The following is a 113205-nucleotide window of genomic DNA, read 5'->3' as shown; positions in this document are numbered from 1 at the left end:
CCCCAGCGCCTCGTTCCAGGCGGGGAGCTGCACGGCGCGGGCGCGGGCGTCCTTGGAGAGGGTGACGGCCAGCATCTCCAGGACGATCCGCTGGACGTTGTTCTCCGGCTGGGCCTCGGTCAGGCCCAGGGAGTTGACCTGGACGCCGTAGCGGAAGCGGCGCTGCCGGGGGTCCTCGATGCCGTAGCGCTCGCGGGTGACGTGCTCCCAGATGCGGCCGAAGGCGCGCATCTTGCACATCTCCTCGATGAAGCGGACGCCCGCGTTGACGAAGAAGGAGATCCGGGCGACGACGTCGCCGAACCTCTCCTCCGGCACCTGCCCGGAGGCCCGCACCGCGTCCAGCACGGCGATGGCCGTGGACATCGCGTACGAGATCTCCTGGACGGGCGTGGCGCCCGCCTCCTGGAGGTGGTAGCTACAGATGTTGATCGGGTTCCACTTGGGGATGTGCGCCACCGTGTACGTGATCATGTCGGTGGTCAGCCGCAGGGACGGCCCCGGCGGGAAGACGTGCGTCCCGCGCGAGAGGTACTCCTTGACGATGTCGTTCTGCGTCGTCCCGGCCAGCCGGCCGATGTCGGCGCCCTGCTCCTCCGCGACCACCTGGTACATGGCCAGCAGCCACATGGCGGTGGCGTTGATGGTCATGGAGGTGTTCATGCGGTCCAGCGGGATGTCCTGGAACAGCCGCCGCATGTCACCGAGATGGGCGACCGGGACCCCGACCCGGCCCACCTCGCCGCGGGCGAGGATGTGGTCCGGGTCGTAGCCGGTCTGCGTCGGGAGGTCGAAGGCGACCGAGAGGCCGGTCTGGCCCTTGGCGAGGTTGCGGCGGTAGAGCTCGTTGGACGCCTCGGCGGTGGAGTGGCCGGCGTACGTCCGCATGAGCCAGGGCCGGTCCTTGTGGCGGTCGGTCATAACCCGTTTCTCACACGTTCCGGAAGCGGTTGATGGCGTCGATGTGCCGTGCCCGCATCTCCTCGTCGCGGACCCCCATCCCCTCCTCGGGGGCGAGGGCGAGGACGCCGACCTTGCCCTGGTGGAGGTTGCGGTGCACGTCGTAGGCGGCCTGGCCGGTGTCCTCCAGGCGGTACGTCTTGGACAGCGTGGGGTGGATCTTTCCCTTGGCGATCAGGCGGTTGGCCTCCCACGCCTCGCGGTAGTTGGCGAAGTGCGAGCCGACGATCTTCTTCAGGGACATCCACAGGTAGCGGTTGTCGTACTCGTGGTTGTAGCCGGAGGTCGAGGCGCAGGTGACGATCGTGCCGCCCTTGCGGGTGACGTAGACCGAGGCGCCGAAGGTCTCGCGGCCCGGGTGCTCGAAGACGATGTCGACGTCCTCGCCTCCGGTGAGTTCGCGGATGCGCTTGCCGAAGCGCTTCCACTCGCGGGGGTCCTGCTCGTGCTCGTTCTTCCAGAACCTGTAGTCCTCGGCGGAGCGGTCGATGATCGCCTCGGCGCCCATCCGCCGGCAGATCTCCGCCTTCTTGTCGCTGGAGACGACGCAGATGGGGTTGGCGCCGCCGGCGAGCGCGAACTGGGTGGCGTACGAGCCGAGTCCGCCGCTCGCGCCCCAGATGAGGACGTTGTCGCCCTGCTTCATGCCGGCGCCGTTGCGGGAGACGAGCTGGCGGTAGGCGGTGGAGTTGACCAGCCCCGGCGCCGCCGCCTCCTCCCAGCTCAAGTGGCGCGGCTTGGGCATCAGCTGGTTGGACTTCACCAGCGCGATCTCCGCCAGGCCGCCGAAGTTGGTCTCGAAGCCCCAGATGCGCTGCTCGGGGTCGAGCATCGTGTCGTCGTGGCCGTCGGCCGACTCCAGCTCCACGGACAGGCAGTGCGCGACGACCTCGTCGCCCGGCTTCCAGGCGTTGACGCCGGGGCCGGTGCGCAGCACGACGCCCGCGAGGTCGGAGCCGATGACGTGGTACGGCAGGTCGTGCCGCCTGGCCAGCGGGGAGAGTTTGCCGTAGCGCTCCAGGAAGGCGAAGGTCGACAGCGGCTCGAAGATCGAGGTCCAGACGGAGTTGTAGTTCACCGAGCTGGCCATGACGGCCACGAGCGCCTCACCGGGCCCGAGTTCGGGCACCGGCACCTCCTCGACGTGCAGCGACTTGCGTGGGTCCTTCTCGCGGGTGGTCAGGCCCTCGAACATGCCGGCCTCGTCCTTGTGCACGGTCACCGCGCGGTAGGACTCGGGGACGGTCAGGGCTGCGAAGTCCTCGGGCGTGGTGTCCGGCGAGAGGATCGCGTCGAGTATCTGGTTCACGGTATTGCCTCCGGCGAAGCACGTCGGGAAACGGCTTGAGGGAACGTCGGGGGTGGTGCGGAAGGTGGAACAGAGGCGGTGCCGTCGGTTCGGCGGTGGTGCGAAGAGCTGTGCCTGGCGCGGGTGGCGCCGGGGTGAGCGCCCAGCGGTGGCTGGGGAGGGGCCTGTGACGCAGGCGTCCGGGCGCACGGCGTACGGATGAGGTACTTGTGGGGACAGCCGGCGCACGACATTTGGGTCTGCGCGCCGGCCGCCCGGACACCCACAACGTATGGCACCGCGTGCCATGCGACAAGACACTGGGTGCCAACAATTTCTCTCAGATGTCATCCGGGTGGCACGTATGAGCAACGCGCGGGCCATGCGCGAACGGGGCGGGAACGACAAAAGCCGCCCCTGGGGGCGGCTCTTGTCCGTCTATATCGGTATGTGTCAGCTCTTCTTGAGCACCTTCTCGATGGCGCGCATGACCTCGCCCAGCGGCGCGTCCGTGCGGGCCACCGTCACCAGCACCTCGCCCTCCGCCCGCGCCGACACGGCCGGGGAGTCCTCCTGCGCGCTCCGGCCGACGCCGATGCCCGCGCCGAAGGTGTCCCGCACGATCGCGAAGGCGTGGTCGAGCTGGGTCTCCACGTCACCCACGCCGCCACCGCGCAGCCAGCGCCGCAGCACGTGGTTGTGCGCCGTGACGACCGCGGAGGCGGCGACCTCGGCCAGCAGCGGGTCGTCGTCGCCGACATGGTGGGCGGTCTCGTCGAAGTGGCCGAGGAGGTAGCGGGTGAACAGGCGCTCGTAGCGCGCCACGGAGGCGATCTCCCGCTCGCGCAGGGCGGGCACCTCCCGGGTCAGGCGGTAGCGCTCGACGGAGACCGCGGGGGAGGCCGCGTACATCCGCATGACCTCCTTGATCCCGCGGCAGACCGTGTCGAGCGGGTTCTCGTGGGCGGGGGCCGCGTCGAGGACGCCGGCCGCGCGCACGAGGGTGTCGTCGTGGTCGGGGAAGATGGCCTCTTCCTTGGAGCGGAAGTGCCGGAAGAAGGTCCGCCGGGCGACCCCGGCCGCGGCCGCGATCTCGTCGACGGTCGTCGCCTCGTAGCCCTTCGTCGCGAACAACTCCATCGCGGCCGCGGCGAGTTTGCGGCGCATGGAGAGCCGCTGGGCGGCGGCGCGGCGGCTGCCTGCGCTCTCGGTGCCGACGTGCGGCTCCCGGGGTTCTTCGACGGCCGTGCGGGTGGGCCGGGCGGCCTTGGCGGGCTGGGACATGTGGGGAACGTAACACGCGTCCGCGCGGGCGCGCCGGGGCGGACCTCCCCCGGCCGGCGCGGGGAGGTGTCCCCGCGCCGGTTCCAGCAGTCCGCCCCAGCCCGGCTCGCCGTCAGGCCTTCGCATACTCGCGGAAGCCGCGGCCCGTCTTGCGGCCCAGGCAGCCCGCCGCCACCAGGTGCTCCAGCAGCGGCGCCGGCGCGAGCCCCGGGTCGCGGAACTCCCGGTGCAGGACCTTCTCGATGGCGAGCGAGACATCGAGCCCCACCACGTCCAGGAGCTCGAACGGGCCCATCGGATAGCCGCCGCCGAGCTTCATCGCCGCGTCGATGTCGTCGGGCGACGCGTAGTGCTCCTGCACCATCTTGACCGCGTTGTTCAGGTACGGGAACAGCAGCGCGTTGACGATGAAGCCGGCCCGGTCCCCGCAGTCCACGGGGTGCTTGCGGACCCGGGCGCACACCGTGCGGGCCGTGGCGTGCACGTCGTCGGAGGTGAGGACCGTACGGACCAGCTCGACGAGCTTCATCGCGGGTGCCGGGTTGAAGAAGTGCATCCCGATCACGTCGGCCGGCCGCGAGGTGGCGCGGGCGCAGGCGATGACGGGCAGCGAGGAGGTGGTGGTCGCCAGCACCGCGCCCGGCTTGCAGACCTTGTCGAGCGCGGCGAACAGCTGCTGCTTGACCGCCAGGTCCTCCGCCACCGCCTCGACGGCCAGGTCCACCTCCGCCAGCGCGTCGAGCGAGTCCGCCGGGGTGATCGCGGCGAGCGCGCCCTCCCGCTCCACGGCCGTGAGCCGGCCCTTCTCCACCGACCGGGCCAGGGACTTCGCCACCTTCGCCTTCGCCGCCCCGGCCTTCTCGGCCGTACGGGCCGCGAGCACGACCCCGTACCCCGCCTTCGCGAAGACCTCGGCGATGCCCGCGGCCATCGTCCCCGAGCCGACGACGCCGACCGAGCGCACCTCGCGCCCGGCCGCGCTCCGGGCGGCGCCGTCCGCCGGCGCGCCCGGGGTCCGCGCGTCGGCCACGACGACCGCCGAGTCCGGCCCGTCGTAGGTGTAGAACCCCCGGCCCGCCTTGCGGCCGGTCAGCCCGGCCTCGGCGAGCTGGGCGAGGACCGGCGCGGGCGCGTGCAGCCGGTCGTGCGAGGCCGCGTACATCGCCTCCAGGACCGTACGGGCGGTGTCGATCCCGATCAGGTCGAGCAGGGCGAGCGGGCCCATCGGCAGACCGCAGCCCAGCCGCATCGCCGCGTCGATGTCCTCGCGGGTGGCATAGCGCGACTCGTACATCGCGGCGGCCTGGTTGAGGTAGCCGAACAGCAGCCCGTCGGCGACGAACCCGGGCCGGTCCCCGACCGCCACCGGCACCTTGCCGAGCTCGCGGGCGAGCGCGGTGACGGCCGCGACGGCCGCCGGCGCGGTGAGCACCGAGGAGACGACCTCCACCAGCTTCATCGCCGGCGCGGGGTTGAAGAAGTGCAGGCCGAGCACCCGCTCGGGGCGGGCGGAGTCGGCGGCGAGCCGGGTGACGGACAGCGCGTTGGTGCCGGTCGCCAGGATCGTGCCGGGCCGCACCACCGCGTCCAGGGCGGTGAACACCTCGTGCTTGAGCGCGTAGTCCTCCGGCACCACCTCGATCACCAGGTCGGCGTCGGCGGCCTCGCGCAGCTCGCGGGAGGTGCGGAAGCGGGCCAGCGCCGCCTGCCGCTCCTGCTCGGTGATCCGCTCGCGCCGGACCGCGCGGGCGGTCGTGACCTCCAGCGCCCGGACGGCGCGCGCGGCGGCCGCCCCGGAGACGTCGATGCCGATGACCTTGCGGCCGGAGCAGGCGAGCACACCGGCGATGCCGGTGCCCATGGTGCCGAGGCCGACCACCGCGACGGTGCGGATGGCCTGTGCCCCAGGAGCGTCGGGAGCGGCGGGGGCGGTCGGGAGCGGGGAGGGCGGAGGGGTGGACGGACGGTCCATCGCAAGACTCCAGAAGGTGTTCCCCGTGCGCGGGGGATGCGTCGGTTGGGTGCCGGTCGGGTGAGCGGTCACCGGCGGACCGCGCCGACCGTGGGATTTCCGGGTACGGGTAAGGAGCGCCCACGGAAAGGAAGTTGTGCGGCGGCGGGCCTGTCCCGGGCCCTGCCGTGAAGAGATGCCGAACCGACGAACCGACGTCGAGGTCGGAGCGATGGGCGGCTGCGTCACCAGGCCGCCCGAGCGGGGGTACCGCTCTTGCCGGGAGATTAACTCACGGGTAACCAAGAGCGCCAGGGGGCGGGTGCGCGACTTACGATGTGGTCCAGGCCACTCGGGGAGGAGAGCGGGCAATGGAAGAGGAATTTCGCGCGCTGTTGAAGCGCGTACGGGCCGAACTGGTCAGCCCCACCGAGTTCGCGGCCTTCGAGGGGCTGCTCGCCCTCGTCCGCGGGGGCGACCGCGGCGCCCGCGCCGAGGGCCGCGCCCGGCGGCGCGACGAGCTCGCCGCGCTGCTCGTGGCCTCCGAACAGCCGCTGTGGGCGCGGGAGATCGCCGCCTTCGCACTCGGCGCGGAAGGGGACCGGCGCGCCTTCGAGACCCTCGTCCTCCTCCTCAACTACCGCGAACCGGTGCGCTGCGCGACCGCCGCCGCGGTCCTCGCCCGCCTCGGCGACCCCCGCACGGCCCGCGCGGCGGCCGCCCTCGCCACGAACCCGCTGCGCACGGCCTACGCCCTGCACCCCGTCCGGCTGCTGACCGAGCTGCGCGCCCCCGAGTCCGTGCCGGCCCTGGTCGCCACCCTGGAGCGGCTCCTCGCGGCGCGCGACCACTGCTGGCCGGTGGCGCGGGCGTGCGTGGAGGGGCTGGGGGCGCTGGGGGACCGGCGGGCGGAGGACGTGCTCGTCGCCGCGCGGCGGCACGACCGGTTACGGGTGGCCGCGCACGAGGCGCTGGCGAGGCTGGGCTAGCCGGTCCTCCCCTGCCGGGCGGGCCGGCCCTCCGGCCCGCCCGGCAGGGGAGGGCACCACGCTCGTACAGCTCCATTCGAGCCGGGAACTCATGTTCCCGAAAGGCGCTCCGCCCCGGATTTGGGCGGCCGTGACGATGGTGGTTGGCTGGGGCGCACAGGCAGAAACGCCAAGCACGACGTCCGGGAGGACAAGCCATGGGCCAGGTCGAGGCCACCACGGAGCGGATCATCGCGGCGGACCCGGAGGAGGTGTTCGACGCGCTGGCGGACTACACCGGCACCCGGGCCAAGCTGCTGCCCGAGCACTTCAGCGAGTACGAGGTGCGCAAGGGCGGCGACGGCGAGGGCACCCAGGTGCACTGGAAGCTCCAGGCCACCAGCAAGCGGGTCCGCGACTGTCTGCTGGAGGTCACGGAGCCGACCACCGGACAGCTGGTCGAGAAGGACCTCAACTCCTCCATGGTCACCACCTGGACCGTCACCCCCGCCGGCGAGGGCAAGGCCCGCGTCGTGGTCTCCACCGTCTGGAACGGCGCGACCGGCATCGGCGGCTTCTTCGAGCGGACCTTCGCGCCCAAGGGTCTCGGCCGCATCTACGACGCCCTGCTGGTGAACCTCGCCGCGGAGACGGAGAAGGGCGCGGGCAAGTAGCGGACGCGGGGCGGCCCGGGTGGCGGGGCGGAAACAGTGACCTAGGAGCTTCACCGTTTCGAGTGGTTTCCCCCGCGCCGAGGCGGGGTGCCGTATGCCTCCCACCGGCGAAAAGCCGCACAGGGGACACTCTCCGGGCAATCGTCGCGCTTGCTAGCCGTTGTCGCGAAATGCGAGAAAAGGGCGGCGACGCAGGCGCGACGAGGGGAGCGGTCCGTGGGAGGGACCACATTCGGGACCACCTTGGTACAGAGCGGCGGGCCACCCGTGCCGTACGGCGAGGGGCCGCCCCCGGGCGCCTCCGGCGCCTTCCCCGCGCCCGTGGCCGAGCCGGCCCCGGCCCCCCGGGAGCCCCGGCTCGGCCCCGCGCGGGTGCGGCTCGTCTTCGGCGGCCTGCTGCTCGCACTGCTCCTCGCGGCGCTGGACCAGACCATCGTCGCCACCGCCCTGCCGAAGATCGTCGGGGAGCTGCACGGACTCGACCGGATGTCCTGGGCGGTGACGGCCTATCTGCTCAGCTCCACGGCCGTCCTGCCGGTCTACGGCAAGCTGGGCGACCTCCTCGGCCGCAAGGGCCTCTTCCTCTCCGCGATCGTCATCTTCGTCGCCGGCTCCGCGCTGGCCGGCCGCGCCCCGACCATGGACCAGCTCATCGTCTACCGCGCGGTCCAGGGCGTCGGCGGCGGCGGGCTGATCATCGGCGTCCAGGCGATCGTCGCCGACCTCGTGCCGCCCCGGGGACGCGGCCGCTTCATGGGCGTCATCGCCGCCGCCTTCGGCCTCGCCTCGGTCGCGGGCCCCCTGCTCGGCGGCTTCTTCACCGACCACGCCTCCTGGCGCTGGTGCTTCTACCTCAACATCCCGGTCGGCCTCCTCACCTTCGTGGTGGTCGCCCTCGGCCTCCGGCTGCCGAAGCCCGCCCGCCGGGGGCGCTTCGACCTCCTCGGCGCGCTGCTCCTGATGGCCTTCTCGACCTTCCTGGTGCTGCTCACCACCTGGGGCGGCACCGAGTACGAGTGGCGGTCGCGCGTCGTCCTGGGCCTCGCCGCGGGGGCGCTCGGCACGGCGCTGCTCTTCCTCGTCGTCGAGAACCTCGTCCGGGAACCGATCATCCCCCCGCACCTCTTCCGCGACCGGACCTTCACCGTCTGCGCGCTCGCGGGCGCGGCGGTCGGGGTCGCGCTCTTCGCCGCCGCCAGCTATCTGCCGACCTTCCTCCAGATGGTCGACGGCGCCGACGCCACCGAGTCGGGGCTGCTGATGCTGCCCCTGATGGGCGGCATCGTCCTCGCGTCCATGGTCACCGGCCAGCTCATCAGCCGCACCGACCGCTACCGCCCCTTCCCCGTCATCGGCACCGCCGTCGCCGCCGTGGGCATGTACCTGCTCTCGCACCTCGACGCCCACACCGAACGGGCCGTCTACAGCGCCTGGATGGGCATCCTCGGCATCGGCATCGGGCTCGCCCTGCCGGTCCTCGTCCTCGCGGTGCAGAACTCCGTCCACCCCGCCGACCTCGGCACCGCCACCAGCGCCAACAACTACTTCCGGCAGATCGGCGGCTCGGTCGGCGCGGCCGTCTTCGGCACCCTCTTCGCCCGCCGTCTCACCGAGCGCCTCGGTGAGGAACTGCCCCACCGGCCCGGCCTGCCCTCGTTCGACTCCCTCACCCCGCAGCTGGTCAACGCCCTGCCCCCCGCCCTGCGCGAGGGCTACGTCCGGGCGTACGCCGACGCCATGCCGCGGATCTTCCTCTACCTCGTCCCGGTGCTCGTCCTCGGCTTTCTGTTCGCCCTCCTGCTGAAAGAGAAGACCGTGGTGTCCCAGAACGCTTCCGAAGCCCCCGTCATCCCCGCCGCCCGCCCGGCCCCGCCGGACAGCGAACCGGTGCACTTCGCGGCGGGCATCCCCGTCACCGGCACCGTCCAGCACCCCGACGGCACCATCGTGCCGCGGGCCGCCCTCACCCTCATCGACGTCGGCGGCCGCCAGGTCGGGCGCGGGGCGAGCGGCGAGGACGGGCGCTACGCGCTCAGCACGCCGGGCACCGGCTCGTACGTCCTCATCGCCGCCGCGGGCGGCCACCAGCCGCAGGCCGTCACGGTCACCGTCGCCGAACGGCCCGTGGAGCTCGACGTCGTCCTCGGCGGGGCCGGACGTCTGGCCGGGACCGTCCTCACGCCCGAGGGCACCCCCGTGCGCGACGCCCTGGTCACCCTGACCAATGTGCACGGCGAGGTCGTCTCCTCCACCCGCACCGGCCGCGAAGGCGCCTATGTGATCTCCGAGTTGGTCGCGGGCGAGTACACGCTCGCGGCCAGCGCCCCCGCCTTCCGGCCCGCGGCGCTGCCGGTGACCGTCCAGGCCTGCCGCGAGACCCGCCAGGACATCGAGCTCGCGGGCGGCGCGGTGCTGCGGGGTGTCGTACGGGCCGGCGGCGGGCGCGTCGTCGAGGATGCCCGCGTCACCCTCCTGGACGCCGCCGGCAATGTCGTGGACTCCACCACCACCGGCTCCGAGGGCGCCTTCCGGTTCGTGGACCTCTCGGCCGGCGAGTACACCGTCATCGCCGCCGGATATCCGCCCGTCGCCACGGTGTTGCAGGTCGCGGGCGGCGGCCGCACCGAGCGGGACCTCCAGCTCGGCCATTCCGATTAGTCTCCGGCGGACGCCGGGGGCGGGCACGGGCCCCGGCATCCGGGGCGGGGCCGCGCGCGCCGGGGAGCCGGGACGCTCCCCGGCGCGCGCCATCTTCGCGAACGGCCCCGCCGCGGACCGCCGGGGCCCTACGGTGGTAGCGGTGGCGCAGATCTTGCGTACGCGGCCCCTTGCGTACGCGTACGAAGGAGCAACCCGCCCATGGACCGTGGTACGCCGGAGCCCTCCTCCGCCCAGCGCCGGGCCGTCCCCGCGCGGATCGCGCTCGCGGTGGCCGTGGTGGACTCCGCCGGCCTGGTGACGCACTGGAGCGCGGGCGCCCACGGGCTGTTCGGGCACCCACGGGAGAGAGCCGTCGGCAGACCGGCGGCCGATCTCATGCCGATCAGCGGCGCCCTCCTGGCCACACCCGGCTACCCCAGCTGCGGCCGGGCCCGCTCCGGGAGCTCCGTCCGGGGCCAGGTCGACGTGCTGTGGTGGGCCTATCCCCTCGTCGGCCCCGGCCCCGAGCGGCTGCTCGTGCTGGCCTCCGACGCCGCCGGGCTCTCCGGCGGCACGCACGACCGGGTCGCGCCCGGCTTCGCCCCGCACGCCGGACTCACCGAGGCCGGCGGCGAGGTCCGGGGCCTCGCCGAGCTGCCCGGCATGGCACCCGCCGTGAGCGCCCGCATCGTCGGCCAGGTCCTCGAACTGGGCTGCCCCGTCCTGGAGATCAGCCGCCGCGAGCGGATCCCCGTCACACCCGACTGGGCCACGCCGCTTCCCCCGGAGACCGTGCCACGGCAGGCGGGGCCGTACGGGAACGCCGGCCCGCCTCCCGCGCCGGCCGCCGTGGCCCAGGCCGCCGCGCCGGCCGCGGCCCCGGCCTCCGGCCCCGCCGCGTGCGGCGTCCTCCTCCTCGACGAAGCCCGCCCGCACCTCCGCCAGGAGGCCCCCGGCGAGCCGCTCCAGGAGGAGACGCGCACAGCCGGCTGCGACACCGTGACTCGTCTGCTGCCCGGCGCCCGGCCCGGCCGGGGCGGCTGGTGCGACACCGTCAGGCTGCCCGGCTCGCGCACCGGGTTCGTCGTCGGCGACGTCCTGGGCCGCGCCCCGGACGCGGAGGTGACGACGGGCCGGCTGCGCACCGCCGTCCAGACGATGGCGGCGCTCGACCTGCCGCCCGGCCGGCTCCTGAGCCGGCTCGACGACCTCGCGCGACGGCTCGGCGCGCACTCCCCGGCCACCTGTCTCTACGCCGTCTACGACCCGATCCGCTCCGAACTGACCCTCGCCAACGCCGGGCACCTCCCGCCCGTCCTCCTCCGCGCGGACGGCGGCGGCACGCTCCTGGAGCCGCCCACGGGCGTGCCCATCGGGGTCGGCGGGGTGGCGTTCGAGACGGTCACGGTGCGGGTGGCGCCCGGTGACCGGCTGGTGCTGTGCACGGACGGCCTGCTGGAGGTGCGCGGCCGGGGGCGCGCGCCGGGGAACACCCGCCTGGCCGCCCTGTGCGAGGCGGCCGTCCACCCCGCCGCCTCCCCGGCCGACGCCTGCGACGCCCTCGCCCGCGCCCTCGGCACGGGCCGCGAGGACGACCTCGGGCTCCTGACGGCACGGCTGGGCGGCATTCCGCCGGAGCACGTCGCCGAATGGCGGCTGGACCCGGCGCCGCGCGAGGTGGGCCGGGCGCGCCGGCTGGTCGCGGAGCGGCTGCGCGCCTGGGGGCTGGCCGAGGCGGTGGAGACCGCGACCGTCCTCGTCAGCGAGATCGTCACCAATGCCGTGCGGCACACCGCGTCGCGCCACCTCGGCCTGCGACTGGTGCGTACGGACACGCTGTTGTGCGAGGTCACCGACGAGGACCACACGCTTCCCGCGCTGCTGGGCAGCGACCTCGGGGAGGAGTTCGGGCGGGGCCTGCGGGTGGTGGGCGGCCTGGCGCGGGAGTGGGGCGCGAGCCACGGCCCCCGGGGCAAGACCGTCTGGTGCGAGCAGTCGCTGCCCCGGGCCGCCGGCGCGGGCCCGCGCCACGCGTGAGCCCCTGCGGTCTCACCCCTCCATGGCGGCGCGGTGGGCCTTGGCCAGCTCGACGTACATCGTGCCGTTGAGCGTGATGCCCTCGCGCTCCTCGTCCGTCAGCTGCCGCCGCACCTTCGCGGGCACCCCGGCGACGAGCGCGCCCGGCGGCACATGCATCCCCTGCGGCACCAGCGCCTGCGCGGCCACCATGGCCCCCGCGCCGATGACCGCGCCGTTGAGCACCGTCGCGCCCATGCCGATGAGGGCGTCGTCCCCGACCGTGCAGCCGTGCAGCACGGCGTTGTGGCCGACCGAGACCCGCTCGCCGACGGTGACGGGGAAGCCCAGGTCGACGTGGACCGAGCAGTTGTCCTGGATGTTGCTGTCCGCGCCGATGACGATCGGCCCGCAGTCGGCCCGCAGCACCGCGCTGTACCAGACGCCGGCGCCCGGGTGCAGGGTCACCTCGCCGACGACCACCGAGGTCGGGGCCGTGAAGGCCTCCGGGTCCACCTTCGGCTCCTTGCCGCCCACCGCCGCGATCAACGCCCGTTCGGCCATTGCTGTCCCCTCGCTCCTGCGTGTACCCGTGGCCGGCGCCGGCCCCGATCGATGACACGTGCACGGGCGGGACGAAGTGGATCCCGCCCCGTGCCGCCCAGCATATGCAGGCCCGGGGAAGCGGAACCGGGAGCCCTGCCCAGGGCCCCCGCGTCAGCCCGCCGCTCCGTCCCCCTCCTCCGTGCGCCGTTGGCGCAGCAACAGCAGTGCGGCCAGCGCCGCCACGCCACAGGCACCCGCCCCGGAGGCGTACGCGAGGTGGGTGCCGTCCAGGAACAGGTTGCCCACTCTGCTCAGCACCTCGGGGCGGATCCGCTCCGGCAGCGCCTCGGCACCGGAGAAGTCCCCGGCCGCGATCTTGTCGACCGCCTCCCGGGGCAGCGGCAGCCCGGCCAGCGCGGAGGACGCCCCGGAGCTCAGGTGGTGCGAGACCAGGGTGCCGGAGACGGCGACGCCGAAGACCGAGCCGACCTGCCGCGAGGTGTAGCCCACGCCGGAGCCGGTGCCGGCCCGCTCCTCGGGCACGGCCCGCAGCAGTGCGGCCGTGACGGGCGGGCCGGCGAAGCCCGCGCCCAGGCCGAGCAGCAGGAACTGCCACCAGTAGTGGGCGAAGCCGTCCTGGTACTCCAGCAGGAGCAGCCCGGTCAGCCCGGCGGCCATGGACACCGCGCCGACGAAGGCGGTGATCCGGACCCCGGCGCGCTCGCCGAGCATGACGCCGAGCACGGAGGTGACGGCGACGGTCACGGTCAGTACGACCGTCCGCACCCCGGCCTGCACCGGGCTCAGCCCGTCGACCTCCTGGAGGGTGAGCATCAGCAGGAACACGGCGCCGAACATCGCCCCGAACACGGTGAAGTTGATGATCGCGCCCGCGCTGACGTGCGGGTGCCGGAAGAACCCCAGCGGCAGCATCGGGTGCTTCTGGCGGGCCTCCCAGAGGACGAAGACGATCAGCGCCACGGCGGCCCCGGCGAAGCAGCCGAGGATGCGCGCCGAGGTCCAGCCGGCCGAGTTGCCCTCGATCAGGGCGTAGGTGAGCAGCCCGATCCCGGCCACGAAGAGCAACTGCCCGCCGAGGTCCATGCCGGTGCGCTGCTCCGGGCGGGCGCGGGGGAGCAGCACGGCGAGGACGGCGACGGCGAGGACGCCGACGGGCAGGTTCACCCAGAACACGCTCTGCCAGCCGTACTGTTCGACGAGGAGGCCGCCGATCAGCGGCCCGGCGGCCAGCGCGAGACCGGCCACGGCGGACTGGACGCCGACCATGCGGCCGCGTGCCTTCTGGTCGGGGAACAGCTGGGTGATGATCACCATCGACACGGGCATCAGGACGGCGCCGGTGACGCCCTGCGCGGCCCGCGCCACGAGGAGCGTCGCCACGCTCCCGGACAGCGCGCACCAGGCCGAGGTGAGGGTGAAGCCCACCAGCGCCCCGATGAACAGCCGCTTGGCGCCGATCCGGTCGGCGAGCGCGCCCGCGCTCAGCAGCAGGCAGGAGAAGGTGAGCAGATAGGAGTCGACGACCCACTGGAGGCCGCGGACGTCCGCGCCGAGGTCGTCCTGGAGGTCGGGCAGCGCCACATTGACGACCGTGGTGTCCAGGAACACCAGGAAGAGGCCGCTGAACAGCGCGAGCAGCAGCAGCGGGCTGACCTTGCCGCCCGCCGCGCCCGCCGTCCCGCTCTCCGACGCGGCCCCGGCGCCGTCCGCCGCGTCGACGACATCAGCCATTCCGCTTCTGCCACCCTTCGAACTCGATCAGATCGTGGGCGCTGAAGACCTCGACGTCGGTCGTGCGGCGCAGCTCGCGCAGCCGCGCCACGTTGGTGAGCCGCTGGGGCAGCACCTCGAACTTCTTCTGGAAGGCACGCAGCCCGGGGGAGCAGTACGGCGGGTTCTCCATCTCGCCGTGGAACATGTACGCGTCGCCCGCGTGCAGCAGCAGCCCCGTCCCGGTGTCGACGGCCACGCCTATGTGCCCCCGGGTGTGCCCGAGCAGCGGGACGAGCAGGATCTCCGGCGGCAGCCCGGCGATCTGCCGCACGCACTCGAAGCCGAACCACTTCTCGCCGTCGGCGAGTTCGTGGACGATCCAGTGGGGTCCGTGCTCCCACTGCGTCGGCCGGTAGCGGGCCCGCTCCAGCTTGGTGCGGGGATCCATGGCGGCGCGGAACTCCGGCCCGTAGACGTGCACCTGGGCCTCGGGGAAGTCGGCCAGCCCGCCGGTGTGGTCGCGGTCCAGGTGGGTCAGCACGATGTGCCGTACGTCCCGGGGGTCGTGCCCGAGCGCGGCCAGCTGGCTGACCGCGGCCTCCTCCGGGCGCAGCACCGGGCGGGAGCGGAGCATGAAGGCGCGCCCCAGCCTGCCCAGCGGGTCGGCGGCGTCCTTCGTGCCGAAGCCGGTGTCGACGAGGACCAGGCCCGCGTCGGTCTCCAGGAGCAGGCAGTGGCACACCAGGTGGCCGGCGCGGAACAGGCTCCCGTGGCCGTTGATGAGCTTCTGCGAAGGTGGTCGGTACGTACCGAAGTTGAGGTGCCGCACACGCATTTCGCTGGTTCCCTTCGTTCGGGGCGCTCGGGTTCCGATGACACAGGATGCTGCCCGCGCGGCCCCGGAGGAACAGGGCCGGTGCGACGGCCGCTTCCGTACCCCGGCCGGGGCGGTCAGCCGTCGCACCGGATCCCGTCCCGCCCGGCCCGGTGCGCCAGCAGCCGGAGGTAGGCCCGGAGCGCCGGGCGGGCCGCGCCGGCCGTCGGCAGCCAGGGGCCGCGGGTGCGGTGCCAGGGCAGCGCCGGCGGGGGGCCGCCGTCGCCCGGCGGCGGGGCGTGGCCCGTCAGGGCGTCGGCGAGGTACGCGCCGGTGGCCACCGACAGGGCCAGGCCGTGGCCGCAGCAGCCGCCCGCGAACCAGGTGCCTGGGCCGATCCGCCCGACCACGGGCAGGTCGTCGCGGGTCATGCCGATCCGTCCGGACCAGCGGTGGGTGATCTCCACGTCCGGGGGCAGCCGTTCGGCGAGCCAGTCCCAGGCGCGCTCGCGCCGGGCCGGGCGGGACGGCGGCGGGCAGTCGGCCGGTCCGCCGCCCATGACCAGCCGGCCGTCCGGGGTCAGCCGGTGGTAGGGGCCCAGCGGGGTCACGTCGATGACCGGCTCCGGGCCCAGGCGCGCGCGCAGCGCGGGCGGCAGCGGCGCGGTCGCGACGGCCCGCACCTCCAGCGGGGCGACCGTGCCGACGGGCAGCCGCAGCGACCGCGCGAAGCCGTTGACGGCGAAGACCACGCACCGGGCGCGCAGGATCCCCGAGGGAAAGGCGAGTTCGCCGCGCCGCACCGCCCGCACCGGGCTGTGGTCGAAGCGGCGCGCGCCGAGCCGGGTCACCTCGGCGGCCAGCGCCGCCGTGAGCGCGGCCGGGTCGAGGGTGGCCGCGACCGGGAAGCGCAGCGCGGCGTGGAAGCGGCCGGGATCCGGGAGGAGTTCGGGGTCGAGGCCCAGCGCGCCGTACGCGGCCGCCCGGCGCCTCAGCGCGGCCGCCGCGCGGGGCGAGCCGGCCACCACGAGCTGGCCGGCCGGGACCAGGCCGCAGTCGGCGCCCAGCTCGCCGGCCAGCCGGACGGCCTCCCGCACCCAGCCGACGCTGGCCTCGTAGGCGCGGCGGGCGGTCTCGTCGCCGAAGCGCCGCCGCGCGACGTCGACGGGCGGGCCGACCCGGGGCCCGAGCAGCCCGGTGCCGCGCCCGCTGGCCCCGGCGCCCGGCCGGTCGGCGTCCACCAGGACGAGGTCCAGTCCCGGCGCCCGGGTGAGCAGACGGTAGGCGGTGGTCAGCCCCGTCAGGCCCGCGCCGACGACCGCCACGTCGGCCGTGACCCGGCCGGCGAGGCGGGCGGCCCCGGGCGTGTCGTCGGGGCGCCACGGCGGCTCCTCCCGGGGCCGTGGCTCAGTTCTCGGCGAACGCATCCCGCCGCTCCCTCGCCGACAGCTCCCGGAACCGCCGGTCGTGCCAGATCAGCGGCTCGCCCTTGCCGTCGCTCACGGAGATGACGCTGCCGACGACGACGCTGTGGTCCCCGTACCGCCGTTCGTCCGCGAGCGCGCACGTCGCCCAGCCCATGGTGCCGGGCAGGACGGGGATGCCGAGCGCCCACTGGAACTCCACCCCGGCGAACTTGCCGGTGCCCGAGCTGCTGGCGAAGGCGGCCGCCAGGGCGGTCTGCTCCGCCCGCAGGAGGTGGATCGCGAAGGCCCGGCGGGTGCGGATCGCCGCCAGGGTGCCGGAGCCCGTGGCGAGGCAGACCAGCATCATGGGCGGGCGGAGCGACAGCGTGGTGACCGAGGACGCGGTGAGCCCCTGGGGCTCGCCGTCGAGGCCGCACGTGGTCACCACGGTCACCCCGGCGGCCAGCTTCCGGTACAGGCTCCGGCAGGCTTCCGTGCCGAGCTCGGGGGCCGCGGCGTACACGCTGTTCACGGCTGCGCCGACTCCGCGAGCTCGGGGTCCGCCACGACCTCCTGCGCCTCGCCGAGCAGCCCCTCCAGGATCTTCAGGATGTTGTCGCGCAGGGCCGCCTCGGCGACGGGGTCCAGGATCGCGGCCAGGGTCGGGATGCCCAGGTCGAACTCCGCGTCGAAGGAGACCAGGGCGCCCGCGCCGTCCGCGCTCACCCCCCAGGTGCCGCGGAACGTCGCGAAGTCGCCGCTGACCTGCTCGAAGGCGATGGCGGAGGCCTCGGGCGAAAAGGTGTCCCGCTCCGTCCACTTCATCAGCCCGTTGCGGAAGTGGACGGTCCACTCCGACAGTACGGAGCCGTCCGGCGACGGCGGGTTCACGACCACGCTCTCCACGGTGGCGGTCATCTCGGGGTAACGGGCGAAGTCGCTGATCCGGGCGTAGGCGTCGGTCGGGGCGAGCGCGGGCGCGAGCACCCTCAGGGTCACGGTGGGCATGGCGGGGAACCTTTCGTCAGGCGCGTTCCGCGACGGCGGTCAGCGATTCGTCGACCACCCGCAGGAACAGCTGGATCTCGTCCTCGGACAGGGATGCCGGAGGGGTGAGGCGGAGCACCTCGGAGGCGTTCAGGGAGTGGTTGACCAGCACGCCGCGGTCCATGAACTCCAGCAGCAGCTCACCGACGAAGCGCTGCGCCACCGGCTCGATGCCGATCAGCAGGCCGCGCCCCCGGACGTCGGCGATCAGGTCCGGGGTCCGCTTGGCGGCGATCTCCCGGACCTCGGTGAGCAGGCGCTCGCCCAGTCGCGCGGCCCGGGCCACGACCCCCTCGTCGCGGATGGTCTCCACCGCGGCCAGGGCCGCCGCGCAGGCGATCGGCGAGGCCCCGAAGGTGGAGGAGTGCAGGATCGGGTCGCGGCCGAACGGGAGGTACGCCGCGGGCCGGGCCACCATGGCCGCGGCCGGCACCACCCCGCCGGACAGCCCCTTGCCGACCAGCAGCATGTCGGGCACGACGCCCTCGCCGGCGCAGCCCCACCAGGTGCCGAGGCGGCCGAGCCCGGTCTGGATCTCGTCCACGATCAGGAAGGCGCCGAACTCGCCGCAGGCGTCGGCGACCGCGCGCAGGTACCCGGGCGGCGGTATCCGCACCCCGCCCTCGCCCTGCACGGGTTCGACGATGACGCAGCCCCGGCCGGGCGTGGCCGCCAGGGCCTCCCGGAGCGCGCCGGCGTCCCCGTAGGGCACCTCGCGGACGCCGGGCAGCAGGGGCTCGAAGAGGTCCTGGTACTTCCGGTTGGCGGTGACGCTCAGCGCGCCGAGGGTCTTCCCGTGGAAGCCGCGCCGGGTGGTGACGACGGCGTTCCGGCCGTGCGCCCGGGCCAGCTTCAGCGCGGCCTCGGTGGCCTCCGCGCCGGAGTTGACGAAGTGGACCATGTCCAGGTCGCCGGGGGTGACGGAGGCCAGCGCGGCCGCGGCGGCCGCGGCCACCGGCTCCAGGAAGACCCGGGTGGCCAGCGGATGGGTGTCGATCTGCTCCTTGACGGCGCGGACCACCCGCGGGTGGCGGTGGCCGAGGATGAAGACGCCGTACCCGCCGAGGTCCAGGTACCGCTTGCCGTCGGCGGCGGTGATCCACGCTCCTTCGGAGTACGTCTCGACGACGGTGCCGAGCAGCCGGGCCAGGGCGGCCTTGCCGGGGCCGAAGTGCCGCTCGTAGCGGAGCCCGGTCAGTTCGGTGACGGTGGGGCCCGGGGCGTCCCCGGAGCCCTCGGCGAGGAGCGCGCTCCCGGTGCCCGCACCGGTGGTCCGGGCCCTCATGCCGCCGTCTCCACGGCCGGCGCCTTCAGCGCGATCCAGTACGCGACGGACTTGTCGAAGGCGGCCAGCAGCGCGTCGTGGGTCACCTCGCCGGCCATGCCGAGCGCCCCGAAGGAGGACTCCAGGCTGGCCGAGGACTGGAAGAGCAGCATCAGGTCCTCGAAGCCGGCGAACCGCCGGCGCAGCGACCGCGGGATGACGTCCTGCATCATCGGCAGCAGCAGCCGGTTCACGGCCTCCGCCGGCATCAGCCGGGGCGGGGGCGGCCGGTGCCCGAAGCGCTCGGCGACCCGGAGGATGCGGTCGATGTGCTCGCCCACCGTCGGTGAGGCGGGGCCGCCGGTGAGCCAGTACTCGCCGGAGGTGACGCCGTCGCGCAGCAGCTTCCCGACGCCCCTGGCCACCAGGTCCTGCGGGATGTGGTCGAAGGGTGAATCGGCGGCGGCGGGCACCACCGGGATCGCGCCCTGCACGCATCCGCCGATCACCTGGTGCATGCCCTGGAAGGCCGCGATCCGGCCGGTGCGCGAGTCGCCGCCGACCACGGAGGGGCGGACGATCGCCGCCTCCAGGCCGCTCTCGCGCACCAGCCGTTCGGCGGCGATCTTGGAGGCGACGTACGCGCCCGGCCCCGAGGCCGTCCGCTCCTCCTCCTGCGGGCGGGCGACGAAGGCGGTGCTGACGTAGTAGAAGGGCGCCCGGGCGGCCTCGGCGAAGCCCAGCATGTGGGCGGTGCCGGTGGTGTTGGCGGCGAACAGGGCCTCCCGCGAGGTGTTCCAGGCCGTACGGGCCCCCGAGTGCAGCACCAGGTCCACCCGGCGTGCCAGATCGTGGAACCCCTCGGCGCCGAGCCCGAGGAAGGGGTCGTCGAGGGTGCCCTGGAGTTCCGTCACCCGGGGGTCGTCGACCGGCGCGCGGTGGCGCAGGGCGATCACCCGGTGGTCCTCGGCGAGCTCCTCCACGAAGGCCCGCCCGAGCACTCCGGTGGCCCCCGTGAGCAGCAGCGTCGGCTTGCTCATTTCCTTGCTCCCTAAACTATTTCCAGCGGGTGGCCCGCGAGGTAGCGGGCCAGGGGCGCGGCCATCTTGGCGCGGGCGGGCGGGTGCAGCCCCAGCCCGTGCACGGCGGCCGCCAGATAACCGATGTCGTCGGAGCTCATGAAGTTCAGGCCGCCGAGCAGCTCCACGGCGCGCGGGACGACCCGCGCCAGGGTGTCCTGGGCGGCGTAGCGCACGTGCAGGGAGTCCACCAGCAGTTCCTGCCCGCACAGCGCGGCCCCGGTCTGCCGGGCCACGTTCTCCACCGCCGCCACGGCGGCCTCCAGTTCGCCCACCAGCCGCACCCGCTCCAGCTCGGGCACCCGTTCGTTGCCGACCAGCCGCTCCACCAGCGCGCTCGCCGCGCCCAGGTAACTGGCCGTCATCAGCAGCTCGAACCAGACGAACCCGGTGGTCTGGATGTCGTCCAGCACCTCGCCCTCGGGCACCTCCGTGCGCACGACGAGGTCGTGCGGCACCAGCACGTCGGTCACGGTGACCTGGTCGCTCTCCGCGCCGGCCAGGGCGAAGCTGCCCCAGAACGGGGACACCGCGAGCCCCGGGCTCTCCGCCGGGATGAGGACGACGGCGAGCTGCTCGCCCTCGCCGTCCTCGCGGGGCACCATCACGCTCGCGGTGAGCAGGTCCATCGAACGGGCCAGGCTGCACGGCCGCTTCGCGCCGTTCATCACCACGCCGTCCCCGGTGACCCGGGCGGACATGGTGGGGCGCAGGATGCTGCCGTTCGGCTGTCCCTCGGCGAAGCCCGAGGCCAGCAGCAGATTGCCGGTCACGACGCCGGTCAGCAGCATCCACTCGAAGCCGTTGCCGGTCTCGCTCAGCGCGACCAGGCTCGCCAGCGAGAAGTGGTGCATCGTGGTGGCGACCGCCAGCGACGGCGAGCGGGAGCCGATGGCCCGCTGCACCCGGACCGCGGCCAGGGCGTCGGCGCCCTTGCCGCCGTGCGCGGCGGGTACGAGCAGCCCCGCGCCGCCCGCCTCCTTGAACGCCTTGACACCGGGGTTCCCCGGGCTCTCCAGCTCGCCGAGCGGGCGGCCGGCCAACTCCTTGTCCAGACCCGGCAGGAGCGCGTCGAGGGTCGCCCGCTCCCTCGCCAAGAACCTCATGTCATCCGCCTTTCGACGCGCCTCGGTACGGGGCACTGCGCTCGGTGGGGCCGCCGCGCGGGCGGGCCCGGTGACTTCAGATGGCATTGGCGACCCGCATGAGCCGTACGATCGCGCCGAGGCTCGGCCGGCCCTCGAACGCGAGGTACTCCGGCAGGACGACGTGCGGGGCCCACTTCTCCTTGTAGGCGAGCTGGGTCCGCGACGGGTACACCTTCTCGCCGTGCGCGGCGAGGAACCGCACGATCCGGGCGACGCCCGCCCCGGCCCCCGGCGGCTCCGGCTCGCTGTCCAGGCCCACGAACGGGGTGAACCCCAGGTGCAGCCAGGGCGCGCCCTCGGCCGAGAAGGCCTCGACGGCGGTGGCGTTGATCGCCTCCATCACCCCGGGCGGCGCCTCCCGGCGGCGCCGGGTGAGGTCGTGCAGCCAGCCGGGCCGGGTGCCGTAGACGGGGGAGTAGGAGATGTAGCCGACGGCGGCGCCCTCGATACGCCCCACGAAGAGCCGGCGCGACGGGGCGGCCGCGCCCAGCCGTTCCCCGACGAGGAAGGCCAGTTCCTTGGTGAACCGTCCCTTGCCGCGCAGCCAGTCCCGGTCGATCGCGGTCAGCTCGGCGTCGGTGGCGAAGGGGTCGGCCTCCTCGACGACGAGCCCGCTCCGCCGCGCCCGCGAGATCTTGTTGCGGAGCCGGACGAAGGGCTTGCCGCGCAGCGTGAAGTCCGCCAGCCGGATCGCGTAGGACGAGCCCAGGCGGTTGACCGTGAAGCCGTTGGCCGCGTAGAGCCGGGCGTCCTCGCTCTGGAGCTGTACCGCGATGACCCGCTTGCGGGACCGCGCCGCGTGCGCCCGGAAGGCCGCCAGCAGGGCCGCCCGCTCCGCGGGGTGGGCGAACGGGCCGCCGAACTGGAGGAGATGGCGCCCCGAGGCGCGGTAGGCGACGAACCCGTCGAGACCGTCGGCCCGGAAGTGCTCGGTCCGTTCGTTGAGGGCGAGGAAGGCGCTGGGGTTGTCGGCGTACCGCTGGAGGAGCTTGTGGATCTCGTCAGGGGCCGGGGTGGCTGGCGGCATCGGTGGAACTCCTCACTGTGGACGTCTCCGTGGCCTCGGTCGTACGGCCTTCCCGCCGGGTGGCCGCGGGGGAGGCCGTACGGGACCAGGCCGCCTCGAATTCCTCGAACAACGCGTGCTTCTTCGGCTCGAAGGAGATCCGGAACGGTTTCAGGGAATTCCCGAAGATGCCGCGGTCGCCCAGCAGGTGGACGGGTATCGCGAGCAATGCCCATTCCGGCCGCACCAGCCAGGCCCAGAGGCCGGCGACGGCCGCTCCCGTCAGCAGGCTGTGCATGACGTTGTAGGCGAGGTGGTAATTCCTGGAGATCGTCCCGGTGCGCGACCTGCGGAACGCGAGGGCGCCCGGCACATAACCGATCGCGTCGATGACCACGAAAAGCCCGATGAACACGGGCCAGCGGATGTCGCCCCAATGCATGACGGTCAGGGTGACGGCGACCGCGAAACCGGCCAGCCATTCGAGCCGGGACAGCAGAAAGGTGTTCCTGGTTTCGAAATGATTGAGCGCGTCCATGTGATCCCCCGTATCGCACCCGGCCGCGCCGCCGGGCCGGGCACCGGCGCTCGGCCGGGTGCCCTGTCCGTCGTGTGTCGCCGGGTCACTGAGGACCATGACGCGTCCGGCGCTTCCGAGGTTGCCCAGAGTGGGGGAGCCGGGGGCGCGGGGAGATCCCCCTAGGCCCCCCTAATCTTCGGACGATCGGACTCCGCCGCGGCCCGAATCGCGGACCGTTCCGCATTTGCGCAGGCGGGCGCCGTGAGCGGCCGTGGAGAAAAGATCCTTTCCGGTGGGTGATCCGTCCGGCGCGGAATGCCGGTCGCCGAGCCCCCGGGTGCGAGCCGGAGGGACGGAGGGGTGATCCACCGCCCCCGTTCGCTTCGCGCATCGCGCAAAGATTGGGCAAAGGAGCCCGAAGGTACGGACCTCCGGGGGTTACGTTTGGGCCTGTCGGGATCGAACACCGTCTCGATACGGGGGTGATGCGTGAACGACCGTTCGGGCCTGAGTCGGTCACGCGTCCAGCACTTGATTTGTGTCGGCCGGTCAGGCCGGGGGGCCGTCGGTCGCCACCGCATGGGGGATGCAGGGAAATGGCGACGCTGGTGGAAAGGGAGGACGCGCTTGCGACTCTCAGGAACGCCTATGAGGAATGCGAAGGGGGCCGCGGCCGCACGGTAGTCGTCAGCGGCCCGCCCGCCGGCGGCAGGTCGGAGCTCCTGCACGCCTTCTGCGACCACGTCCTCGGCTCCGGGGCCCTGCTGCTCATGGCCGCCGGCTCCCGGCCGGAGCGCACCGTACGCCTCGGCGTCCTCAGCCAGCTCGTGCACAACGCCCCGCTGCCACCGGACCTCGTCCGCCGGGTGGCCGAGGCGGTGGTCGACCCGGCCTTCGCCCCGGACCGGGCGGGGGAGCGGGGCGGACCGGAGGGCCGCCGCACCGGCACCGGCCTGATCGGGGAGGCCTGCGAGGCCCTGCTCAGGCTCGCGGAGCACCGCACGGTCGTGATCGCCGTCGACGACCTGCACTTCGTGGACGAGGAGTCCCTGCGCGCCCTGCTGTACCTGCGCCGGTGCGTCCGGCCCGCGCGCACCCTGCTGCTGTTCACCGAGTGGGCCGACGTCTGGTGCGCCCGGTCCGCCTCCGCCGCGCTGCGCGCCGAGCTCACCGGCCCGCCGTACCGCCGGATCCGGCTCGCGCCCCTGACGCGGGACGGCGTGGCCCGGCTCGTCGCACAGAGCCTCGGCCCGGCAAGGGCCGCCCGCTGCGCCGCCACCTACCACCGGCTCACCGGGGGCAACCCCACGCTGGTGCGCGCCCTGATCGAGGACGACGCGGCCGCGGGCGACCCGGGCGGCCCGCCGGCGGTGGGGGAGGCCTTCGACCGCGCCGTGCTCGCCTGCCTGCACCGCTGGGAACCCGGCCTGGCCGCCCTCGCGCGGGGCGTCGCCCTGCTCGGCCCGCGCGCCTCCGCCCGGCTCGCCGGGGAGCTGCTGGGCTCGCCCCCCGGCCTCGTCGCCCGCGGCCTGGAGGCGCTCGGCGAGGCCGGGCTGCTGGAAGCCGGCCGGTTCCGCCACCCCGCCGTCGCCGCGGCCGTGCTGAAGGACCTGGACCCCGCCGAGGCGCACCGGCTGCGCGCCCGTACCGCCGAACTCCTCTACCACCACGGCGCGGTCGCCGAGGAGGTCGCCGACCACCTCGTGGCCGCGGGCGGGGTGCCCGGCCCGTGGGCCGTCGCCCCGCTGCGCGAGGCGGCCCGGCGGGCCCTCGTGGTCAACGACGACGCGCGCCTGGCCGCCGAGTACCTCGGCCTCGCCCGCCGCTGCTGCCGGGACGAACACGAACGGGCCTCAGTCACCGCCGAGTTGGCCATGGCCCGCTGGCGCACCAACCCGTCCGCCGCGATCCGGCTGACCCCGCTGCGCGACGCCCTCTCCCACCCCGGGCCCAGCGCGCGGGACATGCCGGTCGTCGTCCGCAACCTGCTCTGGCGCGGCGACCACGGCGAGGCGGAGAAGGCGCTCACCCTGCTGCACGGCGGGAACGGCCGGCTCGACGCCCAGACCGCCGCCGAGATCGACCTCACCTACCAGTGGATCTACGGCCCGCGCCGCGCCGCCCCGGGCCGCGCCGCGCCCGCCCGGCCGGACGCCGCCGACCCCTGGACCCGGGCGGCCGCCGTCCTCGGCGCGCGGCTGCACGCTTGGCGCCGCGACGAACTGGTCGAGAGCGCCTGGCACCTGCTGCGCGGCTCGCGGCTGAGCGAGACCTCGCTGGGCGTCCTCGCCACCGGCCTGATCGCGCTGACCTACGCCGACGAACTGGACCGCGCCGTGGCCTGGTGCGACAGCCTGGTGGCCGAGGCGGTCCGGCGCCGCGCCCCCGCCTGGCGGGCGATGCTCGGCAGTGTGCGCGCGGACCTCGCGCTGCGCCAGGGGGACCCCGCCGCCGCCGGGGCGTACGCCCGGACAGCGCTCGACCTGGCGAGGGCGCAGAGCTGGGGCGTGCTGATCGGTTACCCGCTCTCCACGCTGGTCCTCGCGGCGACGGCGACGGGCGCGTACGACGAGGCGTACGCGGAACTGGAGCAGATGCCGCCCGACCACACCTTCGAAACGGTGTTCGGGCTGCGCTATCTGCACGCCCGCGGCCATCTGCACCTCGCGACGGACCGGGTGCTGGCCGCGTACACCGACTTCACGCGGTGCGGCGACCTGATGCGCGAGTGGGGCGTGGACATCCCGGCGCTCGTGCCCTGGCGCGGCGACCTGGCCCAGGCCCAGCTCCGGCTGGGCAACCGGGACGCGGCCCGCGACCTGGTGACCGCGCAGCTGGCCCGGCCGGGCGCGATCGGCGCCCGGCTGCGCGGGATCTCCCGGCGGATCCTCGCCGCGAGCGCCGGCCGGGGCGAGCGGGTGCCGCTGCTGCGCGACGCCGTCGCCGATCTACGCGCGTCGGGCGACCGGCTCGAACTGGCCCGGACCCTGGCGGACCTCAGCCGCGCCCACCAGGAGGCGGGGGACCCCGCCCGTGCCCGCCGGACGGCCCTGGCCGCGGCCGGGGAGGCGCGGGCCGGCGGCGTCACGGTCCGCACACCGGACGTCCTCGACCTGGTGCGGGAACCCGGGGCCCGGCCGGGGCCGCCCAGGACGCCCGACGACCGGCTCGCCGCCCTCAGCGACGCCGAGCTGAGGGTGGCCGCGCAGGCGGCGCTCGGCTACACCAACCGGGAGATCGGCACCCGGCTGCACATCACCCCGAGCACCGTCGAGCAGCATCTGACCCGCGTCTACCGCAAGTTGCGCGTCGGCGGCCGCCGCCATCTGCCGGCCGCGCTCCTGCCGTGCCTCCCGGGGGCGGCGGACCGGCGGCAGGCCGTGTGAAGGCGACACACGCTTCCGTGCGCGCGGGGCTCTGGTCCGGGCGTGCGCCCTCGCGTAGCGTGACGGGACATGAAGATCCTGATCTCCGCGGACATGGAAGGCGTCACCGGTGTCACCTGGCCGGCCGACGTGCTGCCCGGCGCGTCGCAGTGGGAGAGGTGCCGGCACCTGTTCACCTCGGACGTGAACGCGGCCATCGCCGGGTTCTTCGCCGGGGGCGCCGACGAGGTCCTGGTCAACGAGGCGCACTGGTCCATGCGCAATCTGCTGCTGGAGGAGCTGGACGAGCGGGCGCGACTGCTGACGGGCAAGCACAAGTCCCTCAGCATGGTCGAGGGCGTCCAGCACGGTGACGTGGACGGCATCGCGTTCGTCGGGTACCACGCGGCCGCGGGGGCCGAGGGGGTGCTCGCCCACACCTATCTGGCGAACTCGCTCACCGGCGTATGGGTGGACGGCACGCGGGCCAGCGAGGGGTTGCTCAACTCTCTGGTCGTCGCGGAATACGGTGTGCCCGTGGTGCTGGTGACCGGCGACGACCGGACCTGCGAGGACGCCAAGGGGTATGCCCCCGACGCCCGTTCGGTCGCCGTCAAGGACTACGTCTCGCGGTACGCGGCGGTCTGCCGCCCGCCGGCCGTCACGGCCGCGGACATCCGGGCCGCCGCGCGGGAGGCGACGGCCCTCGCGGTGCGGCACGAACCGGTCCGCGGCGGGCCCTTCACGCTGGAGCTGGAATTCGACGCCGAGCATCTGGCCGGTCAGGCCACCTGCGTCCCCGGCGTCGAGCAGTGCGGGGAGCGCCGGGTCTCCTACACCACGCCGACCATGTACGAAGGCATCCGCTGCTTCAAGGCGGTCACGACCGTCGTGGGCGCGTCGGTGGAGGAGCAATATGGCTGAGAGCGGGACGGGCACGGCGACCGGGACCGGGCACGCGGGGCCGGACGAGCGGGCCCTCGCGGAAGCGGTCCGGTTCACCTCGGACCTGATCCGGATCGACACCACCAACCGGGGCGACGGGGACTGCCGGGAGCGCCCCGCCGCCGAGTACGTCGCCGGGCTGCTGGCCGACGCCGGGATCGACCCGGTCCTGCTGGAGCGGGAGCCGGGGCGCACCAATGTCGTCGCCCGGATCCCCGGCACGGACCCGGACGCCCCGGCGCTGCTGGTCCACGGCCACCTCGACGTGGTGCCCGCCGACCCGGCCGACTGGACCGTCCACCCCTTCTCGGGCGAGGTCCGGGACGGCACGGTGTGGGGCCGCGGCGCCGTCGACATGAAGAACATGGACGCCATGGTGCTGGCCACCGTGCGGTCCTGGGCCCGTTCGGGCGCGCGGCCGCGCCGGGACATCGTGCTCGCCTTCACCGCCGACGAGGAGGACCGCGCGACCGCGGGCGCCCGCTTCCTCGCCGAGGAGCACGCCGGGCTCTTCGAGGGCTGCACGGAGGCCATCGGCGAGTCGGGCGCGTACACCTTCCACGCCGACGGCGGGCTGCGGCTCTACCCGGTGGCCGCGGCGGAGCGCGGCACATGCTGGATCGAGCTCACGGCCCGGGGCACGGCCGGCCACGGCTCGAAGATCAATCATGACAACGCGGTCGTGGCCCTCGCGGCGGCCGTCACCCGGATCGGCGCGCACGAATGGCCGGTGCGGCTCTCCCCGGCCGTCCGGGCGGCGCTGCGCGAGATCTCGGTCCTCTACGGCATCGACGCCGACCCGGACGCCCGGGACTTCGACGTGGACCAGCTGCTGGCCAAGCTGGGCACGGCGGCCAAGCTGGTCGCCGCGACGGTGCGCAACAGCGCCAACCCCACGATGCTGAACGCGGGGTACAAGGTCAACGTGATCCCCGGGACCGCCACGGCCCGGGTCGACGGTCGGGTGGTGCCGGGCGGCGCCGAGGAGTTCCGCGCCACCATGGACCGGCTCACCGGGCCGACCGTGGACTGGGAGTTCGTCCAGCACGGCCCGGGGTCCCAGGCGCCGGTCGACGCCCCGCTGTTCGCGAGGATGCGGGCCGCCGTCGAGCGCTTCGACCCGGAGGGGCACGTGGTGCCGTTCTGCATGTCCGGCGGCACGGACGCCAATCAGTTCGCCCGGCTGGGCATCGCCGGCTACGGCTTCTCGCCGCTGCGGCTGCCCGCCGGCTTCGACTACCAGGCGCTGTTCCACGGCGTCGACGAGCGGGTGCCCGTGGACGCGCTGCACTTCGGCGTCCGGGTGCTCGACCACTTCTTGCTCGACACAGTCTGATGAACCGTCCTGAGGAGGCGTAAGCAACATGGTGTCCACGGCGCCCTACGGAGCGTGGCAGTCCCCGATCGACGCCGAGCTCGCCGCGTCGCACGGCGGCCGGCCGAACTTCGTGGGCACGGTCGGTGACGAGGTGTGGTGGGTGGCGCCGCGCCCGCGCGAGGAGGGTCGCTTCGCCCTGGTGCGCCGGCGGGCCGACGGCGAGGAGCGGGCGGTGCTGCCCGCGCCGTGGAACGTGCGCAACCGCGTCTTCGAGTACGGCGGCTGCCCGTGGGCGGCCGTGCCCCGGGAGACCGGTGGCCCGCTGGTGGTCTTCACCCACTTCACCGACCAGCGGCTCTACGCCTACGAGCCGGACGCCCCGGGCGGCGGCGGGCCGCGGCCCCTGACGCCCCTGTCGCCGGTGGGCGGCGGCCGCCGCTGGGCGGACCCGGTGCTGCTGCCGGAGCGCGGCGAAGTGTGGTGCGTGCTGGAGGAGTTCACCGGCGAGGGCCCGTCGGACGTGCGCCGGGTGCCGGTGGCCGTGCCGCTGGACGGCTCCGCGGCCGAGGACCGGGGCGCGGTCCGGGAGCTGGCACCGGACACGCACCGCTTCGTCACCGGTCCCCGGCTCTCCCCGGACGGGCGCCGGGTGGCCTGGATCGCCTGGGACCACCCGCGGATGCCCTGGGAGGGCACCGAGCTGCGGACGGCCGAGGTCACCGGGGACGGCCGCTTCTCGGGGGCGCGCACGGTGCTGGGCGGACCCGCGGAGGCCGTCGCCCAGGTCGAGTGGGCCCCGGACGGCTCGCTCCTCGCGGCGACCGACCGCTCCGGCTGGTGGAACCTCCACCGCGTGGACCCGGACACGGGGGAGCTCACCGCCCTGTGCCGCCGCGAGGAGGAGTTCGCGGGACCGCTGTGGGTCCCCGGGCTGCGCTGGTTCGCGCCGCTGCCGCACGGCCTGATCGCCGTGGTGCACGGCCGCGGGGCCGCGGTCCTCGGCATACTCGACCCGGCCACCGGTGAGGTGGTCGACGCGGCCGGGCCGTGGACGGAGTGGGCGGCGACGCTGGCGGTCAGCGGCACCCGGGCCGTGGGCGTCGCGGCGAGCCCCCGCGGCGCGTACGAGGTGGTGGAGCTGGACGCGTGCACCGGCCGCGCCCGCGCGATCGGCGCCCGGCACGTCGACCGGGTGGACGCCGCGTACTACCCGGAGCCGCGGATCCGCGTCTTCACCGGCCCCGGAGGCCGGGAGATCCACGCGCATGTCCACCCGCCGCACAACCCCGACTTCACCGGCCCCGCGGACGAGCTGCCGCCGTACGTGGTGTGGGCGCACGGCGGCCCCACCGCGCGGGTGCCGCTCGTCCTGGACCTGGAGATCGCCTACTTCACCTCGCGCGGCATCGGCGTCGTCGAGGTGAACTACGGCGGTTCGACCGGGTACGGGCGGGAGTACCGCGAGCGGCTGCGGGGCCGCTGGGGCGTGGTCGACGTGGAGGACTGCGCGGCGGTGGCCGAGGCGCTCGCCGCGGAGGGCACCGCGGACCGGGCCCGGCTGGCGATCCGCGGCGGCAGCGCGGGCGGCTGGACGGCGGCCTGCTCGCTCACCGCCACCGGTCTCTACGCCTGCGCCACCATCCTCTACCCGGTGCTGGACCTGCTGACGTGGGCGCGCGGCGGCACGCACGACTTCGAGTCGCGCTATCCGGACAGCCTGATCGGCCCCGTCGAGGACGCCGACCGCTACCGGGAGCGCTCGCCGCTCGCCCGGGCGGACCGCGTCTCCACCCCGTTCCTGCTGTTGCAGGGGCTCGCGGACCCCATCTGCCCGCCCGCGCAGAGCGAGCGGTTCCTGGAGGCGATCGCCGGGCACGGGGTGCCGCACGCCTATCTCACGTTCGAGGGGGAGGGACACGGCTTCCGCCGGGCCGACACCATGGTCCGCGCGCTCCAGGCGGAGCTCTCGCTCTACGCCCAGACCTTCGGGGTCACGGCGCCGGGGGTGCCCGCGCTGGAGTTCGTGAAGTGAACCCGGTTTCCGCGAGGGACGGGTGAGGGGCGGTCAGGGGGGGCGCACGCCGGGGGCGCCTTCCTATAGGCAAGAGCCTGAGGTTAGCCTAACCTAAGCCTATATTCGTGCCCGCTGCGCCCGCGTGCCGCTCCGGACCCCTTCCGTCCGGGCGTGCGTGGGCGCGGCCGGGCGCCCCGGCCCGCCCGGCCGATGCGTCGCGAGCGAGCCGGGCATGTAAGGTGAGGCTTACCTTAGTATGAATGGAATCGGGGGAACAGCCGTGCAGCAGTCCGAACTCTCCGGCCGCGTCGCGCTGGTGACCGGAGCCGGCCAGGGCATAGGCGAGGCCGTGACACGCGCCCTCGTCGCACAGGGAGCACGCGTCGCGGCCCTCGACTGGACCCCGGACGGCGTCAAGCGCCTGGAGGCCGAATTCGGCCGGGACACCGTCACCGCCCACACCGCCGACGTCGCCGACAGCGCCGCCGTGGAGGCGGTCCTCGACGAGGTCGAGCGCACCGTCGGCCCGCTCGCCATCCTCGTGAACGTCGCCGGCGTGCTGCGCACCTCCCCGGTCGTCGAGATGACCGACGACATCTGGCAGCGGACCTTCGCCGTGAACTCCACCGGCGTCTTCAACGCCTCCCGCGCCGCCGCCCGCCGGATGGCCGAACGCCGCTCCGGCTGCATCGTCACCGTCGGCTCCAACGCCGCGGGCGTGCCGCGCACCAGCATGGCCGCGTACGCCGCCTCCAAGGCCGCCGCCACCATGTTCACCAAGTGCCTCGGCCTGGAGCTGGGCCGCAGCGGCGTCCGCTGCAACGTCGTCTCGCCCGGCTCCACCGACACCGCCATGCAGCGCGACCTGTGGACCGACGAGCAGGCCCCCCTCCGCGTCATCGAGGGCGACCCCGCGAGCTACCGCGTCGGCATCCCCCTCGGCCGGATCGCCGAGCCCTCGGACATCGCCGACGCCGTCACCTTCCTGGTCTCGGACCGCGCCCGGCACATCACCATGCACGACCTCTACGTCGACGGCGGCGCGACCTTGCGCGCCTGACGACGCATCGGGCCGGCACTCGACCGCCGGCCGCACCCACCACTCACCTCCCCCACCCACTCACGGGAGGGGCCGGGCCGGAGGGGGCCTGGTGAGGGGCGTAGAGCGAAGCAGCCCCTCACCAGGCCCCCGGAGGCCCGGCCCCGCACCCGGAAGCCCCGCGCGGCGGACATCACCCGCCGCGGCGGGACACCGCGCAGGGGCGAGACCCGACCCCGCGGAACGTAACAACCCAGACCCGACGAGACCCGTCGGGAGAACGGAGCAGCAGGTGACCACGGCTCACCACGTCGCCGACCGGCCGAGCGAGCCCGACGTGCCCGCCCCGACCAGCGGCGGACCCGCGGCACCCGGGGCCCCCGGCCACCGCCCCACGGCGGCCGCCGACACCGTAGGCGCCGCGACCTCGCTGCTCGACGCCTACGAGCCCGGGCGCGCCCGCTTCTTCGCCTCCCCGACCCGCACCCTGCTCGCCCACGGCGTCCGCGCCGAGGTCCCGCACGGCACGGCGCCCCTGGTCCAGCGCGTCACCGAGACCCTCGACGCCCAGCTCCTGGCGGGCAACCAGGCGCCCGTCGTCATCGGCGCGGTGCCCTTCGACCCGACCGCCCCCGCCGCGCTCGCCGTGCCCGAGGCCGTCCGCTGGGCCCCGCCGCTCGCCGAGGACCCGCTGATCGCCCTGCCCGCCGCCGCCCCCGCGCTCGCCTGCTGGGACATCCGCCCGGTCCCCGAGCCCGCCGTCTACGGCGCCGCCGTCGCCGAGGCCGTCCGCCGCATGAAGCGCGGCGACTTCAGCAAGGTCGTCCTCGCCCGCACCCTGGAGCTCAGCTCCGACCGCGAGCTGGATCTGCCCGCGCTGCTCCAGCGGCTCGCCCGCCGCGACCCCTCCGGCTACACCTTCGCCGTCCCGTCGGCCCCCGGCCGCACCCTGCTCGGCGCCAGCCCGGAACTCCTCGTGGCCCGCCGCGGCCGCACCCTCGTGGCCAACCCGCTGGCCGGCTCCACGCCGCGCAGCGCCGACCTCGCCGAGGACGTCCGCCGCGCCGCCGCCCTGCTCCAGTCGGAGAAGGACCTCCACGAGCACGCCGTCGTCGTCGACGCCGTCCGCGAGGCCCTCGCCCCCTTCGCCCGCACCCTCGACGTGCCGGCCCGCCCCACCCTGGTGCGCACCGCCGCCATGTGGCACCTGTCCACGACCGTCACCGGCGAACTGGCCGACCCGGCCGTCTCCGCCCTGGAGCTGGCCTCCGCCCTCCAGCCCACCCCGGCGGTCTGCGGCACCCCCACCGACGTCGCCCGTGACGTCATCAACGAGCTGGAGCCCTTCGACCGCGGCGCCTATACCGGCATGGTCGGCTGGGGCGACGCCCGCGGCGACGGCGAATGGGTCGTCACCATCCGCTGCGCGGAGGCCGAGGGGCGCACCCTGCGGCTGTTCGCCGGTGCCGGCGTCGTCGAGCAGTCCTCGCCGGAGGCCGAGACCGCCGAGACCGGCGCCAAGTTCCGTACGTTCCTCGACGCCGTCGGCGCGGACCAGCAGGAGGCCGGCCGATGAGCCAGCGCACCACCCCCCAGGACGACGCCCCCGGGTACCCCGCCGAGTTCGCCGAGCGCTACCGCGCCGCCGGCTACTGGCGCGGTGAAACGTTCGGGCAGATGCTGCGCGACCGCGCGGCCGCCCACCCGGACCGGATTGCGATCGTCGACCCCGGCGCCGAGCCGGGCGGCGCGGGCCGCCGGGCCTGGACGTACGGCGAGCTCGACGCCCGCGCCGACCGGCTCGCCGCCGGCTTCCTGGAGCACGGCATAGCCAAGGGCGACCGGGTCGTCCTCCAGCTGCCGAACGTCGCCGAGTTCTTCGAGGTCGTCTTCGCCCTCTTCCGGATCGGCGCCCTGCCCGTCTTCGCGCTGCCCGCCCACCGCGAGAGCGAGATCCGCCACTTCTGCGCCTTCACCGAGGCCGTCGCCTACGTCATCCCCGACGTCGAGGCCGGCTTCGACCACCGCGACCTGGCGAGCAAGGTCCGGGCCGGGACCGGCACCCTCCGCCACGTCTTCGTCGTCGGCGACCCGGGCGAGCACACCGCGCTGCGCGACGTCGCCCGCGACCCGGTGGAGATCACGGACGGCCCCCGCCCCGACGACCTGGCGTTCCTCCAGCTCTCCGGCGGCTCCACCGGCGTGCCCAAGCTGATCCCGCGCACCCACGACGACTACATCTACTCGCTGTGGGGCTCCAACGAACTCTGCGCCGTGGACGAGCACAGCGTCTACCTCTGCGCCCTGCCCGCCGCCCACAACTTCCCGCTGAGCTCGCCCGGCACCCTCGGCGCCCTCTACGCCGGCGCCCGCGTCGTCCTCGCCCCCCGGCCGAGCCCCGACGTCGCCTTCCCCCTCATCGAGCGCGAGGGCGTCACCCTCACCGGGCTCGTACCGCCGCTCGCCCTGGTGTGGACCGAGGCCGCCGCGGCCACCGCGCACGACCTCTCCAGCCTGGACGTCCTGCTCGTCGGCGGCGCCAAGTTCAGCGAGGAGGCCGCCCGCCGGGTCACGCCCGCGCTCGGCTGCCGGCTCCAGCAGGTCTTCGGCATGGCCGAGGGCCTGGTGAACTACACCCGCCTCGACGACCCGTACGAGACCGTCGTCACCACCCAGGGCCGCCCGATCTCCCCCGACGACGAGGTCCGGGTCGTCGACGACGAGGACAACGACCTCCCCGCCGGCGCGACCGGGCACCTCCTCACCCGCGGCCCGTACACCATCCGCGGCTACTGGCGGGCGCCCGAGCACAACGCCACCGCCTTCACCGCGGACGGCTTCTACCGCACCGGCGACATCGTCCGGCAGACGGAGACCGGCCACCTCGTCGTCGAGGGGCGCGCCAAGGACCAGATCAACCGGGGTGGCGAGAAGGTCGCCGCCGAGGAGATCGAGAACCACATCCTCGCCCACCCGTCCGTCCACGACGCCGCCGTCGTCTCCATGCCCGACGACTACCTGGGCGAGCGCACCTGCGCCTACGTCGTCCTGCGCGAGGGCGCCGACCCGGTGAAGTCCCTCGCCATCAAGAAGTTCGTCCGCGAGCGCGGGCTGGCCTCCTACAAGGTCCCCGACCGGGTGGAGTTCGTCGAGGAGTTCCCGCAGACGGGCATCGGCAAGGTGTCCAAGAAGGACCTCCGCGCGGCCATCGCCGCCCGGCTCGCCCCCGCACAGCACTGAGAAAGGCCCACCGAACACCATGGCGCTCCCTGCCATCTCCCCGTACCCGATGCCGGCCGCGGACAGCCTGCCCGCGAACAAGGTCGACTGGACCGTCGACCCGGCCCGGGCCGTGCTGCTCGTGCACGACCTCCAGAACTACTTCCTCGGCGCGTTCGAGGCGGGCGCCTCGCCCGTCACCGAGCTGCTCGCCAACGTCGCCACGCTCAAGGAGAGCTGCGACCGGCTGGGCGTGCCCGTCGTCTACTCCGCGCAGCCCGGCGGCCAGAGCGCCGCCGAGCGCGGCCTCCAGCAGGACTTCTGGGGCCCCGGCCTGCCCGACGACGAGGACGCCGAGGCGATCGCTCCGGCCGTCGCGCCCACCGGTGCCGACACGGTTCTGACGAAGTGGAAGTACAGCGCCTTCGTCCGCACCGACCTCGCCGAGCGGATGGCCGCGCAGGGCCGCGACCAGCTGATCATCGTCGGTGTGTACGCCCACATCGGCGTGCTGATGAGCGCCGCCGACGCCTGGATGCGCGACATCCAGCCCTTCCTCGTGGCCGACGCCGTCGCGGACTTCTCCGCCGAGGACCACGCCATGGCACTGCGCTGGGCCGCCGCCAAGTGCGCCGTGGTGACCACCACCGACCGGCTCTTCGAAGGGGCGTAACACCATGGCTCTCACCCTCGACCAGATCCGCGCCGATGTCGCCGACGTCCTCGGCGAGGACCCCGCGGACATCCCCGACGACGAGAACCTCGTCGACTACGGCCTCGACTCGGTGCGCATCATGACCCTCGTCGAGCGCTGGCGCCGTGACCACGGCACCGAGGTCACCTTCGTGGACCTCGCCGAGCAGCCGGCCATCGAGCAGTGGGTCCCCCTGCTGGGGGCCCGGACATGACCGTCCGCACGCTCGACCGGGCACCCCTCCCCGGCCCCTCCGGCGCGCGCACGCCCGCGCCGGAGGGGCTGCCCCTCACCGCGGCCCAGTCGGGCATGTGGTTCGCCCAGGCGCTCGACGCCGGCAGCCCCGCCCTGAACACCGCCGAGTGCATCGAGATCCACGGCGACGTGGACCCCGCCCGCTTCGCCGACGCCCTGCACCGCACCGTGGGCGAGGCCGACGCCCTGCGCGTACGGATCACCGGCACCGCCGACGGGCCGCGCCAGCTGCCCATCGCCGTCGAACCGCCCGGCCACGGCTTCCCCCTCTACGCCGCCGACCTGCGCGACCAGGGGGATCCCGACGCCACCGCGCGGGCCTGGATGCGCGCGGACGCCGCCGAGCCCTTCGACCTCGCGGCCGGACCGCTCTTCGCCCACGGCCTCTTCCGCGTCGGCGACCACCGCTGGCTCTGGTACCAGCGCGTCCACCACGCCGTCCTGGACGGCTACGGCTACTCCCTCGTCGCCCGCCGCGTCGCCGAGGTCTACTCCGCGCTCGTGGCCGGCACCGACCCGGGCCCCAGCCCCTTCGGCCGCCTCGCCGCGCTCGTCGAGGAGGACGCCGCCTACCGCACCTCCCCGGCGCGCGACCGCGACCGCGCCCACTGGCTCGCCGGCTTCGCCGACCGCCCCGAGGCCCCCACCCTGGCCGGCCGCACCGCCCTGCCCTCCCGGACCTCCGTGCGCAGCACCGCCCACCTCGCCCCCGAGCGCACCGACCGGCTCCGCCGGCTGGCCGGCTCCGTCCGGGCGACCTGGACCGATGTGCTCTTCGCCGCCCAGGCCCTCTACCTCGCCCGCGCCACCCGCGCCGAAGAGGTCGTGCTGGGCCTGCCCATGATGGGCCGGATGGGCTCGGTCGCCCTGCGCGTCCCCGGCATGGTCATGAACGTCCTGCCGCTGCGGCTGACCGTCACCGCCGACACCACCTTCGCCGAGCTGACCCGCCAGGTCGTCCTCGGCATCCGCGCCGCCCGCCGCCACCAGCGCTACCGCTACGAGGACATCCGCCGCGACCTCGGCCTCCTCGGCGAGGGCCGCGCCCTGGTCGGCCGGCTCGTCAACGTCATGCCGTTCGACTACGGACTGACCTTCGCCGGCGCCCGCTCCGACGCCCACAACATCGTCTCCGGCCCGGTCGACGACCTCACCGTCAACATCTACGACCGCGCCGACGGCACCGGCCTGCGCGTCGACTACGACGGCAACCCCGCCCTCTACGGGCAGCACGAACTCGCCACCCACCAGGACCGCTTCCTCGACCTGCTGGCCCGGATCGCCGACCGCGACCCGCACCTGCCGCTGGGCGGCCTCGCCCTGGCCACCGACGCCGAGTGCGAGCGGGTCCTCACCGAGTTCAACGACACCGCCGTCGAGGTGCCGCCCACCACCCTGATCGGCCCGATCGAGGCCCGCGCCGCCCGCACCCCGGGCGCCACCGCGCTCGTCTCCGGCACCGAGACCCTCACCTACGCCGAGCTCAACGCCCGCGCCAACCGCCTCGCCCGGCACCTGATCACCCTCGGCGTACGGCCCGGCGCGCTCGCCGCCGTCGCCCTGCCCCGCTCCACCGACCTCGTCGTGACCCTGCTGGCCGTCCTCAAGGCCGGCGGCGCCTACCTGCCGCTGGACACCGCGCACCCCGCCGCCCGGCTCACCGCCGTCCTCGACGGCGCCCGGCCCGTCTGCGTGCTGACCGACCTGGCCGGCCGCGCCGCGCTGCCCGCCCCCTCGCGGGGCGCCACCCCGCCGGCCGTCGTCGCCCTCGACGACCCGGCCCTGCGCGCGGAACTCGCGGAGCTGCACCCCACCGACCCCGGCCGGGCGCTCACCCCGCAGCACCCCGCCTACGTCCTGCACACCTCCGGCTCCACCGGCACGCCCAAGGGCGTCGTCGTCCCGCACTCCGCGATCGACAACCGGCTGCGCTGGATGCAGGACCGCTACCGGCTCGCGCCCGGCGACCGGGTCCTCCAGAAGACCCCCACCGGGTTCGACGTCTCCGTCTGGGAGTTCTTCTGGCCGCTGCGCGAGGGCGCCACCCTCGTCGTCGCCGGCCCCGACGACCACCGCGACCCCGCCCGGCTCGCCCGTACCGTCCGCGAACAGGGCGTCACCGCCGTCCACTTCGTCCCTTCCATGCTCCAGCTCTTCCTCGCCGAGCCCGGCGCGGCGGAGTGCACCGGGCTGCGCCACGTGTTCAGCAGTGGCGAGGTCCTGCCCCGGGACACGGCCGACGCCTTCCACCGCCTGCTGCCCGGCACCGCGCTGCACAACCTCTACGGGCCCACCGAGGCGGCCGTCGACGTCACCCACCACACCTGCGAGCCGGGCGAGACCGGCCCCGTGCCCATCGGCCGGCCCGTCTGGAACACCCGCCTCTACGTCCTCGACACCGCCGGCCGGCCCTGCCCGCCCGGCGTCCCCGGGGAACTCCACCTCGCCGGCGCCCAGCTCGCCACCGGCTACCTCGGCCGGCCCGACCTGACCGCGGAGCGCTTCACCGACGACCCCTACGGGCCGCCCGGGGCGCGCATGTACCGCACCGGTGACCTGGCCCGCTGGCGCGAGGACGGCTCGGTCGAGTACCTCGGCCGCACCGACCGCCAGGTGAAGGTGCGCGGCCAGCGTGTCGAACTCGACGGGATCGAGGCCGTCCTGGCCTCCCACGAGCACGTCGGCGCCGCCTGCGCCCTGGTCCGCGAGGACCGGCCCGGCGACCCCCGGCTGGTCGCCTATGTGACTCCGGCCTCGGCGGATGCCGCCGCCGAGGCCGGTGAGCCGGACCCCGCGACCCTGCGGGCCCATGTGGCCGCCCGGCTGCCCGAGGCCATGGTGCCCACCGCCGTGGTGGTCCTGGACGCCTTCCCCGCCGGCCCCAACGGCAAGCTGGACCGCGCCGCCCTGCCCGCGCCCGGCACCGCCGGGACCACCGAGGGCCGGGAGCCGCGCGACGCCCGCGAGGAGACCCTCACCCGCCTGTTCGCCGAAGCGCTCGGCCTGCCGCACGTCGGCGTCGACGACAGCTTCTTCGAGCTCGGCGGCAACTCCCTCCTCGCGGCCCGGCTCGTCGCCCGCGTCCGCGACGTCCTCGGCGCGGACCTCGCCATGGGCACCCTCTTCCAGGCCGCCACCCCGGCGGCCGTCGCCGTGCGGATGCGCGCCGACGGCACGGCGGACGAGGCGGCGCTCGGCCCCGTCCTGCCGCTGCGCCCGGCCGGCGCCGGCACCCCCCTGTTCGCCCTGCACCCGGCGGCGGGCCTCGGCTGGTGCTACACCGCGCTGCTCACCCACCTCGCCCCGGACCAGCCGCTGTACGGGCTCCAGGCCCGCGGCCTGCGCCCGGGCGACGCCCGGCCCGAGCCGTACGCCTCCCTGGAGGAGATGGCCGCCGCGTACGCGGAGCGCGTCCGGGGGATCCAGCCGCACGGCCCGTACCGCCTGCTGGGCTGGTCGGCGGGCGGGGTCCTCGCACACACCGTCGCCGTCCTCCTCCAGGAGGCGGGCGAACGGGTGGAGCTGCTGGCGATGATGGACGCCTACCCGTCCGACCAGTGGCGCGAGCGCCTCGGCACGGTCGAGGCGGACGCCCTCGCGGCGCTGCTGGAGACGGCGGGCTGCGCGGCCGGGGACACCCCGCTCACCCGCGAGGCCGTCACCACCCGGCTGGGCGCCGTGGACAGCGCGTTCGCCACGCTCCCCGCGGACACCCTGGGCGCGGTCGTCGACACCGCCGTCCGCACCACCGCGCTCACCCGCGGCCACCGGCACCGGGTCTTCGACGGCGACGTCCTCTTCCTCACCGCCGCGGCGCCCCGCGCCGAGACGTGGCTGACCCGCGAGGCCTGGCGGCCGTACGTCACCGGTAATCTGATCAACCGTGACATCGACTGCGCCCACGCGGAGATGACGCGGCCGGGCCCGGCGGCGGAGGTCGCGCGGGCGGTGACCGCACACCTGGGGGAGAAGAGCTGATGAGCGAGGGCGGCGGAGTTCCGGGGCGGGCCGGCGGGCAGGTGCCCAGGATCCTGGGCCGGGACCCGCTGCCCGGCGGCTGGGTCCGCGGCGGCCCGCCCCAGGTGTGGCTGCTGCGGATCGCCGACCACGCGCCCGAGCCGCCCGAGGTGTACGAGCGGATCCTGGACGCCGGCGAGCGGGCCCGGGTCACGGCGTTCTTCCGCGACCTCCACCGGGAGCGGTACGCCGCGGCCCACCTCGGGCTGCGGCGGCTGCTCGGCGCCTACCTGGGCACCGGCCCGGCGGACGTCACGCTGACGCGCGAGCCGTGCCCCGGCTGCGGGAAGCCGCACGGCCGCCCCGCGGTCGCCGGGGCGCCGCTGCACTTCAACCTCTCGCACGCGGGCGACCTCGCGCTCTTCGCCTTCGCGGACACCCCGGTGGGCGCGGACGTCGAGGAGGAGCAGCCCGCCGACGTCGTCGACGGGGTGGCGCGGATGCTCCACCCCGACGAGACCGCGGAGATCGGCGCGCTGCCCGGCCCGGACCGGGCGGCGGCCTTCGCCCGCTGCTGGACCCGCAAGGAGGCCTACCTCAAGGGCACCGGAACGGGCTTGTCGGAGAACCCGGCAGTGACCTACGTGGGCTCCGGCGCGGCCCCGGTGTCGCCGGTGGGCTGGGCCCTCACGGACGTGGCCGTCGGCGCGGGCCACGCGGCGGCGATCGCGGTGGCGACGGCCTGAGCCGCGCCCCGGCGCCACCCGTACGGAGGCGGTCCCGAGGCCCCGGGCGCGGGGCGCTGCCATGGTGGGGCCATGAGCTCCCGACCCAAGGGCCCGGCGGCCGGCGGGGCCTCCGGCGGCCGCCTCCGCGAGCTGGCGACGCCCGGCCGGATCGCCCTGCTGGTCGTCGCCGTCCTCGCGCTCGTCCTCGTCTTCGAGAACACCCGCCATGTGAAGATCCGCATCATCGGCCCCGAGGTCTCGATGCCGTTGTGGCTGGCCCTGGCGGCGATGCTGGTCGTGGGCTGGCTGCTGGGGCGGTACGTGTCGGTGCGGGGCCGGAGGTAGCGGCGCCGGGGGAGTGCCCGCTCGCCGACCTCCGCGGCACCCCCCGGCGCCGCGGCGTCAGCTCTTCGGGAGCGCGACCGACAGCGAGTGCCGGAAGACGTTGCCCGGGTCGTACCGCTTCTTCACCTGCTGGAGCCGTGCGTAGTTGTCCTTGTAGTACAGCGCGTGCCACGGCACGCCCGACGTGTTCTGCGCGGGGTCGGCCATGTCGGTGTCCGGGTAGTTGATGTAGCAGCCGTCGCTCTGCCCGCCCAGGCCCGGCACCCCGCCCGTGGCCGCGAAGAACTTCCCGTAGAAGCCCCGGATCCAGCCGAGGTGGGTGGCGTCCTGCGCGGGGTCGTTCCAGAACGTCTGGAACAGCATCTTGAGGGACGCGCTCCGCTGCGGGTAGGCGGTGGCGTCCGGAGCGACGGCGTTGACCTGCCCGCCGACGGGGAACAGCACCAGCATGGTGCGGGTGTTGCGGTACCCCGGGTCGGTCATGGCCGCGTACACGGCCGCGGCCTGCGCGTCCGTGAAGTTCGCGCGCAGGTACCCGGACTTGTGGGCGCCGCGCATCGTGGGGTCGTTGAGGGTGGAGTTGCTCGTGCCGATCAGCCGGGTGGCCTGGAGCCAGGGGAGCTGCCGGGCCGCGGCGAGCCGCGGCATCGCGGGCAGCTCGCCGTTGGGCCGGTCCAGGGCCTTGACCTGGGCGCCGGTCCCCGCGGTCACGGCGGCCAGGTAGTCGTCCATGAGCTGGGCGGCGCCCGGCACCGTGGCGTCGACCTGGGTGAACATCCCGATCACGCCGTTGGCCTGGGAGGAGATGTTGAGGATGCTGTTGAGGTGGCGGTTCTTGGAGTCCGGGGCGCTGTTGGCCTCGAACCAGGCGCCGTAGTTCTTCAGCAGCCGGGTGAAGCCCTGCTCGTCCAGCTGGCTCCAGGGGATGCCGACGGCGTTGACCAGCACGGTCGACGGCGGCGAGATCAGCTGGGCGCCGGGCGCGGAGCCGGTGGCGCCCGGCGAGCGGAACCAGTAGCGGGTCACCAGGCCGAAGTTGCCGCCACCCCCGCCGGTGTGCGCCCACCACAGGTCGCGGTCGGGGTCGTTCGCCTCCCGCGTGGCGCGGACGATCCGGGTCTCCCCGGCGGCGTTGACGACGACGACCTCCACCGCGTAGAGGTGGTCGACGACCAGCCCGTGCCGGCGGGAGAGCAGCCCGTAGCCGCCGCCCGCGACATGGCCGCCGATGCCGACGCCGTAGCAGGTGCCGCCGGGGACGGTGACGCCCCAGCCCCGGTACAGCGACTCGTAGACGTTGAGCAGCCGGGCGCCGGGCTCGACGGAGAAGGCCCGCATCCCCGGGTCGTACCCCACCCGGTTGAGCTCGGAGAGGTCGAGGATGACCTTGACGTCGGGGTGGCTCACGAAGTCGGCGAAGCAGTGTCCGCCGCTGCGCACCGCGACCCGCTTGCCCGCCTTGACGGCGTCGCCGAGGGCCTTCGCCGCGTCGGCCGGAGACTTGATCATCTTGATGTAGTCGGGCCGTGCGGTGAACCGCGTGTTGTTGCCCGTGGTCAGCGGGGCGTAGCGGCCGTCCGCCGGCAGGACGGTGGCGCCGCCCGCGGTCTCCAGCGAGGCTCCGGACTCGCCGGGCGCGGGTTCGTCGGCCGCGCGGGCCGGTGCCGCGAGTGCGGTGAGGGCGGTGCCCCCGGTGACGGCGGCGGTCCGTCTCATGAGGGTGCGGCGATCCATGGGCATGGTGAATTCCCCCCGTGTCGGTCTTCGTGCGGAAGCGAAACCGTGCCGAGCGCAAGGCAGTTGGGCGTCAGATGTGTGTCGGGCAGCCCGGCGTCTGGGAATTGAACTGCGGAATTGACGGTTCATCAGAGTGACCTTGGTCATAAGCGGCATCGCCGCAGCGCTGAAGAGCCGTGCACGGGCGGCTCCCTGCGCCGGGGCCGGCGGAAGGCCGGATACCGCCGGGGTGCGGCGACCGGCGGCGCGGGGGTGAATCCGTCATGTCGGGGGCGGTGCGGAGGGAAAAGGGGAAGGGGCCCGCCGTGCGGCGGGCCCCTTCGGTCCTTCCCTGCGGGCGGGAGGTCAGCGCTTGGCCGACGGTCCGTTGCCCAGGGCCGAGCCGCCGCTGACGTCGATGATCTGGCCGGTCGTCCAGCCCGCGGCCTCCGAGGCCAGGAACGCCGCCAGGCCGGCCACGTCGGCGGGCGTGCCGGTCCGGCCCAGGGCCGACCAGCTCTCGGCCGTGGCGCGCATCTCCGGTATCGCGAGCCACGGGTTGAACTCCGTCTCGATGATGCCGGGCGCCACCGCGTTCACCGTGATGCCCCGGGGCGCCAGCGCCTCGGCGAGCGTCAGGGTCAGGGTGTCGATCGCGCCCTTGGTGGCCGAGTACGCCACGATGTTCGGCATGGCGATCCGGGTGGTGGCGCTGGAGAGGTTGATGATCCGCCCGCCGTCGCGCAGCCGGCCGAGCGCCTGCTGGGTGACGAAGAACAGGGACTTGACGTTGACCGCGAAGACGCGGTCGAAGTCCGCCTCCTGCACGCCCTCGACGGGGGCGAGCAGCCCGACGCCGGCGTTGTTGACGAGGATGTCCAGCCCGTCGGCGTGCCGGTCGAACTCCGCCCACAGCGCCGCCGCGTCGCCGGGGACGCCCAGCTCGGCACGGATCGCGAAGGCCTCGCCGCCGGCGTCCTGGATCGCCGCCACCACGGCCTTGGCGGCGTCGTCGTTGCTGCCGTAGTGCACGCCGACCCGGGCTCCGTCGGCGGCCAGTCGCTCGGCGATGGCCCGGCCGATGCCCCGGCTCGCGCCGGTGACGAGGGCGGTCTTACCCGTAAGTGCACCCATGGCACTGCTCCCCTTCTGTAGCGATCGCTATACGGCGGACCATAACACAATGGTTAGCGGTCGATATAGAATTCATTCATGGCAGTGAGACAGCGTGGCCGCCCCCGTTCCTTCGACCGCGAGGCCGCCCTGAGAACGGCGACCCTCGCCTTCTGGGAGCACGGTTACGAGGCGACCTCGGTAGCCGACCTGACCCGCGCCATGGGCATCGCCCCGCCCAGCCTCTACGCCGCCTTCGGCAACAAGGAGGCGCTCTTCGCCGAGGTCGTGGAGGCCTACGGGCGGACGTACGGCGACTTCGTCCGCCGCGCCCTGACGGAGGAGCCGACCGCGCTCGGCGCCCTGGGCCGGGTCCTGCGCGAGGCCGCGCGCGAGTACACCGAGCCCGGCCGCCCCACCGGCTGTCTGACGCTCATGGCGGCCACCGGCTGCACCACCTCCTCCGCCGAGGCGGAGGAGCTGCTGCGTGCCCGCCGCGCCGCCACCGTCGCCGCGTTCGAACGCCGCCTGCGGGCCGGCGCCGCCGCGGGCGAGCTGCCGCCGGACACCGACGCGGCCACCCTGGCGCGCTGTGTCGTCGCGATGATGCAGGGCCTGTCGCAGCAGGCCCGCGACGGCGCCGCGCGGGAGGAGCTGGAGGCCGTCGCGGAGACGGCCGCGCGGATGTGGCCGCTGCCGGGCGGCGGGAACCGGCCGGGGAGCGGGGCGGCTTCGGCGGACCCTGCCTGACCTGCGGCGTCACCAGGACGTCATACTTTGTCTTCCGATCAAATGATCATCGGAAGACAGGTAGCGCGGTGACAGAGACTCCCGGCACGGCCTCGGCCGCCCTCCCGGCGCACCCGCCGACGAAGGCCCTCCCGGCGCGGCGCCGGCACGCGGGCGCGTCGGAGACCTGGCGGGTCGTCGGCATCGCCGCGGGCTCGATCCTGTTCGGCGTCGCCTCCGTCCTCGGTCTCGGGGCGTGGCTGCTGGAGTCCATGGGGCCGGTGGAGGGCGTCTCCTCCGTCAGCTGCGCGAAGGCCCTGTCGTTCGCGGGCGGGGAGCTGCCCGAGCGCGCCACGGACGAGGACTGCGAGAAGAAGGACACCCTCATGGGCCCCGACATGCGCGGCACCTTCCGCATGCCGCGCGCGGACGTCCACGCCTGGCTCGCCGCCTACCCCGGCGACCGCAGCCGCTCGATCGACAAGGAGACCCCGGACGGCATCCGGACGACCCTCGACGGCGTCGTCCTGGACGTCGACGAGCCCCCGGACGCGCACCCCAACGCCGACGTCGTCCAGCTGACGGTCGTCTATGAAAGCGAGAGGACCGCCCGGGTCAGGTTCGAGACCTTCAACTACTGACGCGGGCCCGCCTGACGCGGGGACGTCGGCCGCCGGGGCCCGGCCCGGTGGCCGGTCGAGCCGGCCACCCGCGCCCGAAGGGGGGCTGGGCGCGGGCGGCCGGCGGTCCCGGGCGCCGGATGGTGGGGGACCCGGCACCCGGGGGTCATCGGGCTACGGTGTCGTGCACACCACGAACGCCCTGATCGATTCGTTCACGCTGTTGGTGTTCGTGCCTCTGACGACCCAGGACCTGCCGCTCGCGAAGGAGTCGGTGAAGAAGATCCGGATGGCGCTGGTCGTGCCCCCGCCGCCCGTCGGCACCTGGCCGGTGGGGCACGACACCGTGGCCGACCGGTTCGTGTTCGGCTCCACCGTGACGAAGTCCCCGAAGAACTGCCCGTGCGCGGCCAGCGGCTCCGCGTCCCGCTCGGCCTTCTGCTTGCTGGGCGCCACGATTCCCGGCTTGTCCTCGGGGCCGTCCGCGGCGGCCGCGACCGTGCCGACGGCGAGGGCCGCGAGGGCCGTCATGGCGAGGATAGGGGTGCGTCGTCTCATCTCGACCTCCTGTTGCCGCATGCCTTGGCCACCCAAGGGATGCGGAAGTTCCGCCTCCTAACGCTACGGAGGGGGGTCGTGCGGTCACAGGGGGTGGTGGGTGGTACGTGAGGGGCGCGCGGGGGCGCGGATGTTTGTGGCGGGTGTCGTCGAATGCGCCCTCCCGCGACGGGAGTTTTCCGTGCCGCGCCCCGCGCGGCGCCCTCGCGTACCGGGAGAGGGCGATTCCGGATCCCCGGAACGGGGAGGTCAGGGCACCCCCCAACGCCGCACCCGGCCCGTACGATGAGGAAATGGTGCTTGATCATCCCGAGGCCGGTGACGGCCGTTACCTCGCCCGCGGGCCCCGCGTCGCCATCCGCCCCCTCACCCGCGCGGACGGCCCGGAGTTCACCCGGCTGGTGCGCGCCAGCACAGACCTGCACCGGCCGTGGCTCTCGATGCCCGACACGGAGGCGACGTTCACCGCCTACGCCGACCGGCTGGACGGCGAACAGCGCGTGGGATTCCTCGTCTGCCTGCCCGGGGAGGACGGCGCGGCCGAGACCCAGGCCGGGTTCGTCAACATCAACAACATCGTGCGCGGCGCCTTCCTGTGCGGGGCGCTCGGCTACGGCGCCTTCGCGCCCACCGCGGGCCGCGGCCTCCTCGGCGAGGGCCTCGGGCTCGTACTGCGCCACGCCTTCGGCCCGTTGGGGCTGCACCGCCTGGAGGCGAACGTCCAGCCGGGGAACACCGCGTCACTCCGGCTGGTGAAGCGGCACGGCTTCCGGCTGGAGGGGTTCTCGCCCGGCTTCCTCTTCATCGACGGCGCCTGGCGCGACCACGAACGCTGGGCGATCACCGCCGACATGCTCCCCGAGTCCTAGGGGGAACCCGGGTTCCCGGGCCGTACACAAGTCGTACCGAAAACCGTACCGAGAAAGCCGTAGCGAAAGACGCCGAGAGCTCCACCAGGGTCCGAGAGAACGAGGTGCCGTGCCCACGACCATCCGACGTGCCGTGCTGTCCCTGCCCGCCGCCCCGCTGGGCCCCGAGAACCCGCTGCCCGCGCTGCTGCCCCCCTTCAGACCCCACCGCCCCGACGCCGCGCAGCGCGCCACCCTGCCCGCCGCGATGGCCCGCCAGGTCGGCTACGCCCCGCTCCGCACGGTGCTGCCCGTACGGCGGCGCGACAACTACACCCGCGAGCGCGTCCCCACCGACGTCGAGGCGGTCGTCATCGAGAACGACCGGCTGCGCGCCACGGTCCTGCCCGGCCTCGGCGGCCGGGTGCACTCGCTCGAACACAAGCCGACCGGGCGGCAGCTCCTCTACCGCAACCCGGTGCTCCAGCCCGCCGAGTTCGGGCTGAACGGCGCCTGGTTCTCCGGCGGCATCGAGTGGAACACCGGCGCCACCGGCCACTCACCCCTGGCCACGACCCCGCTGCACGCCGCCCGGGTGCCCGCGCCCGGGGGCGGGTCGATGCTGCGGCTGTGGGAGTGGGAACGGATGCGCGACCTGCCCTTCCAGGTCGACCTCTGGCTGCCCGACGACTCCGACTTCCTCTACGTGGGCGTGCGGATCCGCAACCCCCACGAGCGCCCCGCGCCCGTCTACTGGTGGTCCAACATCGCGGTGCCCGAGGACGCCGGCACCCGCGTCCTCGCCCCCGCGGAGGAGGCCTGGCGCTTCGGCTACGAACGCACCCTGCGCAAGGTCCCGGTCCCGGAGTGGGAGGGCGCCGACCGCACGTACCCGCTCCGCGGCACGCACGCCGCCGACTTCTTCTACGACGTGCCCGACGCCGGACGCCGCTGGATCGCCTCCCTCGACGCGGAGGGCTCGGGCCTCGTGCAGACCTCGACCGACCTCCTGCGCGGCCGCAAGCTCTTCGTATGGGGCTCCGGACCCGGCGGACGGCGCTGGCAGGAGTGGCTGACCGAACCCGGCACGGGCGGCTACGCCGAGATCCAGGCGGGCCTCGCCCGCACCCAGCTGGAGCACGTCCGGCTGGAAGCGGGCGGGGAGTTCGCCTGGCTGGAGGCGTACGGCCCGCTGACCGCCGACCCCGGGCGCGCGCACGGCGCCGACTGGGCGGCCGCCCGCGACGAGGTCGAGACCCGCCTGGAGGCGGCCCTGCCGCGCGCCGGACTGGCGGAGGCGTACGCCGCCTGGCGCCCGTACGCCGACCTCGACCCCAAGGAGAGCCTGGCCACCGGCTCCGGCTGGGGCGCCCTGGAGGCCGAGCGGGGCCGGTACGAGCTGCCGGGCACGCCCTTCGACGCGGCGACGCTGGGTGAGGAGCAGGAGCCCTGGCTGAGCCTGCTGCGCTCGGGCTCCCTGCCCACGCCGACGCGGGCGCTGCCGCCCGGGCCGACGCTGGTGTCGCCGTACTGGCGGGACCTGCTGGAGCTGGCCGAGGCCGGCGACGACCTCCAGGACCACTACCTCCACTACCACCTGGGCGTCGCGCGCTGGCACGCGGGCGACCGCTCGCAGGCCGTCCGCAGCTGGGAGCAGACCGGGGGCGGCCACTGGCCGTCGACCCGCTGCCTCGCCGTCGCCGACCAGGCGGACGGCCACGCCGAGCGGGCCGCCGACCGCTTCCTCCAGGCGTTCGAGGGCGCCCGCGCGGAACAGGGGGACGGTGTCTCCTGGACCGCCGTGACGGCGGCCCTCGGCCGGGAGACCGCCGAGGCCCTGCTCGCGGTGGGCCGCGCCGACGAGGCCGGAGCCGTCCTGGACGGGCTGCGGCCGGCCGTCCGGGCACGGGGGCGCTTCACCCTGCTGCGGGCCCGGGTGCTCCTCGCGCGCGGCGACGCGGCGGGCGCGCGGGCGCTCTTCGACGAGGGCTTCGAGGTCGACGACCTGCGGGAGGGCGACGAGACGCTCGCCGACACCTGGTACGCGGCGGCGGAGCTCCTGCTCGCCGACGGCGGTCCCGTCACGGAGGAGATCCGGTCACGGGCGCGCGCCGAGCACCCGCTGCCCCGGCGGTACGACTTCCGGATGCGGCCGGCACGCCTCCCCGAGGGCTGAGGAACCGGCGCTTCCCGACGGGCCGGGGTACCGGCGCACCGGAACCCCGGCCCGTCACCGTCCCTAACCGGGTTTGCGGTCGACGTACTCGAAGACCGACCCGTCCGGGTGGCGCGCCACCAGGTTGCGCCCGATGGGCGTCGGCACGGGCCCGGCGATGATCTGCGCGCCGACCGCCCGGAGGTCCTCCAGCGCCTCGTCGACGTCCGTCACCGCGATGGTCGCCGTGATGTTCCGCAGCACCGAGAGCTCCCGCTCCGGCCCGCTCATCAGGAAGAAGCAGCCGACCGCCGCGACGCTCACCCCGGCGCGCCGGAAGCGCATCGCCTCGGCCCCGGTCAGACGCTCGTAGACACCGATCGCCGATTCCAGATCGTCGACGCACACCCGTAGCGAAGTCCCCAGAATGTTCATGGGAACAAGGCTAGTTGGACGCGTCGGCGAGGGAAGGGGATCTCTCACGGGCGCTTCCGGAAGGGCTGCCGAGGGCCCTTCACCCGATGCGGTGAGGGGTCGAACGGCTCACCGTGCCGCGCGCGGTGACCGTGGGCCCGTCGCCGGGTGATCCGGGCACGGGCGGCTCACCAGTCGGCCGGCAGCCGGTAGACGACCAGCGCCTCGTTCTCCTTCCGCAGCGTCAGCTCCGCCGGGGCCTCGGCGATCTCCCCGTCGTAGGCGAGGTGGGTGCCGGGCGCGACGCCGCCGACGCGCAACTGCCGCACCCGGGACGTCCGCAGCACGGGGGAGTGCTTGAGGCCGCCCGTCAGCGCGGCCAGCAGCAGCCGGGTGCCGGCCAGCCGGTCGCCGGAGACCAGCCGGACGTCCAGCACGCCGTCCGCGAGGTCGTGCCGCCGCACCGGGGCGAGCCCCAGCCCCCGGTACGCGCAGTTACCGGCGAACAGCAGCCACACCCGCCGCGGCCGGCCGTTGACGTCCAGCCGGAGCGGTCGCGCCGTGCGCAGCACGTGCACGGCCGCCAGCACCCCGGCCGGCCAGGCGCCGATCCGCCGCGCCCACCGCTCGCGCACCCGCACCAGCTCGGGATAGGCGCCGATGCTGAAGGTGTTCAGGAACCATCGCTCCTCGCCCGGGCCCCCGAAGCGCACCATGTCGACGGCCACGGCCTCGCCCGTCTCCACCGCCCGGGAGGCGTCGGCCAGGGTCTCGATGCCCAGGTCGTAGGCGAAGTGGTTGTATGTGCCGCCCGGCAGCACCGCCAGCGGCAGCCCGTACCGCCTGGCGACGGCCGCCGCCGCGTTGACGGTGCCGTCACCGCCGAACACGCCCAGCGCGCCGCCGCGTTCACGCGCCCGGGACGCCGCGGTCTCCAGCACCTTCTCCAGCGGCTCCCCGTCGTCCTGGCCGCACGCGAGGACCTCGGCGCCCGGCAGCGCCGAGCGCACGACCTGCGCCGGGTCCGTCCACGCCACCGTCCGCTGGCCGGAGCCCGCGTTCGCCACCACGACGAGGCCCTCGCCGCCGGGCAGCGCCGGGGCGTCCGCCCTCGGCCGGGCCGGCGGCGCGAGCTGGGCGCGGGTGGGGGCGACGCCCCGCACCGCGAAGGCCGCGCCCGCGCCCAGCGCCGCGCCCGCGAGGACATCACCCGGATAGTGGACCCCGGTGTAGACGCGCGAGAAGCACACGGAAGCGGCCAGCGGGGCCAGCGCCAGGCCCCAGGCACGGTTCTCCAGGGCGACACCCGTCGCGAAGGCGACGGCCGACGCCGAGTGCCCGGACGGGAAAGACGTCGTGATCGGCTGCCGGGACAGCCGCCGGACGAGCGGCACGCCGTCGAGCACCGGGCGCAGGCGCCGCACCGACCGCTTGCCGATCGTGTTCACGGTCGCGGACGCGACGGCCAGCGAGACCGCCCCGCGCAGCGCCGCGCGCCGCGCGGGCCGCCCGCCCACCACCGCGGCGCCCGCCGCCAGCCCGAACCACAGCAGCCCGTGGTCCGCGCTGCGGGACAGCCGTGGCAGGACGCGGTCGCCGCCCGGCCAGTGCCGTGCCGCGACCGTCAGGAAGACCGCCCGGTCCAGGGAACCCAGTACTCGTGCCTTCTGCATGGATCCCGTGTACCCCCTGGGCCCGGCTCGATGCGGAGCACCCCCTTTCGGCCGCGTCCCGTACGGCCCGGTCAGCCGAGGTCGCTCGCGCTGACCATGCCCAGCGGCCGGCCGTGCTCGACCACGGGCAGCCGGCGCACGGCGTACCGGCGCATCAGGCCCACCGCCGTGGACACCTCGTCCTCCGGGCCCACCGTCACCGGTTCGGCCGTGCACACCGACTCGCAGCTGACGGCCAGCGGATCCACGCCGTCCGCCACCGCGCGCAGGGCGATGTCCCGGTCCGTGAGCACGCCGAGCAGCCGGCCGCCCTCCGTGACGATCACATCGCCGACACCCTGGGAGCGCATCAGCTGCGCGGCCTCGACCAGCGACGCGTCCGGGTGCACGGCCACGATCGCCGGGGTCATGACGTCCTTCACGAGCTGTGCCATGTCCGGTCTCCTTCCTTCGGCCCTCGTCCTTCGCTCTTCGTCCTTCGTCCGGCACCCCGTCCCTCCGAACGGTTTCCGGGGTCCTGCCGCAGTACCCGGGGCCGCCCCGCCCATGCCACCGCGCGCGCCGGTCGCCGCCCGGCGGACGCGCGCGGACAATGGACGCCATGACCCGTGAGACCCCGGAGGCGAAGGCCCTGCTGTCCCGGCACGGCGAGGCGCTCGCCCTCTTCACCGACCGCGTGCACGCCGTCCGCCCCGACCAGTGGGACGCGCCCACGCCCTGCGCCGGCTGGTCGGTGCGCGAGCTCGTCAACCACCTGGCGGTCGAGCAGCTGTGGGTGCCGCCGATGCTGGACGGGGCGTCCGTCGCGGACCTCGGCGACTCGCTGGACGGCGACCTCCTCGGCGACGACCCGGTCGCCACCTGGGACGACGCGGCCGCCGCGGCCCTTACCGCCTTCGCCGCGCCCGGCGCCCTGGACCGCACGACGCGGCTCAGCCAGGGGCCCACCCGTGCCGACGCCTACTGCGCGCAGATGACGGCCGACGCGATCGTGCACGCCTGGGACCTCTCCCGGGCGATCGGCGCCGACGAACACCTGCCGAAGGCCCTGGTCGACTTCGCCCGCCGGGAGGTCGAGCCGTACGCGGACTCCCTCGCGGCCACGGGCCTGTTCGCCGCCCCCGTCGAAACACCGTCCGGCGCCGACGCCCAGACCGTCCTCCTGGCGCAGCTGGGCCGCCGCGCCTGAACGACCTCAGACGCCGTCGGCCAGGACGGCGGGCAGCGGGGGGTGGCAACGGGGTGCGGTGACGGGTGGGTGCCGCCGCGCGGGGCCTTTCCCCGGCCCCGCCCCTTCCCGCTGTATCCGATGTGCGGCTCCGCCGCGTGGCGGGGGCAAGCCCCGGTTCGGGAAGGGGCGGGGTGGGGTGGGGAACAAGCCCGCCGCAGGCGCACCCCACCCTCACCGATCCGCCGTCACCGCCCCCGTCACGGATGCGGCACCCGCCGGAACACCGCCACGAACGCCTCCCGGAACGCCTTCAGATCATCCGGCTTACGGCTCGTCACCAGCGTCGTCGGCCCCGCCGTACACACCTTCACCGGCTCGTCCACCCACGTACCCCCCGCGTTGCGGATGTCCGTGCGCAGGCTCGGCCACGACGTGAGGGTCCGGCCGCGTACGACGTCGGCCTCCACCAGCGTCCACGGCGCGTGGCAGATCGCCGCGACGGGCTTGCCGGCGTCGAAGAAGCCGCGGACGAAGGCGACGGCCCGCTCGTCGAGGCGGAGCGCGTCGGGGTTGGCGACGCCGCCGGGCAGCACCAGGGCGTCGTACTCCGAGACGCCGGTGTCGCCGACGACCTTGTCCACGGGGAAGGCGTCGGCCTTGTCGAGGTGGTGGAAGCCCCGGACGGTCCCGGAGTCGGTCGACACGAGGACGGGGGTGCCGCCCGCCTCCTTCACGGCCTGCCACGGGTCGGTCAGTTCGACCTGTTCGACGCCCTCGGGCGCCACGAGGAATGCCACGTTCATGAGCGAGTTCCTTTCGGGAAAAGGTGTGCGGGAGGGGCGGCTGCGGGCGCCCCAGGGGCCGGCCTCCGTGATCACTCCCCACCCTCCTGGGGCGCGGGGGAGCCGAGGGGCTCCCGGCCCTCCCGCCGCGAGCCGCCGCCGCCCCGCTTCGGCCCGCCCGGCAGGAACTCCTGCACCTTCGCCTTGAAGCCCTGCCGGATCATGCCGGCGCGGTCGGAGTCGCCCTTGATGATGGAGGCGGCCGTGGACTCGATCTGGTCCCAGTCCGCGTGCGGCGGGATCGGCGGCACCGCCGGGTCGGTCAGGAACTCCACGACCGCCGGCCCCTCGGCGGCCAGTGCCTGCCGCCACGCGCCCTCGACGTGCTCCGGCCGCTCCACCCGGATGCCGGTCAGGCCGATCGAGCGGGCGAAGGAGGCGTAGGAGACGTCGGGCAGCTCCTGCGACGGCAGGAACTGCGGCGAGCCGCTCATCGCCCGCATCTCCCACGTCACCTGGTTCAGGTCGTGGTTGTTCCACACGCCCACGATCAGCCGGGGATCGTCCCACTGCGTGTGGTACTTGGCCGCCGTGATCAGCTCGGCCATCCCGTTCATCTGCATCGCGCCGTCCCCGACCAGCGCCACCACCGGCCGGTTGGGGTGCGCGAACTTCGCGCCGATCGCGTACGGCACCCCGCAGCCCATCGTGGCGAGCGTCCCCGACAGGGAGCCGCGCATCGTGCCGCGCATCCGGATGTGCCGGGCGTACCAGTTGGAGACCGAACCCGAGTCGGAGGTCAGGATCGCGTTGTCCGGCAGCATCGGGGACAGCGCCCGCGCCACGTACTCCGGGTTGATGGGGTCGGCGCTCACCTCGGCGCGCCGCGCCAGCACCTCGTCCCACCGCTCGACCCCGGCCCGCACCCCGTCCTGCCAGTCCCGCTTCTCCTTCCGGCGCAGCAGCGGGAGCAGCCGCTGGAGCGTGGCCCGCGCGTCGCCGATCAGGTTCACCTCGTACGGATAGCGCAGGCCCACCAGATGGGGGTCGATGTCGATCTGCACCGCCCGCGCCTGGCCGAACTCCGGCAGGAACTGGGTGTAGGGGAAGTTGGAGCCGATCGTCAGCAGGGTGTCGCAGTCACGCATCAGCTCGTACGAGGGGCGGGTGCCCAGCAGCCCGATCGAGCCGGTGACGTAGGGCAGCTCGTCGCTCAGCGCGTCCTTGCCCAGCAGCGCCTTCGCCACCCCGGCACCCAGTACGTCCGCGATCTCCTCGGTCTCCGCGCGGGCACCGGCCGCGCCCTGCCCGATGAGGATCGCGACCTTCTCACCGGCGTCGAGCACCTCCGCCGCCCGGGCCAGCGACTCGTCCGAGGGCACCGCCTGCCAGCCGCTGCGGTCCAGGCTGGAGGGCACCATCTTGAACGCGTGCGTGGGCGGCGTGTAGTCGAGGTCCTGCACGTCACCGGGGAGGATGACGGCCGTCGGCGCGCGGCGCGCGTACGCGGTGCGGATGGCGCGGTCCAGGACGTTCGGCAGCTGCTCGGGCACGTAGACGGTCTCCAGGAAGTCGGAGGCGACGTCCTTGAAGAGGGTGTGCAGGTCGACCTCCTGCTGGTACGCGCCGCCCATCGCCGACCGGTGGGTCTGGCCGACGATCGCGACCACCGGCACATGGTCGAGCTTCGCGTCGTACAGGCCGTTGAGCAGGTGGATCGCGCCCGGCCCGGAGGTGGCGACGCAGACCCCCAGCCGGCCGCTGAACTTGGCGTAGCCGACGGCCTCGAAGGCGGACATCTCCTCGTGCCGCGACTGGATGAACCGGGGCTGGTTGTCCGCCCGCTCCCACGCCGCCAGCAGCCCGTTGATGCCGTCCCCCGGATAGCCGAAGACCTGCTCCACGTCCCAGGCGCGCAGCCGCGCCAGGATGAAGTCGGCCACCTTCTGACTCATCGTGTTCTCCACCTTCTCGGGCTTCTCGGGCTTCTCGGGCTTCTCGGGTCTCGCGGTCCGGGGGCTCCGGACGTCCCGGGCCGTGCTCAGGTCGTCAGCCGGGGCAGCACCTTCGTGCGGTAGAAGTCGAAGAACCCCCGCTGGTCGGGGCCGATCTGGCCCACGTGCACCCGGTCGAAGCCGGCGTCGGCGTAGGCGGTGAGCGCGCGGACGTGCTCGTCCACGTCGGTGCCGCAGGTGACCGCCGCGGCGGTCCGCTCACGCGGCACCAGGGTGACCGCCTGTTCGAAATGGGCGGGTGTGGGCAGGATCTGCCCCAGCTCGCCCGGCAGCCGCTCGACGGCCCACAGCCGGTGCGCGAGGTCCCGCGCCGACTCCCGGTCCGGCCCCCAGCACACCTTCACCCCGGCCACGGCGGGCTTGGAGCCGCCGCCCCCGCGCCGGAAGCGGGCCACGGCGTCCCCGTCGGGCTCGGTCGTCAGCAGCCCGTCGCCGAGCCGCCCGGCCACCTCGACCGCCGCGGGCCCGAACGCCGACACGTCGATCGGCACCGGCTCGTCGGGCACGGTGTAGAGCCGGGCGTTCTCCACGGTGTAGTGCTTGCCGTGGTGGCTGACCTCGCCGCCCTCGAAGAGCAGGCGCATCACCTGGACGGCCTCCTCCAGCATCTCCAGCCGCACCGGGGCCTGCGGCCACGCGTCACCGAGCACGTGCTCGTTCAGGGCCTCGCCGCTGCCCACGCCGAGCCGGAAGCGGCCGCCCAGGAGGACCGCGCTGGTGGCCGCGGCCTGCGCGACCACCACCGGGTGCAGCCGGATCGTCGGGCAGGTCACCGCGGTCTGCACCGGCAGCGACGTGGCCTGCGACAGGGCTCCGATCACGGACCAGACGAACGGGCTGTGCCCCTGCTCCCCGGTCCACGGGTGGAAGTGGTCGGAGATCCACAGCGAGGTGAACCCCGCCTGTTCCGCCATCCGGGCCTGTTCGACCAGCGCGGCGGGGGAGTGCTCCTCGCAGGACAGGAAGTAGCCGTACTCGGTCATCCGGGCCGTTGCCTCCTCGCCGCGTCACGGTGTGCGGCGTGACGGGTAACCGATCACCGGACATCGAAACCTCGGTGGGGCCGGCGGGTGAGGGGCGGGCCCCGGGTGGGCCCCATTCGCCCTCACCCCTGTTTGCCCTCGGCGACCCCGGGCAGGCGCCAGAACGTGCTTCGGACCGGAGGCACGTCCGCGGGAGCCGCGTTACGGCTCCGGACGTGCCCTGTCCGGACGCCGCCGGGCCCCGCGGTCACCCTTTCACCGCCAGGGAGACCGGCCTCATGACCCTCGCACCGGTACGAGACGTGACCGCCCCGGAGACGACCGCCCGGGAGAGCACCGCTCGCGACGTGACCGCTGCCCGTGACACGACCGCCGCGCGTGACCTGCCCACCCCCGGCGTGGCCGCCCGGCGGACCCCCGCCCGGCCCGCGCGCCGCAGGCACTCGCACCACGACGCCCCCGACACCGCGCCCGACTTCGCCCGTATCGCCGCCCTCCCGGACGGCCCCGCCCGGGACGCGCTGCGGCAGCGGGTCGTCCGCGCCTGGATGCCGATGGCCGAGCGGCTCGCCCTCCAGTTCCGCAACCGCGGCGAGACCGTGGAGGACCTCCGCCAGGTGGCCATGCTCGGCCTCGTCAAGGCCGTCCACCGCTACGACCCCGGCCGCGGTACCGCGTTCGAGAGCTTCGCGGTGCCCACGGTCGTCGGCGAGATCAAGCGCCACTTCCGTGACCACATGTGGGACGTGCACGTGCCCCGCCGCGTCCAGGAGCTCCGCAACCGCGTACGGACCGCCCACCAGGAACTCACCCGCACGGCGGACGGCCGGGGCCCCGGCGTCGAGGAGCTCGCCGCGCACACCGGCATGAGCGAGGACGAGGTACGGGCCGGTCTGGAGGCCCTCGGCAGCTTCAGCACACTCTCCCTGGACTCGGCCCTGCCGGGCACCGACGACGGCTACGCCCTCGGCGACACCCTCGGGGCCGCCGAGCCGGGCTTCCAGCTCGTCGTGGACCGCGAGTCCCTGAAACCGGAGCTACGGGCCCTGCCGCCGCGCGAGCGCGAGATCCTCTACCTGCGGTTCTTCTGCGACATGACGCAGAGCCGGATCGCGGAGCGGCTCGGTATCTCGCAGATGCACGTGTCGCGTCTGATCAGCCGCACGTGCGACCGGCTGCACGACCGGGTGATGGGGCGGGCGGCGTGACGGGAGGAGGGGGTTTTCCCCACCCCGTCCCTTCCGAAGAGGGGAGATCCCCGGGCCCGGTTCCGGGCAACTACTCAGCCCGTCCGGGGGCACCTCCCAGCGGTAGCCGGGGGAGTTCGAGGACCGGGGTCCGGGGCGGAGCCCCGCACGCGGCGGAGCCGCACATCGGATGCGGCGGGAAGGGGCGGGGCCGGGGAAAGGCCCCGCGCAGCGGCGCCCCGTACCCGACCCCGCACGCCGAGCCGTCACCCCATCCCCAGCGCCACATGCCGCGACACCCGGTCCACCACCCCCGCCTCCGCCATCGCGAACGCCCGCCGCGCACCCGCCCGGAACAGCGTCAGCACCCCCCGCACCGGCGCCCCCGGCGACACCCGTAGCGGTACGCACAGCAGCGACGTGACCGCCGCCCGTACCAGCAGCGGCGCCCCGTGCGCGTCCCGGCCGAACAGTTCGGTGTCGTCCGGGCGCACCTGGAAGGCCGGGCTGCCGGCGGCGGCCTCCACGACGAGCGGGCAGGACGCCGGGTCCTGACGGGCGAACGCGTCGGCGAGACCGGAGCCGGGCGCCGCCTCCGCGGGCCCGCCCCCGGCCCCACCGCCGGACGCGCGCACCGCCCCGTCCCCTTCCCCGCCGCCCGGCTCGCGCCCGGGCCCGTACACCGTCACCCGCCGCAGCCGCCCCCCGTCGTGGAGGTCCGTCACGACCCAGTCCGCGAACCGCCCGTACAACACCTCCGCCGCCCGCTCCAGCACCCGCTCCGGGGGCGCCCCCGCCGTGCGCAGGAGGGCCGTCGCCATCGTGTCGACCAGGTCCAGGAGCTCGGCGTGGCGGGTGACCTCGACCGGGTCCGGAGCGGCCGGGAGGCCCGCGCGGCCCCGCCGGGCGCGGGGCGGCGGCACCCCGGCCCCCGCGTGGCCGCCCGCCGGGTCCGGCGCGGCCCCGTCCACCGGCTGGAACACCGCCAGCACCGCCGTGCGCGGCTCGCCCGGCGGCCGCAGCGCCGTGAGAGTGGCCCGGAGCGCCCGGTCCGCCTCCGCCCCCGGCAGTCGTACGACCAGGCTGCGCCCGCCCTCGCCACGGGCCACCGCCGCGACATGGCTGCGGAACGCGGCCCGCCCGTCGTGCCGCAGCGAGCCCGTCAGGGAGCGGCCCGTGGCGAACCCCGCCCGCGCGGCGAACAACTGCGTCGCCGCGAAGTTCAGCCGCCGGACGACCGACTCGCCGTCCAGCAGGACCACGGCGAGGGGGATCCGCTGGAACAGGGCGCGCAGCAGCCGCTGTTCCCGGGTGTCCGCGCCCCGTACGCCGCGCGCGGCGAGCGCCTCGTACCGGGGCCACAGGAACTCCGCCGCGTGCTGGAGTTCGAACAGTGCGGCGTCCAGTGCGGACAGCCGTTCGTGCGACGGCAGTGCCCGTGCCCCGCACAGTTCCTCGACGCGTCTGCGGAAGTCCGCGAGCCGCGCGCCCAGTTCCTCGGACTCGGCCATGCGCACACGGTAACCCCCGCACCCCACGGGGCACTCCGCTTACCGCCGGTTGTTTCCCGGCGGCGGGGCCGGGCAGCCGGAACACAGGAGGGCGCGGGCCGCCCGGACCCCCCGGACCGAAGGAGTTGTGGCCCATGCCGGACCTGAAGCCCGATCCGATGCCCGATCCCATGTCCGGCCCGATGTCCGGCCCGAGGCGCGGCCCCGGGCCCGGTCCGAGGCCCGAGGCGTGGTCCGAGGCGTGGTCCGGGCCGCTGCCGGACCCGACGGCCGGTCCGGCGCCCGGCCGTACCGGCGCCCCCGGCGCGGCCGAGGCCGGTACCGCCGCCGACGCCGTGCCCACCCTCGGCCGCGGCCTCGCCCGCCTCGTCGAACGCGCCGTGCGCTGCGCCCCCGACAGCTGCGGCGCCAGCACCACCGCGTTCACCGACGAGGAACCCGAGCCGTGCACGGCCGCCACCCACCCCGACCTGTCCGCGCTCGTCGCCGCCCAACTGGAGGCCGGCGAGGGCCCGGTGCCCGAGGCCCTCGGCTCCGGTGCCCCCGCCACCGCCGAGGACCTGCTGCACGACCACCGCTGGCCGCGCTACCGGGCCAGGGCCCTCGACGCGGGCCTGCGCTCCAGCGCCACGCTCGTCTTCCGCCGCGACGCCCTGGACCTGACGCTGACGGTCTACGGCTTCCGCCCCGGCTGCCTGGACGCCCCCTGCCGCGGCGCCGCCGAGGAACTGGGCGACCTCGCCGCCTCCGGCTTCGACCGCGACCGCCGCTACCGCGCCGCCCTCGCCGAGGTCGACCAGCTCGACACGGCGCTGCGCCGCCGCCCCGCCGTCGACCAGGCCCGCGGCATCGTCATGTGCGTCCTGGGCTGCGACGCCGACGAGGCCCTCGCGGTGCTGCGCCGGCACTCCCAGCACGCCAACCTCAGGCTCGCCGACGTGGCCGACACCGTGATCGCCACCCGTGGCCAGGGCCTCGAACGGGCCCTCGGCCGCGTCTGAGCCGCCCGGCCGACGCTCACCCTCCCGGCCCGTGTCGCACCGCCGCGCCACCCATGATCTGCGAAGGTGGACGCAGGACGGACGCGGGCGGAGGTACGGACAGATGCAGGCGAGCCTTCCGGCGCTGCCGGCCGGCGCCGCGCCGGAGCGGGGCCTGCCCGTGCTGCCGGAGCTCGCCGCACGGCTGGCCGGCGCCGCCGCGCGGAGCGAGCCCGAACCCGCGGGCGGCGGCTTCGGCCTGCTCGCCGCCGCGTGCGGCTACTGGGCGCGCCGCGGCCTGCCGACCGACCCCGGACACGTCGTCGCCGCCCCCGGCGCGCAGCCGCTGCTGCTCGCCCTGCTCGCCGCGGCGGGCGGCGACGTCCTGCTGACCAGACCCTGCGCCGCCTGGTACGCGCCGCTCGCCCGGCTCGCCGGACGGCCCGCCTTCCACGTGCCCGTACCGGCCGAGTGCGGCGGGGTGCCCGACCCGTTCGCGCTGCTGGAGACGGTGCGCCGGATCCGTGCCGAGGGCGGCCGGCCCCGGGTGCTGCTGCTGTCCGTCGCCGACGACCCCACCGGCAGCGTCGCCCCGCCCGAACTCCTGCGCGAGGTGTGCGAGGCGGCGATCGCCGAGCGGCTGACCGTCATCAGCGACGAGACCTGGCGCGACATGCGCCACGACCCGGGCGGCACGGTCTTCCTCGGCCCGGCGGAGATGTGGCCCGAGGACGTCGTCGTCCTCACCGACCTGGCGGGCGCCCTCGTCCCCACGGCCTGGCCCGTCGCCGTGGCCCGCTTCCCCGCCACCGGCCGCGGCCCGGTGCTCCGGGCCAGGGTCACCACGGCCCTCACCGCCGTACGGGCCGAACTGCCGCCCCCCGTGGCCGAGGCGGCCGCGTACGCCCTCGCCGAACCCGCGCCCGTACGCGCCCGTACCGCCGCCGCCGTGCGGCTCTACGCCACTCTGGCCACAGCCGCCCGCGAGCGGCTCGACAAGCTCGGTGTGCTCAGCCGGCCCCCGGAGGCGGGCCCCTATCTCTACGCCGACCTCGGCGAGCTGCGCGGCGCCCTCGCCGCCCGCGCCATCACCGACTCCGTGGAGCTGGAGGCCCACCTCAGCGCGGCTCTGGGCCGCCCCGTGCCCGGCGGCCACCGGTTCGGCGACGCCCCCGACGACCTCCGGGTCCGGCTGTCCACCCCGCCGCTCCTCGGCACCACCGACGACCAGCGGCAACGCGCCCTGGACAGCCCGGATCCGCTGGCCCTGCCGGAGGTCGGCGCGGCACTGACCGAATTCGCATCGGCGTTCAGCCGGCTCGCGGCGGGCTGACCTACCGTCGTGCCGACCGCTTCCGTCCGCACCGGCGTCCCCGTCACTCCCGGCACCACCGACACTCCTGGCCGGGCCGTACCTCCCGGCCGTTCCGTACGCCCCGACCGCGCCCGCGGCGCCCCGCGCCCGTCCGGCCCGGCCACGGCGCGGGCACGGGGCCGTGTGCCCCGGCCGGTGCCCGGGGCCGCGCGGCGCACCGCCCCGGTTCCCCACCGAATGGAGCCCCCTCGATGACCGAACAGACCGAGCGCTCCCTCGCCGAGCCCCGCCCGCTCGGCGACCCCCGCCCGCTCGGCGAACGGCGCGTCTGGCCACGCACCTTCGTCGACCGGCTCACCGCGCCGCTGCCCGGCGTCCGCGCCCTGGCCAGACTGGCCCGCGAGGGCCGGCTGCGCCCCAGCCCCGAGGCGCTCCGGGAGGTCCCCGCGCTGCCGGTCGAGCCCGGCCCGCTGCCCGAGGTCGACGCCGCCACGACCGCCGTCACCTGGGCCGGGCACGCCAGCTGGGTGCTGCGCGTCGGCGGCCTCACCGTCCTCACCGACCCCGTCTGGTCCCGCAGGATCCTCGGCACGCCGCCCCGGCTCACCCCGGTCGGGGTCCGCTGGGAGGACCTGCCGCCCGTCGACGCCGTCGTCATCAGCCACAACCACTACGACCACCTCGACGCGCCCACCCTCAAGCGGCTGCCCCGCGACACCCCGCTGCTGCTGCCCGCCGGCCTCGCCCGCTGGGCGCGCCGCCGCCGCTTCACCCGCGTCACCGAGCTCGACTGGTGGGAAGCGGTCGAACTGCCCGGCCCGGCCGGCCCGGTCCGCTTCGACTTCGTCCCCGCCCACCACTGGAGCAAGCGCACCCTCACCGACACCTGCCGCTCGCTGTGGGGCGGCTGGGTGCTGACCGCCCCCGGCGGACAGCGCGTCTACTTCGCCGGTGACACCGGCTACGGCCACTGGTTCTCCCGCATCGGCGACCGCTACCCCGGCATCGACCTGGCCCTGCTGCCCATCGGCGCGTACGACCCGCGCTGGATGCTCGGCCCCGTCCACACCGACCCCGAGGAGGCCGTCCTCGCCTGCCAGGACCTGGGCGCCCGCGCGATGGCCCCCATGCACTGGTCGACCTTCCTCCTCTCCGCGGAACCCCCGCTCGAACCCCTCCGCCGCGTCCGCGCCGCCTGGGCCACGACGGGCCGCCCCCGCGAGAACCTGTGGGACCTCCCGGTCGGGGGCTCCCGGGTGCTGACGCCGGGTCGGTGAGCCCCTTCCGTGCCCCCGCGATAATGATCTTTCGCCGCGAACGCGGCGAAGACGGGGGAGCGGGATCGTGGCCGTGGTGCTGCCCGACTGGGCCGGCACACTGCTGGACGTCATCGGCGTGGACCGGCCGAACGTGGACGAGGACGCGTACCGCGACATGGCGGACGCGCTCCGGGATTCGCCGACGACATCGACGACGACGCCCACGTGGCGAATCTGCATGTGCGGCGACTGCTGTCGTCCGGTCACGGGCAGGCGATGGACGCGCTCAAGGGCCACTGGGGCAAGGTCCAGGGCAAGCCTCTGAAGGACCTGGGCAAGGCGGCGCGGACGATCGCCGGGGCGCTGGACGCGGCCGCCACCGCGGTTGCCACGATGAAGGCCTCGTCCCTGGTCCAGCTCGGGATCCTCGCCGAGGAGACCGGGGTCGCGCTCTCCCTGATACCCGTGACCGGCGGGTTGTCGATGCTGCTGGGTGCCGGGGCCGTCCGGATCACGCAGGAGGCCGTCAAGCGCCTGATCAAGGGCGCCATGAAGGAGGCGGTCGGCTACCTCGTCGCGGCCATGGCGGAGCCCGCCGTCGCGGCCCTGGAGGGCATCGCGGCCGACCTCGTCGTCCAGCCGCTGGTACTCCGACAACCAGCACATCCCGAATGTGCCGCAGCCGAACATCCCCGAACTCGAACCGGACTACAGGCCTGAGCCGCCGGCCGGCCAGCGGCGGCGCAGGCGGTGATCGGTGCCCGGCCGCCCGGGCCTGCCGATCTTCGTGCCGATCCGCTCGATAGGAATTCGTCATGTCCCCACAAGAAGCCGACTCCGCGGCCGCCGAAACGGTGGCCCTCGAATGGCTGCGCATGCTGTCCATGGAGGAGAGGCTGATCTCCCCCGAAATGGTGCGGGCGGCGCACGCCCATCCGCGGCTCCGGGTGCTGTCCCCGACGGTCAGCCACGGCTCCCTCCAGCTGAGCCGCTGCACCCGGTCCCCGTGGACCCGTGATGTTCCCGCCCTTTTCCGGCGCTCCGGGGGCGGATACACCATCGTCCATTTCGGTCACGGTGGCATCATCGGTGAACCGGACACGATCGAGGAGGCCATCGACCTGATCGTCGCCAACCTCCAGCCCGGCTACGGCCCCGCCGTCGACGGCACCGCCGACGACCTCTGAGCCCACCGACGGGCGCGGCCCGTCACCGCACCCGCCGCCACACCGAAGGCACCGCCCCCACCAGCACCGTGACCGCCACCGCCGCCACCACTCCCTGCCACGGCCGGGCGAAGAGCGAGCCGCCGAGGACGCCGATGACCTGGTACGTCGCCGCCCAGGCCAGGCAGGCCGGGGCGTCGCCGCGGGCGAAGCGGGACGGGGGGACGCGGGAGAGGAGGCAGGCCAGCATGACGGGGATGCGGCCCGCCGGGAGGAGGCGGGACAGGACGAGGACCGTCACCCCGTGTTCGTCGAGTTTCGTGCGGGCCCGGGCCAGGTGTTCGGGGGAGGCGCGGTCGCGGAGGCGGTCGAGCCAGCGGGAGCCGTTGCGGGAGGCGACACCGCGCCGGCCGAGGCCGTACAGGGCCATGTCGCCCAGGAAGGCGGCGGACGAGGCGGCCAGGAACACCCACAGCAGGGAGAACGGCGAGCTCTGGTGGAAGGCCACCACGGCCGCCGAGCTCACCACCGCGCCCGTCGGTACCACCGGCACCAGGGCACCCAGCGCGACCAGCAGGAACAACGACGGGTAGCCGACGGCCTGCTGGGTCGACTCCGGCGGTACCGCCCGGGTCACCGCCTCGGCGAGCGGAACGATCACACCGCCCCCAGCGGCCGCACGGACTCGCCGTGACCCAGCCGGTGCACCGTGGCCTTCGGCGCGAGCCGTCCCGCGAGGCGGACGAACTCCTCGCCCGGCGCGTGGAATTCGTGCGGCCGCACCCCGTCCATGCCGATCGGCCAGTACGTGCCGTAGTGCACCGGCACCGCCGCCGGTGCCCCGAGCCGGGCCAGGGCCCGCGCCGCCCGGCCCGCGTCCAGGTGGCCGTGGCCCAGGAACGGGCCCCAGCCGCCGACCGGCAGCAGCGCCACGTCCACCGTGCCCACCTCGTCCGCCATGTCCTCGAACCAGCCCGTGTCCCCGGCGAAGTACGTCGCCGCCTCGCCGTGCACCACATAGCCGAGCGCCGGCACCCGGTGCGGCCCGTACGGCAGCCTGCGCCCGTCGTGCTCCGCGCGCACCGCCCGTATCCGCACCTCTCCGCACCGCACCACGTCCCCGGGGACCGCCTCGCTGATCCGCAGGCCCCGCGCGGCGGCCAGCCTGCCCAGGCCCGGCACCGCGGCCGGCGCGCCCCGGGGCACCACCAGGCGCGTACCGGGGGCGAGCCGGGCCAGGGAGGGCAGGTGCAGATGGTCCGCGTGCAGGTGCGAGACGAGGACGACGTCCGCGACGGCCGCCACCGGCGGCGGGACCGCGCCCCGGCGGCGGCGCAGATGCGCCAGCCGCCGGACGAACAGCGGATCGGTCAGCACGCGCGTACCCGAGTCCTCCACCGTCACGGTGGCATGCCCCCACCAGGTGATCTCCACCGGCACCGGGCACCTCCAGGACTCGTCCGTGTCTCCCACCTTACGGGCGGCTCCCCACCACCTCGATGACGTGGACACATCTGGCCACCCCGTGCACCGGATCCGTCGCCACACGGTCCTGCCGCATCCCGAGCTTGCGCATGATCTTCGCGGAGGAGTCGTTGCCGACCTGGTGCACGCTCACCACCCGGCCCAGACCGCGGTCCCGCAGCGCGAAGTCCAGCACCGCCCGCGCGGCCTCGGTGGCCAGGCCCTGCCCCAGTGGGCACGGCCGAGCCGCCAGCCGATCTCCACCGCCGGGAGGATCTCCGGCAGGTACTCCGGCACGGACAGCCCCGCGAACCCGGCCAGCCGCCCTGTCTCCCGCACCTCCACCGCGAACAGCCCGACCCCGCGTTCCTCCCACTCCCGCTCCCACCGCGCGACGGCCGCCGCCGTCTCCTCCCGGTCCAGCACCGAGCCGTCGGCGATCCAGCGCATCACCTCCGGGTCGGCGTGGATGTCGGCCATGGGTCCGAGGTCGTCCTCGCGCCAGCGGCGCAGCGTCAGTCGAGGGGTACGAAGGGTGGTCATGCCGGCATCCTGCCCAGCCGGGGCGGGGTGAAAGCCCTGGGACGGCAGGGTCGGTGGTGAAAGCCAGATCCGTGACAAACGCCGGCAAACGCCCGGCCCGTACGGCGGCGCCGGGCCATGCGGAATCGATAGGTCCGCCCTTCCTGGGGGCTCAGTTCTCCAGCCGCGCCTGCACCAGCGCCTGCGACCCGTCGGTGCGCCACCCCGGCCGCGCCGCGTCCATCCGCTCCACGGTCTCCCGCCGGAGCCCGACCACCACGTCCGACTTCAGCGTGCGCAGCGCGACGAGCGGACCCGGCACCCCCGCGACCGCCTCCGCGAACGGCCGCGTCGCGGGCCAGGCCCGGTCGCCCACCAGACGCCGGTAGTTGAGGTCCCCCTTGAACACGCACAGCGCGGCCGGCGAGAGCGCCGCCCGTAGCCCGTCGGGCAGTTCGCCGAAACCGAGCGGGGAGCAGAAGAAGTCGTCGCCCTCCACGCGCAGCCGCCCGAGGGCCGCCGCCTCCCGCAGCCGTCCCGCGGCCTTACCCGCCTCGCCGTCGAAGGAGGCCAGCCGCACCAGGCAGTCCCGTACGTCCGTGGTGACCGCGTCGGAGACGAAGTAGGGCCGCGGCTTGACGTGCAGGACGACCGACTCCGCCCGCCGCGTCAGCAGCAGGTGGTCGGCGAGCAGCAGGTCGGCGAGGAGCTCGCGCCCCGCGTTGTCCAGGATCACGTGGACGTCGCCCGGGGGCCGCCCGCTCAGGTGCCGCCACAGCGCCTCGCCGTCGTCGGCGAGCAAGGGGACGCCCTCCTCGGCGCCGCCGTCGCGCACCAGCCGGAAGCCGAGATCGGCGCGGTTGCCGTACAGGGAGGCCAGCAGCAGGGTGCGGAACGCCCCGGCCGGCTCGGAGCGGTCCAGCCCGTCCAGCCACGCGGTGTCCGCCTCCAGCGCGGGATCGGCCAGCTCGGCGGCCTTCATGGGGGCGAACGGGTCCACCCCCTGCCACGGCCCGGGGGTGAAGTACCCGACGCACTCCAGGAGCCGCAGGTAGAAGTAGCTCTCGGCCCAGAGGAACGGCACCTCGCGCCAGGGCCTGCCGAAGTACTCCCGGCCCCACTCCAGCCACCGCGCCCGGCCCGGCGTCGTCTCCTCAGGAGGCCGGACGACGGCGGTGTCCGAGGCCGACTCCGCCAGCAGTTCCTGGAGCCGGGACCGCTGCCCGGGACCGTAGGGGTTGCTGTCGCAGAGCCGCTGGACCAGAGCGGGATGGCGTTCGTGGAAGACGCCCCGGCCGAACTCCTCCGGGTCGGCGATGCCGAACGCCGGGGCGGGGCCGGACGCGGATCCGGCCGGGTGCGGGGGCGGGGTGTGCCGGTCGTTCATCTGGGGCTCGCTTCGTCTCGGGGCGGTCTCGGGGCGGGCGTGGGGCGGATTCCCGGGCTCCCGGGTCCCGCGGCGGTGGACATGACATGGTCTGGGGGTATTGCCAGGACCGCCGGGGCAGGCCCCCGGCCCTCCCGGACCCTTCGCCTACCCTTCAAGCATGGGGCGTGTGCGCGACGCGGTTCGTCGTTTCGGCAGGTCGGCCAGGGAGCGGTGGCGGGAGGTCGTCGGCCCCTGGGCGGCCGGCACGGTCACGATGCTCGTCCTCGCCGCCGTCCTGCCCGACTTCCGGCTCCAGTCCGCCGACGGCGAGAGCGCCACCCGCGTCGCCATCGCCGCGGCACTGGGCGCGGGGGTGTTCGGCCTGCTCGGGGCCGTGGTCTGGCCCATGATCGTACGGGCGTTGCTGCTGGTGCCCGCGTTCGTGCTGGGGCTGCTGGTCTTCTTCCTCAACGGGTCGCTGCTGCTGATCGCGCTCGCCCTGATCCCCGTGGGCAGCGGCGCCGCCGAGCCCGAGACGGCCGTGGTGGTGGCCGCCGCGATGTCGGCGGCCTCGTCCGCGGCGGGCACCTTCCTCGCCGTGCGCGACGACGCCGCGTACGGGCGCAGGCTGGCCCGGCTCGCCGACCGCAAGCGGCGCCGGCGCGGCGAGCACACCGGCCGGCGGTCGGCGCCCGGCACCGTCTTCCTCCAGCTCGACGGTGTCGGCCACGACGTGCTCCGGGACGCCCTGCGCGAGCGGCGGGGCGCGGGCGGCCGCCGCAAGGGGCCCCTGATGCCGACCCTCGCCGGATGGGCGGCCACCAGCCACCGGCTCACGCCGTGGCGCACCGACTGGTCCAGCCAGACGGGCGCCAGCCAGCTCGCCATCCTGCACGGCTCCAACGAGGACGTGCCCGCCTTCCGCTGGTACGAGAAGGAGACCGGCGAGGTGCTCGTCAGCGGGCGGCCCGCCGGGGCCGCCGAGCTCCAGCGGCGCGCGGTCGCCCGCACCGGCGACCGGGGGCTGCTGGCCGCCGACGGCGCCAGCCGGGGCAACCTCTTCAGCGGCGGCGCGGAGCAGGTCGCCCTCGTGCTGTCCGTCGCCGCCCGGCGCGGCCGGCACAACCGCTCCCGCTCGGGCTACTTCGCCTACTTCTCCGACCCCGCCAACGCCACCCGCACCGCCGTCTCCTACGTCGCCGAGGTCCTCCGCGAGATCGTCCAGTCCGTCCGGGCCAGGATCCGCCGGGAGTCCCCGCGCCTGCCGCGCGGCGGCCTCTACCCCTTCGTCCGGGCCTTCGCGACCGTCGTCGAGCGGGACGTGGTCGTCGCCGCCGTCCTCGGCGACATCCTCTCCGGCCGCACCGCCGTCTACGCCGACCTCGTCGGCTACGACGAGGTCGCCCACCACTCCGGGCCGCGCGGCCGTGACACCCACCAGGTGCTGCGGGACCTCGACCGGGCCGTCGCGCTGATCGCCAGGGTGACCCGGCACGCGCCCCGCCCGTACCGGATCGTGCTGCTCTCCGACCACGGCCAGAGCCCCGGCGAGACCTTCGCCGGGCAGTACGGTCTGACGCTGGAGGAGCTGGTGCGGCAGGGGCGGGGGGCGGCGGGGCCGCCCGCGGCCGGGCGGCCGCCGGTCGTGCTGGCCTCGGGCAACCTCGGCCTGGTCTCCTTCCCGGACCTGCCGGGCCGGGCGAGCCGCGAGGAGATCGACCGCCGGCACCCCGCGCTGCTGCGCGTCCTCGCCGACCATCCGGGGATCGGCTTCCTGCTCGTGCGCTCGGAGGAGCACGGCCCGGTGGTGCTGGGGCCGGGCGGCGCCGAGCACCGTCTGGAGACGGGGGAGGGGGCCGGGGAGAGCCCGCTGCGGGCCCTCGGGCCGGGCGCGGCGGAGGCCGTGCGGCGCGCGGCCGGGTTCCCGCACACGGCGGACATCATGGTCAATTCCGCGTACGACCCGGCGACGGGCGCGGTGCACGCCTTCGAGGAGCAGATCGGCTCGCACGGCGGCCTGGGCGGCGAGCAGGGCCGCCCGTTCCTGCTGTGGCCCCGGGAGCTGAGCGCGCCGGTGCGGGACGGCGGGGAACTGGTGGGCGCGGAGCGGGTGCACCGGGTGCTGCGGCGGTGGCTGCGGGAGGCCACGGAGCCGCAGATACCGGTGGACCGGATTCCGCTTGATGGGCGGGCGGACGAATCACTGCCCGTGGGCGATATGCCAGCACCTTTTGCGGTCACCGGGCCCGCCCTGCGGGACAAAACCGAGTGATTTTGCGGAGGGGCGCGCTCCGTTGCACCATGCGCTGTCGCACGACCCCGCGACCTGCCCGCAGGACGAGAGGCGCACCACCTCATGCACGACACCGACGGCACACACACCCGCCGTTTCGGCCTACCGACCGCCACCGCCATTGGGAGCAACATCCGAACCGTAGCACAGGGCCGTTGACCTGCACAGATGCCCGATCCTGGGCCTTGTCGGTGCCCCGAGGCAAGATGACCAGCATCGCGGAGCCCTTGAGGGCCAAGGGCCCCTTCATGGTCGGCGGCCCCATCATCGAGGCTCTGCTTCGCCGTAGGGATGCAGCTCTGGCGGCCGCTCTGGTTCACGAGGCCGGCGCCCTGGAGAACCTGATGCTCGACATCGGCAAGCTCCTGGGCGATCAGGGCGACCCAGACTGGCGGGAAGAGTGGATCACAGGGGACCGCAGTTAGTTCATTCACCGCTACCCAAGAGCTGGGGTCCTTCCAAGGGCCCCTTCTTTTGTATCACGCTCTGTATCAGGGTTAGTTCATTCATTCTTGCCTCAATGCAGATACCCGACCCTCCCCAAGGGGGTGGCGAGACCTGAACCTGACCAACGAAGCCATACCTGGCCGGAGTGTTCGGGGGATATAACCCCCCTCACTAATAATGTCGGTGTCCCAGGGGCGCAACCTGGACGCCGGAACGGCGTTATGAGACCCAGATCACCTTGCTAGGGTGTAGACATGGATGATCGGATCAAGATTGACGAAGACGGTAACGCTTGGGTGAACCTCGGAAGGGTCCAACAGGACGCTTTCGGTAGGTGGCAAGCGACGATATCTATCGGGGGAGTTGAGAAATCTCGCCCGTGCACCTCCCAGAAAGAAGGGGAGAAGCTGATTCACGATCTGCTCGCCACGGCGGTGATGGGTTTCGGGGTGAGGAAGCCGTAATCGTGGGTTGGGGGACGGGAGAGGCGCCGGCAGGCGCCTTTCTTGTCTCCGCAGTCAGTTAGTTCATACCCGTACACGATGGGATGAAGGCACCCCCGGTGGGTCCTTTGAATGAATGCGCAGGCATTACCCCCGTGCATGTATCACGCATTGTATTAGGGTTAGTTCATGCGTTAATGCGGCATGAATGAACCCAGGTATCCACTACGGCATTCCAACTAGTGCTGAATACCTTTCGGGATGAATGAACTAACCCTATTCCGTGAGTAATGGGCATTAGGCGTTGCGTGATGGCATAGGTATTCGAGTGATTGCATGACACCCAACATCCGTCCGCAAGTTGGGATGTGGCATCAGTCTCAATCGAGAGTTGGTAAGCGGGTGAGTGGGACGCCCTATAGGTGTGATGTAGGTCACGGAAGGGCCTAAAGGGCGGCATAGGCGCGTGACTAGCACCACAATATTCGCCCCTCGCGGGGCCTTGCCTGTTGGCGGCTCTCATGCATCGCGGGGCCATTTAGGGAGTTGGGATGTGACACATGCAACGTCGACTGGTATTGATCGAGTGGGCGTCTTATGCAATCGCGCGCGTCTCCATTGAGATAAGGGGTTCGCGTTGTGTTGGCACTTCTGTTTTTGATGTGTACATGAAGTTGCAGGGCAAGTTGGGATGTGACAGTGTTCTTCCTGTCAGCGAGACACCGACCGGAAAGGCCAACCGATACCCACCCGCTAAGCGGGGATGCGGATACGGGGCCTGAGTCTGAAACCGGTATCAGGGAAGCGACAGGAGTGCCTGTAAGGCCTCTCAAAGGAACGGCAGTACTGCTACCTAGGTAGCACGCAGAATCGCCCCCAGAGGGCCCGCAGCTTGATCTTAAGTCCATATCGACCTGAACCCTTGTGTGGGTAACTAGGCGGATCGCATGACATTGCAGTGCGGTCTACAACGGACCTAGGGAGTGTGCGCGCAAGGGGAGGAAAAAGAGGGTTCGCCCATGGTGGCGTTAATCGATAGAGGCGCTGTTCTTTGACAATTCCACAGACATCACCCCGGGGTTTGGACAGGGTGATGTCTCCTACCCAAGTGAGGTAGGGGTAACTGAGATTGACTCTCACGCATCCAACCAATACGACGCGTCCAGCGCATCGGGACAAAGCCTTGAGCAACGACCCAACGTGCGTCTTTAAGCGTCTGAGATTGGGTGAGTGGGGGTGAGTGTCAGTAATGGACTGATACCACGATAGAGAGGCACACAGGGATGAACTGTGCGGTCTGCGCGATGTGGGGTATTGCCCGCAGAGCACAATACGTCGGCCAGTGGTCCGACACCGGGAAAGAGCACGGACGTTGTAAGTCGTGCATGGCTGGGATCGATGCGACCCGACAGGGGTTCCGCCCTATATCGGATGTCGTACTCGGACGAGAGAGCGGTATCTATCGCCCTCAAGCCTTGTTCAGTCACTCGAACGGAACGGAGTTCTAGGCAATGCGAAACATGAATCGATGGGTGCTCATCGTCTGTGCGGTGATGTTCTCTGGTCTGACTTTCATGGGGGGATTCCTCTATGCGGACCATGTGAATGATGTGGACGCCGTGACCACCTATAACGATGGCTTCATGGATGCACTTTGCCGGGAAACGACGTACGAGGATGGCTCTCACATCTATGAGGACGGGGCGGCCAACCTGTGCCAGGAGGGCGGAAAGATTCGACTCAAGGGCTCGGACCGATGATGCGTGGAACATGGCTACGTATGGTGAGCGCTGATGATCGATGGAGATTACGACCATGGCGAACTCGAAGGATGCACGGGGGCTCATGTAGGTAAGCGGTAGCGCGCTTTACTCACACCTTCGGGTTGGGATGTGACTCAACCTGAGGGTGTGGGCATGGCGCTCTAGCAACAGGCAGGGCGACAAGGGGAGGCGTAACCATGACTGACGTGGTGATCGATTTCAAATGGGATGAGTTCGCGTGGAACTACGCCGATCACGCTTACCACTCTTATGGAGGCGGCTGGTACGGAACGCACGGCAGGTACGACATGAAGGCGGAGGCGGAGAGCGCGGCTACGGCCCGTGGATTCGGCCTCATTGACGGGGGTAACGGTAACCCGCTCGAATGGTGGTCCTTGAACGGTTACTACAGTTGCGATTGTGGCCTGATCCGCACCAGAGTTAACTATGAAAATGCGGTGAAGACATTCGAGCTTGCCGGAGTCGAATGCTGGGAATGGCGCGGGTACGTTGCCTATGACGCATCCTCGCGGCGTGGTCGTGAGATAGCGGCGGAGATCGGCGCGAGCCTGACCGGATATCCGGTCCTCGATGATGAACGCTTGTCCGAACTCGAATGGGATGCTGCGGTCGAGTACATCAACGACCAGTGCGGCTTGCCCGAAGGTGTCGATGCTGCCGACGTGCTCCGAGAAATGCCGGAAGTCCCACCCTGCATGCACTGTTTCAGTTGCGACGCGGAAGACGTGTTGACCTCGTTCGGATATAGCTCATGTATGGACTGTTCCGCATGGATCAAGGCGGATGGGTACCCCGTCGAGCGGGTCTGCTACGACTGCGCGGACCGCGAGCAAGAGGGCGATTGTTCATGCATTCCGAATTACGTGGATACCCTCCGACACATGAGCCTATATCCGACCGCTTCTGATCTGCGGGAGATTCAGCGTGGTTGTGAGACCTGTTACCCAATCCGTTGGCCGCATGGCGACGCAAAGGTAGGAATGTGACATGAACGATATGGCACAGCAGCAGCGAGAGATCACCACCCCTGTGATTGGCGCTCTGCGCCGTGAAAACACCACCAATAGCCTTGTTTTCAATGATGCGGGTATCCAGGTGGTTCATAGCTACCATCAGCTGTCGCGGGAATACTTCGTCAGCGGTGCACCGGATATGTGTGACGAACGCCTTACGTTTCCGCTCCGGCCGACGGGTGTCAAGGTGTTTTGGACCCGGGGGCGGGGTCAGTGCTGGAAGCCGCAGAGCGCGGAAGTTAAGGGCCTTCGGGTTTTGATGTCCGGTCGTGGGGGCGTTCAGACGTCAACGCTCTCGTTCTATGCCCCCTTCTCCGAGTGTCCTGAGTGGGTCGTGGACTTCATCGCTGCCCACGCTCCGTAAGGCTAAAGCTTATGAGGAAGTGCGTCGGATGATCGAAGCGGTTAGGGAGAGGAACTGACCATGGGAAAGCAGACAAACACGAGCAGGGTTCAGCACACGGGGGCGCTTCCTGACGGTCGCATTGGATGCCGTCAAATGGGGTGCGGTGAGGTGGCAACCCGCTGGATTGATATGGAGCGATACGGCAACCGCCGTTGGCTCTCTACGTCTTACTGTGACGAGCATGGTGATTGGGAGCTAAACGACCCGCACCACACGATGCGGGTCCGTCAGATCAAGATCTGAGCGACTTTAGGCAGGCTCACAAGTTGGGATGTGAGTCTGTCTATGGACTCTCAGAACCGACGAGAGTGCACACGAAAGGTAGAACCAGTGACAGTGACTCGACACATAACCAGCCTTAACATGACCGGTTTCCCGGTAGGTAAGCGCGTCCGCGTAAAGCTTCCGTACTGCCAGTACACCGGCCGCGAGGCTGGGATCTATCGCGGGTCCATTCAGTACATCAAGGGTGACCACATAGGTATCTGGGTGCCCATCAAGGGACATGGCGCTGCTGACGGCTTCCTGACCGGCGCCGCCCGCATTGACTACAACGGCGTATGGATTGAGGGCCGCTGACCATGCAGACGTACGAGGTCGAGGTTTATCAGACGGCCACCTACCGCTTTGAGATCAAGGCGGAGAGCGCGGAAGCGGCGTGGGAAGCGGCGGGTGACTTCTGGGGCGAGGTCCCCACTGCGGAAGAAGTCAAGTACCTCCACAGCGTCTATGACTCGCTGGTGGACAGCGTGACTGTGAAGGGTGGCGAGTGATGCGGATCAACCTTCGCGGAATGGTCGAGTGCTCGGACTGTCGCATGGATCTGGGGGCGTATCCCTCGGATTACGACGCGGGCCCCGATGGTGACGTGTACTGCGGGCACTGCGAGCACGAGCGGCACGTGTGCCCGGAGCCGGTCAATGAATCGGTTGCCGCTAAGACGCTTCGCGATGCAGTCGCACGGATCAAGTGGCACGAGTGCCAGTGGCGCTTTAAGGGCACCGGACCGGACCACCAAGAGCTACTGCGGGCGCTGCTGAGGGAGTTCCAGGCTCAGACTCAGGCCGGCCGGGGGTGTGACCGGCCTTACACGGTCGTCATGGACTGGCGATCCGACTGGTGGGAGTCGGGCGCGGACGACGCACGAGCGGGCGGCCAGGATGAACCCGTTGTGTTCCACGTGTGGGCGCCCAATGCCTCTGACGCTTCTGACGAATCCGACCGGAAAGCGGTCGAATTGTTCGGGAAAGAGGTTGCGTACTACCTCGCTCACGTCGCAGTTATGCACGGACACGCCCCCCTCGTTGGAGATGGAGAGTAACTCTAATGACGACGACTCAAGAGATCGCGCGGGCAATCGGTTTCGACGTGGTGAAGATAGGCGAGCGCGCGGCGCAGCTGGCCGGTGACGTTCACGAGCCGGTCTACGTCTGGACCCGTGAGGACATATCCAAGGCGGTCAATAACGGCGTGGACCTAGTGGCCGATGAACTCGGGGACGAGCGCGATACAGACCTGATGAACATGGTCGTAAACGCGGTTATGACCCTTCTGGAGAACCCGCACTACACCTTGGATGAAGTGATCCAGGAGTGCTACGAAGAAGACCCTGAAGAGGTCCGGTCGTGGTGGTCGGGATGGTAAGCCGCTCTACTCTCCGTATTGGTATGTGGGTTGAGTATAGGACGCGCTACGTACGCCGCTGGTCACGCGGAAAGGTCATCGGGGTCGTGTACGGCGAACCCAAGATGAAGCGTGACAACATCACACACCTAGTCATCCAGGACTGGTACTCGGCTGACAGGGGTCAGCAGCCGCACGAGATCACGGGCCCGGACATCATTCCGATTACAGACGCTCGAAAGCCCAGGAGCTAATACACCAGATCTATGTCGCGTGCCTTGCGTCCTACAACAACGGCATCCTTCACGGCGAATGGATAGATGCCACGCAGGACCCGGACTCAATCCACCATGCAATCCATCTCATGTTGGAATCCTCCCCGATGTCTGACGCGGAAGAGTTCGCGATCCACGACTACGACGACTTTGGTGGTATCCGGCTCGGAGAGTACGAGTCGATAGAGGACCTGCACTTGATTGCGCTCGCCCTCGATGACTTCCCTGCCGCTGTGGTCGCGCACTTTCATGGACAGGTGGACGTTGAAGACCTCTACGAGACGTGCCAGGACCAGTACATCGGGTGCGTCACTGAGGAGTTTGGCTCAGAGGAGAACGCGTACGCCGCGTACATCCTGGCGGAGGAAGACCACTACTGGGATGAGCTGCCGAAGCAGTACCACAGCCACATGCGGGCCATCGCTCGCAGCGAGGCGCAAGACCGGCTGCTCTGCGGCGAAACCGCTCTGCACGAGGGCGCCGGTACCTGGCATTTCGTGCGCGACTACTGACGCTTAGCGGCTGGATATCAGGGGCTCAAGTTGGGATGTGAGCCCCTGGTGTCGAGCCTCTAGGACTCACCTAGGCCCGACCGAAAGGAACGTGAGATGACCGGCTTTGAACACATCAGGTTCAAGCTCGATGACGGAGCCCGAGAAAGCCTCTACAACGCGGTTGCAGCCGCGCGCCGGGCCTGCACCTCGACGCAGGAATCGGACGGCCTGTGGGACGCCTGGAAGGCCCTGGAGGTGGCGGAAGCTGACGGGTCGTTCGTCCTCACCGTCCGCGAACTGTACTGGGTCGGTAAGGCGAGCCGAGTTCAGTTCTGGCGCGACGAACCGACCATGACGCGGGTCATGGGCCTGGTGCAGCAGCAGTTCAACGAGTGGAGCAAGGGGCCCAGCAAGTGAGTCGCATGAAGGACTACATCGAGCTTGAGGACTCCGTCTTGGACGCGGCGGAGGACGCCGCCCACCATGACAACGTGAGGACCCGGATGCAGGCAATATCCCACCTATTCGACGCGATCGGGGAGCACGTCAGCCGCTCACGCTTCCACGACAAGCCGACGGTAACGGCCGCCCTCGTACGGCGAGCTGCTGAGGCGTACGTCAGCACCAGGCGCGGGTTCGTCGCAGATGCTCGGGCGGTGGCGTGATGTTCGAGCCGATGATGTGTGACACCTGCTGTACGCCACTCGAACCGTCCGTGTCGTTCGTGACGGTCGTCGTCACCTACAGGCACCCGCGTTGGGTCGGTCACGAGTGGGACCACGTTCCACTGCCGGTACCTCTGGACCCCAGCCGGCTCCGCGGGGTCTGTGACTTCTACTCCGCAGGATTTCCCACGACCGCCTTCGAGACGGTCAAAGCCATCGTCATGCAGGACGGCCCTTTTATCCGCGTCTTCACGGAACCGTGGGCCGCGTGCCAGCGGTGTGCCGTGCACATCCGGAACCGCTCGCCGCACCTGCTAATTGATCGCGCGGTCTTGGTGCTGCCCGGCACTCTCAACCGCCCGGAACGGCAGGCAAGGCGCAAGGAGATCAAAACCCTGCACATGGCGTTCTTCCAGGCCGAGCCCGAAGAGGTGGGGCTGTGAGCGTGACCTACACGAAGGGCGCTTACGTCTTCATCAAGCGCGGCGATGGATCGGTACTCACGGCTGGTCAAGTCCAACGGCGTCGCCCGGACGGCCGTTACAAGGTGCGCAAAGCCGGAACGAACCAGGTGGTCACTGTGCCGCCTGGCTGCCTGGAGCAGCACCCGCAAACCGCTTGGGCGCAGGCTGGTGAGGTTCAGCAGTGAACGACGAGATCACGCGTTGGCAGGTCGAGTTTCGCTTGAAGGGTGAGAAGCGGGCAGTCGCCCGCCCTTGCGTCTTGGAGGACGGACGTAACCCGCTCGAAGACTTCCCTCGGATGATCGCCATTACCTACACGGGCACGGCAAGCCGGGCGGATGAAGTGCAGATCATTGCGATACGAAAGGCCGCACCCCAGATGGGCGAGAACCTGACCCGCTACCCCTGTCCCGTGGAGGACTGTGAATCGTTCCTGGAAATCTCGGTCCCGATGTGGCTCGACATTTGGACGGACGGCGATGGCGTCGCGCACTTCACGATTGCTGGGAACGACGCCCCTACGTACTTCACGTGCGGAGCGGAAAAGGCGCACAGCCTCTTGGACTTCCCGGCCGCCCTGGTCGATCAGGTCATGGCGCGGCTGAACGTGGCGGAGACCGCCATGTACGAGGAGCAGTACGGCTAACCCCCGAGCAGCTTTGGTGAGGCCCCGTCTTCGTCCGGGGCCTCTTCCATGGCCGGTCGGTCAAACCAACCAACCTACAGAGAAGGGCAATTAGTCATGGCTACCAAGACCCTCGTTGTTCACATTGACGACCTCGACGGCACGGAGAGCACCGAGCCCGGCATCATCCAGACGGTCTCGTTCGGGCTCGACGGGGCCTCGTTCGAGATCGACCTGACGGAAGAGAACGAGCAGGAGCTTCGCAAGATCTTGGCCCCGTACATGGAGGCCGGCCGGAGGACGCAGGGGCAGGCCGGCATGAAGCCCGCCAAGAGCCGTGACGGCCTGGACACCCAGGCGGTGAGGGCCTGGGCGCAGGACAACGGTTATGAGGTCAAGGACCGTGGCCGCATCCCCGAGCACATCCAGGTGGCCTACCGGCAAGCGATAGGCGAGGCCACTCCTGTCACACCGGCCACGATTTCGGACTCTGACGTGATCGTGAGCGAAGAGGAGGCAGCCAAGCACTACGAGGCGCTGCCCGTCCCCGAGGGGCGCGAGAAGAACTGGCACAAGCGCGAGGGCTCGGGGTGCGAGCGAACGGCACGCATCGAGGAGATGACGCTCCTTGAGCGGGTGCACACGCTGACTGAGTTCAACCTGAACGTGCTGGGCCAGATGACGGGAGCCCGCCCGACCGGCAAGGGCGGAAAGGTCAAGGGCCTCGGCACCTCCGGCCCGCGGCTCCGGAACTTCGAGTTCATCGACGACAACGACGAGATCACCCCGTTCGGCCGGTACGCCTACGCGGTGCGCGGCTAGCCGCCAGGGCGCAACCGATCAGCTCTGTTGAGGGGGCCGCCACGGCGGCCCCCTCTTCATGGCTCATCGGAGTGAGAGGGATCATGATGGCAAGGAAGATGATCGAGCAAGTCACGTGTGATGCCTGTGCGGCAAAGGGCGTAACCTCCACGGGAGTTGCGGAGCTGACGATAGGGTCGGTCAGTTACGACCTGTGCCAGGAGCACACGGACCGTTTCGGGGCCTACTTCGCTGACCTGTTCGGGGCCACCCCTGCCGCTGTCGCGGCCTGAAAGGAGACGCACGAGTGAGTAGCACGTTCAAGGAGATGCAGTACGGCCCCTTGGGCAAGGCGGTCGCTGCGGCTATGCCGCACACCGAAGCGGATCCGATCGGCGTATACGCCGCAACGCTGTCCCTGTGGTCGGCGGCTGTCAACGGCCAGGTCCTCCAGCCCAACGGAAGGCCCACTGTGTTCTGGTCGGCCCTGGTGGGGCGGTCCAAGATCGGAAGGAAGGGGTTCGCGCTCGCTACCGCGCGAGCCATCGTTGAACCGACCATCGGAGCGTTCCTCTCGACCCGGAGTCGGAAGGGCATCAGCTCCGGGCCGGCGCTCGTGACGACCCTCTTCGAGGTCGAGCAGGAGTCCTTGACGTCCGAAGACGGTCGGGACGGTCGGGTGATGATCGCGGAAGACGAATGGGCGTCCATCCTCAAGCGGGCAAACCGCGATGCCACCTACCACGATCAGCTCATCAACGCTTGGGACGGCGTGGCCGTCGCCAACACCACCAAGGGCAAGGGCGGGAAGCGTGAGGAGCAGCGCATCGATCGCCCGCTGCTCGGCTACCACGCGCATATTCAGCCGGGTCGCTGGGCGCCGCTGGTGAAGCCCGAAGTCGCCCTGGGTGGTGCGTTCAACCGCATCCCGCACTTCATAGTGGAGAAGTCCAAGAATCTGCCCTCGGAAGTGAAGCGACCGCTCGACGCGGTGAAGGAGACGCCGGCGCTCACCAGGGCGTACCGGTGGGCGCGTGAGAAGGTCCGGGAAATGGAGTTGTCGCCGGAGGCGGCGAAGATGCACGACGCGTACCGCCTGGAGTTCGATGACCGATGTGCGTCGCTGCCGGAGGCCGTCTCGTGCTTCATCGAGCGCGGGGACGAGAACCTTCTCCGCATTGCGTGCCTGCTGACGGCTGCCGAACGGAAGACCGTGATCCCGCTCCGGGCCTGGAAGGCCGCGCACACCATGATCGAGTACAGCATGGCGTGCACGGAGAAGCTGATCAACGAGGCTCAAGCCGGGACAGGCCGACAGATGAAGACGGTCGAGCAGATTGTCAGGGAGTCACTTCAGCGATTCGGTGGAGAGGCCACCCGCACCCTGATCCTTCGCTCGCTCGGTACCCGAGGCAATGCGGACTCCTTGGACGCGGCCATTGAGAAGATGCCGGACGTGGTAATGGAGCGGAAGGGGTCAGGAGCGAAGGGTGGTGCCCCCTCATTCGTGATCAAGTTCGTTGACCCTGCCGGCAACGACCAGGAGCAGGGCGAGCGCGAGCACAAGGAGGAGCCTGAGGGGCGGCCGAAGCTCGCTGTCGTCCCCCCGCAGTCGGAGCGGCTAGCACCGCGGGAGCGGCCGGCCGCGAAGAAGGCTCCAGTCAAGAAGACGGTCAAAAAGAAGGACGAGGCGGCATCGAAGGCCATCATCGCGCGGCAGAAGGAAGACACGCCCGCGAACCCGCTGGCTGACCTACTGTGAGCCCAGGCCAGATGCCTCAGCGGCGCCCCAGTCGTGTAGTACAGGGGCGATACGCCGCTCTGGTCCGCCGATGGTCGGCGGGTCAGTGGATCGACTTGGACAAGATGGAGCTGGGCGAGGCAGCTCCCGCCGAGTAGACCCAGCTCCTACGTGAGGGCCTCTCCCTTCGGAGGGGTCCTCACGTAGGAGTAGCGGATACACGAAAAGCTGGGGCCCCACATGGGGCCCCAGCTCTTTTTTGTTACCCATTTTGTACCAACCATTGTCGCATGGTTAGTTCATTCATTCACGGAGGTTCTCATCTGCTCCAGAAGCCCGGACTTGAGGCTTTGCTGCCTCCTGCGTCTTCCGGTCTTCGAACCGCTGCGTGACCTCGCCCGCACCCAGGAGCGCGGCCACTAGGGCCAGAACCGTCTCCTGGGGGATGCTCACGTACTCCGCGACCAGGGCCACGGCCGCCGCAGCGACGCTGTACAGCCGGGCTGGGTGCTGCCGAGCCAGCTCCAGGAGCGGGAAGTCGGCGGCCGGCCCGCGGTGCATGCCTCGGTTCATTAAGCCGCCTCCCCGAAGTCGCGCTTCAGGCGGGCAAGCTGGCGCGGCCCCGGGATGCCGTCCGCGTCGGCCCCAGAGTCTCCGATCTTTATCTGGTACCGGCGCATGGACTCCGTATCTGCGGCCGTCCAGACCGGGCCAGGGCCCTCTTCGTACGCCGAGCAGCCAGCGGCTACCAGCAGCTTTCCGAGCCGAGTGATGTGGGCCCCGCGTGCACCCGGACCGTAGGCCAGGCCATCAATCACGACGGTGCCCGCCTTCGGCTTGCTCGGCTTCGAGCTGTCGCGGGGGAGGTCATCTTCGCTCGCCTCCTCGCCGAAGAAGGTAACCCCGTCACGCCCCTGCCAGGACGGATCGGCTACGACGACACCCTCCGGGTAGCTGGGGTATCCGTACCCGTAGATGTAACTGGACTTTCGCGGACGGGCCTTGCGGTAAACGCCATCCCCCTCCGCTGAGCCGGAATTATTCGTGTTGCCCTCGACCGTGTAAATGGTGTCGTCCGTGTAAGAGGTGACGATCCCGACGTGGGTGCCGCCACCGGGCCCGAAGTAGACGACGGCGCCGACTCCGGGGTACTCCGAGAATCGCCCCCGGGATTCGAACCACTCCACACCCTCGTAGCACGAGGCCGTGACCGGCGCGAGATCCTTGGCATCAGCTTCCTGGAAAACCCAGCTGACGAAGGTGCTGCACCACGGCTGCTCGTCGCTCCATTCCAGGCCGGGCACGGCACCGGAATACTTCTGCGAGTTGTCCCAGTGGCCGCCGGAGAACCCTTCCTGATAGCCCACTTCACCTCGGGCGGTATTCATTACCGTCTGTGCGACTGACATGCGTTCTCCTTGATTTTGGGTATAAAAAATCCCCGGGTATGCCGGGGTGCTGGACTCGGATGATTGGTTAGTTGGCCGACGTGCCCGGCTTCACTGCCGATGTCATCGGCTGGATGCCGTTCTGCCGGAGCTGCCAGGCGTAGTCAGCTGAGACCGAGCGGTAGTACTCGACCAGGGCCTGGAGCTCGTGAACGGTGTCCTGGAGCTCGGTGCGCCACTTGGCGAGGTCTTCGATGTGCTCACGCCGGGCCCGGTCGAAGGCGTCCTTGCGCTGTCGCCACAGCTTGAGGAAGGCCGCTAGTGAAGCAGCCCCTCCTGTGCCGAAGACGATGCTGAGTATTTCGGATATGGCCATAGAGGATCCTCTCTTAGATCATGCCGATCCATCTGATTTCCGCGAAGGACCCGAACTTGTACTGCTGGGAGATTTCGTCATTTGCCCAGCCGAAGACGGGGCTCGAAAGGCACTTCGCGGCGAACTGCACCTTGGAGCCGGCCTTGAGGCGCTGGACCGTCGAGTGGCCGCCGCTCATCGTGTAGGCAGTGACCTGGGCCGGCGAGAAGGTGTCGACAGACGCAGCGGCGATCGCATCGCCCGAGCCCGTGGTCATGTTGACTCCGATCTCCACCGCGAGCTGGTGGCGAAGGTCGCCAGGGTCGGCGTCGGTGTTGAAGCTGCCGTTCACGGTGATCCGGTACCGGCCGTCCACAGGGACAACGAACTGCCAAGCTGTGTCCTGTCCTCCCATCGTCCAGTCGCCCTTGAAGACGGGGACCATGCCCGGCCACGTCTCGTAGGACGTGCGCGGAGCACCCTCCTGGCCGACAGGGATGAACGGCAGGACCGAGTAGCCCTTCGCCATCTTGGCGCGCTTCATTCCCACCATGCGCGCAGCCGGCGGGTTCGTGAGGAAACGGTGGACGTCGGTGATGCGACGCGTCATCTTCGACACGTCCTCTAGCTCCCGGGGAACCCAGGATTCGATAACCGGAATGGTCACGGCAGCCTCCCTACCCACCGCATTTCAAGGAATGAACGCCCTGGAACGTCGGAGCGTCCCAGGATGAAGTCCTTGTCAGCGATACCCGCCGCACTTACGGTTTCGCCCCTCGCGAGGTTGATCGTGGTGGATATTGATCCGATGTACCTGGACACCCCGTCCGTGGCCTGGGTGCGTCCAGGGCAATGTGAAGCAAAGACTGCCGAGCCGGTGTTCCATTGGCCATCGGTCATCTGGTTCTTGGCGAGGCGGAAATGGACGTTGTTCGCTTCTCCATTGGTCTCGATGACGCCGCCGAAGGTGACTGCGTAGAGGCCGTCCTCGGGGGCGACGAGCCGCCAGACGGCCTCGCCCTCGCCAGGCTTGGCCATACCGCTCGGGTCGTACTCCTCGGCCGGCTGCGTGCCCCTCCCCGGGGCGGACCAGGGGATCGTCGTCCAGGAATTGAAGGGGATCCATCCGCGGCCGTAGGCGCCACTGGCGTTGGCGCCCGAGTGGCTGCCGCGTTGCCGCGCGGTGACCTTGCAGGCCGGCGGCCGGTACAAGAAGGTGTGCACGTCGCGGACGAAGCGGTTCATAGTGTCGGCGGTGACGATCTCCCGCTGCCGCCAGATGTGAACCGTGGGGGTTGCCATTAGGGCTTCACCCCCACCCATCGCAGCTCCATGTGGGAGATGAGCTGTGAATCCTGGGCGTCGCCAAGGTAGAAGGCGTTGCTGCCGTTCACGGCCATCGAGACGAAATCACCGGCGTCCAGTGGGATGGTGGCGGACCCGGCGCCCACCTTCTCGCGGGAGGTTGCCCGGCCGCAGCCGAATCGGAGAGGAGCCAGGGAGCTGATGGCGTCGCCTCCTTCCTGGTTCCGGTTCACAGCGCACACCGTGTAAGGCAGTGCGCCGGACACCGAGCGGACGACGATGCCGCATGTGATCTCGTACAGCCCCGGAATCGGGGCGTGGATCTTCGTGGCCTCCCGCGCCATGCTGCCGCGCGTCGAGTCGTAGGAGTGGGGGGAGCCGGCCCCTGACGCGGGCCGGTCCCAGCGGACCACCTGCCAGGTGTCCGGGGGCCTTTGCTCACTGCCCTGACTCGCCGCTGTGCGACGGCAGGCGGGAGGTTCGAGCAGGCCCCGCAGGACGTCACTGACGTACGTCTTCATGTCGGCCGGCGTGACCACCTCGCCATCGGCCCAGGTCTTCATGCTTACCACGTGGATCACCCCAGAACTGTTGTCGTGCCGAGTACGGATGCGCGCTCGTCGCCGAGGATCCAGGTCGGCCGGTCGTCGTCGGCCCCGGGGATCTGGATGGTGATGCAGGCTGCGGAGACCGCGGTGGTGTCGAGGATCAGCTGTCCGGTCGAGGCCCCGGTGCCCGGGGTGTCGGCGGCGAGGAGACTGATGTCGAGGTCCCCGAAGCGGCCGAGCTGGGCAGTCCTGGGGAGTACCCCGTCGGGCCACGTGTAGCCGGTGAGATCCGCGGACTCCGCCAGGACCACGAAGAGGCTTGTGTAACCGGCCGGAGCGTTGAGCGGCACTCGGTTCACGCTGTCGTACTGCTTGATCTCCTTGACCGGCGTCACTGTCGTGGCCGATATGTCGCCGCCCCGATAGACCAGGGTCATCGTGGTAGCGCCCGTACTGCCCTGGGCCTGCCACACCACATCGCCACCTCGTCCGTCGTACGGCCATACAGCCACCGCGACCCAGTGACCCGAGCTGAGCTGGTGAGTCTGGGAGATGCGGGCAGGTGGAGAGGCGAGCTGCGGCATGGCGGTGGAGGCACAGACCGACACCACGAGGTCACCGACCCGGACCGCCGGCAGTGGGCCACCGACGTAGTCCGCCTTGCCGGAGAGGCTCGTGGTGGACGCGGCGTACTGCGGGAAAGGAACCGGTGCCGGCGGCTTTGCCTGCCACACCTCGCCGTCGAAGTACCGCACGGACGCCCTCTCCACCCAGGCCGACCCGGTCCAGGTCTTGGTCCGGCCCTCCACCCACCTTGAGCCGTCCCACACCATCATCGGGTTGTCGCTACGAGCCATAGGCCACCCACACATCCCCGACCCGCGGATTCGCGGGGGCAGTCGGCCCGGAGAACAGCCGGGCGGGGCCGATGTTCGGCGCAGAGACAGCACCAGCGGCTTCTACCCGGCCGTCGGCCCGGACCCGGAACACGGCCTCGGTTCCGGCCCGGCCACGGGAAATGCTCACGGCGGTGGCGTTGTCGCTCACGCCCTCGTACTGGCCGACGGCCAGGGGCACGTAGCTGCCGACCGGATCCACGTAGAGCGACCCGGAGTTCGTCAGGCGAGTGAACTCGCTATACCCAGCTGGTGACTTGGTCTCCGTCTCCAGCCGGAGCACGTTGCCCGCAGGATCGCCTTCCGCGCCGGGGACGGTGACCGTGGACCACGTAGTTCCCCGCTCCGCCGTGAGTCGGGCACCGCGGCGCGGGATGTACCCGGACAGCTGCTGGTCGGTATACGCCTTCGAGCCGTGCGGGTCCAGGGCCTCCGTGTGCGCCTTGACCCGCTCGCCCAGGTTCGAGGAGGTGAGCTTCACCCGGCCCACACCGAAGTCCACCCACAGTGCTTCGCGGCCATCCGCGGGCCCCCAGAACGGCGGGACGACTCCCCTCTCGTCGGCAACCAGCTGGACGATCGGGGTGCCGTTGATGTCCACGAGGTCGGTCACCTGGACGGCGCTTTCCCCGGCGCCGTCCCACACGAGCCCCACACCGCCGGGGACCCGGACGCCGGCTTCGTTCTCTGCGACGTCAGCAGGTGTACCGCCGAACATGTTGCGGTCCATGGTGCCTCCTTAGGGGCTACGAACTCGCGGCCTCATAGGTGCCGGAGAAGATGATTGAGCTCCTGCGCGGAATAATCAGGAGATGGTCCAGGCCCTCGTGGATGTACTTCTCACTCGGATAGAGGATCTTGACGACGTTCGTGCGGTTGCCGATGTAGGACATGCCCTTGAGGTCCACATAATTGGGCATGCCTGACTCGTAGTTAGCGTTGAGCATGTAGCCGTTGAATGCCTGCCCGATGTCGGGAGTTGGATTCACAGGCAGAGTGAAACCAAGCGGTCCGCTACCTGACTGCTTGATGTCCGTACCGGTTGTGTTGTCGATATCGATCGAGAAGAAGACTGTGCTCGGTGCGACCCACCGCCACAGGCCCCGGTAAAGGACGCCGCTCGGCAGCTTCCCGGTGTTGACGATCTGCGGCGTGTACGTCTGCGGCCTGCCCAGGTGCCGGGTGATCGTGTAGCCGTCCCGGCCCTTGAAGATCTCCGCCTGGCCGTCGTTGTTGTTGCTGTCGAGGTCGTACACGAACGTGCCGGACGGCAGGTGCTGCGCGCTCGGGGTGGCGTTCCACGGTACGGCGACACGTGCCGGCATGTCGTACGGGGCGCAGGCCGTGACCGTGATCGCCCCGTCCTTGGCCGGCACCAGGACCTCGTGGAGAACCATCTCCCACCGCTGGCCGGGCACACGTTGCACCTGCGGGGCAATGGGTGCCTTGCTCGGCTGGCCCTTCACGAGCACGATGTTCGCGGAGCCCTTCATCAGGTCGACCCGGACGATGATGGTGTCCCGCCGTGGGCTCTCCGTGGGGTTGGCCTCCACATCGACGGTGAGGGCCGCATCGTTCTTGTAGTAGAAGCCGCCGACCCACGCCGCCCCAGGCTTCAGCTCTACGGTCCTTCCGTTGAGGACCCGGGTCGAAAAGGGCAGGGCGCCTGACTGGTAGCTGTTGTTGACGAGCTGGTAGTCGACACGGTCGCCGCCCCACAGCTTTGCCATGTCCTGCCAGTCGAGTAGGGACACGGTTTCCCGGCCGCCACTGTCGTTCCTCTGCGTGAACGGATAGCTTACTTCTGCCATTACATCCTCGATTCCAGTCGCCGGAGCTTTTCCTTCATTTCCCAGACCGTCTTGTACAAATTCAGAGGCTCGCCCGTCCCCTGGTCGCCGATCTTGGGTGTGACGGACTGGACCCGGCCGCCGTCCTCGACGCTGACGCCCACTTCCTTGACGATGTCCTGGCGTTCCTCGCCGTCAGCAACCACGGTGACGATGTCGCCGACAAAGTAGTCACGACCGAATTTGCACTGTTCAGTGTCGATCGGGTAGATCTGGAAATGGCCCGACTTCTCGCCCTGCTTGAGTACCTGGGCGGCGGCGTCCTCGACGGCCTTGACGTAGTGGGTAAAGGCTGCGGTCTTGGCCGCGGGAATGGCGGCCGTCACGGCGAGCTGAGCCGCCGACTCCTTGCTCTTCGCCTGGGACAGGGCTGTGGCCGCTGCCGCCTTCTCCTGGTCCGTAGTGGCGGCCCGCACCTTCTCCTCCGCCTCAGCCACCGCCTTCGCCGCCGTGGCCAGGGTCGCCTTGGCCGCGGCGAGCTGAGGGGTCCACTCCTTACCGTCCGGGCCGGTGCCGAGGTCTTCCGTGCCGTCAGAGGTCTTCTTGACGATCAGCTCGGGCTTTCCGTCCGGCCCTGTCCGCAGAGGGATGTCCCTGCGGTCGATGAGCTGCTCGCGCCTGATGGACCACTGGGTTTCGCCCTCAGTGTCCACCTGCTGATAGAGGTATCGATCGTGCCCTTCGCCCTGGCACGCGACGATGGCACGGGTGACGGCGGGGGCCTTGAGCTGCCATTCGTACTGGCGGAGGTTGCCGAGGTCGGGGGAGAAACGGACCTCGCCAGAGCGGTCCCGGCACTCGTAGAGGTGCAGTTCGATCTTCTTGGTGTCATGGCTCCACGCAAGCCGGTAGCCAATCCGCTTGTCCTTCAGCCACTTCTCGAAGAGGGTCCCCAAGGGGTCGAAGCGCAGGGTCTCCGTGACTGCGGCTCCGATCGGGGTGTTGGGGCCCACGTCCAGGCCCTCGATCCTGCGGTCCGGCAGTGCGCGGGCCCCGAACGCCATGTCGCACTCGGCCCATATCGCCTGGCCGAGAGGGCCGCCGGCCGGGCGGGTGTCCTGCCCCCTGTACTGCTCGGCCAGCGGCAGCACTGCCGTCTGACCGGTGCCGGCCCCGCTGATCCCGGGGAAGGCCAGGAATCCGCTGACGAGGTCGTTGTCGCACTTCCCCCCGACGAAGACGGACCCGGGCCCGGTGTGCTGATCCACGGTCCAGTACCGCTCAAAGGCATCGATCTGCCCCGAGAAGACAGGGGTGGGTACGCCCTCCTGGTAGATGACGATTCCCCGGCCCTGCCGCAACAGGCTGTCCTGGTCGGTGCCGCTCTTCACGAGGAGCTGCCACGTACCGGCTGCGTTGAAGCGGACGCTGAAGTCCAACTTGATCCAAGTGTCGATTTCGCCCAGGATCTGACGCTCGCCCTGGCGCGGCTCACTGCGGACATACACGCGATACCCCAACGGGACCCCTTTCTAGTAGGTCTTGTAGCGCGGCTGGAAGGACAGGCGCAGCGACGACGCTGCACTGCCCGGAGCCAGCTCCACCGAGATCCGGGACGGCCCCGAGGGCAGCGCCCACAGCTGCGGATTCGCAGCCAGCCGCGGCCAGTAGTTCGTGCCCTGCTCGTCGCGGAGCACCTTGTGGCCAGGGCGCGTGTCGATGGTGAGCGTGCGGCCGGCCGGGACCGCGTCCGCGGAGGACGGCGGAATGGCGAACGACTGCTCCCCCAGGCGGACCGTGAAGGCCCGCACCGGGCCGCGCAGCTCCCACTGGGGCCACGCTTCGACGCTGCCGGGGTTGTGCACGGCGAGATCGGGTGTCGACACAAGCCCCTGCGTCAGGCGGAGGGGGAAGAGACCCTGCCGGGTCGACAGGAAGGGCTCCCCCTTCCCGAAGGTCCACTCCGCGACCTGCACCGCATCGGAGTAGAAGAAGGGGTCATGGGCGGTGAGCTGGATGCCGTACCGGGCCCAGTGGAAGCCGGCCGAGTCCTCTCCTTCATCCCCTTCGACCCCGCCCTTGTAGTAGCAGCGCAGATAGCGCGGGCGGGAGTCGGCTTCCGTGAACTTCACGACGCAATACCCGTTCTGGGGGTCGAGCGCGTCAGTGAGCTTGTCCTTGAGACGCCGGAGCGTGCGGCGGTCGACACCGTGGAGGTACACCGGGAGCATCACCTCACGCTGGGCGTACCGCGAGGACCGGTAGATCGAGCCGTGGAGGTTAGGGCTGGAGTCGCCGTGCACCTCCACCGGGGGCATGGTCAGCCCTTGGGCCCCGGGCAGCAGCATGACGGCCGGCCAGTCCTTGCCCTGAGACCCGGTGAGGGGGATCTCCTCCCCCTCACCGTTGGAGCCCCGGATCGAGACGTAGGTGTACCCCCACTCCACGGGAACCGGCGGCTGAGGCCGAAGGGGCTTCGGCCTCTCGATCACCTGATTCTCTGTCGCTGGAATGGGCATTGGCGCCTACCTTTCGATTAGAACCCGGCCATCACCTCCGCGGTGCGCATTGCGCGAAGCACCGCCTGCTCAGTGTTTTCCGATTTGGCCTCGTGAATGTGGATTTCGTAGCGACGGCCAGCCACCATGTCCTGTGTCTGACGGGCGTTGTAGACCCGTTCGCCGCCTTGAAAGTTGACGAGCTCCGGGCCGTGTTCACCGACCATCGCCAGGCCGGCGGTCGCCGACTTGGTTCCGGTCCAGTAGCCGTTGGTTCCGCCAAGCGCGCGGCGCCACCCGGAGCCGTACCGGTCGATTGCGTAATTCAAGCCGGCGTAGATACTGGCAATCGGACTGTACTGACCCAACGACCTGTACGGTCCGGCATAGGCGTCGAAAGTGCTCTTGATGACCTGCATCAAGCCCTTTGACGGGTCCCCGGATTTTGCGTTTGAATCCCAGTTATTGACCGCATTTGGATCGCCGCCGGACTCGACACCGATCCTTTGCAGGACCAGCCCGGCGTCCGATAGGGAGATCCCGCCCTTACCGCCGAGCTCCTGAATCACCCGCTCGACCAGAGGCCGCCAGCGATTCACGGCGTCACCCGTGAGACCAGCGAACTCGCCTGAACCCTCAGTGAATTTCACCAGGGAACCAGGCCAAGGATTGAGAACTGGGCCTTCGCTCGCCCCTGGAGCGCCGCCCTTCGGGCGGAGAGCGCCATCGGCGCGGTTGCCATATCCGAGCTGGCGGCGGATGCTCCTCGACTCGTTACCGCCAACGGTTTCCAGGGTCGACCCCTGTTTGCCGGTGGCGATGTCGATGTGGCCCCAAGCGCCGGGCCCGTAGCCCTTGAAGACCATGAGATCGCCCGGCCGTGCCGCCGAGGTCGGCACCATGCTCATGCGCTCAACCCATGTGGCCACGGCCGGCCACCGGTTGCCCGGTGTTCCAGTCGGTGAATTTCCGTAGGCCGCATTTGCGTGCGCGTGATCCACGATCCATGAAACGAAATCAGCGCACCAGGACTCGTATGCCGAACTGCCAATGTATTTCTGGCCGGACAGATCGCCGCTCTTGGCCTCTTGGAGGGCGAGCTTCACGACTTGGCCGCCGCCACCGGTGGCGTGCTCGTCGGCCCACTGACCCCACTTCGCGAGCCAGGGTTCGGCCTTGCCGAAGCCGTCCGCGCTGAGCCTGCCGACAGTGCCGAACTTTGAGCCGAGGGACTTGAGGTGCGGTGTGATTGCTGCGTCCCAGCCCTGACGGACGGCTTCCTCGTAGCCGTCAAGAGGATCGTCCTGGTGCTGCTTCACCCACGCGGCGCCGTCACCGACGATGCCGCCCCGGGCGTAAATGTGGCCGCCTCGCCGGGCCTGCTCGTTCCAGCGCAGAATCGTTTCCCTGCCGAGGGTGCGAACGACCTCAGGGCGAAGAATGCCCTCGCCGCGGCTGAGCATCGCGGGAACCGTGTCGACTCCCGGCTGGTAGCCGGGGACGATGCCACCCGTGGCGTAGTGCACCGGGGACAGCGGAGCCGGCGCCCCGGCCAGCTTCGCCATGGCTCCCATCATCGAAACGGCGCCGGCGTTGTACGGTCCGGAGACCGTGCTCCTGGTGGAGCTGTCCACGTAGGACATGGCCGAGCGCCACACATCGGTGATGCGGCTGCTGCTGGTCTCGAAGAACCGCTTCGTGCTGTCCAGGCCGGACCGGAGCCGGGCGAAGGAGTCGAGCGTGCTCGACGTGGACGAGGCGACCTGGGACTGCACTGCGACCCAGTGGGCACGGGTGGAGTCCCGGAATCCCGACACGGCGCCCGACAGGGGCCCTGACAGGTGGCTGACCCAGCGCTGCTGAGCGGGCCTGATCTGTCCGTCCACCGCCCCCTGGACCTGACCCGCCACATCCGCCCACGCAGCCGACGAAGCGGACTGGTGCGAGTGCACCGCCGCCGTCATGGCGGTCAAGGCCGCCTGGATCCGCTTGGCTGCGTCCTCGAACGCTGCTGCGTCCGGGACAGGTGCCGGCTGGGCCGGTGCAGTGGCCGGCGTGCCGGTCTTGGCAGCGCGGTTCAGCCCCAGCACGGCCCGGTACCCGAGGGCTCGTACTGCGTCCGGGCGCAGAACCGCCTCGCCCGGCGAGAGAAGGGCGTGGACACGGTCGTTGCCCGGCGCGTAGCCGGGCACGATCCCGCCCCCTGCGAATTTGAACAGACCCTCGCGGTTGGGCATCATTTCTTCCGCGCGGGCGTAGAAGTGTTGCCACACCTCGGCCGCAAACTCCGAGGGGTTCGAGACGAGTTGACCGATCAGATCGGTCATGGACTTCACATCGTCGACCACACCCGAGAAGAGTTCCTTCAGGGTCGTGATCGCCTCGTCCAGCACCTTCGTGGGGTCGGATATCAGATCCTTCGCGAGCGAGCCGAGATTCTTGACCAGCTCGCCCACGCCACCCACGAGATCCTTGATCATCTCGAACAGCTTGCTCGGACTCAGAAGGTCGTCGGTGAACTTCATCCCCCTTTCGAGGATGTTGCCCTTGCCCTTCCAGACATCCGACCAAAAGAGATCACCCGCGGTCGGCGCGACCGCACCCGCCGCAAGCCCCACCAGCTGACCGACGCCCGTAGGAGTCGCCTTCAGAAAGTCCGGCAGCCGCTCGAACATGAAGGTGCGGAGATTTCCGAACCTGTTGTTCGCAGCCCTTCCGGACGCGTCGCCGCCGGCCTCGGCTCCCCAGCGCCTGACGTTCCCGCCCAACTCGCCGCCGATACGGTTGCCGGCGGCGGCCATGCCAATGCCGGAGGTGAAGGTGTTGAACGACGGCGCAAAGTCGATGGCGCTATGGAGCTCGTCCAGGATGCTCATCGGCCACCGCTTGCCGCCACCGCCCTTCTTCCCGGCGATACCGCCCTTGGCGAAACGGGAAAGGTGACCGCGAGCTGCCGCAGCATTCCAGTGATCGATGGTCCCCGTGCCGAGCCGTGCAGCGACTTCCGGCCGCAAGATCGCTTCACCCGGAGAGAGTATGGCGGGGATCGAGTCCACACCCGGGGCATAGCCGGGGAGGACACCACCGAGAGCCTTCTTGGTCCTCCCGCCGCCCTTTCCTCCCTTACCCCCATTGCCGCCGGTGATCTCGTTGACATGACCGACATGGGTGTTGAGCTTTGCACCCTCGTCGGCCGCGCCCTTGAGCGCGTTCTTCAGGTTGTTGACCGAGGCAGTGGTTCCGGAGACCCGTTTCTTGGCCAGCGAATCGAAGCGGGAGTTGGCCGTGCTGAGCTTGCCCGCCACGTCATCGACGGCCGAGTACAGGGAGTTTCCGCCGCCCCGGAGGTTGTTCCGAAGCGTCTTCACCGGCTTCTGGTTCAGGGTCGTCATCCGGTCGATGGCTTCCTGAACCGCCCGACGGAATTCCTTCGCCTTCGGGGTGGACCAGTCGAATTCCTGACGGAGAGCAGCAAGGGGACGGCCGTTGAGGCCCTCCACAGCGGAGATGGCGCCCTTGATCTTCGACTCGGCGGTCTCCGCCTTCTGCGCGAGGAAGCCGACCTCCTGGCGGACACCGCCCGTCGTCCGGCCGTTCAACTCGCTCATGGCGGAGACGGCTTGCTGGATCTTCTGGCGTGCGTCCTGGGCCGCCGCGGCGAGGCTGCGGCCGGCGGTCCCGCCGAGCGCGTTCATCGCCGGATCGATGCTGATGGTGTTGACCCCGCGCAGCTCCTGTTTCAGGGCCCGGATCTTCTCGTCCAGGGCGCGCAGGGACTGCTCGGCCTGGCCGGTGTTGACCCGTACGTCCTCGGCTCGGCTGTCCTGGCCCCGGGCCCGGTCCCAGCCGCGCTGAGCAAGGTTGCGGCTGTCGCCGCCCCGCAGCTCGGTGCGCCTGTCCTTCCAGGACCCCCAGAAGCCACGAGGGCCTCCGGCGCCCTTCACGCCGGCGGCGAGCTGCTTGCTCACGCGCGTGAGCCCGCTACCGCCGGCCACGATGCCGCGGAAGACGCCAAGGACCGGGCTCATCAGTTTGGCGAGCTTGCCCACCATCTTCGTGAGCAGACCAAAGGTGATCAGAAAGGGTGCAGCTACTGCGGCTACCTTGGCCGCGGTCAGAATGGCGTCTCGAAGGCCGGGGTGCTTGGACAGGAAGTCCACGGTGGACTTGATCCAGCCGGTGAAGGTCTTCAAGACGGAGAAGAAGTCCTCAAGAAGCTCGCCGGCCATCGGGATGAGCTTTTTACCCAGCGACTTTGCGTCGTTGAGCATGCCGCCCTGGTAGTCGTACTGGACTTCACCGTTCTCGTCCTTGATGACCTTGCCGCTCTTGTCGCGGCGGGCGGTCTTCTTGCCCATGATGGTCTCGCCGAGCCCGGTGTATTCGAACTGCCCGCCCTTGCCCTCCTTCATGAAGAGCTTCTGGAGGGCTACTTGACCAGACTCCCTCATCTGGCCGATACGGCCCGAGATGGTGGCGCCGGCCATGCGGGCCGCCGAGCCCTGGATCCCGTTATTGCCCTTTTCCCACCGCTCCAGCAAGGCGTCCACGAACTTGGTGCCCTGAAGGCCGCCGGTCTCCTTCGCGTTCTGCATGAACTCATACATCTTCGCGGAGGCGTCTTGCCGATTACCGTGCTTGTCCTTGCCGTCCTTGAAGCCCATCATCAGGGCCAAGTCCTGGGCGGGCATACCTACGGCACGCTCGAACTGCTTCAGATTCCTCATCGGAATCCGACCCATGTCCATGATGACTTCCATGGCGTACATGCCCTGGCCGACAAGGGTCGGGTCCATGATCCCGCCGAACGCCGCCGAGTCGCCAATCATCTTGACGACGTCGCCGGACTTCTTCGCAACCCGCTCCGAACCAATCTTCTTTCGGTCCGGATCATCCGACCGGAAATCCCGGTCATGGGCACCGATCGCACGCGCGTATCGCGTCCCGTACTTCTGCATGTCCTGGAGGGAATACGGAGTCGCGATAGCGTACTTCTGCATTTCCTTCAGCATGCCGGTGACGTCCTTGATCTCCAGGCCCATGCCTCGGAGACCTGTCTGCGCCTGCATCATCGAGTCCGCGCTCTTGACGCCCACAGCGGTCAGGCCGGCGGACAACAGTCCGACCGGGCCTATGAGGTGATGGGTGATCAGCCGCCCGGTCTCGACGGTCCGGGTGCCAAATCCCTCCACCTTGCCGGACGCGGTGGACCACCCGGAATTGAAGCGCTTGAAGAAGGAGCCACTGGTGGCCGCCATTCCGGCCAGTGCCGTGCGGTTGACGGCAATCTGGTCCTGGAGCATGCGGCGCTGAACGGCCGCAGTGGCCAGCTGCTCACGGAGGTCCGCACGGCGGGCGGCAGCCATCTGGGTAAGTGCCTGCCGCTCCAGCCGCGCCGTCTCCAGGACTTCGGCGCGCTTGCGGCGCTCGTTCTCCCGGTGCGCCGCGTAGTAGGCACGCATGTAGGTGTCGCGCTCACGGTCCTGCCGGATCTGCTGCTGATGGATCTCCCGATCCATGCGGGCAGAGTCCTCCAGGGCCCGCCGCTTCTCCGCAGCCGTCCGCCGGGCCGCCTGCCCCTGAGCAGTGGCACCCTCGTCAGCGGTCCGCGCCTTCTCCGCTTCGGTCCGCCGGTACGCCTCAAGATCCTGCCGGTAGGCGACCAGGAGGGCCTGGGCCCGCCGCCGCGTCGTACGGTCCTGCGTCCGGGCGAGCTCCTGATCAGCCCGCGCCATCCCCTCCAGCGACTGCTGGTGCAGACGGAGAGCTGTCTTCGCTTCCCGGGACAGGCCCCGCGTGCGGTCCTCCGACGCCTCAAGGGCCTGCCGCGCGCGCGTGGCCACCTGAGAGCCGTGCGTACGGGTGAGTTCCTGCTCGACCCGGGTGTACCGCTGGGCCTCGGTCTCCTTGACCTTCTGCCGCTCACGGGACCCCTTGGCGCTCTCACGCGTCATGCCCTGCTGCATCTTGCGGGCCTCGGCGGTGGCCTGGCTGGAGAGTCCGGTGAAGCCGCGGCTCATGCCGGTCCCCAGGGCCTTGCCGGCCTCCCGGCCCGCCTTGCCCATGGCCTGGCCCAGCTGGGTCTGCATCCGCCGGAGGGCAGCCCGGTCGAGATGAGGTTCGATTGAGATATAGCCGGAGCCGACCTTGATTGCGCCGCGGGGGCCCGCCATGCTGCCTCCTAGAGGTTGCTCATTTGCGTGAAGAAGGCAGATATCTCGGCACCCTCAGCGAACGCTGGATCTCGGGGTTTCACCATCTCGACCTGTCCCGGGCGCGGAATCGGTTCCGGGAGCCTCACATCTGTTTCGTCGGAATTGGCCTTGATGAACAGGAAGTTGGCGATCTCGGCCGCGTCGCTGACGCGTGCGATCAGATGGTCGGTCACCGACCAGGAAGCGGATTCATCCACAGCGGCGAGGAATGCGGAGCGTCCCGGCTTCTTGAGCAGGGACTTAATCAGCGCATGGACGCGGCGGATGGAGAGCCGTCCACGCCACAGGTCAAGCAGATCCACCTGGAAGAACTCCAGCAGATCCGCCTCCAGTTCATCGGAGAAGTCCCGTACGGCATGGATGGCGCCTATTAGTTTCCCGCGTCCCCGAAACCGGCAGCGCCGGAAACCTTCTCAGCGAATACCTGGAAGTCGCGGATCGTGGCGCCGGTGGCCTTGTAGGTGTCCCACTGGGTGCCGAGGATCAGCTTGAGTGCCTCGACTTCGTCGTCCGCCTCCAGGAGGCCGACCGGAAGATCAAGGGGGCGGGCACCGTGTACGAGATGCCGTTGTGCTCGAAGACGGTCGGCTCATCCTTGGCCTCGGACTTCTTGGCGGAAGCGGACTTGGTCGAATTCGGGGCAGCGGTCATGGAGGCTCCAAACGGGCATGAAAAAAGCCCCAGGGCAGGAGCCAAGGGGCACGGGGTAAGAGTGGGCCGGGGACTTCGTCCCTCCCCGGCAAGGGGGACTGCTTACTTCGGGGTGCTCTTGGCCTTCACCGTCAGCGATCCGGCCTGCACCTCGACGCCGGCAACGGCGGCCTTGATCAGGTAGACACCTTCGGTCGTGTCGGCTGCCACGCTGACCGTGGAGGTCAGGTTGCCCTGGTCGTCGGTGGAGACCTGGGTGGCGGTGACCTTGCCCTCCGAGGGTCCGGTGACGGTGATGGCGGCCGGCTTGCCCGCGGCGAAATGCTCACCGGTCAGGACGACCGAGCCACCCTGCTCGACAGTGTTGCCCGAAAGGCGGGCCGCAGCAGGCTCGACCACCGTATTGCCGGCCTCGTGGAGGTCATCGTTCGTCAGCAGGTAGCCCAGGGACCCGTTGTAATCCAGCGCCTCGATGGTCAGCTCAAACTTTCCATTTTCGGCACGCTGGAGCTGAATGGCGCCTCGGTCGCTGATCATTGCGCGGCCGATGACACACCGGTACTGCGTCTTGCTCTGAGACCAGTCGACCACCAGGGCGATCTCGGTGAGCTCTGGCGTGCTCTTCAGGTCGAGGCGGAAGAGACCCGGAGTCTCCTTGGACTCCACCCACTTGGCGCCGAAGAAGAGCTCAGTGGTGAGCCGGGAGGTCTCCATCAAGGTCGCCTTGATCTTGAACGAAGATTCCTTCGTGTTGTACAGCACTGGCACGCTGCTCTGCCACACCTTCACCGGGTCCGTGGATATCTCCGGAGTGATGGTGACCCCGCCTTCGTCAATGAACCCCACGTTCTTGTACGGAGGGCCAAGCTTGTCCAGGCCGGTAGGAAGGACAGTCCCAGCACCGAGGGAGTCACCCACCTTCGGGGCCGGGGCGATGTACAGTGCGCCGTTCGGAGCGAATCGGATCCGCTGCGCATTACCGGTCTCAGTCATAAGGGTCTCCTTCAAAAGGGCATGAAAAAAGCCCCCTTGGAGGGGGCTGAAGCGCGGACTGCTGGCCGCTAGTCGGTGGCCCAGACAATCGAACCGATCTCCGGCGGCCTGGGCGCGACGTACGGCACCGGCGGCGTCCGGTACGGGGTACTCCAGGCGGACTCACCGCCGCCGAGCTGAGCGATTTTGGCCCGGACCTCGAAGACGTCGCCTTCCGCGAAGAGGCGGCCATACGCCTCCTGCGTGAGGGTGAAGCCGGCGGCCGGCCAGTCCTGGCCCGTGGCCACGACCTTCACGCGCTCCGAAGGCGGGGTATCAGGGTGAGCGTTGACATGTGTGATCTCCAGGACGATTTCTGTGCCGGGCGTGCCGGTGAGGGCCATCCCCTGGAAGTCGAAGCGCATCTGGGCGGGCAAGGGCTACTCCTCGATGTAGGACACGGCGACTTCACCGCCGTAGCAGTGCTCACGGGAGGTCGAATCAGGCAGGTACTTGGGGGAATCGACGTCCGCGACATCGAGCACCAGGACGCCGGCGGCGTCCCGGCCGGGCAGGTCTTCGAGCAGCAGCTCCCGCACCCGGTAGGCGAGGCCGGCCGCGGCCTCGCGGTCAGGGGCGTACACCTCGTACTCCACGTCTGCCCGGTCCAGCCGGCTGCGGATGGCGCGGTAGCCCCCCGAGTGCGCGAGGTACACGGTGATGTCGCCTGGCTCGCGTCCGGTCATGTCGCCGACGACGGCACCGTGCGGAAGCTCCGCGAGACAGCCACGCAGGTAAGGGACGAGGAAGGTGATGGGGTCGCGCGTCACTGGACCCTCGCCTTCAGCAAGGCGGCCTTGAGGAAGCGCCTACCAGCGTGACGGCGGCCCTTCCGGTCCCTCCACCCGCGCTCTTGGAGCATCGCGTGACGAACCCGCGGATCGACCTCGACGGACACGTGGGCCCCCCACCCCGCGGCGTCCAGCACCAGGTGGGCCCGGATGTGCTTGCGGATCTCATTCCAGTGGCTCTTCGCCTCGGGATCATGCGGGGCCTCGCTCACCGCATAGGCCGTGATCTCCGCCGCGTGATGAGCCACGGCCTTGCGGGTGTCAGCGGAGCGGAAGACGTCGTACTCCCACCCGTCGAACATCTCCAGCTTGGTCTTGGGCATCAGTGCATCGCCCTCCACGCTCGGATGCGGACATGGCGGAGGGAGCCGTGGCCCCAGCGCATGGGCTCACCGTCGACCTCGAACCACTCGCCGCCGTACCGGATGCGGTCCACGGCGTGAACCGGTACACCCCACGGCAGGTAAACGAACAGTCGCTCCTGAGAGGTCTCACGCTCGGGAGACCGAACCTCGAAGCTCCGGTCCGGCTGCACATGCGCAAGGCCGGCCCACACACGGTGGGCGCTGGCCCAGTCCCGGCTGCGCGTGTAGACCCCGTCAGACAGAGGGGCCGCGTATACCTCGACAGGGTCACCGAAGCGGGGCATCAGGCTCCCTGGTGAGCACGATCGACCCGAGCTTGCGCCGGTAGCGCTTGAGTGAAGTCCTGGCGGCAGGCGAGAGGGCTTGCGTGGTGGCAGAGGAGCCGAACTCGACTGCAACGTCTCCCACCTTCTCGGACACGATCCCAGGGGCCACGGCAAGCCAGCGGATAACCTCGGCGCAGATGACGGCCCGAATGCCGGGCGAGTCCTCGCGGTAACGGGATCCGCAGTAGTCCGCCACGAGGGCGGAGGCGTCCGTGATGAACGCCTCCACCCTCGGCTTCTCGTCTCCCTCGATCTTGCGCCCAAGCCGGACTTCAATGTCTAGAGCGGTAATGCTCATATATCACATCCCAACTTCTGGGCAAAAAGAGAGACTTACTTGGAAGGTGCGGCCTGCACTGCAACCGTGCGGTTCTTCTCGACCGCCACCTGGTTGTGGTCCCGGAGGGCCTTCTCGACACCAGTGGCGACAAGAAGCTGCTCGGGACGGATGATCTTGGCGTCATAAATCACGCGGCTCTTGATGGCGTCCGTGAAGGACTTTTCAGGCTTGTACGCCTCCATCTGCGCGAACGGAATCACCAGGCTGGTCGCCGCGGTGCTGCCCATGAACATGTCGATGTTCTTGAACTCGTCGTGGCGACGGCCCTTAACGAGCTTGCCGGCCTCGGCCCGAGCGGCACCCAGGGTGTTCGAGACGCGGACCGGGATGCCCAGGATGGTGCCGATGACACCAGAAGGCATGACTGCGCCGCCGCCGAAGTGGCTAGCGTCGATGAACTTGGGGTCGCGCAGCAGCAGCGACCGCAGTCGTGGCGAGATGAACAGGTAGCGCGAATCGGGGGCATTCTTGAGGTCTAGATTCTCAAGCATCGCAACCACGTAGTCGTAGACACCGATGACCTCTGTCTCCAGAGCGTTCGGGGTCACGGTGTCGATCTTGCCGTGCAGAGCAGGCAGGGTATTGAGGTCGGCCGGCATCGACTCAGCGCCGTTCAGGTCCTTACCGGCGACGGCCGCGGTGAGAGTCTGGGCCAGCATCTTGTCGATGGAGACGGCGGCCTGACGGCCGCGCTGACGGACCAGCTCCGACATCAGGTCAATGCCACTCTTGGTCTGGAGCTGGTGAAGGGCGTCGATCTCGATATGGAACGAGGAGCCCTTGCCCACGGTCATCGGAATGTACTCAAGGGCCGCATGGTCCTTGTCGCCGATCTCGCCGTACGCCTTGATCAGGCCCCGATCCTCAACGGTGTCGATGAAGTGGGGAATACGAATGCGGTCACCCTCGCGCCGGAACTCGCCTTCATAACTGCGATTGGTGATCTCCGCGGAACCGAGGATCAGGTTGTCCTCAAGATCCTGGAGAAGCTGAGCAGTCCAAAGCTCAGGTACGAAAACACCCTTGCCCTTGAGAACAGGGTCAGCGCCCGCGGGGCCACCAGTCAGAAGACCGGAAGCTGCCTGAGTGGTGAAGTCGTTACCAGCCATAAGTTACCTCTTTGGGGCATAAAAAAGGCCCCGAAGGGCCTTCAAGTGGAGAGGCTGGCATCACATCCCAACCTCATGGCAAAAAAGAGAGATCAGATCTCTCCCCGCATGAGAGCGTCACACTTACCCGCTGCGCGGGCCTCGTTGATCTCCCTCGGAGTCATACGGGCAAGATCCTCGCGACTGAGCTGGCCGGCGGCCGGGCTACCCTGACGCCCCAGGCCGATGTTCCGCGCGTACGACGGGGCAGAGCTTGGCTTCGGAAGGGACGAGACGAACGCCTCGATCTGGGCGGAGTCGGGGTTGCCGTCCTCGTCCAGGAACGAACCAAAGTTCAGATACTCAGCACCGGGAAGGGATACACCAGCCGCAGAGGAAGCGGCACGAAGCTCGGCGTCAACGAGCTTGGTTCCCACCTCGGAGAGGGCCGCGTTCCGCGCCTCCACCTTGGCGGCCTCGATGGCCTTCTCGGTATCGGTCATCTGGGACTGGCGGAAGCCGTCAAGCTCCTGGGAGACGGACTTGAACCGCTCCTCGTTCTTGCGGCTCATCGCCTTCCACTTGTCGATCTCTGCCTGAAGCGCAGTCGTGTCGGGCTTGGCCTCGCTAGCCGAGCCGGCCTCGGCAGCCTGGTCGTTCTTGTTTTCATCCATGCGGATCATCCATTTCGGATCGACTGAAGTGTCATATGCCAACTTCGGGGGCAAATGAAAAGCCCCGTTGCGGGGCTACTTCTCGAACCGGCTACGGTTCGCGTTGCCCGAGTTGCCCTGCGGGGGCTTCTGGGCGTCCTTCTTGAGCTTCGTCTCAGACATGGCCGACTTGTCGTCGGCACCCTGCTGGGATATCGCCATCTGTTGCTTCTGCTCCTGAGTCTGGTACTTGTCGGCACGCTCCATTTCGGTGCGGGCCTCCTCCTCAAGGAGCTGGTCGAAGCGAGCGATCTGCGACGGCGTGTAGCCCGCATCCTGCCAGAGCTGTTGCTTCGGGACGTTGAGCTGCTGGAGTTTCAGCAACGAGTCGATGTGCTGGGCTTCGGTGCGGTTCTCCGGGTCACGCCAGATGACCTCCGCAGCCACGTACTCCTCCCGCTTGCCGCCCTTCTCGACCTCGACGGCCAGGCGGATGACTTCCTCCCACGCCTCACCGAAGTGCAGCATCCGCTCCTTGGACTTGGAGACGAGACCGGCTTCCGCAGAGGTGATCGCGTCACCGCTCGGCGGCTGGCCGCCCCTAAGCATGTAGTGGAAGGGAATGCGGCTGATGCTCGCCATGTGCTGAACGAGCATGTCTACGAGATCCACGTAGTTGCTCAGGTCGGCAGCGGCGAACTGGCCGAACGAGGCGGCAGGGTCCTCGGCCTGGAGGAGCTTGTCTACAGCCACCTTGAACGGCTCGATGGGATTGCCGTTCTCGTCCTCCTGGATCTCCAGACCCGTCACGTACCGCTGGGGCCAGGCCGCGTACTCCGACGCGACGAGAGAGTCAGCGACGGTCTTGTTGATCGCGTCCTGGATCGGGATGACCGTCGACAGATCCGACATCGGCTCGCCCACCAGACGGGCCCGGTTCTGGATCGGCACCACCGGAGGCCGGCCCAGAGGGTTCGGCTCCGTCCGGTCGATCGAGTAGCCCCCGATCGTCCAGTCCCCGGTGTGCACCTTGTCGCCCCACCACAGGGTGCAGAAGGCTCGTCCCCAGTCGTCCACGTAGTACTTGGCCGCAGCCTCGATCTCATGGCGCGAGCCCGGCTTGTACTGGACGACCATGTGTTCCGCGGACTCGATGGAGATGACGGCCTTGCCCTCATCGTCAGCCCACACCACCGCGTAGGCGGCGCCCTGGATCATCGCGTCAAGGTGCGCTGCGTTGGACTCCGAGTCCAGCCTGTTCCGCTGCCAGATCTCGCGAGCGATCGTGTCCTCTGTCGGCTCCTCCGAAAGACGGAATCCGTCAATGAACATGCGCTCGTTAACAGAGTCGATGATCAGCCCGCAAAAGTTGTCGTTCCAACGTTCAAAGATGTGAGCAAACTCGGTCCGATACTTGGACTGAGCGAACAGCATCTTCTGGTGTTTGCCGTCGTAATACTCGCCAAATCGCTTGTAAGTGCCGGAACGAGAAGCGAGCTTCGAGGCAAGGTAGTCCATCCACATCTGTGGGGTGGAGGGAGGGGAGAGAACCCCTTCGTTGCCCGGCGTGTCGAGCGCAGCAGTAGCCATCTAGGGCCCCTTTCGAGCGGGGCTCAGAAACCGACTACTCGCCTCCGTTTGATCTGGAGACGTCCATCCGCAATCGCGTCAGCGCGTGCTTCAAGTGCAAGTACGGCAGCCACCGCGAGGTCAATCTTTCGTTTGGATCGTGGCGAGTCCTTCGTGATGAGATCGCCTTGAGGAACTTCGCGGATAACCGCCTGAAGAACATGGCGAGTCAGCTCGGGCTCACCGACATGGGAGAGGTCCCCGACCATCACGGCCGTGCGGAATCGCTCCACGGCCTGAACCATCCGAGTCGGTTTGTTGGTCCAGAACTCGTATACGTAGTCGTCACCCCACTCGACCGCCCAGCGGCCGATGTTTTCCTGCCACCACGGTGGGTCGGCGTACATCCACTCAACCCGGTAGGTCTCGAAGGCCCGCTTCACCGCGGCCTCCACGGAAAGCACGTCAACTTCCCAGCTGTCCTTAGCGTGTTCGGGCCTGATCCACTGCCCGAGAGTGAACAGCTTGGCGTCGTGCAGGCGAATCCCTACCAAAGCTGTTCCGTCACCGCGGACACTTCCGTCGAAGCCAATGGCTATCTGCTCGCCGGCCTGGATGTCGTTGATGGCCTCGCAGGCATCCCACTCGGCCTTCGACATCCAACCGTCGCTGGACTCCGCGATCTGGTTGAAGAAGAAGCGGCAGTACGTGGAATCCGGCGTCGTACGGTCGTAGAGGATGGTCTTGGTCAGGCCGTCGATGTCGGCCCAGTGGGCGTCGCCGTACGCCTCGATGAGCGCGGCCCTGACCCTCTCCTCATCCCGGATGTCCTCGACCTCGATCGAGCCTTCCAGGCAGTCATAGAGCCAGAATCCCTGCGCCACCATGTCGGACTCGTAGATGATCTGCGCTACGGAATCCTCGTTGGGATTGAAAGCGTTGGTGGTGGTAATCCAACGCGAACCGGCCTTAGTTGTCTTCTCGATGTTGCGCTTCAAGGTCTGGTAGAAGTCCGGACCTCCCGTGCTTCCCACCCAGTGGTGCACCTCGTCCATCACGCAAAACGAGGGCCGGTTGCCTTCGTTGGTCCGGCCGGCGGTGGCCTTCGGAGCGATCGAGCCGGGCTTGCCCGACTTGAACTGGACCATGGACTTGGAGATCTCAAGGCCGTACTCCTTCTCGGCCGGAGACTCCGACAACATGCCCCGGATCATGTCAAGCGTCTGTTGCGTTTGATCGAGCGCCGTAGCACCAAGCTGAACTACCGGAAGTGGTACACGCTTGGCCACCGGCATCCCGTTCTCATCCCAGTGGGAGAAGCGGCAAGGGCCGATGAACTCTACGATCGCCAACGCGGCCAAGAGGGGCGTTTTTCCCCACCCTTTTGCCCGGCGAAGAGTGCCGGCCGCGTACTTCCAGGTACCATCCGAATTGAGGGCGTAGAACCAGAGAACGAACTTCAACTGCTCCGGCGTGAACTTCCACGGCTCGCCCGCGGAATCGCCGTCAGGCTGAACGATGTAGGTCTGAGCCCACCGGATGATCTGGTAGCCGAGTGTTTCATTGGGTGCCGGAACACCCTTCGGGAGGTTGCCTGTCTGCACCGGCAACACCCCCCTAGGAACAGGGGAGAACCGTTCTCAACCCTCACTCAGCAGCTTGAAAAGCTCTGCATCCATATCTTCATCCGAGAGCTTCCTGCGCCCCTCCTGGGCCTTCTCGACCTCAACCGACTTGTCGAAAGACATCCGAAGCCGGGCCCTGTCCTCTGTGGTCGCGCCCCACTTACCAACCCGCTGACGGATCTCAGGGGCGTACTTCATGTCGCCCAAGTAGAAGGCGTCCACCAACTTGGTGACGATCTCCAGCTCGGCCCAGTCCGTCTCCATCCAGTCCTCGGACTGAGGGGAGGCGGCCCAGGTCATCCAGAAGCGCTTGGCCCCGGCCGTCGAGATGCCCAGAGCCCTCGGCAGTTCCCTGCCCTCCCCCGACCGACCCGAGAGCTTCTTCTCACCAAGGGCGTGATCCGTGTTGCGCCGGACCGCGTTCGGGTTCGGCGCCGGCCCGCGTCGCGTTGCCATCAGATCACCACCCTCAGCAGCTCGGGAGAGACTCCGTGCAGCTCACCCAGCTCCTCCAGCTCGACCACCGCGGAGCGGTGCCACTCGCGCTTGAGGGCTGCCTTCGAGGGGTGCTGGGCTCGGAGGCCGGCGGGCTCCTGGTCGTACTCGTCGGCCCAGGAGTCCCAGGCGTCGGCGGTCATCGCATCATCACTCCATGAATGAACTAACTGGACCTGCCCTAAGGCCGGGCCGCGTTTCGGGGAGCGGACCGGACAGGTGGGTGCTCGGGCGAGTAGGCTGCCGAGGCCGTCTGGAGAGGCCCCTGGCTTCAACAGGGACCTGCCAGGTCCCTGCCGTTTACAGAGACCTCGTAGGCCCCCTGGATCGACAGGGGTCTCGGAGGCCCTCGATTAGAGCGAGGGCCTACCAGTGGTCTGAGGCCCCGGCTTAAACGGGGGCCTCAGTCATGCCGATCCTCGTAGTAGGTCTTGAGGGCGTGGCACTTGCCGCACAGCACCCAGAGGTTGTCGAGGTCCCAGGAGCCGCCGCGGCTCACCGAGACGATGTGATCGACTTGGAGGTTTTCCCTCGTCCCGCACTTCTGACAGGTGAACCGGTCGCGCGCAAGGACCCTGGCCCGGCGCGAGGACCAGTCGCCGGGCCGGGACCTGTTCCGGGCGGACCTCCTGTCCCAGCCCTTGCGGGCCGGCGGAGCGTGCTCGTCGCAGCGTCCTGAGCGGACCGTGACCTTGGTGCAGTCGTTGACGTAGCAGATGCTCTTGGCACGAGGCATCAGCCCACCCCCTTGTGACGTTGGAATCCCGACGAGGCCGGACCATCCGGTTCAGATGTCTGTGTGTGATGCGCTGCTGCATCGGGATCGGTGAATCGACAGGGACTCGAACCCTGACCTGCCTCCCGGACAGGGAGGAGTGCGCGCCTACACCGCGATTCCAGTCGGGAGGTTGCCCGGCCGCAGCCGAAGGAGATCAGCCTCGGCCGGTTGAATGAGTGGCCCCGGCTGGGTTCTGATCTGGCAGCCGGGGCCAATGCCTTCCTGGACCTCGACTGGAAGAGCTCAACAGGAGGTCTGACAAGAAGGAACCTTTGAGAATCTAGGTCTGGCCTGACCTGTTCTTTTAGAGAGCTTCTAACTAACTTCTTCTCTCTTTCTTCTTCTCACTATAAATGTCGGTGTCGCAGAGGTAGCCAGGGGACAGGAGTGGGTAGGGATGTGACACGGATCTCTCGCTTAGCCCGATCGGATGCATGGCGTGTGAAGTGTGTCCCATTTTGGGATGTGAGAGCATTCGACGAGGGGGCGTTCCTCAAGATCGAGTGCTAGGGTCAGGCCAGCGAACTTCGACTGGCCGCAGCAACCAAGGAGTGGGAGACAGGTGGGGAAGCTTCTTCCAGACCTCAACACGCTGATCCGCCTGAAGGAACAGGACCTCACGGATGACCAGATTGGCGCCCGGTACGACGTGAGCGGCCAGGCAGTGAACAAGGCCCTCACCATCGGCGGGTACTACACCCAGGCCGTGTCCAGGGAGGTGATTGAGAAGGCCATCCCTTGGACTGTCAAGCGCACGGAGGGGTCTGGTAGTCACCACAACACGTACCTAGGCAAGGCCGTCATGGCCTATCTGCGGGTCGCTATGGGCGATGAGACAGCCAAGGACAGTCACCGTCTGGCCGCCAAGCGTCTGCGGGCTCGCCTGCTTCGTGACGAGAAGGTCATCGACTACGATCCTCGGAGCAAGGACGGCTTCAAGCTCGTGGATAAGGAAGAGAGGGATGGCGCTCTCATCTTCCGCTGGCCTGCGGACAAGGCGCTGCCAGAGGGAAAGATTCTTGACGCCATCACGCTGTCGGACGTGTGACCGCCAGTGCAGGAACGGCAGAGCTTAACCACAAAGGCCCTTGGCTGAGCCAAGGGCCTTCATGATTTTTCAGTCTCGGAGGTGCCGGCCTGCGGGCCTCGCCTCTACGCGCATCTACTCCATGAATGACGCAATAACCTCTCGCTCGCTTTCCTGGAAGCGGCGAACTCGGTTAGCGATTGAGTCGAAGCCCGCCATGAGGGTGCGGGAGGATGCGTACACTGTGTCGGCATCCCTGATCTCACAGCAGGCAACGAATCGAGCCGCTCCGACATCTTCGGTCCAGGCTTCTACTGTGACAGGCTTCTCGCGGTAGACGAGAGGTCGCCTGAACTGAATCGTCTGCTCGAAAACAAAGAAGTTCTTGGTGAGACGTTCCTGCGGATCACTTGGAATCAGATCGGAGAACATGCGGATTCGGGTCTCCTCCACGTAGGTGGAGTATGCCCCGGAGTTCACATGCCCGTTTGAGTCCATGTCGGACCAACGCAGTGGCATGGCGCAGATGAACCGAGGCATGGGTTACTTTCCATGAAGGGCAAGCGGCGGCGTTATGAATCCGTCTACTCCCTCGGGCCACGTCATGAGAACAAGCCGCAAGTGCGGATGAGCGCTGGGAATAAATACCTGCGAGATGCAGTCAATCGGCTGGTTGTTGAAGAACGGTAGCCGCAGGCGGTAGTGATGCCCATCGCGATTAGCCACGACGGAAGGGTCCTCATCCCAAAGGGCCTTGATAGTGGGGTCTTCGAGAGCTTCGAGGAGGAGATGAGCAATGGGAGTGTCGTGTCCACGCTTTGCGATCTCCAGGCGGATCATCGCGAGAAACACACGGACGTGGTTCTCCCACCCCTCGTAGACGCCACGGGCCTCGGGGTAGAGCATGACGTACCGCATCAGGTTGGGTTCCGGGTCGTGGACCCAAGGACACCAATCAGCCATGGCCTTGTTGAAGGCCACGATGCCCCAGTTCTCGTCCGAGATATAGGCGGGCCGAGGTCCTTGCTGTTCGAGAATCCATGTCATGGGGCGGAGACGGACATCGTCGTCATGGAGGGTGACATTGACCGGGGCGGGCACTCCCATCGTCAGGAGGAACAGCGTCATGCGCTCCGAGTCGTCGAGGCCGAGACAGTCTGCGATGGCGAGGAGCGTTTCCGTGTCGTACTTGACCGGTGTGCCGGCCTCGAACATGCGGTACCACTTGTCGCTCTTCCCGCTGGCCTGCTGAACCCGAGCTTGAGGCAATGGACCGGTCAGCCCCAGCTCTTTTCCGCGCGCAGCGCGCCAAGCTTTGAGGTATCGAGTCAGGTTCGACGCCACCACGAGGTCCGACGTGTTGTCCTCGTACACCGGTTGCCTTCCTTCTGCTTCCGTACGGGGTTGATCTTCCCCGCTAGCTAGACACTGAGGATAAGACCTTAGTTGTATGGCAAAAGTCCAGAGATTTTAGGACTTACGTCACAAGCGCTGCGGACCGGTAAAAAGTTACCGGTAACCACTTACCGGTTGAGGGTCGGCAACTACTGTCCGAAAGCCGGTAACTACTTACCGGTGAGAAAGTGCCGCCTTCCCCCTGCTATACCTGCACTTGATCGACGGAGTGTCGCCTTCCGGATACGTTGGATAGCGAGCAGGTCTGTCGTGTTCATGCCTGGAGTGCGCCATTGCGTCAGGCGTGTGCGACCGGATGGAAGGGTTGTGATGTCCAACACGGTTGGGATGTGACACAAGGTGTCTTGAGATGCCTTAGGGTGGCTTCAGGGCCGCTTTGAAATGACTGGGCCGCGTAGGTCCGATAGAAGAGAGGCCGGCAAAGAGTGTTTCAGACCTTCAAGAACCTCAAGGTCAGCGAGCGTGCAAGCGAGATCCTAAAGGCGATATCGAAGGCAGACATCACATGCAGGAGTCGTGACTACACCGCAGCTTCCGGAGTCGTGACCATGACGGCTCACGGCCTCGGTAAGGTCACGTGCGTCACCGTTGCGGACTCAATGGCAGAGACGGAATGGGAGGTGATGATGAAACTGCAAGAACGTATCGGCTGCCGCCTTGAGAGCGCTGAGATCATCCTTCATGAAGAGTGCAACTGGCCGCACCCGCGAATGAAGGGCTCTACCCGTTTCATTCAGTTCGAGATATTCGAGGAGTACGCATGACCGTCGAGGCCAACTATCAGCGCTGGGCCGAGATGCCCCGCTCTGTCTCGCAGGTCACGGAGTTCGAGGAGTGTCCGTACAAGAGCTGGCTCAAGCGGGTCGAGCGGATCGAGCCCAGGCCGGCGGCTTGGAGCACCCACGGCACGGCCTTCCATAGCGCGGCCGAAGCGTTCGAGAAGTCTGGGCGAGAGCTGACGGCCGACCAGGCCGTCAGCGTCTTCCAGGACGAGTACAGCAAGGGCATCAACCGGGATCTGGGCAAGGTTAACGACATCGACCAGTGGATGCGGGCGAATCGCGGCACGGCCGCTGAGGACCTGGAGGAGCGGTTCGCCACGGGCTCTGAGCAGACGCGGCGCTACGTGGAGTACGTACAGGATCAGGCTCCGGTGCTCTGGCACCCTGACGGTAAGCCGGCCGTCGAGATGTACTTCAAGACCGACTTCGGCGGCGTTAAAGTCCGCGGCTACATCGACCAGGTTGTGTTGAACAAGGACGAGACTCTGCGGGTTCGGGACCTTAAGACCGGGTCCACTAAATCCAAGTTCCAGCTCTGGGTGTACGGCATGGCGCTGAATCAACTTCACCCTGAGGAGGAGGTCACCAATGGAGACTGGTACCTCGCCAAGGGCCACAAGCTCTCCCGGCCGGTCAAGATGGCCGACGCCAACAAGGACGAGATCACCGAGCGCATTGTCAGCATGGATCAGGGTGTGAAGTCAGGCGACTTCCCGGCGAAGCCGGGCTTCGGCTGCCGCTTTTGTGATGTGTCCCACGGGTGTTCTTTTCGCTCATGAAGTTGGGATGTGACACACTGATAGAAGGGAAGATCCTTGTTTAGTCTCAATCAGTCCGTCCTTGTCCGGGGTGCGGCCGGCGAGCCCATACCGTCCCCCTACCGCGGACTTCAGAAGCTCGAAGTCGAGTTCAGGCGGGGAGACTTCAGTGTTGTGTGTGCCGGAGGCGGCACCGGCAAGAGCCTCATGGCCCTCTTCCTGGCCACCTGGTCCAACGTCCCGACGCTCTACTTCAGTGCGGACAGCACCGCTGCCACGCAGCTTTCCAGGGCCACGGCCATGATTACGGGCGACAATGCCCGTGAGGTCAAGAAGGCCCTCGTGGCAGACGACGGATCGTTCGGCAAGTACGAGGAGGCCCTGAGTAAGCGGTGGTGGCTACGGTTCAACTACTCGGCCCGGCCGACACCCAAGGACATTGAGTTGCACCTTGAGTGCTACCGCGAAGTGTTCGGCTGTTACCCGCACTTGGTGGTTATCGACAACATCACGAACGTGGATGGCGGCGGGAGTAGCAACGCCGAGGAGTACACCTTCGGCCTCGAAGGTCTCTGTGACTATTTCAACGAGATGGCGCGTGAGACCAGGGCTCACGTCATGGCCATGCACCACGTTGTAGGGGAATATAGTTCCGGCATCAAGCCCATTCCCCTCGACGGCGTTAAGGGCAAGATCGGGCGCGTCCCCTCCGTCGTGCTGACCATCCATGCCGAGGTGGATGGGATGCGGGGCAGGACCCTGCATATCTCGCCGGTCAAGAACCGCGAGGGGTTCACCGACCCTTCGGGGGAGACGTACGCCTCATTCGAGGTAAACACGTCCAACTTGCAGATCGCCGATCTGAACGAGGGAGTGTTCTGACTCACAGTATTTAAATTTGCTCCGCAAGTTGGGATGTGACATGCTGGAACCAGTGAGGAAGAGGGCATGAATAAGCTCAAGAGCGGATACCGACTCTGTGTGGGTTGCCAGAGGAATCGAGCAGAACGGTTCTTCACCTCAACCAGGGCGAGGATCTGCGCAACGTGCCACAAGAAAAGGCGGAGCTCTGCCTCACATGAGGCCCGGGTCCAAACCGTCTACGGCCTTGAGGCCGGCGACTACGCCAAGCTCCTGGACGCCCAGGGAGGCGTCTGCGCCATCTGTAAGCAGTCCAGGGCGACGCGGCTCGACGTAGATCACGACCACACCACGGGACTTGTGCGCGGTCTTTGCTGCGCCAGGTGCAACCGACAGCTCCTCGCCCGCGGCCTGCGAGATGACCCTCAAGTCGCCCGCAGTGCGGCCGACTACCTAGAGAACCCCCCAGCGTTCCGCTTCATCGGTAAGCGGTATCACCGAAAGGACGGCAAGAAGTGATCTCGTACGACGGCGGCCGGCTCCACGTCACCCTGACCCGTAAGGCGGGCCTGATTAAGCTCGCACGCCTCCTGGAGGCGGAGGCCGCCCTTGGGATCCATGAGGAGGTCACGGTCGTATACAAGTGCCGCAACGGTGCCCTTCGTCAGGTCATGCCCGTTGAGGCCCTGGCCGACATGGTCAAGCGAGAGGTCCAGGCGCTCAAGCGGCTCCGCCTTGAGCGCGCGGTCAAGGTTGGGATGTGACGTGCGGAGGCCGGGTATCGCTGATGTCTTCCAGCACTACTACCCCGAGGTTGATCTGAAGGACCGGGCCGGTTGGCAGAAGATCCACTGCCCCGAGCACCCCGAGGAGAACCCGTCGGCATCGGTTAGTTCATTCAAGGACCGCTGGCACTGCTTCGCCTGCGACATCAGCGAAGACAGCTACGACGTGATCATGAGGAAGGAAGGCATCGGGTTCCGTGCTGCTCAAGAGTTCGCCGCAGGCCGCTTCGATAGTGGAGATAGCCCAGAACTACAGCGAGAGCTTCCGGGGAAGCCCGGCCGAGCAGTACACCAACCGCCGCGGTTTGGGCAGTCTCGCGACCTCGCTGGGATTCGGGTACGTCGCGGCCCCCGCTACGGGGCATGAGAAGCACCTCGGGCGCCTGGCCATCCCGTACATCAGGCCGGCCGGCGGTGAATTCGCCGTCGCCACCATCCGGTTCAGGTGCATCAACGAGACCTGCCTCAAGCACCCGGACGGCTCCTGGCGGGACGAGGAGCTGCACGAGGGGCACGGGAAGTATCAGAGCCTCCCCGGCAGCAAGCCCCTCCTCTACAACACGCGAGCCCTCATAAAGCCGTCCCGGTACATCGGGATCAGCGAGGGCGAGTTCGACGCCGCGAGCGCCGAGCTGGCCGACATCCCCACCGTGGGGGTTCCGGGGGTCTCGGGCTGGAGGGATCACTTCGACCCGGCCTTCCTCGGGTACGAGGCTGTCTTCGCCTTCACCGATGGCGACGAGCCGGGCGAGAGGTTCGTACACACGCTGGCCGAACGCCTCCCCAATCTTGTCCCCATCGAGTTCGGCAAAAAGGTGGACGTGAACAAGTTCGTCAATGTGCACGGGCCCAAGGCCCTCCGAGAGAAGTGCGGTCTGGAATGAGTGCCCAAGACAACGTCAACTCTCCAGCGCATTACACGCAAGGCAAGTACGAGGTCATCGACATCATCCAGGCGTCCATGAGCCACGAGGCATTTCAGGGGTACCTACTCGGAAACATGACCAAGTACCTGATGCGCTGCCGGCACAAGCACCAGGACGGCGGCACCGAGGACCTGAAGAAGCTCGTCTGGTACGCCGAAAAGTTCATCGCCAATATCCGAGTGGAGAAGTAATGAAGCGAATCGTAGTCCTCCCGGACGTTCAGGCTCCTCTCGAAGACGGTCGGATGGTCCGTAACTGGGTCAACTTCGTTAAGGACTTCAATCCTGACGAGATCATAGGCATCGGAGACACCTGCGACTTCACGGCCCCCTCGCGGTGGAACAAGGACACCAAAGGCGAGTTCGAGAACGATGTGTTCGAGCAAGCCGAATACACGAAGCGGAGGGTGTTGAAGCCCACCCGTGAAGTGTTCGACGGCAGGTTCGGAATCCTCCGCTCGAACCACGGGGACAGGCCGCGGGACTACCTCCGGAAGTACGCGCCGGCCTTGTCTAAGACCGAGATGTTTGATGAAGCGAAACTCCTTGATTACGAGGGGCTTGAGATTAACGACCTGGGCGACTTCTACGACTTCACCGAAGGCTGGACTGCCACCCACGGCCACCTGGGCTTCAGCGCAAGTCGGTATGCGGGCGGTGCTGCCATGGCAGCAGCCCGCCGCATCGGGAAGAGTGTCGTCATGGGCCACGTACACAAGCTCGGGCTCATCAACGAGTCGCGCGGCTACAAAGGCAGCCTCCAGACCCTCACGGGTGTCGAGGTGGGTCACTTCATGGACATCAACAAGGCGACTTACCTGAAGCACGGCGCAACGAACTGGCAGCCCGGATTCACGGTTCTCTACGTCGGCTCGTACGGCGATGTAACCCCGGTTCTGGTGCCAATGGCCTCCGATGGTTCATTCACCGTTGAGGGTCAGCGGTACGGCGCGCTGAAGCGAGGAGCCAACGGGAAGTTCACTAAGAGGGTGGGGAATTGATGGAAGAGAAGCAGATCGACTGGGCGTACCTGTCCGATCTGGCAGGCAAGGTCGCCTACGTCATTGCAGAGCGCTGGCACATCGTTGAGACCGATGACGTGAAGCAGGCCATGTTGGAGCACGCGCTTCGGGAGCGGAAGAACATTGCTCCCGTGGCCGACAACGAGCGCATGATGCGCAAGATCTTCTACACCGCCGGCCAGCGGTACGCAGCCCGCGAACGCGTCTACCGAGACCTCATGGACGGTGAATACTTCTACACCGCGGACGAGGCCAGGAATGCCCTCAAGCTCCTGATCTACACCACGGACGAGTTCGCCAACATGATCGGCAAGAAGGACACGCTGAATCACTGCGAGATCACCGACAACTTGCACACTGCGCGCATGGAAGCAGAGGCCGGCCTCAAGAAGCTCAACGCCCGGTATCAACAACTCCTCATGTCTCACTACATCTTCGGGCTGCCAATCGGGAGTGAGGCCGACAAGAAGGCGTGTCAGCGAGGCGTCATAGCCCTCTCGTACGAGATGAACCGCAGCATCCGCAGGAAGGTCCGCGCATGATCGAGACACGCCAGGTCCATAATCGTGAGGATGTGACGATCGAGGTGGTTCATGACAACTCGGCACTCAACCCGATCTATCTCCGAATCCACTCCAAGAAGGAATCCTTCGAAGTCAACATCGACCGGCAGGATTTCCCCTTCCTGATGCACATGCTGAACGTCACCTACGCCGACACCCACTAAGGAGACCCACTTGTTCCAGACCGAAACCGCAGAGACAGTCTTCAAGCGCACCTACTCTCGCAAGAAGCCGGACGGCTCCATGGAGTCCTGGCCCGAAACCGTGCTGCGGGTTGTGGACGGCAACCTCGCCCTGGTGCCTGAGCGGTACCACGAGAAGGGTGAGCGGGAGGCCCTGGTCGAACTGATCCAGAGCTTCAAGTTCCTGCCAGCAGGGCGGCACATCAAGTCGTCTGGCGTCAACGACTTCGCACTGAACAACTGCTGGGCCTCGGGCTGGGTCGCCAGTGACCCTGCGGAGCACTTCCGGTTCACGCTCCTCCGCCTGGCCGAAGGCGGCGGCGTCGGCGCCAACTACAGCAGCCGGTACTTCCACCAGTTCCCGGTCATCGAGACCCGCGTCACCGTGCACATCGTGTGCGACCCTGCGCACCCGGACTATGAGGACCTGGCCGCAGCCGGACTCATCAGCGCCGAGTACGACTACGAGTGGGCCGGCGCCTACTCGGTGGAGGACTCCCGCGAGGGTTGGGCAGAGGCCCTGGGTGACCTGATCGACACGGCACACGACCCGGCGACCAAGCACGAGGCCCGCGTCTACGACGTGTCTCGCGTCCGTGGCAAGGGTGCCCCACTCCGATCCTTCGGCGGTACGGCCTCGGGGCCGGCGCCCTTCGCCAAGATGATGGTCGAGGTCGGCAAGATCCTCACCGACGCGGCCGGCTGGCCGATGAACGGCATGGACGCCATGGCCATCGACCACCAGATTGCAATGGCCATTGTGGCAGGGGGAGTTCGACGCTCCGCACGCATGAGCATCATGGCTTGGGATGACTCCCTCATTTGGGAGTTCCTAAAGTGCAAGGGTGACCAGCTCGCCATGTGGACGACCAACATCAGCGTGGAGGTGGACGACTCTTTCATGGCTGCTCTGGAGAAGGGCGACATGCACGCTCAGAAGGTCATGAAGGCTCTGGCCGAAGGAGCCATCAGCAACGGTGAGCCGGGCTTTTGGAACTCTTCTCTGACGGCTGAAGGAGAGGTGGACGGTACCTACACAACCAATCCGTGCGGGGAGGCCACATTGACCCCGTGGGAACCGTGCAATTTGGGTTCCGTGAACCTAGGTGCGTTCGTCACGAACGGCCAGGCGGACACAGGCGCCCTCTGGGACGCGCACTGGTACGCCACCCGCTACCTGATCCGAGCAACCTTCGCGAAGGTGGCTGACCCTAAGTCGGCCGAAGCTATCGCCAAGTACCGGCGCATCGGTGTGGGGCACCTGGGCTTCGCTGATTACCTGGTGAAGCAGGGCTTCAAGTACAGCAAGTCGCCGTACATCCCGCGCG

Annotated in this window: 109 protein-coding genes and 4 pseudogenes (2 of these 113 running past the window's edge); 56 read left to right on the top strand and 57 right to left on the bottom strand. The window is 70.1% G+C overall.

What is annotated here, in order from left to right:
* From SMD11_RS06495 to SMD11_RS06480, 4 genes are all read right to left on the bottom strand, one after another.
* Nucleotides 1-921 carry the 5' end (the start) of a protein meaA gene (locus SMD11_RS06495; RefSeq protein WP_087925525.1) on the bottom strand. Its footprint begins 1092 nt before the window's first position, so 921 of the gene's 2013 nt are visible here — the first part of the coding sequence; it begins with the start codon at nucleotides 919-921; its stop codon lies off the left edge, out of view.
* 10 nt (nucleotides 922-931) lie between these two features.
* Nucleotides 932-2269 (bottom strand): crotonyl-CoA carboxylase/reductase, encoded by a 1338-nt coding sequence (gene ccrA / locus SMD11_RS06490; protein WP_087925524.1) that lies wholly within the window; start codon nucleotides 2267-2269, stop codon nucleotides 932-934.
* 432 nt (nucleotides 2270-2701) lie between these two features.
* Entirely contained in the window at nucleotides 2702-3532 is an 831-nt protein-coding gene (locus SMD11_RS06485; protein WP_199843810.1) for a TetR family transcriptional regulator, read from the bottom strand.
* Between the two features lie 112 nt (nucleotides 3533-3644).
* Nucleotides 3645-5504, bottom strand: a complete 1860-nt coding sequence (locus tag SMD11_RS06480; protein ID WP_087925522.1) for a 3-hydroxyacyl-CoA dehydrogenase family protein — start codon at nucleotides 5502-5504, stop codon at nucleotides 3645-3647.
* Nucleotides 5505-5854: 350 nt separating this feature from the next.
* Here SMD11_RS06480 and SMD11_RS06475 point away from each other — a divergent pair, with 350 nt between their 5' ends.
* From SMD11_RS06475 to SMD11_RS06460, 4 genes are all read left to right on the top strand, one after another.
* Nucleotides 5855-6472, top strand: coding sequence for a HEAT repeat domain-containing protein (locus SMD11_RS06475; protein WP_087925521.1), 618 nt, complete (start codon nucleotides 5855-5857; stop codon nucleotides 6470-6472).
* Nucleotides 6473-6669: 197 nt separating this feature from the next.
* A complete protein-coding gene (locus SMD11_RS06470; protein ID WP_087925520.1) occupies nucleotides 6670-7125 on the top strand; it encodes an SRPBCC family protein in 456 nt (151 codons plus the stop codon).
* A 216-nt stretch (nucleotides 7126-7341) separates the two neighbouring features.
* Entirely contained in the window at nucleotides 7342-9783 is a 2442-nt protein-coding gene (locus SMD11_RS06465) for an MFS transporter (protein ID WP_418952413.1), read from the top strand.
* 201 nt (nucleotides 9784-9984) lie between these two features.
* A complete protein-coding gene (locus tag SMD11_RS06460) occupies nucleotides 9985-11802 on the top strand; it encodes a SpoIIE family protein phosphatase (RefSeq protein ID WP_087925518.1) in 1818 nt (605 codons plus the stop codon).
* 12 nt (nucleotides 11803-11814) lie between these two features.
* On the opposite strand, the gene SMD11_RS06455 is transcribed toward SMD11_RS06460, so the two are convergent.
* The 11 genes from SMD11_RS06455 to SMD11_RS06405 form a co-directional block, all read right to left on the bottom strand.
* Nucleotides 11815-12345 carry a gamma carbonic anhydrase family protein gene (locus SMD11_RS06455; protein WP_087925517.1) on the bottom strand — a complete coding sequence of 177 codons (531 nt, stop codon included), beginning with the start codon at nucleotides 12343-12345 and terminating at the stop codon, nucleotides 11815-11817.
* Nucleotides 12346-12498: 153 nt separating this feature from the next.
* Nucleotides 12499-14079: a DHA2 family efflux MFS transporter permease subunit gene (locus tag SMD11_RS06450; protein ID WP_087925516.1), complete on the bottom strand. Its 1581-nt coding sequence runs from the start codon at nucleotides 14077-14079 to the stop codon at nucleotides 12499-12501.
* Entirely contained in the window at nucleotides 14072-14896 is an 825-nt protein-coding gene (locus SMD11_RS06445; RefSeq protein WP_087925515.1) for an MBL fold metallo-hydrolase, read from the bottom strand. The genes SMD11_RS06450 and SMD11_RS06445 overlap by 8 nt, the downstream gene beginning before the upstream one ends.
* Nucleotides 14897-15012: 116 nt before the next feature.
* Nucleotides 15013-16302, bottom strand: coding sequence for an NAD(P)/FAD-dependent oxidoreductase (locus SMD11_RS06440; RefSeq protein ID WP_087925514.1), 1290 nt, complete (start codon nucleotides 16300-16302; stop codon nucleotides 15013-15015).
* Entirely contained in the window at nucleotides 16283-16813 is a 531-nt protein-coding gene (locus tag SMD11_RS06435) for a flavin reductase family protein (RefSeq protein WP_199843809.1), read from the bottom strand. Before SMD11_RS06435 ends, SMD11_RS06440 begins: the two co-directional genes overlap by 20 nt.
* Nucleotides 16810-17289 carry a type II toxin-antitoxin system RatA family toxin gene (locus tag SMD11_RS06430; RefSeq protein WP_087925513.1) on the bottom strand — a complete coding sequence of 160 codons (480 nt, stop codon included), beginning with the start codon at nucleotides 17287-17289 and terminating at the stop codon, nucleotides 16810-16812. Before SMD11_RS06430 ends, SMD11_RS06435 begins: the two co-directional genes overlap by 4 nt.
* A gap of 16 nt (nucleotides 17290-17305) precedes the next feature.
* Nucleotides 17306-18613, bottom strand: coding sequence for an aspartate aminotransferase family protein (locus SMD11_RS06425; RefSeq protein WP_087925512.1), 1308 nt, complete (start codon nucleotides 18611-18613; stop codon nucleotides 17306-17308).
* Nucleotides 18610-19632 carry an SDR family oxidoreductase gene (locus SMD11_RS06420; RefSeq protein WP_087925511.1) on the bottom strand — a complete coding sequence of 341 codons (1023 nt, stop codon included), beginning with the start codon at nucleotides 19630-19632 and terminating at the stop codon, nucleotides 18610-18612. The genes SMD11_RS06425 and SMD11_RS06420 overlap by 4 nt, the downstream gene beginning before the upstream one ends.
* Nucleotides 19633-19643: 11 nt before the next feature.
* Entirely contained in the window at nucleotides 19644-20777 is a 1134-nt protein-coding gene (locus SMD11_RS06415) for an acyl-CoA dehydrogenase family protein (protein WP_087925510.1), read from the bottom strand.
* 76 nt (nucleotides 20778-20853) lie between these two features.
* On the bottom strand, nucleotides 20854-21846 hold the full coding sequence (locus SMD11_RS06410; protein ID WP_087925509.1) for a DUF2156 domain-containing protein: 993 nt from the start codon (nucleotides 21844-21846) through the stop codon (nucleotides 20854-20856).
* A complete protein-coding gene (locus SMD11_RS06405; protein ID WP_234365925.1) occupies nucleotides 21821-22363 on the bottom strand; it encodes a hypothetical protein in 543 nt (180 codons plus the stop codon). Before SMD11_RS06405 ends, SMD11_RS06410 begins: the two co-directional genes overlap by 26 nt.
* 578 nt (nucleotides 22364-22941) lie before the next feature.
* On the opposite strand from SMD11_RS06405, the gene SMD11_RS06400 reads away from it, so the two are divergent.
* The 12 genes from SMD11_RS06400 (at nucleotide 22942) to SMD11_RS06345 (ending at nucleotide 40224) form a co-directional block, all read left to right on the top strand.
* Nucleotides 22942-25731, top strand: coding sequence for an AAA family ATPase (locus SMD11_RS06400; RefSeq protein ID WP_159395246.1), 2790 nt, complete (start codon nucleotides 22942-22944; stop codon nucleotides 25729-25731).
* A 69-nt stretch (nucleotides 25732-25800) separates the two neighbouring features.
* On the top strand, nucleotides 25801-26634 hold the full coding sequence (locus tag SMD11_RS06395; protein ID WP_087925507.1) for a M55 family metallopeptidase: 834 nt from the start codon (nucleotides 25801-25803) through the stop codon (nucleotides 26632-26634).
* On the top strand, nucleotides 26627-27991 hold the full coding sequence (locus tag SMD11_RS06390; protein WP_087925506.1) for a M20/M25/M40 family metallo-hydrolase: 1365 nt from the start codon (nucleotides 26627-26629) through the stop codon (nucleotides 27989-27991). The genes SMD11_RS06395 and SMD11_RS06390 overlap by 8 nt, the downstream gene beginning before the upstream one ends.
* Before the next feature lie 28 nt (nucleotides 27992-28019).
* Nucleotides 28020-30005, top strand: a complete 1986-nt coding sequence (locus tag SMD11_RS06385; RefSeq protein ID WP_199843808.1) for a prolyl oligopeptidase family serine peptidase — start codon at nucleotides 28020-28022, stop codon at nucleotides 30003-30005.
* Nucleotides 30006-30243: 238 nt separating this feature from the next.
* Complete coding sequence (locus SMD11_RS06380) at nucleotides 30244-31047, top strand: 2,3-dihydro-2,3-dihydroxybenzoate dehydrogenase (RefSeq protein ID WP_087925505.1); 804 nt, start codon at nucleotides 30244-30246, stop codon at nucleotides 31045-31047.
* A 316-nt stretch (nucleotides 31048-31363) separates the two neighbouring features.
* Nucleotides 31364-32602 (top strand): isochorismate synthase DhbC, encoded by a 1239-nt coding sequence (gene dhbC, locus SMD11_RS06375; protein WP_418952507.1) that lies wholly within the window; start codon nucleotides 31364-31366, stop codon nucleotides 32600-32602.
* Nucleotides 32599-34266: a (2,3-dihydroxybenzoyl)adenylate synthase gene (locus SMD11_RS06370; RefSeq protein ID WP_087925503.1), complete on the top strand. Its 1668-nt coding sequence runs from the start codon at nucleotides 32599-32601 to the stop codon at nucleotides 34264-34266. Before dhbC ends, SMD11_RS06370 begins: the two co-directional genes overlap by 4 nt.
* 19 nt (nucleotides 34267-34285) lie before the next feature.
* Nucleotides 34286-34918, top strand: coding sequence for an isochorismatase family protein (locus SMD11_RS06365; protein WP_087925502.1), 633 nt, complete (start codon nucleotides 34286-34288; stop codon nucleotides 34916-34918).
* A 4-nt stretch (nucleotides 34919-34922) separates the two neighbouring features.
* A complete protein-coding gene (locus SMD11_RS06360; protein WP_087925501.1) occupies nucleotides 34923-35153 on the top strand; it encodes a phosphopantetheine-binding protein in 231 nt (76 codons plus the stop codon).
* Nucleotides 35150-39172, top strand: coding sequence for a non-ribosomal peptide synthetase (locus SMD11_RS06355; RefSeq protein WP_087925500.1), 4023 nt, complete (start codon nucleotides 35150-35152; stop codon nucleotides 39170-39172). The genes SMD11_RS06360 and SMD11_RS06355 overlap by 4 nt, the downstream gene beginning before the upstream one ends.
* Nucleotides 39172-39897 (top strand): 4'-phosphopantetheinyl transferase family protein, encoded by a 726-nt coding sequence (locus tag SMD11_RS06350; protein ID WP_087925499.1) that lies wholly within the window; start codon nucleotides 39172-39174, stop codon nucleotides 39895-39897. Before SMD11_RS06355 ends, SMD11_RS06350 begins: the two co-directional genes overlap by 1 nt.
* Before the next feature lie 72 nt (nucleotides 39898-39969).
* Nucleotides 39970-40224: a DUF1049 domain-containing protein gene (locus SMD11_RS06345; protein WP_087925498.1), complete on the top strand. Its 255-nt coding sequence runs from the start codon at nucleotides 39970-39972 to the stop codon at nucleotides 40222-40224.
* A gap of 57 nt (nucleotides 40225-40281) precedes the next feature.
* Here the strand turns inward: SMD11_RS06345 and SMD11_RS06340 are convergent, their stop codons facing one another.
* Together SMD11_RS06340 and SMD11_RS06335 are read right to left on the bottom strand one after the other, a co-directional pair.
* The gene (locus SMD11_RS06340; protein WP_087925497.1) at nucleotides 40282-41964 is read right to left on the bottom strand and encodes an FAD-binding protein; all 1683 of its coding nucleotides are present in this window, start codon (nucleotides 41962-41964) and stop codon (nucleotides 40282-40284) included.
* 342 nt (nucleotides 41965-42306) lie between these two features.
* Nucleotides 42307-43074, bottom strand: a complete 768-nt coding sequence (locus SMD11_RS06335; RefSeq protein WP_087925496.1) for an SDR family oxidoreductase — start codon at nucleotides 43072-43074, stop codon at nucleotides 42307-42309.
* A 78-nt stretch (nucleotides 43075-43152) separates the two neighbouring features.
* Between SMD11_RS06335 and SMD11_RS06330 the strand changes: the two genes are divergently transcribed.
* A complete protein-coding gene (locus SMD11_RS06330; protein WP_087925495.1) occupies nucleotides 43153-43803 on the top strand; it encodes a TetR/AcrR family transcriptional regulator in 651 nt (216 codons plus the stop codon).
* Between the two features lie 68 nt (nucleotides 43804-43871).
* The gene (locus SMD11_RS06325; RefSeq protein WP_087925494.1) at nucleotides 43872-44423 is read left to right on the top strand and encodes a hypothetical protein; all 552 of its coding nucleotides are present in this window, start codon (nucleotides 43872-43874) and stop codon (nucleotides 44421-44423) included.
* A gap of 153 nt (nucleotides 44424-44576) precedes the next feature.
* On the opposite strand, the gene SMD11_RS06320 is transcribed toward SMD11_RS06325, so the two are convergent.
* Entirely contained in the window at nucleotides 44577-44960 is a 384-nt protein-coding gene (locus SMD11_RS06320; RefSeq protein ID WP_159395245.1) for a hypothetical protein, read from the bottom strand.
* A 293-nt stretch (nucleotides 44961-45253) separates the two neighbouring features.
* Between SMD11_RS06320 and SMD11_RS06315 the strand changes: the two genes are divergently transcribed.
* Nucleotides 45254-45829, top strand: coding sequence for a GNAT family N-acetyltransferase (locus SMD11_RS06315; RefSeq protein ID WP_087925492.1), 576 nt, complete (start codon nucleotides 45254-45256; stop codon nucleotides 45827-45829).
* A gap of 109 nt (nucleotides 45830-45938) precedes the next feature.
* The gene (locus SMD11_RS06310) at nucleotides 45939-47984 is read left to right on the top strand and encodes a DUF5107 domain-containing protein (protein ID WP_087925491.1); all 2046 of its coding nucleotides are present in this window, start codon (nucleotides 45939-45941) and stop codon (nucleotides 47982-47984) included.
* 63 nt (nucleotides 47985-48047) lie between these two features.
* Here SMD11_RS06310 and SMD11_RS06305 read toward each other — a convergent pair whose 3' ends face one another.
* The 3 genes from SMD11_RS06305 to SMD11_RS06295 form a co-directional block, all read right to left on the bottom strand.
* Nucleotides 48048-48398, bottom strand: a complete 351-nt coding sequence (locus SMD11_RS06305) for a VOC family protein (protein WP_087925490.1) — start codon at nucleotides 48396-48398, stop codon at nucleotides 48048-48050.
* A gap of 167 nt (nucleotides 48399-48565) precedes the next feature.
* A complete protein-coding gene (locus SMD11_RS06300) occupies nucleotides 48566-50050 on the bottom strand; it encodes a phosphatase PAP2 family protein (RefSeq protein ID WP_087925489.1) in 1485 nt (494 codons plus the stop codon).
* 71 nt (nucleotides 50051-50121) lie between these two features.
* On the bottom strand, nucleotides 50122-50484 hold the full coding sequence (locus tag SMD11_RS06295; RefSeq protein WP_087925488.1) for a CBS domain-containing protein: 363 nt from the start codon (nucleotides 50482-50484) through the stop codon (nucleotides 50122-50124).
* A 167-nt stretch (nucleotides 50485-50651) separates the two neighbouring features.
* On the opposite strand from SMD11_RS06295, the gene SMD11_RS06290 reads away from it, so the two are divergent.
* A complete protein-coding gene (locus SMD11_RS06290; RefSeq protein WP_087930315.1) occupies nucleotides 50652-51239 on the top strand; it encodes a TIGR03086 family metal-binding protein in 588 nt (195 codons plus the stop codon).
* Between the two features lie 239 nt (nucleotides 51240-51478).
* Here SMD11_RS06290 and SMD11_RS06285 read toward each other — a convergent pair whose 3' ends face one another.
* The 3 genes from SMD11_RS06285 to SMD11_RS06275 form a co-directional block, all read right to left on the bottom strand.
* Nucleotides 51479-52024 carry a type 1 glutamine amidotransferase domain-containing protein gene (locus SMD11_RS06285; protein ID WP_087925487.1) on the bottom strand — a complete coding sequence of 182 codons (546 nt, stop codon included), beginning with the start codon at nucleotides 52022-52024 and terminating at the stop codon, nucleotides 51479-51481.
* A 71-nt stretch (nucleotides 52025-52095) separates the two neighbouring features.
* The gene (locus tag SMD11_RS06280) at nucleotides 52096-53958 is read right to left on the bottom strand and encodes a thiamine pyrophosphate-requiring protein (protein ID WP_087925486.1); all 1863 of its coding nucleotides are present in this window, start codon (nucleotides 53956-53958) and stop codon (nucleotides 52096-52098) included.
* 86 nt (nucleotides 53959-54044) lie between these two features.
* Entirely contained in the window at nucleotides 54045-55001 is a 957-nt protein-coding gene (locus tag SMD11_RS06275) for an LLM class F420-dependent oxidoreductase (protein ID WP_087925485.1), read from the bottom strand.
* A gap of 278 nt (nucleotides 55002-55279) precedes the next feature.
* Between SMD11_RS06275 and SMD11_RS06270 the strand changes: the two genes are divergently transcribed.
* Nucleotides 55280-56209 (top strand): SigB/SigF/SigG family RNA polymerase sigma factor, encoded by a 930-nt coding sequence (locus SMD11_RS06270; RefSeq protein WP_087925484.1) that lies wholly within the window; start codon nucleotides 55280-55282, stop codon nucleotides 56207-56209.
* Nucleotides 56210-56454: 245 nt separating this feature from the next.
* On the opposite strand, the gene SMD11_RS06265 is transcribed toward SMD11_RS06270, so the two are convergent.
* Nucleotides 56455-57699: a PAS domain-containing protein gene (locus SMD11_RS06265; protein ID WP_087925483.1), complete on the bottom strand. Its 1245-nt coding sequence runs from the start codon at nucleotides 57697-57699 to the stop codon at nucleotides 56455-56457.
* A 134-nt stretch (nucleotides 57700-57833) separates the two neighbouring features.
* On the opposite strand from SMD11_RS06265, the gene SMD11_RS06260 reads away from it, so the two are divergent.
* The 5 genes and pseudogenes from SMD11_RS06260 to SMD11_RS06240 all read left to right on the top strand — a co-directional run bounded on the left by SMD11_RS06260 (nucleotide 57834) and on the right by SMD11_RS06240 (nucleotide 62440).
* Nucleotides 57834-58700 carry an ANTAR domain-containing protein gene (locus SMD11_RS06260; protein WP_234365924.1) on the top strand — a complete coding sequence of 289 codons (867 nt, stop codon included), beginning with the start codon at nucleotides 57834-57836 and terminating at the stop codon, nucleotides 58698-58700.
* Nucleotides 58701-58803: 103 nt separating this feature from the next.
* Entirely contained in the window at nucleotides 58804-60012 is a 1209-nt protein-coding gene (locus SMD11_RS06255) for an aminotransferase class I/II-fold pyridoxal phosphate-dependent enzyme (RefSeq protein WP_087925482.1), read from the top strand.
* Nucleotides 60013-60245: 233 nt separating this feature from the next.
* On the top strand, nucleotides 60246-61271 hold the full coding sequence (locus tag SMD11_RS06250) for an MBL fold metallo-hydrolase (RefSeq protein WP_087925481.1): 1026 nt from the start codon (nucleotides 60246-60248) through the stop codon (nucleotides 61269-61271).
* 67 nt (nucleotides 61272-61338) lie between these two features.
* Nucleotides 61339-61892, top strand: a pseudogene (locus SMD11_RS06245) (type IV secretion protein Rhs); the annotation flags it as partial.
* A gap of 176 nt (nucleotides 61893-62068) precedes the next feature.
* Nucleotides 62069-62440: a DUF6193 family natural product biosynthesis protein gene (locus tag SMD11_RS06240; protein WP_087925479.1), complete on the top strand. Its 372-nt coding sequence runs from the start codon at nucleotides 62069-62071 to the stop codon at nucleotides 62438-62440.
* A 22-nt stretch (nucleotides 62441-62462) separates the two neighbouring features.
* Here SMD11_RS06240 and SMD11_RS06235 read toward each other — a convergent pair whose 3' ends face one another.
* The 4 genes and pseudogenes from SMD11_RS06235 to SMD11_RS06220 form a co-directional block, all read right to left on the bottom strand.
* Nucleotides 62463-63080 (bottom strand): DedA family protein, encoded by a 618-nt coding sequence (locus tag SMD11_RS06235; protein ID WP_418952412.1) that lies wholly within the window; start codon nucleotides 63078-63080, stop codon nucleotides 62463-62465.
* Nucleotides 63077-63859 (bottom strand): MBL fold metallo-hydrolase, encoded by a 783-nt coding sequence (locus tag SMD11_RS06230; RefSeq protein WP_087925478.1) that lies wholly within the window; start codon nucleotides 63857-63859, stop codon nucleotides 63077-63079. Before SMD11_RS06230 ends, SMD11_RS06235 begins: the two co-directional genes overlap by 4 nt.
* A gap of 34 nt (nucleotides 63860-63893) precedes the next feature.
* Nucleotides 63894-64426: pseudogene (locus SMD11_RS06225) on the bottom strand (GNAT family N-acetyltransferase).
* Nucleotides 64427-64577: 151 nt separating this feature from the next.
* On the bottom strand, nucleotides 64578-65792 hold the full coding sequence (locus SMD11_RS06220; protein WP_087925477.1) for a damage-control phosphatase ARMT1 family protein: 1215 nt from the start codon (nucleotides 65790-65792) through the stop codon (nucleotides 64578-64580).
* A 160-nt stretch (nucleotides 65793-65952) separates the two neighbouring features.
* On the opposite strand from SMD11_RS06220, the gene SMD11_RS06215 reads away from it, so the two are divergent.
* The 16 genes and pseudogenes from SMD11_RS06215 to SMD11_RS06135 all read left to right on the top strand — a co-directional run bounded on the left by SMD11_RS06215 (nucleotide 65953) and on the right by SMD11_RS06135 (nucleotide 78869).
* A complete protein-coding gene (locus SMD11_RS06215) occupies nucleotides 65953-68046 on the top strand; it encodes a phage holin family protein (RefSeq protein WP_087925476.1) in 2094 nt (697 codons plus the stop codon).
* Between the two features lie 227 nt (nucleotides 68047-68273).
* On the top strand, nucleotides 68274-68492 hold the full coding sequence (locus tag SMD11_RS06210; RefSeq protein WP_087925475.1) for a hypothetical protein: 219 nt from the start codon (nucleotides 68274-68276) through the stop codon (nucleotides 68490-68492).
* 1985 nt (nucleotides 68493-70477) lie between these two features.
* The gene (locus SMD11_RS06205; RefSeq protein WP_159395243.1) at nucleotides 70478-70717 is read left to right on the top strand and encodes a hypothetical protein; all 240 of its coding nucleotides are present in this window, start codon (nucleotides 70478-70480) and stop codon (nucleotides 70715-70717) included.
* A 200-nt stretch (nucleotides 70718-70917) separates the two neighbouring features.
* Nucleotides 70918-71727 (top strand): hypothetical protein, encoded by an 810-nt coding sequence (locus SMD11_RS35340; protein ID WP_159395242.1) that lies wholly within the window; start codon nucleotides 70918-70920, stop codon nucleotides 71725-71727.
* Between the two features lies 1 nt (nucleotide 71728).
* On the top strand, nucleotides 71729-72118 hold the full coding sequence (locus SMD11_RS06200; RefSeq protein WP_087925473.1) for a hypothetical protein: 390 nt from the start codon (nucleotides 71729-71731) through the stop codon (nucleotides 72116-72118).
* 405 nt (nucleotides 72119-72523) lie between these two features.
* The gene (locus tag SMD11_RS06195) at nucleotides 72524-72739 is read left to right on the top strand and encodes a hypothetical protein (protein ID WP_159395241.1); all 216 of its coding nucleotides are present in this window, start codon (nucleotides 72524-72526) and stop codon (nucleotides 72737-72739) included.
* Nucleotides 72740-72741: 2 nt separating this feature from the next.
* Complete coding sequence (locus tag SMD11_RS06190) at nucleotides 72742-72933, top strand: hypothetical protein (RefSeq protein ID WP_087925471.1); 192 nt, start codon at nucleotides 72742-72744, stop codon at nucleotides 72931-72933.
* 553 nt (nucleotides 72934-73486) lie between these two features.
* The gene (locus SMD11_RS06180; protein ID WP_087925469.1) at nucleotides 73487-73804 is read left to right on the top strand and encodes a hypothetical protein; all 318 of its coding nucleotides are present in this window, start codon (nucleotides 73487-73489) and stop codon (nucleotides 73802-73804) included.
* A 232-nt stretch (nucleotides 73805-74036) separates the two neighbouring features.
* Nucleotides 74037-74570 (top strand): antirestriction protein ArdA, encoded by a 534-nt coding sequence (locus SMD11_RS06170; protein ID WP_087925467.1) that lies wholly within the window; start codon nucleotides 74037-74039, stop codon nucleotides 74568-74570.
* A gap of 96 nt (nucleotides 74571-74666) precedes the next feature.
* Complete coding sequence (locus SMD11_RS06165; RefSeq protein ID WP_087925466.1) at nucleotides 74667-74969, top strand: hypothetical protein; 303 nt, start codon at nucleotides 74667-74669, stop codon at nucleotides 74967-74969.
* A gap of 5 nt (nucleotides 74970-74974) precedes the next feature.
* Nucleotides 74975-75217, top strand: a complete 243-nt coding sequence (locus tag SMD11_RS06160) for a hypothetical protein (protein WP_087925465.1) — start codon at nucleotides 74975-74977, stop codon at nucleotides 75215-75217.
* A complete protein-coding gene (locus tag SMD11_RS06155; protein WP_087925464.1) occupies nucleotides 75217-75660 on the top strand; it encodes a hypothetical protein in 444 nt (147 codons plus the stop codon). Before SMD11_RS06160 ends, SMD11_RS06155 begins: the two co-directional genes overlap by 1 nt.
* Nucleotides 75661-75662: 2 nt before the next feature.
* A complete protein-coding gene (locus SMD11_RS35335) occupies nucleotides 75663-75866 on the top strand; it encodes a hypothetical protein (protein WP_159395240.1) in 204 nt (67 codons plus the stop codon).
* Nucleotides 75863-76327 carry a hypothetical protein gene (locus SMD11_RS06150; RefSeq protein WP_087925463.1) on the top strand — a complete coding sequence of 155 codons (465 nt, stop codon included), beginning with the start codon at nucleotides 75863-75865 and terminating at the stop codon, nucleotides 76325-76327. The genes SMD11_RS35335 and SMD11_RS06150 overlap by 4 nt, the downstream gene beginning before the upstream one ends.
* A gap of 96 nt (nucleotides 76328-76423) precedes the next feature.
* A pseudogene (locus tag SMD11_RS36220) lies at nucleotides 76424-76759 on the top strand (histone-like nucleoid-structuring protein Lsr2); the annotation flags it as partial.
* Between the two features lie 655 nt (nucleotides 76760-77414).
* A complete protein-coding gene (locus SMD11_RS06135) occupies nucleotides 77415-78869 on the top strand; it encodes a DUF3987 domain-containing protein (RefSeq protein WP_087925460.1) in 1455 nt (484 codons plus the stop codon).
* A 282-nt stretch (nucleotides 78870-79151) separates the two neighbouring features.
* Here SMD11_RS06135 and SMD11_RS06130 read toward each other — a convergent pair whose 3' ends face one another.
* The 26 genes from SMD11_RS06130 to SMD11_RS06000 all read right to left on the bottom strand — a co-directional run bounded on the left by SMD11_RS06130 (nucleotide 79152) and on the right by SMD11_RS06000 (nucleotide 103514).
* Complete coding sequence (locus tag SMD11_RS06130) at nucleotides 79152-79421, bottom strand: hypothetical protein (RefSeq protein ID WP_159395239.1); 270 nt, start codon at nucleotides 79419-79421, stop codon at nucleotides 79152-79154.
* Nucleotides 79421-80257, bottom strand: coding sequence for a peptidoglycan-binding protein (locus SMD11_RS36215; RefSeq protein WP_087925458.1), 837 nt, complete (start codon nucleotides 80255-80257; stop codon nucleotides 79421-79423). Before SMD11_RS36215 ends, SMD11_RS06130 begins: the two co-directional genes overlap by 1 nt.
* Nucleotides 80258-80324: 67 nt before the next feature.
* Nucleotides 80325-80612, bottom strand: a complete 288-nt coding sequence (locus tag SMD11_RS06120) for a hypothetical protein (protein WP_087925457.1) — start codon at nucleotides 80610-80612, stop codon at nucleotides 80325-80327.
* Nucleotides 80613-80625: 13 nt separating this feature from the next.
* Nucleotides 80626-81258 carry a hypothetical protein gene (locus tag SMD11_RS06115; RefSeq protein ID WP_087925456.1) on the bottom strand — a complete coding sequence of 211 codons (633 nt, stop codon included), beginning with the start codon at nucleotides 81256-81258 and terminating at the stop codon, nucleotides 80626-80628.
* Complete coding sequence (locus SMD11_RS06110; protein ID WP_087925455.1) at nucleotides 81255-81893, bottom strand: hypothetical protein; 639 nt, start codon at nucleotides 81891-81893, stop codon at nucleotides 81255-81257. The genes SMD11_RS06115 and SMD11_RS06110 overlap by 4 nt, the downstream gene beginning before the upstream one ends.
* Nucleotides 81893-82477 carry a hypothetical protein gene (locus SMD11_RS06105; protein WP_087925454.1) on the bottom strand — a complete coding sequence of 195 codons (585 nt, stop codon included), beginning with the start codon at nucleotides 82475-82477 and terminating at the stop codon, nucleotides 81893-81895. Before SMD11_RS06105 ends, SMD11_RS06110 begins: the two co-directional genes overlap by 1 nt.
* Nucleotides 82474-83301, bottom strand: a complete 828-nt coding sequence (locus tag SMD11_RS06100; RefSeq protein ID WP_159395238.1) for a hypothetical protein — start codon at nucleotides 83299-83301, stop codon at nucleotides 82474-82476. The genes SMD11_RS06105 and SMD11_RS06100 overlap by 4 nt, the downstream gene beginning before the upstream one ends.
* The gene (locus SMD11_RS06095) at nucleotides 83291-84070 is read right to left on the bottom strand and encodes a hypothetical protein (RefSeq protein ID WP_087925452.1); all 780 of its coding nucleotides are present in this window, start codon (nucleotides 84068-84070) and stop codon (nucleotides 83291-83293) included. The genes SMD11_RS06100 and SMD11_RS06095 overlap by 11 nt, the downstream gene beginning before the upstream one ends.
* Nucleotides 84071-84086: 16 nt before the next feature.
* Nucleotides 84087-85151: a hypothetical protein gene (locus tag SMD11_RS06090; RefSeq protein ID WP_087925451.1), complete on the bottom strand. Its 1065-nt coding sequence runs from the start codon at nucleotides 85149-85151 to the stop codon at nucleotides 84087-84089.
* Nucleotides 85151-86650, bottom strand: a complete 1500-nt coding sequence (locus SMD11_RS36210; protein ID WP_087925450.1) for a Gp37-like protein — start codon at nucleotides 86648-86650, stop codon at nucleotides 85151-85153. Before SMD11_RS36210 ends, SMD11_RS06090 begins: the two co-directional genes overlap by 1 nt.
* Nucleotides 86651-86662: 12 nt before the next feature.
* On the bottom strand, nucleotides 86663-87577 hold the full coding sequence (locus tag SMD11_RS06080) for a phage tail domain-containing protein (RefSeq protein ID WP_234365923.1): 915 nt from the start codon (nucleotides 87575-87577) through the stop codon (nucleotides 86663-86665).
* Between the two features lie 89 nt (nucleotides 87578-87666).
* Nucleotides 87667-93801 carry a CHAP domain-containing protein gene (locus SMD11_RS34810; RefSeq protein ID WP_107421938.1) on the bottom strand — a complete coding sequence of 2045 codons (6135 nt, stop codon included), beginning with the start codon at nucleotides 93799-93801 and terminating at the stop codon, nucleotides 87667-87669.
* 8 nt (nucleotides 93802-93809) lie between these two features.
* On the bottom strand, nucleotides 93810-94145 hold the full coding sequence (locus SMD11_RS35330) for a hypothetical protein (RefSeq protein WP_159395237.1): 336 nt from the start codon (nucleotides 94143-94145) through the stop codon (nucleotides 93810-93812).
* Nucleotides 94146-94326: 181 nt separating this feature from the next.
* The gene (locus SMD11_RS35325; RefSeq protein ID WP_159395236.1) at nucleotides 94327-94494 is read right to left on the bottom strand and encodes a hypothetical protein; all 168 of its coding nucleotides are present in this window, start codon (nucleotides 94492-94494) and stop codon (nucleotides 94327-94329) included.
* 102 nt (nucleotides 94495-94596) lie between these two features.
* On the bottom strand, nucleotides 94597-95487 hold the full coding sequence (locus tag SMD11_RS06060; RefSeq protein WP_087925447.1) for a hypothetical protein: 891 nt from the start codon (nucleotides 95485-95487) through the stop codon (nucleotides 94597-94599).
* Nucleotides 95488-95555: 68 nt separating this feature from the next.
* The gene (locus tag SMD11_RS06055; RefSeq protein ID WP_087925446.1) at nucleotides 95556-95903 is read right to left on the bottom strand and encodes a hypothetical protein; all 348 of its coding nucleotides are present in this window, start codon (nucleotides 95901-95903) and stop codon (nucleotides 95556-95558) included.
* Nucleotides 95904-95906: 3 nt separating this feature from the next.
* On the bottom strand, nucleotides 95907-96296 hold the full coding sequence (locus SMD11_RS06050; protein WP_087925445.1) for a hypothetical protein: 390 nt from the start codon (nucleotides 96294-96296) through the stop codon (nucleotides 95907-95909).
* On the bottom strand, nucleotides 96293-96640 hold the full coding sequence (locus SMD11_RS06045; protein ID WP_087925444.1) for a hypothetical protein: 348 nt from the start codon (nucleotides 96638-96640) through the stop codon (nucleotides 96293-96295). Before SMD11_RS06045 ends, SMD11_RS06050 begins: the two co-directional genes overlap by 4 nt.
* A gap of 309 nt (nucleotides 96641-96949) precedes the next feature.
* Nucleotides 96950-97306 carry a hypothetical protein gene (locus SMD11_RS06035; protein WP_087925442.1) on the bottom strand — a complete coding sequence of 119 codons (357 nt, stop codon included), beginning with the start codon at nucleotides 97304-97306 and terminating at the stop codon, nucleotides 96950-96952.
* 35 nt (nucleotides 97307-97341) lie between these two features.
* Entirely contained in the window at nucleotides 97342-98457 is a 1116-nt protein-coding gene (locus SMD11_RS06030) for a hypothetical protein (RefSeq protein ID WP_199843807.1), read from the bottom strand.
* Nucleotides 98458-98549: 92 nt separating this feature from the next.
* Entirely contained in the window at nucleotides 98550-99110 is a 561-nt protein-coding gene (locus SMD11_RS06025; protein ID WP_087925441.1) for a hypothetical protein, read from the bottom strand.
* Between the two features lie 75 nt (nucleotides 99111-99185).
* The gene (locus SMD11_RS06020) at nucleotides 99186-100679 is read right to left on the bottom strand and encodes a phage portal protein (RefSeq protein WP_234365922.1); all 1494 of its coding nucleotides are present in this window, start codon (nucleotides 100677-100679) and stop codon (nucleotides 99186-99188) included.
* A 23-nt stretch (nucleotides 100680-100702) separates the two neighbouring features.
* Nucleotides 100703-102262: a terminase large subunit gene (locus tag SMD11_RS06015; RefSeq protein ID WP_234365921.1), complete on the bottom strand. Its 1560-nt coding sequence runs from the start codon at nucleotides 102260-102262 to the stop codon at nucleotides 100703-100705.
* Between the two features lie 36 nt (nucleotides 102263-102298).
* Nucleotides 102299-102739 (bottom strand): hypothetical protein, encoded by a 441-nt coding sequence (locus SMD11_RS06010; protein WP_087925440.1) that lies wholly within the window; start codon nucleotides 102737-102739, stop codon nucleotides 102299-102301.
* Nucleotides 102739-102921: a hypothetical protein gene (locus SMD11_RS06005; RefSeq protein WP_087925439.1), complete on the bottom strand. Its 183-nt coding sequence runs from the start codon at nucleotides 102919-102921 to the stop codon at nucleotides 102739-102741. The genes SMD11_RS06010 and SMD11_RS06005 overlap by 1 nt, the downstream gene beginning before the upstream one ends.
* Nucleotides 102922-103181: 260 nt before the next feature.
* The gene (locus SMD11_RS06000; RefSeq protein WP_087925438.1) at nucleotides 103182-103514 is read right to left on the bottom strand and encodes an HNH endonuclease; all 333 of its coding nucleotides are present in this window, start codon (nucleotides 103512-103514) and stop codon (nucleotides 103182-103184) included.
* A 604-nt stretch (nucleotides 103515-104118) separates the two neighbouring features.
* Between SMD11_RS06000 and SMD11_RS05995 the strand changes: the two genes are divergently transcribed.
* Nucleotides 104119-104604, top strand: coding sequence for a hypothetical protein (locus SMD11_RS05995; RefSeq protein WP_087925437.1), 486 nt, complete (start codon nucleotides 104119-104121; stop codon nucleotides 104602-104604).
* A gap of 114 nt (nucleotides 104605-104718) precedes the next feature.
* On the opposite strand, the gene SMD11_RS05990 is transcribed toward SMD11_RS05995, so the two are convergent.
* Nucleotides 104719-105081, bottom strand: a complete 363-nt coding sequence (locus SMD11_RS05990; protein WP_234366353.1) for an acyl-CoA thioesterase — start codon at nucleotides 105079-105081, stop codon at nucleotides 104719-104721.
* Between the two features lie 45 nt (nucleotides 105082-105126).
* Entirely contained in the window at nucleotides 105127-105957 is an 831-nt protein-coding gene (locus tag SMD11_RS05985) for a helix-turn-helix transcriptional regulator (protein WP_087925435.1), read from the bottom strand.
* A gap of 467 nt (nucleotides 105958-106424) precedes the next feature.
* Here SMD11_RS05985 and SMD11_RS05980 point away from each other — a divergent pair, with 467 nt between their 5' ends.
* From SMD11_RS05980 to nrdJ, 12 genes and pseudogenes are all read left to right on the top strand, one after another.
* Complete coding sequence (locus tag SMD11_RS05980; protein WP_159395235.1) at nucleotides 106425-106763, top strand: hypothetical protein; 339 nt, start codon at nucleotides 106425-106427, stop codon at nucleotides 106761-106763.
* Nucleotides 106760-107560, top strand: coding sequence for a RecB family exonuclease (locus tag SMD11_RS05975; RefSeq protein WP_234365920.1), 801 nt, complete (start codon nucleotides 106760-106762; stop codon nucleotides 107558-107560). The genes SMD11_RS05980 and SMD11_RS05975 overlap by 4 nt, the downstream gene beginning before the upstream one ends.
* A 36-nt stretch (nucleotides 107561-107596) precedes the next feature.
* A complete protein-coding gene (locus SMD11_RS05970; RefSeq protein WP_087925433.1) occupies nucleotides 107597-108421 on the top strand; it encodes an AAA family ATPase in 825 nt (274 codons plus the stop codon).
* Nucleotides 108422-108487: 66 nt separating this feature from the next.
* Entirely contained in the window at nucleotides 108488-108919 is a 432-nt protein-coding gene (locus SMD11_RS05965; protein WP_199843806.1) for an endonuclease VII domain-containing protein, read from the top strand.
* A complete protein-coding gene (locus tag SMD11_RS35320) occupies nucleotides 108916-109164 on the top strand; it encodes a hypothetical protein (RefSeq protein ID WP_159395234.1) in 249 nt (82 codons plus the stop codon). The genes SMD11_RS05965 and SMD11_RS35320 overlap by 4 nt, the downstream gene beginning before the upstream one ends.
* Nucleotides 109055-109351, top strand: a pseudogene (locus SMD11_RS37220) (CHC2 zinc finger domain-containing protein); the annotation flags it as partial. The gene SMD11_RS35320 and the pseudogene SMD11_RS37220, both read left to right, overlap by 110 nt.
* Nucleotides 109352-109382: 31 nt before the next feature.
* On the top strand, nucleotides 109383-110069 hold the full coding sequence (locus SMD11_RS05955; RefSeq protein ID WP_234365919.1) for a toprim domain-containing protein: 687 nt from the start codon (nucleotides 109383-109385) through the stop codon (nucleotides 110067-110069).
* Nucleotides 110066-110302, top strand: a complete 237-nt coding sequence (locus SMD11_RS05950) for a DUF3310 domain-containing protein (RefSeq protein WP_087925431.1) — start codon at nucleotides 110066-110068, stop codon at nucleotides 110300-110302. The genes SMD11_RS05955 and SMD11_RS05950 overlap by 4 nt, the downstream gene beginning before the upstream one ends.
* The gene (locus SMD11_RS05945) at nucleotides 110302-111111 is read left to right on the top strand and encodes a hypothetical protein (RefSeq protein ID WP_087925430.1); all 810 of its coding nucleotides are present in this window, start codon (nucleotides 110302-110304) and stop codon (nucleotides 111109-111111) included. The genes SMD11_RS05950 and SMD11_RS05945 overlap by 1 nt, the downstream gene beginning before the upstream one ends.
* Nucleotides 111111-111674 (top strand): hypothetical protein, encoded by a 564-nt coding sequence (locus tag SMD11_RS05940; RefSeq protein ID WP_087925429.1) that lies wholly within the window; start codon nucleotides 111111-111113, stop codon nucleotides 111672-111674. The genes SMD11_RS05945 and SMD11_RS05940 overlap by 1 nt, the downstream gene beginning before the upstream one ends.
* On the top strand, nucleotides 111671-111859 hold the full coding sequence (locus SMD11_RS05935) for a hypothetical protein (protein WP_087925428.1): 189 nt from the start codon (nucleotides 111671-111673) through the stop codon (nucleotides 111857-111859). The genes SMD11_RS05940 and SMD11_RS05935 overlap by 4 nt, the downstream gene beginning before the upstream one ends.
* A gap of 10 nt (nucleotides 111860-111869) precedes the next feature.
* Nucleotides 111870-113205 carry the 5' portion of a ribonucleoside-triphosphate reductase, adenosylcobalamin-dependent gene (gene nrdJ / locus SMD11_RS05930; RefSeq protein ID WP_087925427.1) on the top strand. The gene runs 674 nt beyond the window's last position, so the window shows 1336 of its 2010 coding nt (coding positions 1-1336); its start codon is at nucleotides 111870-111872; its stop codon lies beyond the right edge, outside the window.

The sequence above is a fragment of the Streptomyces albireticuli genome, from assembly GCF_002192455.1.
Lineage (GTDB): Bacteria > Actinomycetota > Actinomycetes > Streptomycetales > Streptomycetaceae > Streptomyces > Streptomyces albireticuli_B.
This window is presented reverse-complemented; position numbering and strand designations above follow the sequence as displayed.

Bases quoted from the DNA above. Each gene is read 5' to 3' on its own strand.
- SMD11_RS06485 (WP_199843810.1), bottom strand. From the start codon at position 3,532: ATGTCCCAGCCCGCCAAGGCCGCCCGGCCCACCCGCACGGCCGTCGAA.
- SMD11_RS06480 (WP_087925522.1), bottom strand. From the start codon at position 5,504: ATGGACCGTCCGTCCACCCCTCCGCCCTCCCCGCTCCCGACCGCCCCC.
- SMD11_RS06475 (WP_087925521.1), top strand. From the start codon at position 5,855: ATGGAAGAGGAATTTCGCGCGCTGTTGAAGCGCGTACGGGCCGAACTG.
- SMD11_RS06470 (WP_087925520.1), top strand. From the start codon at position 6,670: ATGGGCCAGGTCGAGGCCACCACGGAGCGGATCATCGCGGCGGACCCG.
- SMD11_RS06460 (WP_087925518.1), top strand. From the start codon at position 9,985: ATGGACCGTGGTACGCCGGAGCCCTCCTCCGCCCAGCGCCGGGCCGTC.
- SMD11_RS06455 (WP_087925517.1), bottom strand. From the start codon at position 12,345: ATGGCCGAACGGGCGTTGATCGCGGCGGTGGGCGGCAAGGAGCCGAAG.
- SMD11_RS06450 (WP_087925516.1), bottom strand. From the start codon at position 14,079: ATGGCTGATGTCGTCGACGCGGCGGACGGCGCCGGGGCCGCGTCGGAG.
- SMD11_RS06445 (WP_087925515.1), bottom strand. From the start codon at position 14,896: ATGCGTGTGCGGCACCTCAACTTCGGTACGTACCGACCACCTTCGCAG.
- SMD11_RS06440 (WP_087925514.1), bottom strand. From the start codon at position 16,302: ATGCGTTCGCCGAGAACTGAGCCACGGCCCCGGGAGGAGCCGCCGTGG.
- SMD11_RS06430 (WP_087925513.1), bottom strand. From the start codon at position 17,289: ATGCCCACCGTGACCCTGAGGGTGCTCGCGCCCGCGCTCGCCCCGACC.
- SMD11_RS06425 (WP_087925512.1), bottom strand. From the start codon at position 18,613: ATGAGGGCCCGGACCACCGGTGCGGGCACCGGGAGCGCGCTCCTCGCC.
- SMD11_RS06420 (WP_087925511.1), bottom strand. From the start codon at position 19,632: ATGAGCAAGCCGACGCTGCTGCTCACGGGGGCCACCGGAGTGCTCGGG.
- SMD11_RS06415 (WP_087925510.1), bottom strand. From the start codon at position 20,777: ATGAGGTTCTTGGCGAGGGAGCGGGCGACCCTCGACGCGCTCCTGCCG.
- SMD11_RS06410 (WP_087925509.1), bottom strand. From the start codon at position 21,846: ATGCCGCCAGCCACCCCGGCCCCTGACGAGATCCACAAGCTCCTCCAG.
- SMD11_RS06405 (WP_234365925.1), bottom strand. From the start codon at position 22,363: ATGGACGCGCTCAATCATTTCGAAACCAGGAACACCTTTCTGCTGTCC.
- SMD11_RS06400 (WP_159395246.1), top strand. From the start codon at position 22,942: ATGGCGACGCTGGTGGAAAGGGAGGACGCGCTTGCGACTCTCAGGAAC.
- SMD11_RS06395 (WP_087925507.1), top strand. From the start codon at position 25,801: ATGAAGATCCTGATCTCCGCGGACATGGAAGGCGTCACCGGTGTCACC.
- SMD11_RS06390 (WP_087925506.1), top strand. From the start codon at position 26,627: ATGGCTGAGAGCGGGACGGGCACGGCGACCGGGACCGGGCACGCGGGG.
- SMD11_RS06385 (WP_199843808.1), top strand. From the start codon at position 28,020: ATGGTGTCCACGGCGCCCTACGGAGCGTGGCAGTCCCCGATCGACGCC.
- SMD11_RS06380 (WP_087925505.1), top strand. From the start codon at position 30,244: ATGAATGGAATCGGGGGAACAGCCGTGCAGCAGTCCGAACTCTCCGGC.
- SMD11_RS06370 (WP_087925503.1), top strand. From the start codon at position 32,599: ATGAGCCAGCGCACCACCCCCCAGGACGACGCCCCCGGGTACCCCGCC.
- SMD11_RS06365 (WP_087925502.1), top strand. From the start codon at position 34,286: ATGGCGCTCCCTGCCATCTCCCCGTACCCGATGCCGGCCGCGGACAGC.
- SMD11_RS06360 (WP_087925501.1), top strand. From the start codon at position 34,923: ATGGCTCTCACCCTCGACCAGATCCGCGCCGATGTCGCCGACGTCCTC.
- SMD11_RS06355 (WP_087925500.1), top strand. From the start codon at position 35,150: ATGACCGTCCGCACGCTCGACCGGGCACCCCTCCCCGGCCCCTCCGGC.
- SMD11_RS06350 (WP_087925499.1), top strand. From the start codon at position 39,172: ATGAGCGAGGGCGGCGGAGTTCCGGGGCGGGCCGGCGGGCAGGTGCCC.
- SMD11_RS06345 (WP_087925498.1), top strand. From the start codon at position 39,970: ATGAGCTCCCGACCCAAGGGCCCGGCGGCCGGCGGGGCCTCCGGCGGC.
- SMD11_RS06340 (WP_087925497.1), bottom strand. From the start codon at position 41,964: ATGCCCATGGATCGCCGCACCCTCATGAGACGGACCGCCGCCGTCACC.
- SMD11_RS06335 (WP_087925496.1), bottom strand. From the start codon at position 43,074: ATGGGTGCACTTACGGGTAAGACCGCCCTCGTCACCGGCGCGAGCCGG.
- SMD11_RS06330 (WP_087925495.1), top strand. From the start codon at position 43,153: ATGGCAGTGAGACAGCGTGGCCGCCCCCGTTCCTTCGACCGCGAGGCC.
- SMD11_RS06320 (WP_159395245.1), bottom strand. From the start codon at position 44,960: ATGAGACGACGCACCCCTATCCTCGCCATGACGGCCCTCGCGGCCCTC.
- SMD11_RS06315 (WP_087925492.1), top strand. From the start codon at position 45,254: ATGGTGCTTGATCATCCCGAGGCCGGTGACGGCCGTTACCTCGCCCGC.
- SMD11_RS06305 (WP_087925490.1), bottom strand. From the start codon at position 48,398: ATGAACATTCTGGGGACTTCGCTACGGGTGTGCGTCGACGATCTGGAA.
- SMD11_RS06300 (WP_087925489.1), bottom strand. From the start codon at position 50,050: ATGCAGAAGGCACGAGTACTGGGTTCCCTGGACCGGGCGGTCTTCCTG.
- SMD11_RS06295 (WP_087925488.1), bottom strand. From the start codon at position 50,484: ATGGCACAGCTCGTGAAGGACGTCATGACCCCGGCGATCGTGGCCGTG.
- SMD11_RS06290 (WP_087930315.1), top strand. From the start codon at position 50,652: ATGACCCGTGAGACCCCGGAGGCGAAGGCCCTGCTGTCCCGGCACGGC.
- SMD11_RS06285 (WP_087925487.1), bottom strand. From the start codon at position 52,024: ATGAACGTGGCATTCCTCGTGGCGCCCGAGGGCGTCGAACAGGTCGAA.
- SMD11_RS06280 (WP_087925486.1), bottom strand. From the start codon at position 53,958: ATGAGTCAGAAGGTGGCCGACTTCATCCTGGCGCGGCTGCGCGCCTGG.
- SMD11_RS06275 (WP_087925485.1), bottom strand. From the start codon at position 55,001: ATGACCGAGTACGGCTACTTCCTGTCCTGCGAGGAGCACTCCCCCGCC.
- SMD11_RS06270 (WP_087925484.1), top strand. From the start codon at position 55,280: ATGACCCTCGCACCGGTACGAGACGTGACCGCCCCGGAGACGACCGCC.
- SMD11_RS06265 (WP_087925483.1), bottom strand. From the start codon at position 57,699: ATGGCCGAGTCCGAGGAACTGGGCGCGCGGCTCGCGGACTTCCGCAGA.
- SMD11_RS06260 (WP_234365924.1), top strand. From the start codon at position 57,834: ATGCCGGACCTGAAGCCCGATCCGATGCCCGATCCCATGTCCGGCCCG.
- SMD11_RS06255 (WP_087925482.1), top strand. From the start codon at position 58,804: ATGCAGGCGAGCCTTCCGGCGCTGCCGGCCGGCGCCGCGCCGGAGCGG.
- SMD11_RS06250 (WP_087925481.1), top strand. From the start codon at position 60,246: ATGACCGAACAGACCGAGCGCTCCCTCGCCGAGCCCCGCCCGCTCGGC.
- SMD11_RS06240 (WP_087925479.1), top strand. From the start codon at position 62,069: ATGTCCCCACAAGAAGCCGACTCCGCGGCCGCCGAAACGGTGGCCCTC.
- SMD11_RS06220 (WP_087925477.1), bottom strand. From the start codon at position 65,792: ATGAACGACCGGCACACCCCGCCCCCGCACCCGGCCGGATCCGCGTCC.
- SMD11_RS06215 (WP_087925476.1), top strand. From the start codon at position 65,953: ATGGGGCGTGTGCGCGACGCGGTTCGTCGTTTCGGCAGGTCGGCCAGG.
- SMD11_RS06210 (WP_087925475.1), top strand. From the start codon at position 68,274: ATGACCAGCATCGCGGAGCCCTTGAGGGCCAAGGGCCCCTTCATGGTC.
- SMD11_RS06205 (WP_159395243.1), top strand. From the start codon at position 70,478: ATGAATCGATGGGTGCTCATCGTCTGTGCGGTGATGTTCTCTGGTCTG.
- SMD11_RS35340 (WP_159395242.1), top strand. From the start codon at position 70,918: ATGACTGACGTGGTGATCGATTTCAAATGGGATGAGTTCGCGTGGAAC.
- SMD11_RS06200 (WP_087925473.1), top strand. From the start codon at position 71,729: ATGAACGATATGGCACAGCAGCAGCGAGAGATCACCACCCCTGTGATT.
- SMD11_RS06195 (WP_159395241.1), top strand. From the start codon at position 72,524: ATGACCGGTTTCCCGGTAGGTAAGCGCGTCCGCGTAAAGCTTCCGTAC.
- SMD11_RS06190 (WP_087925471.1), top strand. From the start codon at position 72,742: ATGCAGACGTACGAGGTCGAGGTTTATCAGACGGCCACCTACCGCTTT.
- SMD11_RS06180 (WP_087925469.1), top strand. From the start codon at position 73,487: ATGACGACGACTCAAGAGATCGCGCGGGCAATCGGTTTCGACGTGGTG.
- SMD11_RS06165 (WP_087925466.1), top strand. From the start codon at position 74,667: ATGACCGGCTTTGAACACATCAGGTTCAAGCTCGATGACGGAGCCCGA.
- SMD11_RS06160 (WP_087925465.1), top strand. From the start codon at position 74,975: ATGAAGGACTACATCGAGCTTGAGGACTCCGTCTTGGACGCGGCGGAG.
- SMD11_RS06155 (WP_087925464.1), top strand. From the start codon at position 75,217: ATGTTCGAGCCGATGATGTGTGACACCTGCTGTACGCCACTCGAACCG.
- SMD11_RS06130 (WP_159395239.1), bottom strand. From the start codon at position 79,421: ATGAACCGAGGCATGCACCGCGGGCCGGCCGCCGACTTCCCGCTCCTG.
- SMD11_RS36215 (WP_087925458.1), bottom strand. From the start codon at position 80,257: ATGTCAGTCGCACAGACGGTAATGAATACCGCCCGAGGTGAAGTGGGC.
- SMD11_RS06120 (WP_087925457.1), bottom strand. From the start codon at position 80,612: ATGGCCATATCCGAAATACTCAGCATCGTCTTCGGCACAGGAGGGGCT.
- SMD11_RS06110 (WP_087925455.1), bottom strand. From the start codon at position 81,893: ATGGCAACCCCCACGGTTCACATCTGGCGGCAGCGGGAGATCGTCACC.
- SMD11_RS06100 (WP_159395238.1), bottom strand. From the start codon at position 83,301: ATGGCTCGTAGCGACAACCCGATGATGGTGTGGGACGGCTCAAGGTGG.
- SMD11_RS06095 (WP_087925452.1), bottom strand. From the start codon at position 84,070: ATGGACCGCAACATGTTCGGCGGTACACCTGCTGACGTCGCAGAGAAC.
- SMD11_RS06090 (WP_087925451.1), bottom strand. From the start codon at position 85,151: ATGGCAGAAGTAAGCTATCCGTTCACGCAGAGGAACGACAGTGGCGGC.
- SMD11_RS34810 (WP_107421938.1), bottom strand. From the start codon at position 93,801: ATGGCGGGCCCCCGCGGCGCAATCAAGGTCGGCTCCGGCTATATCTCA.
- SMD11_RS35325 (WP_159395236.1), bottom strand. From the start codon at position 94,494: ATGACCGCTGCCCCGAATTCGACCAAGTCCGCTTCCGCCAAGAAGTCC.
- SMD11_RS06060 (WP_087925447.1), bottom strand. From the start codon at position 95,487: ATGACTGAGACCGGTAATGCGCAGCGGATCCGATTCGCTCCGAACGGC.
- SMD11_RS06045 (WP_087925444.1), bottom strand. From the start codon at position 96,640: ATGCCCAAGACCAAGCTGGAGATGTTCGACGGGTGGGAGTACGACGTC.
- SMD11_RS06035 (WP_087925442.1), bottom strand. From the start codon at position 97,306: ATGAGCATTACCGCTCTAGACATTGAAGTCCGGCTTGGGCGCAAGATC.
- SMD11_RS06030 (WP_199843807.1), bottom strand. From the start codon at position 98,457: ATGGCTGGTAACGACTTCACCACTCAGGCAGCTTCCGGTCTTCTGACT.
- SMD11_RS06025 (WP_087925441.1), bottom strand. From the start codon at position 99,110: ATGGATGAAAACAAGAACGACCAGGCTGCCGAGGCCGGCTCGGCTAGC.
- SMD11_RS06020 (WP_234365922.1), bottom strand. From the start codon at position 100,679: ATGGCTACTGCTGCGCTCGACACGCCGGGCAACGAAGGGGTTCTCTCC.
- SMD11_RS06010 (WP_087925440.1), bottom strand. From the start codon at position 102,739: ATGGCAACGCGACGCGGGCCGGCGCCGAACCCGAACGCGGTCCGGCGC.
- SMD11_RS06005 (WP_087925439.1), bottom strand. From the start codon at position 102,921: ATGACCGCCGACGCCTGGGACTCCTGGGCCGACGAGTACGACCAGGAG.
- SMD11_RS06000 (WP_087925438.1), bottom strand. From the start codon at position 103,514: ATGCCTCGTGCCAAGAGCATCTGCTACGTCAACGACTGCACCAAGGTC.
- SMD11_RS05990 (WP_234366353.1), bottom strand. From the start codon at position 105,081: ATGGACTCAAACGGGCATGTGAACTCCGGGGCATACTCCACCTACGTG.
- SMD11_RS05975 (WP_234365920.1), top strand. From the start codon at position 106,760: ATGACCGTCGAGGCCAACTATCAGCGCTGGGCCGAGATGCCCCGCTCT.
- SMD11_RS05965 (WP_199843806.1), top strand. From the start codon at position 108,488: ATGAATAAGCTCAAGAGCGGATACCGACTCTGTGTGGGTTGCCAGAGG.
- SMD11_RS05950 (WP_087925431.1), top strand. From the start codon at position 110,066: ATGAGTGCCCAAGACAACGTCAACTCTCCAGCGCATTACACGCAAGGC.
- SMD11_RS05945 (WP_087925430.1), top strand. From the start codon at position 110,302: ATGAAGCGAATCGTAGTCCTCCCGGACGTTCAGGCTCCTCTCGAAGAC.
- SMD11_RS05940 (WP_087925429.1), top strand. From the start codon at position 111,111: ATGGAAGAGAAGCAGATCGACTGGGCGTACCTGTCCGATCTGGCAGGC.
- SMD11_RS05935 (WP_087925428.1), top strand. From the start codon at position 111,671: ATGATCGAGACACGCCAGGTCCATAATCGTGAGGATGTGACGATCGAG.